Below are 113,513 nucleotides of genomic sequence, written 5' to 3' on the forward strand. Positions count from 1 at the left end.
CTGTTCCGCAAGTTCACCAAGCGCTTCTCGTTCCGCGACGAGGGCGGCGCGGACGCCGTGCGCTCCCTTCTCGATACGTACGGCGGCACCCGGGTCGTTCACGGCCACAGCCCCATTCCTTATCTGCTCGGCCATGTCGGCTCCGAGGAGGACGAGGAGGACAGCCGCCCGCACGTCGAGGGACCGCACGTCTACGCCGAGGGACTCGCCATCGCCATGGACGGCGGCGTGACCATGGCCGGAAAGCTGCTGGTCCGGCAACTCCCCCTGGACGCCTGAGGGTTGGGCCGACTAAACCGGTCCGGGTCGGCCGGACACCGGACCGGGCCTCAATTTCCGACAACCCCCTGTCACCTTGAGCCTTGACGGCTCTACCATCGGTTTATCCGTAGCAGGCTCCCCTCCGTTTCTGCCCGACGGCTCGCCGCCATGCGAGCCCCCAGCCCTACGGAGCATCGGGGGATGCACATGAACAGCGTTCCGCAGCACCTGCTGAACGAGGACCGCCAGGAATTCGAGCGGCTCCTCGATGAGGCGCTGCGCTCCGCGCCACAACGCCCGGAACTGTCCGCCATGGGTCAGCGGCTCAACCCCGAACAACTGCGCACCATGGCGCTGGGCGCCATCGTGCTCATCACGGCCGCCGCGGCCACCGAGTACCAGCACTACGTGAAGGTCCGCGAGGAACTGCGCCACCCGGCGCCGTCCCCCGAATCCCAGGCCGAGGCCGGTTCCGCCGACCCGGGCCCGGGCACGCTGGGCCTCGCCGCGACGACGCTCGGGGAGGCAGCCGAGACCGCCGGTGCGGGCGCGATCGCGGTGATAGCCGTGCTCGCACCCGTCCTCGCCGGGACCGCGGCCGCCATATTCCTGCTCGTCGGTTACCTCCTGAAGGTGCTGGTCCCCGGTCAGGCCTTCGCCCGGACCCTGATAGCGGCGGGCTGGGTCTTCGGCGCCGTGACCGCCGCCGCGATCCTGGTCGCCGCCGTGGGGCTGCTGCTCACCGCCCTGCGCAACAAGGCGACCGCCGAGGCGGGTGCCTACGACGAGGCCGACCGGGCGGTGGCCGAGGCCAGAGCCGCCTGGCGGGACGCCCTGCTGGAGCGCGGCATCCTGCCCTTCCTCAGGGAGGCCCTGGACCGGCCGGGCGCGGTGACCCCGTACCCGGCCCAGCCCGCCGCCCCGACCGGAAGGATGCCGCGCCTGGGCTACGACCGCCCCGGCTTCAGCAGCCCGCACGACGGACCGGTCTCCGACCGGCCGCGCTTCTCCAGCCCGGACTACACGAGCCCCGACTTCGGCGGACCCGAGCATCAGCCGGAGTAGACGCCGGCCGTCCCCGGCGTCACCCGGCTGTCACTCGGCGATGGGCAGATAGACCCGGTTGCCCGTGGCCGCGAACTCCTCGGCCTTGCGCGCCATGCCCTCCTCGATCTCGGCCTTGCTGCCGCCGTGTTCGCGCCGGATGTCCTGCGAGATCTTCATGCTGCAGAACTTCGGCCCGCACATGGAGCAGAAGTGAGCCGTCTTGGCGGGCTCGGCGGGCAGCGTCTCGTCGTGGAACTCCCGTGCCGTGTCCGGGTCCAGGGCGAGGTTGAACTGGTCCTCCCACCGGAACTCGAAGCGGGCGTCGGACAGCGCGTCGTCCCACTCCTGCGCGCCGGGATGCCCCTTGGCGAGGTCCGCCGCGTGGGCGGCGATCTTGTAGGTGATGACGCCGGTCTTCACGTCGTCCCGGTTGGGCAGGCCCAGGTGCTCCTTGGGCGTGACGTAGCAGAGCATCGCCGTCCCCCACCAGGCGATCATCGCCGCGCCGATACCGGAGGTGATGTGGTCGTACGCCGGGGCGATGTCGGTGGTCAGCGGGCCGAGCGTATAGAACGGGGCTTCATCGCAGATCTCCTGCTGAAGGTCGATGTTCTCTTTGATCTTGTGCATCGGGACGTGACCGGGGCCCTCGATCATCGTCTGTACGTGGAAACGCCTGGCGATGCGGTTGAGTTCCCCGAGCGTGCGCAATTCCGCGAACTGCGCCTCGTCGTTGGCGTCCGCGATGGAACCGGGCCGCAGACCGTCGCCCAGCGAGTAGGTGACGTCGTAGGCGGCGAGGATCTCGCAGAGCTCCTCGAAGTTCTCGTACAGGAACGACTCCTTGTGGTGCGCCAGGCACCAGGCCGCCATGATCGAGCCGCCGCGCGAGACGATGCCGGTCTTGCGGTTCGCCGTCAGCGGGACGTACGGCAGCCGCACGCCCGCGTGGACCGTCATGTAGTCCACACCCTGCTCGGCCTGCTCGATCACGGTGTCCTTGTAGATCTCCCAGGTCAGTTCCTCGGCCCTGCCGTCCACCTTCTCCAGGGCCTGGTAGAGCGGCACCGTGCCGATCGGCACGGGGGAGTTGCGCAGCACCCACTCGCGCGTGGTGTGGATGTTGCGGCCGGTGGAGAGATCCATGACCGTGTCGGCGCCCCAGCGGGTCGCCCAGGTCATCTTCTCCACCTCCTCCTCGATGGAGGACGTGACGGCGGAGTTGCCGATGTTGGCGTTGACCTTCACCAGGAACCGCTTGCCGATGATCATCGGCTCGATCTCGGGGTGGTTGACGTTGGCCGGCAGCACCGCGCGACCGGCGGCGATCTCCTCGCGGACCACCTCCGGAGAAACGTTCTCGCGGAGGGCCACGAACTCCATCTCGGGCGTGATCTCGCCCCGCACCGCGTACGCGAGCTGGGTGACCGCGCCACCGTCACGGCTCCGGCGCGGCAGCCGCGGGCGTCCGGGGAAGACCGCGTCCAGGTTCCGCAGCCCGCCGCGCGGCGAGGTGTGCTTGATTCCGTCGTCCTCGGGCCGGACGGGACGACCGGCGTACTCCTCGGTGTCGCCCCGGGCGACGATCCAGTTCTCCCGCAGCGGGGTCAGACCCCGTCGGACATCGGTGGGGACGGCGGGGTCGGTGTACGGACCCGACGTGTCGTAGAGCGTGACCGACCGCCCGTTGGTCAGGTGCACCTGACGGACCGGCACATGCACATCGGGGCGCGAGCCCGCGATGTACGCCTTGTGCCAGCCGTTGGACTTCCCGGCCTCCGCGTCCGGCGACCCGTTCGTCGCGTTCTGCGTGGAGGCAGGCGTGCGTGCGTCCTTGTTGGTCATGAGACCTACTCCCTACGCCGGCATTACCCGGTAACAGGTTCGGCGGTCGACGCAGCGATTTCCGTCCGCAGATGGTCCGGTGGAACCACGTTCCACGTGAAACATCGCGAAGACGGAGGTCAGCGCCCTCTCAGCCCGGTGCTCCGAGCTCCCGCGTGTGCAAAGGTGCCTCCACGCTAGCGCCCCTTGTGACGTGAAGGACAGTGGGCCTCGGTCGTTCTTGCAATGATCGGACGGTGACCACGACACATCAGCCTCCCTACCCACCGCCCGGGCCGCCCCATCGGCACGGCCCCGGACAGGGCGACGGCCCCGGCCGAGGGGGCGGACAGGGCTCCGGCGGTGGCCCCGGAGACGCGCACGGGCACCACTCCGGCTCCGGCGACGGCCAGGAACCGGACCACGGTCACGGCCATCACGGTCACGGCCACTCGCACAGCCATGGCCCCGCGGCCCCGGTGTCCCGGCATCTGCGCAAGGTCATCGCGGCGATCCTCATCCCGTTCACGGCCGCCGTCGTGGTCGGACTCGTGGTGCTCTGGCCCGGCGGCGCCCCGCCGCACGAGCGCTCCGGGGTCGGCTTCGACCGCCAGACCCAGCAGGCCACGGTCACCCGGGTCCTGTCGGTGAGCTGCAAGTCCGTGAACGCCTCGGGCGGTTCGTCCCTCGGCGACAACGCCTCCTCCGGAGCGGGCTCGGCGGCCCAGGAGGGGAAGCGGGACTGCAAGAAGGCGACGGTCCGGGTCGACACCGGGAAGGACCGGGGCCGCACCTTCACCGAGATCGTCCAGCCCGACCAGACACGGCAGTTGCACCAGGGCGAGCAGGTCGTGGTCGCCTACGAGCCCTCGGCACCCAAGGATCTGCAGTACGCGGTCACCGACGTGAACCGGCAGTTCCCCATGGCGCTGCTCGCCGGGATCTTCGCGGTCGCCGTCGTGGTGGTGGGCCGGCTGCGCGGCGTCATGGCGCTGGTCGCGCTGGCCGTCAGCTTCCTGGTGCTGACCATGTTCATCCTCCCCGCGATACTCCAGGGGTCGAATCCCCTGCTGGTGGCCGTGGTCGGATCGAGCGCGATCATGCTGATCGCGCTCTACATGTGCCATGGGCTGTCCGCCCGGACATCGGTCGCGGTGCTCGGCACGCTCGTCTCGCTGATGCTGATCGGCTTCCTCGGCTCGCAGTTCATCGGCTGGGCCGCGCTCACCGGCAACACGGACGACAGCACGGGGCTGATCCACGGGCTCTACCCCTCGATCGACATGAGCGGCCTTCTGCTGGCCGGCGTCATCATCGGTTCGCTCGGTGTGCTGGACGACGTGACGGTGACCCAGACCTCGGCCGTCTGGGAGCTGCACGAGGCCAACCCCTCGATGGGCTGGCGGGGGCTGTACCGGGCGGGCATCCGCATCGGCCGCGACCACATCGCCTCCGTGGTCAACACCCTCGTCCTCGCCTACGCGGGCGCCGCGCTCCCCCTGCTGCTGCTGTTCTCGATCGCGCAGAGCAGCGTGAGCACCGTGGCCACCAGCGAACTGGTGGCGGAGGAGATCGTGCGCACGCTGGTCGGCTCCATCGGCCTGGTCGCCTCGGTGCCGGTCACCACGGCCCTCGCCGCCCTGGTGGTCTCGGCCGACCGGCCCGAACCGGGCAACCCTGCCCCGGCGGCCGTGGCGGCAGCGGCACGCGGCGGGCGAGGGCGGCGCCGGAGGCGGTGAGAGAGCGGGTCACGCACTGGGGGACGGTCATCGGGGGATGGACGCCGGGGAACCGGCAAAGGGCCGCACGAGCCCCGCAGAAGCGTTTCTGCAAGGTTCGTGCGGCCCTTTGTGTGCGAACGGCCCACCGCCCCCCGTGGTTTCAGCCGGCGCTCTGCTCCTCGGCCAGGATGCGGTCCAACGCCTCGTCGAGGTGGGCGTCGAAATCGGCCAGCGCTCCCTCCTGACCGAGCGGGACCAGCTTGTCCGTACGGTCCAGGAAGGCCACGAGCGGCGGCGCGGAGGAGCGGAACAGTGCCTGGTCACTGCCGACCTGAAGCCGGATCAGCACCTCGCCCAGCACCTCGGAGTCGACGGGCGCGATGTGCACGTCTCCCTCACCGCACGGCCGGCCGACCCCGTCAATCATCAGCTCGCGCCCGAAGGCCCAGGTCACCGGGGCATCGCCGGGCAGATGGAAGGTGAGCCGCACCGCGTAGGGATCGCTCGTCTCGTAGCGCAACTCCACCGGAATGCGGAAGGAGAGCTCCTCCGAGACGAGAAAGCTCATCATGACCTCTGCCTGTACGGACTCGCGCATCGCCTACCCCGTCGTATGACATCGACTGGCTGGGATTAATCCCCGGACCATGCCCAAATCTAGCTGAAAGTACACAACAGATCACAAGGAGTGAGTTTTCAGATGCTGATAGAAAGCGCGAACGCCCCGAGATGACGTCCGATCTCGGCCTGCAGCCGCTGTGTCGCGGGCATCAGCCGGTCGGCCTGGTGGGCGGGCAGTGAGATCGCGATCGTAGCCGCCGTGGTGCCCATCGTGAGGGGAATCGCCGCGCAAACCGCCCCCAGGGCGTATTCCTGACGCTCCACCACCGGTTCCATGCGTTCGACCCGGGCCAGCCGCCGCAGCAGGGCGCCGTTGTCCCGCACGGTGTAGGGCGTGATCGACCGCACCGGGTAGCGGGCCAGGTGGTCGCGGCGGGACTCCTCGTCCAGCTGCGAGAGCAGGCACTGTCCGATCGCGTGCGCGTGCGCCGTCTCGCGGAAGTCGGCCCACTCCTCGACCGCCGGTGCCTCCCGCGACTCGGCGACGCACTGCACCTCGATCTCGCCGTCCCGGTACATCGCGTAGTACACCGGCACACCGATGGAATCGCGCCATTGCTCGAGGGTGCCCGCCACAGTGCTGCGACGTTTCTGCTCGGCGGCATTGGCGCTCAGCCTGTCGGCGGCCTCCCCGAGGAAGAACAGGCCCTTCTCCCGGCGCAGATAGCCCTCGTGGACGAGGGTTCGCAGCAGGTGGTACGCCGTGGGCAGGGCGATGCCGGTCTCGCGGGCGAGTTGCTTGGCCGGGGCGCCGTACTCGTGGGCCGCGACGGTCTCCAGCAGCCGCATCGCGCGCTGGACGGACCCGATGAGGGTCGCGGAGTGCTTGTCCCGGGCTGCCGGGCCGTTCGGCCGCTGCATCGGGGGAGCGCAGGAGCGGCGCGATGCGGGCGGTGCGTGGGGTCCTGCCGGGGCGGTGTCGACCGTGGCCAAGGGGTGACTCCCGAAGCGCGAGGATGGGGGCGGCCCGTGCTCGGTGGGCACGGGCGAGGAGGCGTGCCACCCGTGGGGCCGGGCCCCACGAGAGTTCCGGACTTTAACCGTCCACCACCGCGCGCGGACGGTACGCCGGGAAACTTCCCTCCCCCGAGGGAACCGGTGTTCCGTGTTACCGCCCACCGGCTCCCGCGTCCGTCACCAGTCGCTGCGCGACGAGGAGTTGGACATGAACTTCCGCACGATGTAGATCAGTCCGCCGACCAGGGCGACGAAGAGCAGGACCTTGAACAGCAGACCGATCAGGAAGCCGATCACGGTCGCTATCAGGCCGCCGAAGACGACCAGCGCGATGACCGGCACCGCGACCCACTTCACCCACCACGGCAGCCCCGCGAAGATCTCTCGCATTGCCCTCGTCCTTTACGTTCGCAGTAATCGATGTCCCGCCCTCGATGCTAGGGCCGCGAGAGGCTCCGGCGGGGGCCGCGCACCCCTTGTCCTCCCCTGAACCGCCCCCTAGGGAACCCTGAGACCGACCCTCACGCCTCAGGCGGAGAAAACACCACCAGGACCCTCAGATCCTCGCTGATGTGGTGGAACTTGTGGGCCACCCCGGCGGGTACGTAGACCACGCTGCCCCGCGCGACCTCGGTGGTCTCCAGGCCCACCGTGATCGACGCCCGCCCGCTGACGACGAAGTACACCTCGTCCTGGCCGTGCGGTTGCTGAGGGTCGTGGGAGCCCGCGTCGAGGGCGTACAGCCCCACCGACATGTTCCGCTCCCGCAGGAACTGGAGGTAGGCGCCGTCGTTCGCGGCGCGCTCCGCCTCCAGTTCGTCCAGCCGGAATGCCTTCATCTCCGCCGTCCTCGCCCCACTGCTCACCGTCGACCCCGTCTGCCACGATCAGACACATGAAGAATTTCGTAGTCAAGACGCTCGCCAACGCGGCCGCCCTCGCGGTCGCCGTGTGGCTGCTCGACAAGATCACCCTCACCGGTGACAACACGGGCAAGAAGATCGGCACCCTGATCGTGGTCGCACTGATCTTCGGCCTGGTCAACTTCCTGGTGAAGCCGATCGTGAAGGTCCTCACCTTCCCGCTGTTCGTCCTGACGCTCGGCCTGATCACCCTGATCGTCAACGCGTTGATGCTGCTGCTCACCTCCTGGGTGTGCGGACAGCTCGACCTGAGCTTCCACGTGGACGGCTTCTGGACCGCGGTGCTCGGCGGTCTGATCATCTCCGTCGTCTCCTGGGCGCTGAACCTCGTCCTGCCCGACGAGGACTGAGCACGCCATGACCTACCGCGTCTGTTTCGTCTGCACCGGCAACATCTGCCGCTCCCCGATGGCCGCCTCGGTCCTCCGCGCGCGCGTCGCGGAGGCCGGGCTCGAGGACCTGATCGAGGTGGACAGCGCCGGCACCGGCGGCTGGCACGAGGGCGACGACGCCGACCCGCGCGCCGTGTCGGTCCTCGACGAGCACGGCTACGGCACCGTGCACACCGCCCGGCAGTTCCAGCCGTCGTGGTTCGCCCCGCTCGACCTCGTGATCGCCCTCGACACCGGCCACCTCAAGGCCCTGCGCCGTCTCGCGCCGACCGGGGAGGACGCGCGCAAGGTCCGCCTGCTGCGCTCCTACGACCCCGCGGCGGGCGACGACCTCGACGTGCCCGACCCGTACTACGGGGGCCGGGACGGCTTCGAGGAGTGCCTTGAGATGGTGGAACGGGCGAGCGACGGACTGCTCGCCGCCGTACGCGCACACCTGGAGGAACGCCCCGCATGAGCGACGCCACCGCACACCCGGACCGCACCGGCGACGGCACGCGCGCGGTACGGGCCGGACTGCCCGAGCCGGTCAAGCACGAACCCACCCTGCCCGGACCGGTGTTCGCCGCGCACTTCCATCTGCCGGGCGAGGTCACGGGACCGTACGCGTACGGCCGCGACGACAATCCGACCTGGACGCTCCTTGAGCGCGCCATCGGCGAGCTGGAGGCGCCCGGCCAGGACGGCGTGGAGACGCTGGTCTTCGCCTCCGGCATGGCCGCGATCTCCGCGGTGCTCTTCTCCCAGCTGCGCTCCGGCGACGCGGTCGTGCTGCCCTCCGACGGCTACCAGGTCTTCCCCCTGGTCCGCGAGCAGTTGGAGGCGTACGGCATCGAGGTACGCACCGCGCCCACCGGCGGGGACGCCCAGCTGGAGGTCCTGGACGGCGCGCGGCTGCTGTGGATCGAGTCGCCGTCCAACCCGGGCCTCGACGTCTGCGACATCCGGCGGCTCGTGGAAGCGGCCCACGCGCGCGGCACCCTGGTGGCCGTCGACAACACCCTCGCCACGCCCGTCGGACAGCGTCCGCTGGAGCTGGGCGCCGACTTCTCGGTGGCCAGCGGCACCAAGCAGCTGACCGGCCACGGGGACGTCCTGCTGGGCTACGTGGCCGGGCGGGACGGCGAGGCCATGGCCGCCGTGCGCCGCTGGCGCAAGATCGTCGGGGCGATCGCGGGGCCCATGGAGGCGTGGCTCGCGCACCGCTCGATCGCCACGCTGGCGCTGCGCGCCGACCGCCAGAACGCCACCGCGCTCCTGCTGGCCGAGGCGCTGCGGAAACATCCGGACGTCTCCGGCCTGCGCTATCCGGGCCTGCCGGACGACCCGGCGCACCCGATCGCCTCCCGGCAGATGCGCCGTTACGGCTGCGTGGTCTCCTTCACGCTGCCGACGCGCGCGCGTGCCGAGCGTTTCCTCGCGGCGCTCCGTCTGGTCGAGGACGCGACGAGCTTCGGCGGGGTGCGCTCCACCGCCGAGCGGCGCGGACGCTGGGGCGGGGACGCGGTACCGGAGGGCTTCGTCCGGATGTCCGTCGGCGCCGAGGACCCCGAGGACCTGGTGGCTGACGTGCTGCGGGCGCTGGACGAGTCCGCGGACTGAGACGGAATGGTCGCGGTCCGAGCCTCCCCCCTCGTGGCTCGGACCGCGTCGGTTCTGCGCGCGAAGAACCGTGCGGACAAGGCTAGTTGACTCTGCGTCAGTGTCCAATCACGGTAACGACAGAGACCTATCGACTTATTTATAGTTGGGTCCTGCCCGGGGGCCGGAGACGGCAGGGAAGGGAAGGACCCGCCATGGATCTGGCCTTGCTGCGTACCTTCGTCACCGTGCACCGGGCCGGCTCCTTCACCCGTGCCGCCGCGCTGCTCGGCCTGTCCCAGCCGGCCGTGACCTCCCAGATCCGCACGCTGGAGCGCCAGCTGGGACGGCCGCTCTTCCTGCGGCAGGCGCGCGGGGTGACGCCCACGACCATCGGCGACGAACTCGCACACAAGGCGGCACCGCACCTCGACGCCCTGGTGGAGATCGCCGAGAGCGGCCTGGACGAGGAGTCCGCGCTGCGAACCCTGCACCTGGCCGGGCCTCCGGAGTTCACCGCAGAACGCGCGCTGCCCGCCCTCACCGAGCTCGCGGCACGTGACGGCCAGGGCTTCGCGCTCCGCGCCTCCTTCGGCACGGCGGAGGACACCCTGGAGGGCCTGGCCGCGGGCCATCACGACCTTGCCATCAGCACGGCCCGGCCGCGCGGCGCCCTGCTGACCGCGAGCCCGTTGTGCGACGAGGAGCATGTGCTGGTCGCCTCACCGCACTGGGCGGAGCGGATCGGAGCGCTGCCGCTCGACGGGGCGCCCGCCCTGGGGAACCTGCCCGTCGTGGAGGTGCACGAGTCGCTGCCCTTCGTCTCGCGCTACTGGGCCTCCGTCTTCGACTCGTGTCCGGCCGCCGCGGGCACGGTGATCGTCCCCGATCTACGGGCGGTGCTGGCCTGCGCGAGCGCCGGGGCCGGGCTGGCCGTGCTGCCCCGCTATCTGTGCGGACCGGCGCTGGAGCGCGAGGAGATCGTCCTGCTGCACGATCCGCTGGTCCCGCCCCTGCGCACCTACTTCCTCGTGGTGCGCACCGGCTCGCTCGCCCTGCCGCATGTGGCGCGGGCGCACGAGTGGCTTCAGCGGGCGGCAGCGCGGTGGTGTTGAGCCCCCGTGCGACACAGGTCACACTGTGCGCCCCGGTAGTGGCTCCTCGCGATGTTTCACGTGGAACAAGCCGGGCCACATTTCTCCCATGACCGTCCGACCCGTGGTCAAGCGCACCGCCCGAGCCGTTCTCCTGGACGGTGACGACCTGATCCTGATCAAGCGCACCAAGCCAGGAGTCGATCCCTACTGGGTCACTCCCGGCGGCGGGGTCGAGCCCGCCGACCCGACCGTCGTGGACGCCCTGCACCGCGAGGTGTACGAGGAACTCGGCGCCAAGATCACCGACGTGGTCCCCTGCTTCGTGGACACCGTGGAACACATCGGCGAGGACGGTGGTGCGACCGGGGTGAAGGTGCAGCACTTCTTCGTCTGCCGCCTGGAGTCCATGGACACCTCACTGCGCCACGGCCCCGAAGTCGAGGCACCGGCCGGTGAGTACGAGATCGTCCGTATCCCGTTCACCCGGGTCGGCATCGCCTCCGTGCACCTGGTCCCGTTGTCCCTGCGCCACTACCTGGACGGCAACATCGAGGGCGTACGCGCCATGCACGCGCCCGACCTCGGATAGCCGGTCAGGAGCCGATGCCGACCATGTCCTCCACCGGGTCGTGCCGTATGCGGGCGTCCGGGACACCGAGGGCGCGCAGGGTGGCGACTCCGCTGCGGATCATGCCGGGCGGCCCCGCGAGGTAGGCGCCGTACCCGTGCCAGGGGCCGCCCGCCCGGAGGACGTCGGGGAGTCGGCGGCGGTCCTGCCAGTCGATGACGGGCCGCACCGAGATCCATGGGTGGCGCGCCCGAAGCCCCAGCAGCGTGTCGATGTCGTACAGGTCGCGGTTGGCGCGGGCACCGTAGAACACCTCGACCGGGCGGCGCGCGCCATGTCCGGCGATCTCCTCGACCAGGGCCTTGATGGGTGCGATGCCGGTGCCGCCGCCCAGGCAGAGCAGGCCGCCGTCGCCGGTGTGGTCGACGGTCATCGAGCCGACCGGCGGCCCGAGGCGTACGGCGTCTCCGGGGCGGGCCCGATGCACCAGCGCGTTGGACACCCAACCGGCCGGAACGGCCCGCACATGAAAGGTCAGCAGTCCGTCGGCACGTGGCGCGGAGGCGAAGGAGAAGTGCCGCCAGACGCGAGGCCACCAAGGCGTCTCCACGCTCGTGTACTGACCCGCGCGGAAGGGGTAGGGCTGGTCCGGGCGCAGGGTGAGGACCGCGATGTCCGGGGTCCTCAGGTCGTGCGCGACGATCTCGGCTCCCCACCAGGGCGGGGCATCGACCGCGTCCTCCGCAGCGGCGGAGATCATCACCTGGGAGAGGGCGGCGTAGACGCGGGACCAGGCTGCCTCGGCCTGCGGGGTCCAGGTCCGGACGGCATGCACGCTCAGGGCGCCGATCAGACATGCGCCCACGGCGGGGTAATGAGCGTCCAGCGTCCCGTACTTGCGGTGTCCGCGGCCCAGGTTGCGCACGTAGTCGACGAGGACGGGCGTGTTGTCGATGTGCTCGGCGGCGGTGAGGAGCGCCCGCAGCAGGCGGTCCCGCTGGGTGTCCATCGCGGGCGGGAACAGCGAACGCAGCTCGGGATGGCGGACGAAGAGGAGCGCGTAGAAATACGAGGTGACCTTGTCGGCGACGGGCGCGATCTCGGCCAGCGTGCGGCGGACGAGGAGCGCGTCCGGGGATGCCGCCTCGACGGATTCCGCTGGTCGGCGCCCCCGCTCGTCGCCCGGTGTCCCGTTCTCCCCCGACATGACGGCCGGAGCGTCCATGGTGTGCCCTCGCCTCGAACATCCACGGTCGGCGGACGCTCTCCCGGCGGGAAGCGCGCGTGTCCCCGGCGGGGCGGACCGACCCACAGCACTCGTTCCGCAGCCTTCCACCGCGCTCGGGTGCCACGACGATGTACCCGAAAAAGCGGTTCTTCGGGACCTTCGTCCGGTTACGCTGTTCGTTCCTCAAGTGACGGACAGAGCAGAGGATTTGAGCTGCTACCACTCAAGGGCTCGTGTTTCACGTGAAACAGTCATACGCCCCGGTCGCTCGGACGTATGAGAGCCGGGTCGGGCTTTCCCCAAACCGGTGGACGCCACGCCACCGATCCGACACCCTGACCCACGTGCCGACGCCTTCTCTCACCACCCTTCCTATCCGCCGTCTGGGGCCGCGCGACGTGACCTACTGCGCCGACCTCTCCGAGAACCGGCAGTGGCAGCGCGAGGAACACAAGTGGGGCCTGCTCCTCACCGCCGGGCAGGGATACGGCATCGACGACCCCGAGGGCGGCCTCGTGGCCGCCTGTGTCGTCACTGAGTACGGCCCGGAAGGGAACCCGGACCTCGGTGCCATAGGGATGGTCCTGGTCGCCGAGCGCCATGCCCGCCGAGGCGTGGGGCGGCGCCTGCTGCGGCACGTCATGGCAGCCGCGGGCACCACACCGCTGACGCTGCACGCCACACCCATGGGCCGGCCGCTCTACGAGGAGCTGGGCTTCAAGGTCGTGGGCCACGCCGACATGCTCATGGGCGACTTCGTCCCGTCCGGGGCGCCGGAGCCGACCCCGACCCGCGCCGCGACCGCCGAGGACCTTCCCGCGATCCTCCGGCTCGACGCGGAGGTGTTCGGCACCGACCGCACCCCGCTCATCACCCGCCTGCCCGCGTTCGCCGACCAGTTGCGCGTGGCGGAGGAGGCGGGACGGATCACGGGCTACGCCGCCGCCTGGCCCAACATGGACACGCATGTGGTGGGGCCGCTGATCGCCCGCGACACGGGGACGGCGAAGGCACTCGTCACCTCGCTCGCGGCCCGTACCGATCGCCCGTTGCGCACCGACATCGACATGCGCCACGAGGAACTGCGCTCCTGGCTCAGGGAGCGGGGTCTGGAGCCCGTGGCCGTCAACGCCGTCATGACCCGTGGGATCGCCGATCTGCCGGGGGACTGGACGCGACGGTTCGCGCCGCTGACGGTGGCCGCAGGCTGATCACACGACGCATGCGGGCCCCCGGCTGTCTCCAGCCGGGGGCCCGCATGCGTCACGTCGTGGCGGCTCGGTCAGACGCCGAGAGCGCGCACGGCCTCGGTCGCGAAGCCGTGGTCCTGGTCGGGAGCGCCGCCGCCGACGCCGATGGCGCCGATGAGCCGACCGTCACGGTGGACCGGGATGCCACCGGCGATGAACAGCAGGGGCCGGTCGAGCGCGGTGGGCAGCGTGTGGAAGAGGCCGCCGGGCTGCACTGCGTCGACCAGGTCGGCGGTGGGCGCGTTCAGCTGGAGCGCCGTGTAGGCCTTGCGGGTGCTGGTCTCGCCGGAGATCAGCACCGCCCGGTCGTCCCGGCGGAAGGCGAGCAGGTGGCCGCCCGCGTCCAGCACGGTGACGCTGACGGTGACTCCGGCGTCCTCGGCGGCGCGCCGCGCCGTCGCGATGAGCAGTTCGGCGTCGTCGGTGGTGAGCGGGGTGACGGTGGTGGTGCTCATGGTGGGGGTTCTCCTTGGATCTTTCTGAGGTACTGCCGAGCGGACCGAGGCAGGTGTGATGCCTCCGGTATCGACGGCCGTCGGGTGGTCGGGAAGGGGCGGACTCAGTGGTGGACGGCCGCCCGCCGCGTGACGGCCGTGTCGGAGGTGGCCGCTTCGGGGGCGTCCGTGGTGCCGGCCGTACCGTCGCGGCGCTCCAGGGCGGCCGACAGGAAGGCGAGGACCAGTGCGGCGGCCGCGAGGGCGGCGCCCACCCAGTTCGGGGCGGTGTAGCCGAAGCCCGCCGCGATGACGACGCCGCCGAGCCACGCGGAGAGGGCGTTGCCCAGGTTGAAGGCGCCGATGTTCACGGCCGAGGCCAGGGTCGGGGCGCCGTGCGCCTGGTCGAGCACGCGCTTCTGCAGGGGCGGGACGGTCGCGAAGCCCAGGGCGCCGATCAGGGCGATGGTCACGGCGGCCGCGATCTTGTTGTGCGCGGTCAGCGTGAACAGCGCGAGGACGACGGCCAGGGCACCCAGGGAGACGTACAGCATCGGCATCAGGGCGCGGTCGGCGAACTTGCCGCCGACCAGGTTGCCGCCGACCATGCCGAGACCGAACAGGACGAGCAGCCAGGTCACCGAGCCGTCGGCGAAACCGGCGACGTGGGTCATCATCGGGGCGATGTAGGTGACGGCCGCGAAGACTCCGCCGAAGCCGAGGACGGTCATCGCCATGGCGAGCAGGACCTGGGCGTTCTTGAAGGCGGCCAGCTCGTGGCGCAGCCGTACGCCCTCGGGGCGCGGCATCTCGGGCACCAGCTTGGCGACACCGAGGAGGCCGACCACGCCCAGCGCGGCCACGAGGGCGAAGGTCACCCGCCAGCCGACCTGCTGGCCGACGAGCGTGCCCAGCGGCACCCCGACCACGTTCGCGACGGTGAGGCCGGTGAACATCATCGAGATGGCGCCGGCCTTCTTGTCCGGGGCCACCAGGTCGGCGGCGACGACCGAGCCGATGCCGAAGAAGGCGCCGTGGGCGAGGGACGCGACCACGCGCCCGGCGAGCATGAGCCCGAACACCGGGGCCACGGCGGAGAGCAGGTTCCCGGCGATGAACAGCCCCATCAGGATCATCAGCATCCGCTTGCGCGAGACCTTGGTGCCGAGGACGGTCATCAGCGGGGCGCCGATCACCACGCCGAGGGCGTAGCCGGTCACGAGCAGACCCGCCATGGGGATGGAGACCCCGAAGTCACCCGCGACCTCGGGCAGCAAGCCCATGATCACGAACTCGGTCGTTCCGATTCCGAAGGCCCCGATCGCGAGGGCCAGAAGCGCGAGAGGCATGAGGGGGTACACCTTCCCAGATGATTGCAGGAGCGCTTTGCACGCCTCGACAATAGTTGCAGACGCGGGTTAAATGCAATCGCTGGATATTGCGAGTGATGCTCTACCCTGGAACCCGGCCGCTCGGGACGGAGGAGAACGCCCATGACCGCGACTGACCCCGCGCTCACCGCCCTCGCGCAGAGCTGGTGCGCGCTGTCTCTGCTGCACGGCAGGATCGAGGCGCACATCGAGCGCGCGCTCCAGGCGCGGCACGAGCTGAGCGTGCGCGAGTACTCCCTGCTCGACGTGCTCAGCCGCCAGCACGACGGCGAGGGCGGCCATCTCCAGATGAAGCAGGTGGCCGACGCGGTCGTGCTCAGCCAGAGCGCCACCACGCGCCTGGTGACCCGCCTGGAGGACCGGGGCCTGCTGGAGCGCTACCTGTGCCCGACCGACCGCCGGGGCATCTACACGAACGTCACCGAAGCGGGACTGACGCTGCTGGAGCAGGCGCGCCCCACCAACGACGCCGCCCTGCGCGAGGCACTGGACGCAGCCGCCCTGAAGCCCGAACTGGCGCCCCTGGTCAAGGCAGTGGAGTCCCTGCACGCACCCGCCTAGGGTCTGCCTTTCGGATCAGCCCGCTCCAGCCAAGCGAGCTTTTCCGGCCGGCCCAGGCCCTAGGGTCAGGGATCATGGAACAGACGGACATACGGCGGGCCGGAGCGGACGACATCCCGGCGATCGTCGCCATGCTGGCCGACGACCCCCTCGGCGCCCAGCGCGAATCACCCGACGACCTGAGGCCCTACTTCGCCGCGTTCGAGCGCCTGGACGCCGATCCGAACCAGCACCTGGTGGTCGCCGTCCTGGAGGGGCGCGTGATCGGCACCCTGCACCTCACGGTGATCCCCGGGCTCTCCCGCAAGGGTGCGACACGGGCGCTCATCGAGGCCGTCCGCGTCCACGCGGACCAGCGCGGCAGCGGACTGGGCAGCGAACTCATCCGCTGGGCCGTCGACCGGGCACGGGACCTCGGCTGCACCCTGGTACAGCTGACCTCGGACAAGGCCCGCACCGACGCGCACCGCTTCTACGAGCGCCTCGGGTTCACCGCCTCGCATGAGGGCTTCAAGCTGAACCTCTGAGCACCCGCACACAGCCGAGCCCCGCATACGACGATTCGGCCTTGTTTCACGTGAAACAAGGCCGAATCCTCTCAACTGCCGCCGCGTTTAAGCCTGCTCGCTCCCCCGCCAGCCCTCCGCGTCCACACCGCCTGGCACCGACGCCTCCGGGTCGTACGGCTGCCGGGTGAACACGAACGAGCCGAGGTCGAGATGGCTCAGCGTCCCGTCCTGGCGCCGCACGGGACGCAGCAACTCACCGGCGTAGTAACCCTCCAGGCCGGTCCAGGTGCCGTCGCCGTTCGGGCGGAACCGCGCACGCCGACCGGCCCCCGAGAGCGGGCCGAGCGCAAGCCCGTCGGCGGACACCCGCAGCCCGAAGGCCTGTGTTCCCCAATACCACGGCCCCGCCAACTCGAGCACGTCCGGCTCCACTTCGGGCATCGGCCGCCACGGGTCCGGGATGCGCGGTTCCGCCTCCGCGACGATACGGACGAGATCGGCGCCCACCGCCCCGAGCAGCGGGCCGCTCGTGCAGTTGGCCAGCACGACCGCCGCGACGTCATCGGCCACGCTGATGGTGAGGTTCGCCAGGAAGCCGGGGAGCGAGCCGGAGTGACCGACGAGGAGCCTGCCGCCGCGGTGCTGGATCTGCATCCCGAGGCCGTAGGCGACCCCGTCCGCCACATCCGTGGCCTCGGCGGGAGCGGCGGGCGTCCGCATCTCCCGGACCGACTCCGCGCTCAGCACCCGGTCGTCCCCCTCGGCCAGGAAGACGGCGAACCGGGCGAGGTCCCCGGTGGTCGACCAGAGTTGTCCGGCCGGCGCCATGCGGCCGAGGTCCTCCAACGGCTCGGGAAGCAGCGCGTCCGCCCAGGGATGCACCGCCCAGCCGCCCGCGTGCGGTGCCCGGGGCCGGGTGCTCGTGCGGTGGAGGCCGAGCGGTTCGAGGATCTCCTCGCGCAGCACCTGCTCCCAGGGGGCGCCGCGCAACTCCTCCACCAGGGCGCCGAGCAGGGTGTAGCCGGGGTTGGAGTAGTGGAAGCGCCGTCCGACCGGGTGCGGCAGGGGGTGTTCACCGAGCACGTCGCTCAGTTCGGGGCGCAGCGAGCCCGGGGTCCGCTCCCACCAGGGCGCGGGCGACTCGGCCGCCAACCCCGCGGTGTGGGCGAGCAGTTCGGCGACGGTCGCCTCACCGGCACCGGTGCCCGGCAGATGCTTCTCCAACGGATCACCGAGGTCCAGCAGTCCCTCGTCCCGCAGCCGCAGCACCAGGACGGCGGTGAACGTCTTGGTGATGGAGCCGATCCGGTACTGCACGTCCCCGTCCGGGTCGTGCCCCTCCACCGAGGACCGCGCCCCCTGCCACACGACCCGCCCGCCTCGCACCACCGCGGCCACCAACGACGGCGCCCGCCCCTCGGCCTGCGCGACGGCGACCCGGTGCGACAGCGCGCGCCGTGTCCCCGGCAGCAGCTCTTCATGAGATGTCGTCATGCGCCCAGTCCATCCGCTGAAGGGCGAGACGTCGAGTTCTTTGATGCGGCCCTGAGGGCCGCGCGTCACCTGGCGGTGCGGGCCTCGATACCGTCGAGCAGGCAGTCGAGGCCGAGCCGGAAGGCGTGGTCGGCGTCCAGGTGGGCGGCGTCGCGCACGACCGTGGACAGGGCGGGAAACCGGCCGGTGGCGAAGGTCCGCATCAGATAGGGCCCGAGCGCGGCCTGCCAGTGCTTCTCGTCCATACCGGTGGCCCGCTCGGCCCGCCGCTCGGCGATCTCACGGCGCACGGCGCCGATGACGTACGCGTTGACCGCGGCGACCACCGGCATGACGGCGTCCACATCGAGGTCGCCCAGCGCGGCCACCACGGTCTCCCCGTTGGCCAGCGCGTGCGGCCCGAGCTGCGGCCGCCCGCCGAGCAGATCGGCGAGCCATTCGTGCTCGTGAGCGGCCTGCCTGGTGGTTTCGGCGAGGGAGCGCAGCATGTCCCGCCAGCCGTCTCCGGCCGGCCGGATCTCGGCGTACATCGCGTCGACCATCAGGTCGAGCAGCTCTTCCTTGCTGTCGATGTAGCCGTACAACCGCATCGGGCCGACACCCAGCGCGGCGGCGACCTTGCGCAGCGACACCGCCTCCAGGCCGTCCGCGTCGGCCAGCCGGATCGCCGCTCCCACGATCCGCTCCCGGCTCAGCGGGGTCGGAACGGGTCGATTCGGCGGCTCTGGCCTCTCCCACACCAACATGCCGCCTACAGTACAAGGCATCGAGCGATACAGTGTATCGATCAATACGGCGTATCGAAGGGGAGGCAACCATGACCATCGCCATCGTCGGAGCCGGACTCGGCGGCCTGGCTCTCGCCCGCGTGCTGCACGTGAACGGCATGGATTCGGTCGTGTACGAACGGGAATCGTCACGTGCCGCGCGCGGTCAGGGCGGGATGCTCGACATCCACTCCGGCCAGCGAGCGCTGCGCGAGGCCGGTCTGATCGACGGGTTCCACGCGATCGCCCGTGGCGAGGGCCAGGACATGCGTCTTCTCCAGCCGGACGGCACCCTGTTGCTCCAGGAGGACACGCCCGACGACGCCCCGCTCGCCCGGCCCGAGGTCGACCGCGCCGATCTGCGCGACCTGCTGCTGGACTCCCTCCCCGCAGGCACGGTGCGCTGGGGACACGCGTTCACGTCCGCCGACAACGGCCTGCTGCGCTTCGCCGACGGCGCCAGCGCTCCGTACGACCTGCTGGTCGGCGCGGACGGCGCACGCTCCCGAGTCCGCCCGCTGCTCACCGACGCCCGCCCGGTCCACATCGGCCAGAACGTCGTCGAGGTCGGCATCCCCGACATCGACCGCACGCACCCCGACCTCGCGGCGATGGTCGGACGCGGCAACTACTGGGTGCTCGGCAACGGGCTGTCCCTGGCGGCGCAGCGCAACGGCGACGGCCGCGTCCGTATCGGCGTCAGTTTCTACAACACCGGCGAGGACTGGTTCGCCACCAGCGGGATCCCGTTCGACGACCCGGCCGCCGTCCGGGCGCGGCTGATCGAGCTGCTTCCCGGCTGGGACTCACGGTTCACCGCGCTGATCGCGGCCTGCGACGACACGGTCGTACCGCGGTCGATCACCATGCTTCCGGTGGGCCTGACCTGGCCGTCGGCGCCGGACGTCACGCTGGTCGGGGATGCCGCGCATCTGATGCCGCCGACGGGAGAGGGCGCCAACATGGCGCTGCTCGACGGCGCCCTGCTCGGTCTCGCGCTCGCCGCGCACCCGGACGACGTCCCCGCCGCCGTCAAGGAGTACGAACGCGAGATGTTCGAACGCACCGGCGCCATCGGACGGCAGTGCGAGCGCATCCACGACATGCTGATGGCGCCCGACGCGGCTCAGCGGATGCTCGCGTTCTTCCAGCCGGGCTGACCAGGCCACCGCCGCACCCGGCGCGGGGAGCCGCCCGGCCGGTCAGGTCTGGGCCATGTCCACGAAGCGGGAGTAGTGGCCCTGGAAGGCGACCGTGATCGTGGCCGTGGGGCCGTTACGGTGCTTGGCGACGATCAGGTCGGCCTCGCCCGCGCGCGGGGACTCCTTGTCGTAGGCGTCCTCGCGGTGCAGCAGGATGACCATGTCCGCGTCCTGCTCGATGGAGCCCGACTCACGCAGGTCGGAGACCGCCGGCTTCTTGTCGGTGCGCTGCTCGGGACCACGGTTCAGCTGGGACAGCGCGATCACCGGGATCTCCAGTTCCTTCGCGAGGAGCTTGAGGTTTCGGGACATGTCCGAGACCTCCTGCTGACGGCTCTCGGCGCGCTTGGAGCCGCCGGACTGCATCAGCTGGAGGTAGTCGATGACGACCAGCTTCAGGTCGTTGCGCTGCTTCAGGCGGCGGCACTTGGCGCGGATCTCCATCATCGACAGGTTCGGGGAGTCGTCGATGTAGAGCGGGGCAGCGGAGACGTCCGGCATCCGGCGGGCGAGCCGGGTCCAGTCCTCGTCGGTCATCGTGCCGGAGCGCATGTGGTGCAGGGCGACCCGCGCCTCGGCGGACAGCAGACGCATCGCGATCTCGTTGCGGCCCATCTCGAGCGAGAAGACCACGCTCGGCAGGTTGTGCTTGATCGAGGCCGCCCTCGCGAAGTCCAGCGCGAGGGTGGACTTACCCATGGCGGGACGCGCGGCGATGACGATCATCTGGCCGGGGTGCAGGCCGTTGGTCAGCGAGTCGAAGTCCGTGAACCCGGTGGGCACGCCGGTCATCTCGCCACTGCGCGAGCCGATCGCCTCGATCTCGTCGAGGGCGCCCTCCATGATGTCGCCGAGCGGCAGATAGTCCTCGCTGGTGCGCTGCTCGGTGACCGCGTAGATCTCGGCCTGGGCACTGTTGACGATCTCGTCGACGTCGCCGTCGGCCGCGTATCCCATCTGCGTGATGCGCGTGCCCGCCTCCACCAGGCGGCGCAGCACCGCGCGCTCGTGGACGATCTCGGCGTAGTACTCGGCGTTCGCCGCCGTCGGCACCGTCTGGACGAGGGTGTGCAGATACGCCGCGCCGCCGACCTTGTTGATCTCGCCGCGCTTGGTGAGTTCGGCCGCGATCGTGATGGGGTCGGCCGGCTCGCCCTTCGCGTAGATGTCGAGGATCGCCTGATAGATCGTCTCGTGCGCGGGCTTGTAGAAGTCGTGGCCCTTGAGGATCTCGACCACGTCGGCGATGGCTTCCTTGGACAGCAGCATGCCGCCGAGGACGGACTGCTCGGCGTCCAGGTCCTGGGGCGGCACCCGCTCGAAGGAGGAGCCGCCGCCGTCCCAGTCGCCGCTGTCGCGGCCGCGGTCGTGCTGCTCACCACGGCTGCGGACGGCCTCGCCGCGACGGCGGGAGGCGGGCAGACGATCGCTGGGTCCGCTGTCGGCCCACGGATCGTCCAAGGGCTCGGAAATGCTCAACCGAGCCACCTCCTCCCGTCCGCACAGCGGACCTCGCCACGCCTCTTTGTACGGCACGGCACTGACAAAATGAGAGGCCCGGCTCCGGGTCCGGCGCGTCGGTGTACGACGTTTTCCAGGGCCGGGACGGGGAGGGGGCGCCGGACCACGGTAGGCCCCCCGGCACCTTCAGCCAATCTGGTTATCCACAGGCCATGTGGACGACGGCCCAGATGCTGTGGAGAACTCCCCGAAACCTGTGCACGACCCGGTGGACAGTCCTGTGAACAAGACCTCGATTCCTCCAGCATGACGACTCTGACCTGCACCTTTGCTGCCCGCTGGCTGTGCAGAACAAAAAACTCCCCAGCCGGACCAAGATCACCTCGAACAACGCGCGAACGTACGCGATCCACGACCCAATGTAAGGGCCACACGCCAATTGCATCGCTTACCTGTGGACGGATACATTGGCGCCCATGACACAGGCTCCAGCGATCCCCCGGGCCACCCGTCGGCGGCACGACCGAGAGATCGTCGCCCTGGCGGTTCCGGCCTTCGGCGCGCTCGTCGCCGAGCCGCTGTTCGTCATGGCCGACAGCGCGATCGTCGGCCACCTGGGCACGGCTCAGCTCGCCGGTCTCGGCGTCGCGACCGCGCTCCTCACGACCGCCGTGAGCGTGTTCGTCTTCCTCGCCTACGCCACCACGGCAGCGGTGTCCCGGCGCGTCGGCGCCGGCGATCTACCGGCGGCCCTGCGCCAGGGCATGGACGGGATCTGGCTGGCCCTGCTCATCGGCGTAGCGGTCATCGCCGTGGTCCTGCCGCTGGCACCCGACATCGTGCACCTCTTCGGTGCCTCCGCCACGGCGGCGCCCTACGCCACCACCTATCTGCGCATCTCGACACTGGGCATCCCGGCCATGCTCACGGTCCTGGCCGCCACGGGCGTACTGCGCGGTCTGCAGAACACCAGGACCCCGCTGTATGTCGCCGTCGGGGGCTTCGTCGCCAACGCCGTCCTCAACGCGCTGCTCGTCTACCCGGCCGGGCTCGGGATCGCAGGCTCGGCCTGGGGCACGGTCATCGCCCAGTGGGGCATGGCGGCTGTCTATCTCCTCGTGGTCGTGCGCGGAGCGCGGCAGCACAAGGCGTCGCTGTGGCCGGACCTCGCCGGCATCAGGGCGTCGGCCCAGGCGGGCGTTCCGCTCCTGGTCCGCACGCTGTCCCTGCGGGCGATCCTCATGATCGTCACAGCGATGGCGGCCCGCCTCGGCGACGCCGACATCGCCGCCCACCAGATCGTCCTGTCCCTGTGGAGCCTGCTGGCCTTCGCGCTGGACGCGATCGCGATCGCCGGGCAGGCGATCATCGGCCGGTATCTCGGTGCCGCCGACGCCCGGGGCGCGCGTGAGGCCTGCCGCCGCATGGTCCAGTGGGGCATCGCGGCCGGTGTCGTCCTCGGTGTGCTCGTCGTGGCCGCCCGGCCGCTGTTCCTGCCGCTGTTCACCGGCGATTCCGTCGTACGGGACGTCGCGCTCCCCGCCCTGCTGATGGTGGCGCTCTCCGAGCCGATCTGCGGGATCGTCTTCGTCCTGGACGGCGTCCTGATGGGCGCGGGGGACGGACCCTACCTGGCCTGGGCGATGGTGATCACGCTGGCCGTGTTCACGCCGGTGGCGCTACTCGTGCCCGTCATGGGCGGCGGGCTGACCGCGCTGTGGGCAGCCATGACCCTGATGATGACGGTCCGCCTGCTCACCCTGTGGCTGCGGGCGCGCTCGGGCAAGTGGATCGTGACGGGCGCGAGCCGCTGACGCGGGCAAGCCGCCGTTGTCCCGGTTTCACGTGAAACATGCCGCGTCGGCACTCGGCAGTCGGCGACCGACGCTTCCTCGCTCCCGGGACGAACGCGAAGAGGGGCCGCCCCAGTGGGACGGCCCCTCTCTCAGCTGTTCAGCTGCGCACGGCGTCAGGCCGCGACAACCTCGACGCTGACCTTGGCGGAAACCTCGGGGTGCAGACGCACCGAGGTCTCGTGGGAGCCCAGGGTCTTGATCGGGGCGGACAGCTCGACGCGGCGCTTGTCGACCTCGGGGCCACCGGAAGCCTTGATCGCGGAAGCGACGTCGGCCGGGGTGACGGAACCGAAGAGACGACCGGCGTCGCCGGAGCGAACGGCCAGACGGACCTTCACACCCTCGAGCTGGGCCTTGATCTGGTTGGCCTGCTCGATGGTCTGGATCTCGTGGATCTTGCGGGCGCGGCGGATCTGCGCCACGTCCTGCTCGCCACCCTTGGTCCAGCGGATAGCGAACTTCCGCGGGATCAGGTAGTTGCGGGCGTAACCGTCCTTGACGTCGACGACATCGCCGGCGGCACCGAGGCCAGAGACCTCGTGGGTGAGGATGATCTTCATGTTTCGGTCACCCTTCCCTTATCGCGCGGTGGACGTGTAGGGCAGCAGCGCCATCTCACGGCTGTTCTTCACGGCCGTGGCGACGTCACGCTGGTGCTGCGTGCAGTTGCCGGTCACGCGGCGGGCACGGATCTTGCCGCGGTCGGAAATGAACTTCCGCAGCATGTTCGTGTCCTTGTAGTCCACGTACGTGACCTTGTCCTTGCAGAAAGCGCAGACCTTCTTCTTAGGCTTGCGCACAGGCGGCTTCGCCATGGTGTTTCTCCTGTGTGATCAAGAAGTGGGGATGCGAGCCCCTAGAAGGGGGGCTCGTCCGAGTAGCCACCGCCGCCGCCGGAGCCACCGGAGCCACCGCCCCAGCCGCCGCCACCCTGGTTGCCACCGGCAGGAGCGCCGGAAGCCCACGGGTCGTCGGCAGGAGCGCCGCCCTGGTTGCCGCCGGAGCCACCGCCCCAGCCGCCGCCACCGCCGCCGCCGTATCCGCCCTGGCCGCCGCGTGCGCCGCCGCCGCCACCGCCACCGGAGGTCTTGGTGACCTTGGCCGTCGCGCTGCGCAGGCTGGGGCCGACCTCCTCGACGTCCAGCTCGAAGACCGTGCGCTTGACGCCCTCACGGTCGTCGTAGGACCGCTGCTTCAGTCGGCCCTGCACGATGACGCGCATACCGCGCTGGAGGGACTCCGCGACGTTCTCCGCCGCCTGACGCCAGACCGAGCAGGTCAGGAACAGGCTCTCGCCGTCCTTCCACTCGTTGGTCTGCCGGTCGAAGGTGCGGGGAGTGGACGCGACGCGGAACTTCGCGACCGCCGCACCGGACTGGGTGAAGCGCAGCTCGGGGTCGTCGACAAGATTGCCGACGACCGTGATGACGGTCTCGCCTGCCATGGGGGAACCTCTCGGCGGGATTGCTGCTCTGGCTGCTTGGTTGCTACTCGAATCCCGAGATCAGCTGAGCCGAGGGCTCAGTGCATCTCGGGGCGGAGGACCTTGGTCCGGAGGACCGACTCGTTCAGGTTCATCTGGCGGTCGAGCTCCTTGACGACCGCAGGCTCGGCCTGCAGGTCGATGACCGAGTAGATGCCCTCGGGCTTCTTCTTGATCTCGTACGACAGACGACGACGGCCCCAGGTGTCGACCTTCTCCACCTTGCCGCCGCCATCGCGGACGACAGAGAGGAAGTTCTCGATCAGCGGGGAGACCGAACGCTCCTCGAGATCGGGGTCGAGGATGACCATCACCTCGTAGTGACGCATGTGGAACCCACCTCCTTTGGACTCAGCGGCCACGGTCGTTCCGTGGCAGGAGGGTCGTGATGCGTGCGCAACGGTATCGGCCGCCACTGACAGTCGGAGGCTTCGAAGGAAGTTCCGCGCAGTGACCTGGAAAGGTGCGGGCAGACACCGGTGCAGACGTTACAGAGTACCCGCACACCGGCTTCCGGTTGAAATCAGGCCGTGGGGGCAGCCAATCTGTACACATCGGGTGTGTAAGGCGCTACAGTGCGCCGCCGCTATCCGCAGGAGGTGCCCACATGGCACAGGCATCGTTCCCGAACATCGCCGGCTCCCTCTTCGCCACCGACGGAAAGCCCCATCCGCTTCAGGACACCCTGACGGTGGCGACGCTGGTCCTCGGACTGCTCTCCTTCATCACGTCCTTCTTCACCGGCCTCCACCTGCTCGCCTCATGGGCCGGCCTGGTGGGGATCGTCGGCGGCGCGTACGGACAGTGGATCTCGGTGACCACGCGCGAGCGCTTCGGCCTGGTCGTGGGGCTCGGCGCCTCCGGCATCGGCTTCCTGATCGGCATGGCGAACGGCGGCCTGTTCGGCGGCTTGATCGGCAGCTGACCCACCCGCCACCCCGCGCACAGCACCCCCGCACCACATCCACGAAGACACCCGGGGGCACCTTCCCGGCCACAGGCCGGGAAGGTGGTGCCGTACGCCCCAGTCGGGGCGCTCGCACCGGGCAGTAGGCTTCGGCGCGAGAGCCGGAGCCCCTGTACCCATGGGGACACACCAGCCCGAGGAGCGCCCCGACATGAGCCTGACCCTGAGGACCATCAGCCGCGAGCAGCATCTGGCCTATATCCAGAGCCTGCCGGCGGCTAGCCACATGCAGGTCCCGGCATGGGCAGATGTGAAGGCCGAGTGGCGCTCGGAGAGCCTCGGCTGGTTCGACGAGCGCACCGGCGAGATGGTCGGCGCCGGCCTGGTCCTCTACCGCCAGCTGCCCAAGATCAAGCGCTACCTCGCCTACCTCCCCGAGGGACCGGTCATCAACTGGTTCGCGCCGAACCTGGAGGAGTGGCTCCAGCCGATGCTGGCCCATCTCAAGCACCAGGGCGCGTTCTCCGTGAAGATGGGCCCGCCGGTGATCATCCGCCGCTGGAACTCGGAGACCATCAAGAAGGGCATCCAGAGCCCGGACGTGAAGCGCCTGCGCGACATGGAGGCCGACTTCATCGAGCCGCGCGCCTTCGAGGTGTCCGACAAGCTGCGCCGCATGGGCTGGCAGCAGGGCGAGGACGGCGGCGCCGGCTTCGGCGACGTGCAGCCCCGCTACGTCTTCCAGGTGCCGCTCGCCAACCGCTCCCTGGAAGAGGTCCACAAGAACTTCAACCAGCTGTGGCGCCGCAACATCAAGAAGGCCGAGAAGGCCGGTGTCGAGGTCGTCCAGGGCGGCTACCAGGACCTGGCGGAGTGGCAGCGGCTGTACGAGATCACCGCGGTGCGCGACCACTTCCGGCCGCGCCCGCTGTCGTACTTCCAGCGCATGTGGACGGCCCTCAACACCGAGGACCCCAACCGGATGCGGCTGTACTTCGCCCGCCACAACGGCGTGAACCTGTCGGCGGCGACCATGCTGATCGTCGGCGGCCACGTCTGGTACTCCTACGGCGCCTCCGACAACATCGGCCGTGAGGTCCGACCCTCCAACGCCATGCAGTGGCGCATGCTGCGCGACGCCTACGCGCTCGGCGGCACCGTCTACGACCTGCGCGGCATCTCCGACTCGCTGGACGAGACGGACCACCTGTTCGGCCTGATCCAGTTCAAGGTCGGCACGGGCGGCCAGGCGGCCGAGTACCTGGGCGAGTGGGACTTCCCGCTGAACAAGCTGCTCCACAAGGCTCTCGACATCTACATGTCGCGCCGCTGAGCAGCGGACCTTTGATTCCATAGCCTTCGAGCGAGCGGCCTTCACCGGCCGCACGGCTCCCACCCCCTGATCCACCCCAGCCACGAGAAAGGTTCCGGTCCGGCCATGGCGCTCACGCTCTACGTCGACACCGCGCGCTGGCGGGCGCACCACAAGCACGTGCAGGAGCAGTTCCCGGGACTCGTCCCGGTCTGCAAGGGCAACGGCTACGGCTTCGGGCACGACCGGCTGGCGGAGGAGGCCACCCGGCTGGGCTCCGACATCCTCGCCGTCGGCACCACGTACGAGGCCGCGCGCATCAAGGACTGGTTCAGCGGCGACCTGCTCGTCCTGACGCCGTACCGGCGCGGCGAGGAGCCGGTGCCGCTGCCGGACCGCGTGGTGCGGTCGGTGTCGTCCGTCGACGGCGTGTACGGCCTCGTGGGCGCCCGTGTCGTCATCGAGGTGATGTCCTCGATGAAGCGGCACGGCATCAGCGAGCAGGACCTGCCGCAGCTGCACCAGGCCATCGAGAACGTCCGCCTGGAGGGCTTCGCCATCCACCTCCCGCTGGACCGCACCGACGGCACCGACGCGGTCGACGAGGTCATCGGCTGGCTGGACCGGCTGCGCGCGGCCCGGCTGCCGCTGCACACCATGTTCGTCAGCCACCTCAAGGCCGAGGAACTCGCCCGGCTCCAGCAGCAGTTCCCGCAGACCCGGTTCCGCGCGCGGATCGGCACGCGGCTGTGGCTGGGGGACCACGACGCCACCGAGTACCGCGGCGCCGTCCTGGACGTCACGCGCGTGGCCAAGGGCGACCGCTTCGGCTACCGGCAGCAGAAGGCGGCCTCCGACGGCTATCTGGTGGTCGTGGCGGGCGGTACGTCGCACGGAGTGGGCCTGGAGGCCCCGAAGGCGCTGCACGGCGTCATGCCGCGCGCCAAGGGCGTCGCACGGGCCGGCCTCGCCACGGTGAACCGGAACCTGGCCCCGTTCGTCTGGGGCGGCAAGCAGCGGTGGTTCGCCGAGCCGCCGCACATGCAGGTGTCGATCCTGTTCGTGCCGTCGGACGCCCCCGAGCCGCAGGTCGGTGACGAACTGGTGGCCCACCTGCGGCACACCACCACGCAGTTCGACCGGATCGTCGACCGCTAGAGCACGCCGCGCAAGCGGAAAAGGCCGTGTACGAGCAGCTCGTACACGGCCTTTCTCATGTCCGGCCTCCCGGGCCGGGCCGGGACGGGTGTGCGCCCGCGGTGAGCCCGCTCAGGACGTGGGCTCGCCCGGCACTCCCCATTCCAGCCGGAGCGCCTCGGCGGGTTCGGCGGCCCGCCGGTCCTGCGCGGCGCCGCCCAGGACGAACACGTCCGGCGCGCCGTCGAGGACCCCGCCCGAGGGATCGTCGTCCCCGGCCCTGCGCACCACGTCCCGCTCCGGCATGAGGATGTCCCGGACGACCACGGCGCACAGGTACAGCGTGCCCAGCAGGTGCAGGGCGATCGCCCAGTGGTAGCCGTTCGTGGGCAGCCCCTTGTGGGCGTCTCCACTGGTCGTGTACGCGAGGTACATCCAGATGCCGAGGAAGTACGCCACCTCGCACGCCTGCCACACGAGGAAGTCCCGCCACTTGGGCCGGGCCAGCACGGCCAGCGGCACCAGCCACAGGACGTACTGCGGGGAGTAGACCTTGTTGGTGAGGATGAAGGCGGCCACCATCAGGAAGGCCAGCTGCGCGAAACGCGGACGGCGCGGGGCGAAGAACGCCAGCGCCGCGATCCCGACGAAGGACAGCACGACCAGTGCGCTGGCCGTCGTGTTGACGAAGTCGATGCTGGGCGGGTTGCTGGAGTTCTGCGCCCAGATCAGCCAGAACGAGCCGAAGTCGACGGACCGGTCGTGGCTGAACGTGTAGAACTTCGACCAGCCGGGGAAGGCGAACAACATCACCGGCAGGTTCACCACGAGCCAGGCGACCACCGCGCCGCCCGCCGCCTGGAAGAACGCCCGCCATTTACCGGCCCGCCAGCACAGCACGAGCAGTGGTCCGAGCAGGAAGACGGGGTAGAGCTTGGCGGCCGTGGCGAGCCCGAGCAGCACACCGAAGGCGACCGGACGGCTTCGCGACCACATGAGCATCGCGGCGGCGGTCAGGGCCACCGCCAGCAGGTCCCAGTTGATGGTGGCGGTCAAAGCGAAGGCGGGCGCCAGGGCGACCAGCAGACCGTCCCAGGGGCGTCGCCGGTGCGTACGGGCCACACACACGGCGATGACCGCGGCGCAGATCATCAGCATCGCGGCGTTGACGAACCAGTACCACTGCTCCTGCTGCTGGATGCCGCCGCTGCCCGGGGTGAGCCAGGCGGCGACTTCCATGAACACGCCGGTCAGGACCGGGTATTCGAGGTAATCCATGTCCCCCGGGAGTTTGTCGAAGTACGGCACGAGCCCGTCGGCGAAGCCGCGCCCCTGGTAGAGGTGCGGGATGTCCGAGTAGCAGGCGTGCGTGTACTGCGAGCTGGCCCCGAAGAACCAGGCACCGTTGTAGCAGGGCGCCTTCTGGACGAGGCCGAGGGCGAACATGCCGATCGCCACGAGGGCGACGACCCTGACCGGTGTCCACCAGGACGTTCCGAGCAGGGCACGCCGCCCGACCGGGCCGCCGATCAGCTCACTGCCGGCCGCGGCGATCTCGTCCTCCCGGGTCGGTCGTACCGTCTCCGGCTCGGCCACGCGCACGGGCGTCGTTTCAGCACTGGGCATGGGGCACATCCTGCCGTACGTACCCCGGTAAACGCCGAGGGCCGCCGCACCTCGCAGGTGCGGCGGCCCATGTTTCACGTGAAACAGGCGTACCGGCTATCAGGGGTACAACCGGTCATTCGGACGAGCTAGCCGTCCTGACCTCCGAAGAAGCCTCTGGTGGTACCCGTACCTGTGGTTTCCGTGGCTGAGGTACTCGGGCTGGGGTCACCGGCTCCGCCGGTGTCGGTGCCACCGTTGAGGCCGCCGGTGTCGTTACCGCCGTTGCCATTGCCACCGTTGTTATTGCCATTGCCGCCGTTGCCATTGCCACCGTCACGGCAGCCGAAGAAGCCACAGGTGATGGTGGCCGACGGCGACGGCTCCAGCTCGGACTCGCTCGGCGACGGGCTCGGCGACGGGCTCGTGGTCGGGGTCTGCGTGGCCGACGGGACGGGCGCGGGGCTCGGTGCGACGTTGAGCGCCTTGCCGTAGGGAACCGGGGTCGGGAACTTCACCTTCGGCTCGTTCTGCAGCGCCTCGATCATGTAGTCGTGCCAGATCTGGGCGGGGAACGAGGCGCCGTGGATCTCTTTCTGCCCACCGGTCCCGTACATTTCCAGGAACTTGCGGTCCTTGGGCTTCGCCTGGTCGTCCATCCGGAACATGCTGATCGCGGTGGACAGCTGGGGGGTGTACCCGACGAACCAGGCCGACTTGTTGCCGTCGGTGGTACCGGTCTTGCCGGCCACGTCACGGCCGGGCAGCCGAGCAGCGGTACCCGTGCCCTTGTCGACCACGGTCTTCAGCACGTCGGTGACGTTGTCGGCCACGTCCGACGTGAAGGCGTCCTTGGACTTGGTCTTGTGGGTGTAGATGACCCCGTCCTTGCCACTGACCTGGGACACGGAGTACGGGTCCCGCTGCGTGCCGCTGGCCGCGAAGGTCGCGTACGCGCCGGCCATGCGGATCGCGCTGGGGTCCGAGGTGCCGATGGAGAACGACGGGAAGTTGGAGCTGGCCAGGCTGTTCTCCAGGACACCCGCGTCCAGGGCGCTCTGCTTCACCTTGTCCAGTCCCACGTCCATGCCCAGCTGGACGAAGGCGGAGTTGACCGAGAACCGCATGGCGTACCGCAGATCGATCTTGTAGTCGGGAGCATCGCCCTTCGACTCGTCACCGTCGTTGGCCTGGAGCCACTCCTTGCCCTCCTTGTCGGTCCAGACCCTGCCGTTGTACTCCTTGATCTTGAGCTTGTTCTTGCCGCTGTACAGGCTCTTCCAGGAAGCCTTGGTGCGCTCGTCCTGCGGCTGTTCCTCAGCGCCGTCCGGGTTCCGCACACCCCACTTCATCGCCGCCGCCAGCACGAAGGGCTTGAACGTCGAACCCACCTGGGCGCCGGTGGCGTCCGCGTTGTCCGTGAAGTGCTTGGTCCAGTCCTCGCCACCGTAAATGGCCTTGATGGCACCCGACTTCGGATCGACGGACGCCCCACCGAACTGGACGTACTTGTCGGTGTCCTTACGCAGCTCGGGCTTGATGTTCGCCTTCCGGACGGTCTCGACAGCCTTCTCGAGCTGACCGACCTTCTTCTTGTCGAAGGTCGTCCGGATCGTGTAGCCGCCCTGCTGGAGCTTGTCCGCGGTGACCCCGGTCTCCTTGTGGGAGATCAGGTAGCCCTTGGCCAGATCGACCAGGTAGCCGATCTGCCCACTCAGCTGACCGTTCGCGTGCGGGCTCTGCACCGTGGGGAGCTTCGTGTACTTGCTCCGCTCGGCCGCGCTCAGATGGTTGTACTCGACCATCTTGCTGAGCGTGTCCTGCATCTGCCGCGTCGCCCTCGCGGTGTTGGCAGCGGACGTTGCGGCCGGGTCGATCGAGACCGCGCCCGCCGGGTCGTAGTACGTGGCGCCCTTGAGCATCGCCGCGAGGAACGCGCACTCACCCGCGTTGAGATTTTTGGCGTCCTTGTCGAAGTACGCCCGCGCGGCGGCCTGGATTCCGTAGGCACCGCGGCCGTAGTACGCGGAGTTCAGGTAGCCGGCCATCACGTCTTCTTTGCGCATCGTGGCGCCGACCTTGACGGCGACGAGGATCTCCTTGAACTTGCGGGAGATCGTCTGTGACTGGTCGTTCAGCATGGCGTTCTTGACGAACTGCTGGGTGATGGTGGAGCCACCCTGCGTCTGACCGCCCCGGGCCATGTTGACGAAGGCGCGCGCGATGCCCTTGGGGTCGACGCCGCTGTCGGTCTCGAAGGTCTTGTTCTCCTGAGAGATCACGGCGTACCGCATCTCCGCGGGGATCTGGGCGTAGTTGAGGTTCTGCCGGTTGATCTCACCGCCGGTCGCGACCATCACGGAACCGTCGGACCACTCATAGACGTTGTTCTGCGCGTTGGCGGTCTTCGCGATGTCCGGTACGGCGACCATCGCGTACCCGATGCCCGTAACGGCCACCAGGCTTCCGAAGAAGGCGACGCAGACCGTGGCCACGAGCTTCCACGACGGCAGCCAGCGCTGCCAGCCGTCCTTGCCCGCGCGCGGGTAGTCGATGAACCTCGGACTGGCGGGAGCCGCGGCGGCACGGCCACGGCCGCGCCCCGGGCCGGTGTTGTCGGGTCCTCGGCGGCGGCCGCCGCCTCTCTGGGTCGCGCGGCGCGCTTCGGCGCGACTGCCGTAGGCAGGCTCGTCACCATAGGAGTCGGCGGAGGCCTCGGTGGCGCCTCTCGGGGCCGCTCGGCGGCCGGAGGACGGGCCGGGCTGGCCGCGTCGGGCCGCGGCACGTCCGCCTCCCTGCGGCGGCGGCGGTTTACGACGGTGCTCGCTCATCGAACGATTACTCCTCGGGCAGGCGCACCCGTGCGCGCCTGGAAACAGCGGCTGGTTTCCGGTCCCCCCGAAGTACGGATGCGGTCGTTGCTGCATTCACCCGTACTGCACCGGGGACCACGACGCCCCCCAAGCGCCCCTTGGTTCCCGGTGGTGTGCATGCCGCACAGACTACGCACCGTCAAAACCTTGCGATCCTTGAAGTTCACCCCAAATCAGGCAACTTGCCGCGTACGAATCAGTGATGTGATCCCGTTCACCATCCGCCCCCTTGTCGCATGCCGGAGGTCGTTCTATCGTCGGGATGTATCGAGTCGATACATCAGCGCGAGACAAAGACGCTGTGTGCCGAGAGGAGGCGCTCATGAGCCGGCGTTCCGGCATCCTTGAGTTCGCCGTACTCGGGCTGTTGCGCGAGTCTCCGATGCACGGCTACGAACTGCGCAAACGACTCAATACATCCCTGGGTGTGTTCCGGGCCTTCAGCTACGGAACGCTGTACCCCTGCCTCAAGACGCTGGTCGCGAACGGCTGGTTGATCGAGGAACCCGGCAACACCCGCGAAGACGCTCTGGCGGCTCCCCTCACCGGACGCCGCGCGAAGATCGTCTACCGGCTGACGGCCGAAGGTAAGGAGCACTTCGAGGAGCTGCTCTCGCAGACCGGCCCGGACGCGTACGAGGACGAGCACTTCGCCGCGCGGTTCGCCTTCTTCGGGCAGACCTCGCGCGATGTACGGATGCGCGTGCTGGAGGGCCGGCGCAGCCGCCTGGAGGAGCGTCTGGAGAAGATGCGCTCCTCCCTGGCCCGCACGCGGGAGCGGCTGGACGACTACACGCTCGAGCTCCAGCGCCACGGAATGGAGTCCGTGGAGCGTGAGGTGCGCTGGCTGAACGAGCTCATCGAAAGCGAGCGGGCCGGGCGCGACCTGAAGGGGTCGGAGTCCGGGGAGTCCGCTCAGCAGGACACCACATCTGGATCGGCGGGCGGCCTGCCCCGTCCCAGGGACCTCCCGGGGACGGATACGCCCGGCGACACCGCCACGTGACGACCCACTCGGGGCGTCACTCGTACACACAGGGAGCAACCGGAATGGGTTCGGTTCGCGTAGCCGTCGTCGGCGTGGGCAACTGCGCCGCGTCGCTGGTGCAGGGCGTCGAGTACTACAAGGACGCCGACCCGGCGTCCAAGGCCCCCGGCCTGATGCACGTGCAGTTCGGTGACTACCACGTGCGGGACATCGAGTTCGTGGCCGCCTTCGACGTCGACGCCAAGAAGGTCGGCCTCGACCTGTCGGACGCCATCGGCGCCTCCGAGAACAACACCATCAAGATCTGCGACGTGCCCACCACCGGTGTCACCGTGCAGCGCGGCCACACCCTCGACGGCCTCGGCAAGTACTACCGCGAGACCATCGAGGAGTCGGACGCCGAGCCGGTCGACGTCGTCCAGGTCCTGAAGGACAAGCAGGTCGACGTGCTGGTCTGCTACCTCCCGGTGGGCTCCGAGGCCGCCGCGAAGTTCTACGCCCAGTGCGCCATCGACGCCAAGGTCGCCTTCGTCAACGCCCTCCCCGTCTTCATCGCGGGCACCAAGGAGTGGGCGGACAAGTTCACCGAGGCGGGCGTCCCGATCGTCGGTGACGACATCAAGTCGCAGGTCGGCGCCACCATCACGCACCGCGTCATGGCGAAGCTGTTCGAGGACCGCGGTGTGATCCTCGACCGCACGATGCAGCTGAACGTCGGCGGCAACATGGACTTCAAGAACATGCTCGAGCGCGAGCGCCTGGAGTCCAAGAAGATCTCCAAGACGCAGGCCGTCACCTCCCAGATCCCCGACCGGGACCTCGGCGAGAAGAACGTCCACATCGGCCCGTCCGACTACGTGGCCTGGCTGGACGACCGCAAGTGGGCCTACGTCCGCCTCGAGGGCCGTGCCTTCGGTGACGTCCCGCTGAACCTGGAGTACAAGCTCGAGGTCTGGGACTCCCCGAACTCGGCCGGCGTCATCATCGACGCCCTGCGCGCCGCGAAGATCGCCAAGGACCGCGGCATCGGCGGCCCGATCCTCTCCGCGTCCTCGTACTTCATGAAGTCCCCGCCGGTCCAGTACTTCGACGACGAGGCCCGCGAGAACGTCGAGAAGTTCATCCGCGGCGACGTCGAGCGCTAAAGCGGTCCCGCTCGCACGAGAACGCTCCTGCCAGGGCGCGGAAGGTCCCCGGGATCATCTCCCGGGGACCTTCGGCATGTGTGAGGCTGTCTCCCATGCCCGTCGCCCAGGATCTGCGCCGGTTGCTGCGAGTCCGGGACTTCCGGCGCCTGCTCGGTGTCCGCCTGCTCTCCCAGGGCGCCGACGGTGTCTACCAGGTCGCCCTCGCCACGTACGTCGTCTTCTCCCCCGAGCGGCAGACCTCGGCCGCGGCGATCGCCTCGGCGATGGCGGTCCTGCTGCTCCCGTACTCCCTGGTCGGCCCCTTCGCCGGGGTCCTGCTGGACCGCTGGCGGCGCCGCCAGGTGTTCGTGTACGGCAACGCGCTGCGCGCCCTGCTGGCAGCGGCCACCGCTGTACTGATGGTCACCCGGGCACCCGGCTGGCTCTTCTACGCCTCCGCGCTGTGCGTCACGGCCGTCAACCGTTTCGTCCTCGCGGGCCTGTCCGCCGCGCTGCCGCGTGTGGTGGACGCCGAGCGTCTGGTGCTGGCCAATTCGCTGTCCCCGACCGCCGGGACACTCGCCGCGACCGCGGGCGGCGGGCTCGCCTTCCTCATCCGCATGGCGGGCCCGGACTCCGACGCCCCGGTGGTGCTGACGGGCGCGGTCCTCTATCTGTGCGCCGGACTCACCGCCCTGAGCCTGGCGCCCGACCGGCTCGGCCCCGACCGGGCGCCCGCTCACCCCCACCTGCGCGCAGCACTCGCGGACACCGCGCGCGATCTGTTCGCGGCCGTCCGGTACCTCGCGGCCCCCGCCCGCCGGGAAGCGGCCTGGGCGCTCACGTCGATGGCCCTGATGCGCTTCTGCTACGGAGCGCTGCTCGTCCTGCTGCTCATGCTGTGCCGGTACGGCCTCGCCACGACCCCGCGGGAGGGCCTCGGCCTGCTCGGACTGGCCCTGGCACTGTCGGGAGCGGGTTTCTTCGCGGCGGCCGTGATCACTCCCTGGGCGGCGGGGCGGCTCGGCCCGGGACGCTGGATCGCGGTGTGCGCGGGCGGTGCTGCGGTGCTGGAGCCGTCCCTGGGTCTCCCCTTCGCCGCGGTCCCCCTGATGATCGCGGCCTTCGTGCTGGGCCTGACCACTCAGGGCGCCAAGATCGCCACGGACACGATCGTGCAGGAGTCCGTCGAGGACGGCTTCCGGGGCCGGGTCTTCTCCGTCTACGACGTCCTCTTCAACATCGCCTTCGTCGGGGCCGCCGCAGTCGCGGCCCTGATACTCCCGGCGGACGGCCGCTCACCGGCGCTCGTGGTCATCGTCGCCTGCCTCTACGGCACGGTCGCCGTGACGATGTACCGCGCTCCCTGGCGCCCGGACGGCGTGAGGGGCGGTGTTTCACGTGAAACACCGCCCCTCCGCTGAACCCTGGTCCGTGTTTCACGTGAAACACGGAGCCTCGGCCGCCCTCAGCTCTGTCCGGCCCACCACTCCTTGAGCGACGCCACCGCTGCCTCGTGCTCCATCGGGCCGTTCTCCAGCCGCAGCTCCAGCAGGAACTTGTACGCCTGACCGATGACCGGGCCGGGACCGACACCCAGGATCTCCATGATCTGGTTGCCGTCGAGGTCCGGGCGGATCGCGTCCAGCTCCTCCTGCTCCTGAAGCTGGGCGATGCGCTCCTCCAGGCCGTCGTAGGCCCGGGACAGCGCGGCGGCCCTGCGCTTGTTCCGCGTGGTGCAGTCGGAGCGGGTCAGCTTGTGCAGGCGCTCCAGCAGGGGGCCCGCGTCACGGACGTAGCGGCGCACGGCCGAGTCCGTCCACTCGCCGGTGCCGTAGCCGTGGAAGCGCAGATGCAGCTCGACGAGCTGCGAGACGTCCTTGACCAGCTCGTTCGAGTACTTCAGAGCCGTCATGCGCTTCTTGGTCATCTTCGCGCCGACCACCTCGTGGTGGTGGAAGGAGACCCTGCCGTCCTTCTCGAAGCGGCGCGTGCGCGGCTTGCCGATGTCGTGCAGCAGGGCGGCCAGCCGCAGCGCGAGGTCGGGGCCGTTCTCCTCCAGGTCGATCGCCTGCTCCAGCACGATCAGCGTGTGGTCGTAGACGTCCTTGTGCCGGTGGTGCTCGTCACGCTCCAGGCGCAGCGCCGGCAGCTCGGGCAGCACGTGCCCGGCGAGACCGGTGTCGACCAGGAGGGTCAGCCCCTTGCGGGGGTGGGCGGAGAGGATCAGCTTGTTCAGCTCGTCCCGGACGCGTTCGGCCGAGACGATCTCGATGCGTCCGGCCATCTCCGTCATCGCGGCGATCACCCCGGGGTCCACCTCGAAGTCCAGCTGCGCGGCGAACCTGGCCGCCCGCATCATGCGCAGCGGGTCGTCCGAGAACGACTCCTCGGGCGTGCCGGGAGTGCGCAGCACCCGAGCCGCGAGGTCCTCCAGGCCGCCGTGCGGGTCGATGAACTCCTTCTCCGGCAGCGCGACGGCCATCGCGTTGACCGTGAAGTCGCGGCGGACCAGGTCCTCCTCGATGGAGTCGCCGTACGACACCTCGGGCTTGCGCGAGGTGCGGTCGTACGCCTCCGACCGGTAGGTGGTGATCTCGATCTGGAAGCGACGGTCGGTGTCGCCGACCCGGGCGTCCTTCTGCGCGCCGACCGTGCCGAACGCGATCCCGACCTCCCATACGGCGTCCGCCCAGGGCCGGACGATCCGCAGGACGTCCTCGGGGCGCGCGTCGGTGGTGAAGTCCAGGTCGTTCCCGAGCCGGCCGAGCAGCGCGTCACGGACCGAGCCGCCCACCAGGGCGAGCGAGAACCCGGCCTCCTTGAAACGGCGGGCCAGGTCGTCGGCGACGGGAGCCACCCGCAGCAGCTCGCTCACCGCGCGCTGCTGCACCTGGCTCAGGGCAGCGGGATTGTCTTCGTTGGGGTTCGGCACAACAGAAAAGGGTACGTGGCCCGCCCGACCGGGCGCGCCTCCTTAACCGGCGCCGACGCCGTCCGGCATACCGCACAAGGAGCATTTCTTGCGGCGTACGCCACTGCTCCGCTTGATAGTGGATATAGGGGACAGGCCGGAGCCGTACCCGATCTTGGGAAGCGGTCCGCGGCACTTCCCCTCAGCCGTCATCGTTACCATGCGGGGACGCACATTCCGACGACCACTGACGACGAGAGACGGGTTAGCGCGTGGCCGAGGCGGCAGACTTCCAGGGGACCAGTGCCTCACCTGCCCGCCGGTGGCTGCGGCGCACCGGGGCGCTGCTCGCGGGCGCGCCGCTGGTGGCCGGGCTGCTCCAGCTTTCCGCCGCGTCGCCCGCACAGGCCGCGTCATCGGGCTCGGTCTCGGTCGAGCTGGACTCGCTCAGCCCCAGCGCGCCGACGGACGGCGACACGGTGACCGTGACCGGCACCGTCACCAACAACGGCAAGCAGACCGTGACCGGCGCCCACGTCGGTCTGCGGGTGGGCCCGCTGTTGAACACGCGCTCGGCGGTCGACGCGATCGCCCGGCATCCGCACTCCCTCCAGGGCGGTACCGGAACCGAGGTCGACGGCAAGTACGCGGAGAAGTTCCCCAAGCTCATCCCCGGTATCGCCGAGCACTTCAGCATCTCCGTCCCGGTGGACAAGCTCGACCTCAAGGGCGACGGCGTCTACACGTTCGGGGTCGCCGTGTCCGGCCAGACCCCCGCACGGCCCTGGGACCAGATGCTCGGTGTCGAGCGGACCTTCCTGCCCTGGCAGCCGTCGGACGCCGACACCACGACCAGGACCACGTTCCTTTGGCCGCTGATCTCCTCCGTCCGCATGACCGCGCGAACCGGCGCGGGCGAGTCGCAGACCCCGGTCTTCCGCGACGACGAGCTGGCCAAGGAGATCGCGCCGGGCGGCCGGCTCGCGCAGATGGTGGAGCTGGGCAAGGGCCTCGACATCACCTGGGTGATCGACCCCGACCTGCTGGCCTCCGTGGAGGCCATGGCGAAGGGCTACCGGATCAACGCACCCGGCGGCACCACCACGCCCGGCCCCCGTGAGCACCAGGACATCGCCCGGCAGTGGCTGGCCAACCTTCAGAAGGCCGTCACGGGCAAGGAAGTCGTCGCGCTGCCCTTCGGCGACCCGGACCTGGCCTCGCTCGCCCACACCGGCACCAGCGTCACCGGCTCGCTCAGCCATCTGAAGGACGCGACCGATGTCGCCGCCACGACCGTGAAGACCGTGCTCCATGTCACGCCGAGCACCGACTTCGCCTGGCCCGTCGAGGGCGCCGTGGACCCGTCGATCATGAAGGTCGCCACCTCCGCGGGCGCCGACCGGGTGATCGCCCGCAGTGACAGCCTCCGAGAGAGCTCGGGACTGTCCTACACGCCGTCCGCCACCCGCCCGGTCGGCGGCGGCACCACGGCCGTGGTCGCCGACGCCCGGCTGTCCACGGCCTTCGAGGGCGATCTGACCAGGGCCGACACCTCCACGCTCGCCGTGCAGGAGTTCCTGGCCCAGAGCCTCGAGGTGAACGCGCAGACGGACAAGCAGCGCAGCATCGTGATCGCTCCTCAGCGGATGCCGACCGCGAGCCAGGCCCAGGCCATGGCGACGGCGCTGACGGCGCTCCAGGGCGGCACCTGGTCCGAGGCACAGGGGCTGAGCGCGGCGGCCAAGGCCAAGCCCGACCCCAACGCCACCACGCGCATTCCCTCCACGTCCGCCTACCCCGCCTCGCTGCGCAGGCAGGAGCTGCCGAAGTCGGCCTTCGAGCAGATCGCGCGCACGCAGGACAAGCTGGACAACTTCCAGGTGGTCCTCACGGACCAGTCCCGTGTGGTCACGCCGTTCGGGCGGGCCATAAACCGCGGGATGTCCACGTCGTGGCGGGGGCACCGCGCCAACGGTGACGCCTTCCGGGGCGGCGTGGAGAACTGGCTCGACGACCTGGCGGACCAGGTCAAACTGATCGACAAGTCGGAGACCAAGCTCTCCGGGCGCAGCGCGACCATCCCGGTCACCGTGCAGAACAACCTCGTGCAGCCCGTCGGCCACCTGTATCTGCGGCTCACCTCGACCATGCCGACCCGTCTGAAGATCGGCGGCAAGGCGTACTACGAGCAGCCCGTCGACGTCTCCGGCGGCCACAGCCAGTCCGTCAAGTTCACCACCTCGGCCAACGCCAACGGCCGCGTCGGAGTGATCGCGCAGCTGTACACCGAGGACGGCACGGAATACGGCGACCCCGTCAGCTTCGACGTGAAGGTCACCGAGGTCACGCCCACGGTGATGCTGGTCATCGGCGGCGGTGTGCTCCTGCTGGTGCTCGCCGGGTTCCGGATGTACACCCAGCGCAAGCGCGCGGCGGCCCGCCGGGCCGAGCAGGAGGACGCGGCCGAGGACGGCACGGAAGACGAGCCGGAGCAGCCCGGCATCCCCGATGACCGCCCCGCGACGGAGTCCGCCTCCCCTTCCGGGGCGGACGCGCCGGACCAGCCGAGTGACCCTGCACCGGACACCGCACCGGAAAGCGCCGACCCGTCCGGCACGGGTGAGAGAGTGGACCGTTGAGCGATGTCGTGGCCGGTGTGGCCCGGGACGATGAGGTGGGGTAACCATGAACGCGCCGTACGACGGTGACCGTGGCCAGGGCGCCGCCGGCTCGGGCCACCCCGAGACGTCGCCCGAGCCGGGCCAGGTGCCGCCGCAGCCCGCGACCGACATGTACCTCCAGGACGCCTACGACCGCGACCCCTACCGGGAGCGCGAGCTGTCCGCCCAGGACCCGGTCGCCGAGGCGCTCTACGACCGCGCCGCGCACCCGCCGCCCCCGCCGGGCAGCTACGAGCGGCAGCAGCCGCTGTACGCCCAGCCCTCGCAGTCGCCGTACGCGCCCGACCCCCGGGTGTGGGCCAACACCCCGGCGCCCGAGCCGGACGGCGACGCCACCCAGCATCTGCCGTACGGCGACAACCCGCGCACGACCCAGTTCGTGGGCGTGGACGACCTGGTCTCGCACTCGGGCGAGGAGTACCACGAGCCGGACGCCTTCGCGCATCTGCTGAAGGACCAGCAGCACGGCGGCGCCTCCGCGGCGAAGGGTGCGCGGACCGCCTCCGGGCCCTCGGCGCCGAGCCCCGCCGGACCGGGCGCTCCGCAGCCGCCCGCGCCCGGGAACCGCCTCCAGCCGCCCGCCCCGGTACCCGGGCCCTCGGGACCCGTGGAGACTTCCCCGGCCCCCGCCCCGGCCCCGGCCAAGAAGGGCGGCCTGCTCAGCTCCAGCGCCGTCATGGCGGCCGGCACGATGGTCTCCCGCCTCACCGGCTTCGTCCGCTCCGCGCTGATCGTCTCCGCGCTGGGCCTGGGCTTCCTCGGCGACTCCTTCCAGGTCGCCTATCAGCTGCCCACGATGATCTACATCCTCACCGTCGGCGGCGGTCTGAACTCCGTGTTCGTGCCCCAGCTGGTGCGGGCCATGAAGGAGGACGAGGACGGCGGCGAGGCGTTCGCCAACCGGCTGCTGACCCTTGTGATGGTGGCACTCGCCGTGCTCACGGGCGCCGCGCTGTTCGCCGCTCCGTTCCTGGTGCGCCTGCTGTCGGACTCGGTCGCGACCAACCCGGCGGCCAACGACGTGGCGGTCACCTTCACCCGCTACTTCCTGCCCTCGATCTTCTTCATGGGCATCCACGTGGTGATGGGTCAGATCCTCAACGCGCGCGGAAAGTTCGGCGCGATGATGTGGACCCCGGTGCTGAACAACATCGTCATCATCGTGACGCTCGGTACGTTCATCTGGGTCTACGGCAGCTCGGCCAACTCCCACATGACCGTCGCCAACATCCCGCCGGAGGGCCAGCGGCTGCTCGGCATCGGTGTGCTGCTCGGTCTCGTCGTGCAGGCACTGGCGATGATCCCCTACCTGCGGGAGACGGGCTTCCGGATCCGTCCGCGCTTCGACTGGAAGGGCCACGGCCTGGGCAAGGCCGCGATGCTCGCCAAGTGGACGGTCCTCTTCGTGCTCGCCAACCAGGCCGGCGCGATGATCGTGACCCAGCTGTCCACCGCCGCGGGCGAGGACTCGGACGCCAAGGGCACCGGCTTCGCCGCCTACGCCAACGCCCAGCTGATCTGGGGCCTGCCGCAGGCCATCATCACCGTGTCCCTGATGGCCGCGCTGCTTCCGCGCCTCTCCCGCTCGGCCGCCGAGGGCGACGCCGGCGCGGTCCGCGACGACATCTCGCAGGGCCTGCGGACGACGGCCGTGGCCATCGTGCCCATCGCCTTCGGCTTCCTGGCGCTCGGTATCCCGATGTGCACGCTGATCTTCGGCTCCTCGGGCACCGGCGCGGCCACCAACATGGGCTACATGCTGATGGCCTTCGGCCTCGGCCTGATCCCGTACTCGGTGCAGTACGTGGTTCTGCGCGCCTTCTACGCGTACGAGGACACCCGTACGCCCTTCTACAACACCGTCATCGTCGCGGTGGTCAACGCGGGCGCCTCGGTCCTCTGCTTCGTTCTGCTGCCGTCCCGCTGGGCGGTCGCGGGCATGGCGGCCGCGTACGGTCTCGCCTACGCCATCGGTGTCGGCGTCGCCTGGCGGCGGCTGCGCAAGCGCCTCGGCGGTGATCTGGACGGCTCCCGGGTGCTGCGGACCTACGCGCGGCTGGGCATCGCCTCGGTGCCGGCGGCCCTGCTCAGCGGTGCGGCCTGCTACGGCATCGGGCACACTCTGGGCCAGGGCGTGTTCGGTTCCTTCGTGGCGCTCGTGGTGGGTGGTGCGGTATTGCTTGGGATCTTCTTCGTCGCCGCGAGGAGGATGCGGATCGAAGAACTCAACTCGCTCGTGGGAATGGTCCGCGGGCGTCTGGGACGCTGAGGCGGGGTAGGCGCACAACCATCGTCCGTCGCCGCGTGTCGTGCATAGCGGCGGACTGTGGGCACAATTGTTTTCGGCGTCGCACAGCGTGCAACGGATGGGGAGGCAGGGACGACGGTGGCGGAACGGAGCACAGCTGCCGTCGACGTGGCAGACAACAGCGGCAAGCAGCCGCTGACCGCGAAGGCGGGCCAGTCCACGTCCGACGGGGTGGTCAAGAACCCGGAGCTGGACACGGACAGCGCCGAGGCACAGGGGAACAGCGGAACGGAGGCCACCGAAACGATTTCCGCACCCCTGGAACTGCACAGCGGTCACAAGCTCGCCAGACGCTACCGTCTCGAGGAGTGTGTCACCCGTCTGGACGGATTCAGCAGCTGGCGCGCGGTCGACGAGAAACTCCGTCGCGCCGTCGGCGTGCACATCCTCCCGGCCAAACACCCTCGGGCCCGTGCCGTCCTGGCCGCCGCCCGGGCCGCGGCCCTGCTGGGCGACCCCCGGTTCGTCCAGGTCCTCGACGCGGTCGAGGAGAACGACTTCGTCTATGTCGTGCACGAATGGCTGCCCGACGCCACCGAACTGACCGCGCTGCTCGCCACGGGACCGCTGGAGCCGCACGACGCCTACCAGATGGTCAGTCAGATCGCGTCCGCCATGGCCGCGGCGCACCGTGACGGCCTCGCCCATCTGCGGCTGAACCCCAACGCCGTGCTGCGCACCTCCACCGGACAGTGGCGCATCCGCGGGCTGGCCGTGAACGCCGCGCTGCGCGGCATCACCTCCGACACCCCACAGCGCACGGACACCGAGGCGATCGGCGCACTGCTGTACGCCGCGCTGACGCAGCGCTGGCCCTACGAGAGCGACGCCTACGGCCTCACCGGCCTGCCCAAGGACGTGGGCCTCGTCGCACCCGACCAGGTGCGCGCGGGCGTCCACCGGGGGCTCTCCGAGCTCGCGATGCGAGCCCTCGTCAACGACGGTGCCACCGCCTCCCGGCACGAGTCTCCGTGCACCACGCCGGAGGAACTGGTCAAGGCCATCGGCGAGATGCCCCGCATCCGCCCGCCGGAGCCCGCGTTCACGGCCCCGCCGGAGTATCAGCGCACCACGTACCAGCAGGGCACGTACGGGCGTCCTCCGGCCGGTCCCGGCGTCACCCAGCCGCTCGCGCCGCCGCCCCCTCCGCTGCAGAGCCGCACCGGCAAGGCACTGAAGTGGGCGGTCTCCGCCCTCCTCATCGCCGCGCTCGGTCTCGGCAGCTGGCAGTTGGCGGAGGCGTTGATGGGCCGGGGCGAGAAGCCGAAGGACACCGACAACACCCAGACGCAGGACAGCGGCGACAAGAACACGAACAAGGCGGCTCCGAAGCCGATAAAGATCCAGGGCGCCCAGGAGTTCGTCGCCAAGGGCGACGCCCAGCACCCCGGCGACGTCGGCACGACCTACGACGGCACCACGTCGACGTTCTGGCGGACCAGGTCCTTCAACGAAGGCCCCTCGATCGCGTCCTACAAGATCGGCGTGGGCATCATGTACGACCTCGGATCGGCCCAGAAACTCGACACGGCCACCATCGGGCTCCGCTACGGAGGCGACCACACCACGGTCGAGCTGTACGCGGCCGACTCGCTGACACCCCCGTCGCTTGATTCGATGAAGCGAATCGGACAAGTCACCACCTCGGGCACGACCGCTACGGTCAAGCCCGGCAAGCCGGTGAAGACTCGTTATGTGCTCGTGTGGCTGACCGCCATGCCGCAGTCCGGTTACGACGCGGCCGCCTACTCGAAGGCGGGCTACAAGCAGGCCATCACCGAAGTCGGATTCACGGGCTGACGTCTCGTCCGAGCCGGAGGGGGCAGATGGCGCAGGGCGCCGGATACGAGGAAGTGGACGACCAGGACCTGATCGCCCGGCACGTGGACGGCGACCCCGATGCCTTCGGCGAGCTCGTCCGGAGGCATCGGGACCGGCTCTGGGCCGTCGCCCTGCGGACGCTGGGGGACCGTGAGGAGGCCGCCGACGCGGTCCAGGACGCCCTGGTCTCCGCCTACCGGGCCGCACACACCTTCCGGGGGCAGTCGGCCGTCACGACCTGGCTGCACCGCATCACGGTGAACGCCTGCCTGGACCGCGCCCGCAAGACCGCCTCGCGGAAGACGGCTCCGGTGGACGACACCGAGCGGCTGGAGCAACTGCTGGAGCCGCACGAGTCCGCCTCCGCCCCGGCCGAACGGAACGACCTGCACCGGCAGCTCGTCCAGGCGCTCGGGACCCTCCCCCGGGAGCAGCGCGCCGCGCTGGTCCTGGTGGACATGCAGGGCTATCCGGTGGCCGAGGCCGCGCGCATCCTCGACGTTCCCACGGGGACGGTGAAGAGCCGTTGCGCCCGGGGGCGCGCCAGACTTCTTCCGCTGCTCACCCATCTGCGTCCCGATGCCCCGGGTGAGGGGAAAGAACCCGCGCCAGGACGGAACCGGGTGCACGGGGCATCCGTCCCACCTGCGACGGATTCTCCGGGTGACGGCTCACAGGACACAGGACCGAGCGATTCGGCCGTCGTGAAGGGCGGAGGTGGACGGGCATGACGTCCTCGACAGACACGGCCGGGCATCCGGACGTCACCGAGCTCTCCGACCTCACCGAGGGCATCCTGCCGCCGACCCGCAGCGCGGACCTCCGCCGACACCTGGAGGGGTGCGAGCCGTGCGCCGACGTCCAGGCGTCCCTGGAGGAGATCCGGGCGCTGCTGGGAAACATGCCGGAGCCCTCTCCGATGCCGCAGGACGTGGCGGACCGCATCGACGCCGCCCTGGCCATCGAAGCCCTCTCGCAAGCGACGACAGGGGCACTGACGGCCGTTCATGCGGGCACGGCGCAGCCCGCCTCGGAAGACCCGCAGCATGTTTCACGTGAAACCGAGAAGCAGGTTTCACGTGAAACATCGGTGCCGGACCGTCCCACCGGACGTCCGTCCGCCGCCACCGGGCCCGGACGCAAGGAGCGTGGCCGTAGCCGACGCAGGTCCGTCGCGCTCGGTGCGGTACTCACCGCCGCTGTGGTCGGAGCCGGTTCACTGCTCCTTCAGTCACTCGGCAGCGACTCCCCCGACACCACCGCTCAGACCAAGCCTGCCCCGGCCGTCACCACGTTTTCCGGGACCAGCGTGCAGAGCCAGGTGAAAGGTCTCCTCACCGCACAGAAGGGGCTTCAGCGGGGCACACAGCGTCCGCGTGAGGAGAGCGCGACGGCGTCCCCGGGCGGCCCGACACAGAGCGCGAACACCCTGATCCAGACCGCCGTCCCGGTGCCCTACTGCATCCGGCAGGCGGTGGACTCCCGCAACGATGTCCTCGCCGCCAAAACGGGCACCTACGCCGGGAAGAAGGCCTATCTGGTCGTGCTTCCCGACACCATGGACAGCACGCGCGTCCTGGTCTACGTCGTGGACGCCTCCTGCATCGTGCACCGGCCCGCCTCTTCCGGCGACGTGCTGCTGAAGCAGTCCCTCGCACGCAACTGAGCCACGCCAGAGGTCATTCGGCCCCCTGCGGTCATCCGGAGAGCTGCGGTCTCCCGGCGCTGCTTCCGTGTGCCCAGACAGCGGGGGAATGCGCGGCCCTTAGGATCGGTTGGGTGGGGTGAGAGCCCCGAAAGGGACTTTCACCGGTCGACTGACACAGACCAGAGACGAGGAAACAAGCCGTGAGCGACGTCCGTAACGTGATCATCATCGGCTCCGGGCCCGCAGGCTACACGGCGGCGCTCTACACCGCGCGCGCGTCCCTGAAGCCTCTGGTGTTCGAAGGCGCCGTCACCGCCGGTGGTGCGCTGATGAACACCACGGAGGTGGAGAACTACCCGGGCTTCCCCAGCGGCATCATGGGCCCCGACCTGATGGACAACATGCGGGCGCAGGCCGAGCGATTCGGCGCCGAGCTGATCCCGGACGACATCGTGTCCGTCGACCTGACCGGTGAGATCAAGACCGTCACCGACACCTCGGGCACGGTCCACCGTGCGAAGGCGGTCATCGTCGCCACCGGCTCGCAGCACCGCAAGCTCGCGCTGCCGAACGAGGACGCGCTCTCCGGCCGTGGCGTCTCCTGGTGCGCCACCTGTGACGGCTTCTTCTTCCGGGACCAGGACATCGCCGTGATCGGCGGCGGCGACACCGCGATGGAGGAGGCCACCTTCCTCTCGCGGTTCGCCAAGTCCGTGACGGTCGTCCACCGCCGTGACACCCTGCGTGCCTCCAAGGCGATGCAGGAGCGCGCCTTCAACGACCCGAAGATCAAGTTCGCCTGGGACAGCGAGGTCGTGGAGGTCCTCGGCGAGCAGAAGCTCACCGGTCTCAAGCTCCGTAACGTCAAGACGGGCGAGATCTCGGATCTGCCCGTCACGGGTCTGTTCATCGCCATCGGTCACGACCCGCGTACCGAGCTCTTCAAGGGCCAGCTGGACCTGGACGCCGAGGGCTACCTGAAGGTCGCCGCTCCCTCCACGCGGACCAATGTGCCCGGCGTTTTCGCCGCGGGTGACGTGGTCGACCACACCTACCGTCAGGCGATCACCGCGGCCGGCACCGGCTGTGCCTCCGCGCTGGACGCTGAGCGCTACCTGGCCGCGCTGCTGGACACCGACCAGGCCGAGCCCGAGAAGACCGCAGCCGTCTGACCTCCCCCCACCGTACGAGCAGAAATAAGGAGCCCGCTGTGGCCGGCAACCTGAAGACCGTGACTGATGACAACTTCGAGCAGGACGTGCTGAAGAGCGACAAGCCCGTCCTGGTGGACTTCTGGGCCGAGTGGTGCGGCCCCTGCCGCCAGATCGCTCCGTCCCTCGAGGCCATCGCCGCCGAGTACGGTGACAAGATCGAGGTCGTCAAGCTCAACATCGACCAGAACCCGAACACGGCCGCCAAGTACGGCGTCATGTCCATCCCGACCCTGAACGTCTACCAGGGTGGCGACGTCGTCAAGACGATCGTCGGCGCCAAGCCGAAGGCCATGCTCGTCCGCGACCTCGAAGAGTTCATCTCCGAGTGACGTTTCACGTGAAACATGAAGGGGCCGGTCCTCCCGAGGGCCGGCCCCTTCGTCCATTCCGCTACAGCGGCCGCAGCGCGGGCTCCTTCTGCACGGCACCCAGCAGCCGGTCGATGGCCATCTCCACGTCTTCCCTCCAGGACAGCGTCGAGCGCAGCTCCAGTCGCAGCCGAGGGTGCTGCGGATGCTGCCGTACCGTCTTGAAGCCGACCGCGAGGAGATGATCCACGGGGAGCAGACAGGCGGGCTCCTTCCAGCGGGTGTCGCCGAAGGCCTCGATCGCTTTGAAGCCGCGCCTCAGCAGATCCTTGGCGACCGCCTGGACCAGCGTCCTGCCGAGCCCCTGCCCCTGATAGCCGGGCAGCACGAACGCGGTGATGAGCTGTACGGCGTCGGGAGAGACCGGGCTGGTGGGGAAGGCCGCCGAGCGCGGCACATAGGCGGGCGGCGCGTAGAGCACGAAGCCCACCGGCACGTCGTCCACGTAGACCGTCCGGCCGCACGAGCCCCAGTCGAGCAGGACGGCGGAGATCCACGACTCCTTCTCGCCCGCTGCCGTGCCCGCCCTCACCGCGGCCTCTCCGCTCACGGGGTCCAGCTCCCAGAACACGCATGAGCGGCAGCGCTGGGGAAGGTCCTTGAGGTTGTCCAGCGTGAGCGGTACGAGCCGACGCCCCATGAAGGCTGTTCCTCGCTTCCTACGGCCGTGCATCGCGAGCGGCTGTCAGAGGGCTCCGTCTCCCGAGCAGCCCATCGGCGAATCCACCGACCGCTGCGCCCTACCCGTTCGCATCGTATCCACGATGCGATTCCCTCGATACCGGCTCAAAGCAAAGAGCGGACCGTGTTCCGGTACACACCGGACACGATCCGCTCTCGCGGTGCCGTCGGTCGGAACGGCGTGGATCAGGCGTCCTGGCCCTCGTCGTCCTGACCGTCTTCGTCCTGGAGACCCGTGGACAACAGGGGCCCTTCACCCGGGGCGAGCGTGCCGAGGATCCGCTCCAGGTCCTCGACCGAGGCGAACTCGACGGTGATCTTCCCCTTCTTCTGCCCGAGGTCCACCTTCACCCGGGTCTCGAAGCGGTCCGACAGCCGTGTGGCCAGATCGCTCAGCGCGGGGGACACCAGGGCCCCGGCACGCGGTCCCTTGGAACGCGCGGTCTTCTGCGGCCGCGAGCCCATCAGGGTCACGATCTCTTCCACCGCTCGCACCGACAGCCCCTCGGCCACGATCCGGTGCGCCAGCCGGTCCTGCTCCTCGGAGTCCTCGACGGACAGCAGCGCCCGCGCGTGACCGGCCGAGAGCACCCCGGCCGCGACCCGCTTCTGCACGGTCGGCGAGAGACGCAGCAGCCGGAGCGTGTTGGAGATCTGGGGGCGGGAGCGCCCGATCCGGTCGGCCAGCTGGTCGTGGGTGCAGTTGAAGTCCTTGAGCAGCTGATCGTAGGCGTGCGCCTCTTCGATCGGATTGAGCTGCGCGCGGTGCAGGTTCTCCAGCAGGGCGTCCAGGAGGAGCTTCTCGTCGTCCGTGGCGCGGACGATCGCCGGGATCGCCTCCAGGCCCGCCTTGCGGCTGGCCCGCCAGCGGCGCTCGCCCATGATCAGCTCATAGCGGTCCGCGCCCAGCTCCCGCACGACGACGGGCTGGAGAAGGCCGACCTCCTGGATGGAGGTCACCAGCTCGCGCAGCGCGTCCTCGTCGAAGATCTCGCGGGGCTGACGCGGGTTGGGCGTGATGGAGTCGAGCGGGATCTCCGCGAAGTACGCGCCCATCGGCGGCACGGGCAGCTCCGCCACCGGGCTCGCCGAGGAGTCCTCGAGTTCCTGGGCGGGCCCCGGGACGGTGGGCGTCTCGGCGGCGGTTCCACGGTCGGCCGTCAGCAGCGGAGCCGCAGCGGCGGACGCGGGCGCCCCGCTGCCCAGTGCGCTGGAGGCCAGGGTCTTCTCGGTCGGGGCAGCGGGGATCAGCGCGGCGAGACCGCGGCCCAGCCCCCTCCGTCGTTCGTTCACTGCGTCCCCTCCACCATGTTCCGGTCGTTCTGGGCGCCGACATGGGCCTGGGTCGGGTCGTAGCCGACTCCCGCACCCCTCAGCGCGATTTCCCGGGCCGCCTCAAGATAGGAGAGCGCCCCGCTCGAACCTGGATCGTAGGTCAGTACCGTCTGCCCGTAGCTGGGGGCCTCGGAGATACGGACCGAGCGCGGAATACTCGTCCGCAGTACCTCGTCGCCGAAGTGGGTGCGGACCTCTTCCGCGACCTGCGAGGCGAGACGCGTCCGGCCGTCGTACATCGTCAGCAGGATGGTCGACACATGCAGCGTCGGGTTGAGGTGACCCCGCACCAGATCGACGTTGCGCAGCAGCTGTCCCAGGCCCTCCAGCGCGTAGTACTCGCACTGGATGGGGATGAGGACCTCCTGGCCGGCGACGAGCGCATTGACCGTCAGCAGGCCCAGCGAGGGCGGGCAGTCGATGAGGACGTAGTCCAACGGCTGTTCGTACGCCTGGATCGCCCGCTGGAGTCGGCTCTCCCGCGCCACCAGGGACACCAACTCGATCTCCGCACCGGCGAGATCGATGGTGGCCGGGGCACAGAACAGACCCTCGACGTCCGGAACGGGCTGGACGACCTCGGAGAGCGGCCTGCTCTCCACCAAGACGTCGTAGATGGACGGCACTTCCGCGTGGTGGTCGATCCCCAGTGCCGTGGACGCGTTGCCCTGCGGGTCGAGGTCGACCACCAGGACGCGGGCACCGTGCAGTGCCAGGGAAGCAGCGAGGTTGACGGTGGTCGTCGTCTTTCCCACGCCTCCCTTCTGGTTGGCCACCACGATGAGGCGGGTCTGCTCCGGCCTCGGGAGGCCCTCTCCGGCGCGGCTGATGGCCTCCGCCGCTAGTTGGGCAGCGCGACCGATGGGAGTGTCGTCCATCGGGGGCGGTGTTTCACGTGAAACATCTGCCCCCATCGACTCGGTTCGGGGACCGGGGACCGGATCGGTCATCGGTCCCGCGATATTGGCGTCGGACCGCACGGATTCACTCTCCTCGACTTCAGGCTCGCAATGAACAGAGCCTCCCATGCCTTCGGTACCGCGAACCAGTGAGCCCTGGTCTTCTGTGGAGAAATCCACCTCTGTGGACACCTGCGGTACCTCTCCGAGTGAACCGAGCGGCTTCCGGTCCCGGGGTTCGGCCGCAGCGTGGCTGCGGCCGATGATGCCGTGCAGCAGTGAGCGACGTTTCACGTGAAACACGATGCTCCGCCACGGCGACCGGGTCCTCGCGACACTCCGGCCCGCCCGGGTTCGGCAGCTTGTGTGGAGTACGCCGGTCGTACGCCGCCCGCAAACGACAGATGGGGTGCACTCCGGGTCCAAGCCCGGGGCACACCCCATCCACCGCATCCTGGCTCAGCGGCGCCTGCGCGCCCGCGCCGCCTTGGCCCGCTTGGCCGCGAACCGTACGCCGCCGGGGCTCTCACCGACCTCCACCCGCACCACGGTGGACAGCGGGTCCACCACGCCCTCGCCCACCTGGAGAACAGAGGTCGAGACCGCGCCGAGCTTGGCGAGCGCGGTGGACGCCGCCTTCAGCTCCTCCTCAGCGGTGTCCCCCTTCAGCGCCAGCATCTCGCCGTACGGCCGCAGCAGCGGGATGCCCCAGGCGGCCAGGCGATCGAGCGGGGCCACGGCACGCGCCGTCACCACGTGCACCGGCTGCACCTTGCCCAGCATCTCCTCGGCCCGCCCGCGCACCACCGTCACATGGTCGAGGCCCAGCAGCTCCACGACCTCGGTGAGGAAGGTGGTGCGCCGCAGCAGCGGCTCCAGCAACGTGATGTTGAGGTCGTCCCGCACCAGGGCCAGCGGGATACCCGGCAGACCCGCGCCCGAGCCGACGTCGCAGACCGTCACCCCCTCGGGAACGGCCTCGGAGAGCACCGCGCAGTTCAGCAGATGGCGCTCCCACAGCCGGGGCACCTCCCGGGGACCGATCAGACCGCGCTGCACACCTGCCTCGGCCAGCAGCTCCGCATAGCGCACCGCGTCGTCGAAACGATCGCCAAATACTTCCCGCGCCTGTTCGGGCGCGGGGGGAAGCTCCGCTGCCTCCGTCACGGGGACCGTCCTTCCGTACAGCGCCGGCACATCCCGCACCGGCCACCAGAACTACAGGCTGACAAAGTTCGGCCCCGTCTGCGCCTCAGACGCAACAGACGGGGCCGGTGGAACAGGGGCCGATCAGGCGGGCAGCACGACGACGAACCGCTGCGGCTCCTCGCCCTCGGACTCGCTGCGCAGTCCCGCGCCCTTGATCGCGTCGTGCACGACCTTGCGCTCGAAGGGGGTCATCGGCTTGAGCTTCACGGGCTCGCCCGAGCTCTTGACCTCGGCGGCCGCCTTCGCGCCCAGCTCGGCCAGCTCGGCGCGCTTCTTGGCCCGGTAGCCCCCGATGTCGAGCATCAGCCGGCTACGGTCACCGGTCTCCCGGTGCACGGCCAGACGCGTCAGCTCCTGCAGCGCCTCCAGCACCTCGCCGTCCCGGCCGACCAGCTTCTGGAGGTCGCGGCCACTGGCGTCGCTGATGATCGAAACGGAGGCGCGATCGGCCTCGACGTCCATGTCGATGTCGCCGTCGAGGTCCGCGATGTCGAGCAGACCCTCCAGGTAGTCCGCGGCGATCTCACCCTCCTGCTCCAGGCGGGTCAGGGTGTCCGCACCCTCGGCAGCGGCAGAGGTGGTGGTGCCTTCCGTCACGGGATGGGCTCCTTCTTACTTCTTGGACGGGGACTTGGGCCGCTGCGGACCACCCTTGCTCTGCCCGGACTGGGCCTTGCTGCGGGTGCCGGAACCGGACTTCTGGGGCTGCTTGGCAGCGGCGGGCTTGGCGTCCTGAGGCTCGTCGGACTTCTCGAGCGAAGTGGTCGCGGTGGCGTCGTCCGACGGCTTGGTGCCGGACTGGTGGCGCTGCGCCTTGCTCTGCCGCTTGGGCTGCTGGCGCCGGGCGGGGGCGGTGGTGGCCGCCGTACCGTCCTCGGTCTCGGCCACGGCCTGGGCCTCGCTCTTGACCACGGAGCCGTCGGCCTGGGCGGCCAGACCGGCCTTGCTCAGCGCGTTGATGAACTTCCGCTCGGCCTCGTTGCGGTCGCGGCCCTTGGCGACGATCGCCTTGACGATCGTGCGCTCGCTGCGACGGCGGACCTTGCCGTGGTGCGTGACGTGCTTGGTCAGACGCTCCAGGTACGAGGCCTGAGCCTTGGAGCCCGGGTTCGGGTTGTTGCGGATGACGTACATCTGCTGGCCCATGGTCCACACGTTGGTGGTCAGCCAGTAGACGAGAACACCGACCGGGAAGTTGATACCGAAGACGGCGAACATGATCGGGAAGACGTACATCAGCATCTTCTGCTGCTGCATGAACGGCGTCTTCACCGTCGTGTCGACGTTCTTGGTCATCAGCTGGCGCTGCGTGTAGAACTGCGACGCCGACATCAGGATGATCATGATCGCCGTGACGACCCGCACATCGGTGACGGAGGCGTGCATCGCCGCGATGGTGTCGGCGCTGTCCTTGAACTTCGCCGCGAGCGGGGCGCCGAAGATGTGCGCCTTACGGGCGCTCTCCAGCAGCGAGGTGTTGATGACACCGATGGTCTTGCCCGACGCGATGCCGTTGAGCACGTGGTACAAGGCGAAGAAGAAGGGAGACTGCGCCAGGATGGGAAGGCACGAGGAGAGCGGGTTGGTGCCCGACTCCTTGTACAGCTTCATCATCTCTTCGGACTGACGCTGCTTGTCGTTCTTGTAGCGCTCCTGGATCTTCTTCATCTCAGGCTGGAGCGTCTGCATCGCGCGCGTCGCCTTGATCTGCTTCACGAAGAGCGGGATCAGGCAGATGCGGATGAGAATCACCAGGGACACGATGGACAGGCCCCAGGCCCAGCCCGTGTCAGGGCCGAAGATCGCCCCGTACACCGTGTGGAACTGGACGATGACCCAGGAGACGGGTGTCGTGATGAAGCTGAAGAAGCTGGCAATCGTGTCCACTAATCATGCTCCTTGGGCATGGGACGAGGTCTCTGCGGCCGGGCTCGAAGGAGGCTCGGATAGCTTCGCCTCGGTGGCCGGTTCGGCGGCGGAGGTTCCGCCCCTGCGTGTGCGCCAGGCGTCGCGCAGCATTTCGTGCCACCGCGGACGCTTGCGCTGCGGAACATGGTCCACACCACCCAGCGACCACGGATTGCACCGGAGGATGCGCCAGGCGGTCAGGGCCGTTCCCTTGATCGCACCATGCCGGTCGATGGCCGTGTAGCCGTAATGAGAGCACGACGGGTAGTACTTGCACACCGGCCCCAGAAGTGGACTGATCGTCCACTGGTACAACTTGATCAGGGCCAGCAGTGGGTACTTCATCGCGCGCCCCCTCCCAGCAGCCGCTGAAGGGCGGCATCCAGGTCTCGGGCCAGCTGTGCGTGTTCCACGTCGCCCGATCCGGGCAGCGCTCGTACGACTACCAGGCTACCGGGGGGAAACAGGGCAACTCGGTCACGCATCAGGTGACGCAGTCTGCGCTTCACTTTGTTGCGCACGACCGCGCCACCCACAGCCTTGCTCACGACGAAACCCGCACGCGTCGGGGGAGCGCTCTCCCCAGGCGCGTGCGGGTCCGTGGCACCGCTACGAAAGTGGACGACGAGAGTCGGGCGGCCTGCCCGGCGTCCTCGCCGTACCGCGGTCGCGAAGTCCTCGCGCCGCCTCAGCCGGTGGTCGGTGGGCAGCACGACGTCACGACCTGGTCAGGATCAGGCGGACAGGGCGGCGCGACCCTTGCTGCGGCGGTTCGCCAGAATCGCGCGGCCGGCACGGGTGCGCATCCGCAGGCGGAAGCCGTGGGTCTTCGCGCGACGACGGTTGTTCGGCTGGAAGGTGCGCTTGCTCACTCGGGGGCTCCAGAAAGAATCGGTAGTTGGCGGGGTGCCGTCCTGGCTGTCACCGTGCGCCCACGAGTAGCTCGCGTCACGCCCGTGTGCACCGCTTCCCGATCACCTGTAGCGATCTGTGCCCATCGGAGGCAGGCGGCAGCAGCCATCGACAACTCGACCTGGTTACGGTACGCGCGGCTACGCCATCCGGTCAAACCGACGCCCACCGAGGGACACTGTCCACAGGCTGGGGACAACAACTTGAACCCTACCCGCCACGCTGACTACCGTGGCTGGACTCCGATTCGTTCCCTTATCCCCGCCCGAGCGGGATTGCCCGGCCCATCCACCCGATTTTCATCCCGACCCATCCCACAACCACACGTTCGTGGGATCTGCGAGAGAGCGTGCCCTGTGGCTGACGTACCTGCCGATCTTGCCGCAGTGTGGCCACGCGTACTGGAGCAGCTCCTCGGCGAAGGTCCGGGACAGCGTGTGGACGCCAAGGACGAGCACTGGCTCCGGCGCTGCCAGCCGCTCGCCCTGGTCGCGGACACCGCCCTGCTCGCCGTGCCGAACGAATTCGCCAAGCGCGCCTTCGAGGACCGGCTCGCCCCCGTCGTCAGCGAGACGCTCAGCCGGGAGTGCGGCCGCCCCATCCGTACCGCGATCACCGTGGACGACTCCGCGGGCAGCCGCCCCGCGCCCGCCGCCCCCAAGCCGCAGCCCCCGCACGAGAGCGCGGACCGGCCCCGCTACGAGGAGCCGGAGCTGCCCTCCGCCCCGTACGAGGGCTACGGCCGCCACCGCGCCGACGACCAGCAGCTCCCCGACGACGGCCCGGCCTCCCGCGCGGAGCGCCCGGCGGCCGACCAGCTCCCCACGGTCCGCCCCGCCTACCCGGCCGAGTACCAGCGCCCGCAGCCGGGCGCCTGGCCGCGCTCCGGACAGGACGACTACGGCTGGCAGCAGCCCCGCCTCGGCTTCCCCGAGCGCGACCCGTACGCCTCGCCGTCCTCGCAGGACTCCTACGGCGGCTCCGGACGCGACACCTACGGGACCTCGCCCGAATACCGCGCGGGCCGCGAGCGCCCCGGTTACGAGCAGCGCCCCGACTACGAGACCTCCCGCACCGAGTACGACCAGCGCGACCCGGTCCGCCGCGAGCTCCCCGAGACCCCGTCAGGCGGCGGCGCGCACCGGGGCGGACCCGCGCTGCCCGCCGCCGGAACCGGCCGGAGCGGCTCGTCCGGCGGCTCCTCGACGCCGTCGGCCGGCGGCCCGGGCGAGCCGACCGCGCGGCTCAACCCCAAGTACCTCTTCGACACGTTCGTCATCGGCGCCTCCAACCGCTTCGCGCACGCGGCCGCGGTGGCCGTCGCCGAGGCGCCGGCCAAGGCCTACAACCCCCTCTTCATCTATGGGGAGTCGGGCCTCGGCAAGACCCATCTGCTGCACGCCATCGGGCACTACGCCCGCAGCCTCTACCCGGGCACCCGCGTGCGGTACGTGAGCTCCGAGGAGTTCACCAACGAGTTCATCAACTCCATCCGCGACGGCAAGGGCGACAGCTTCCGCAAGCGCTACCGCGAGATGGACATCCTGCTCGTGGACGACATCCAGTTCCTCGCGGACAAGGAGTCGACGCAGGAGGAGTTCTTCCACACCTTCAACACGCTCCACAACGCCAACAAGCAGATCGTGCTGTCCTCCGACCGGCCGCCCAAGCAGCTGGTGACGCTGGAGGACCGGCTGCGCAACCGCTTCGAGTGGGGCCTGATCACCGACGTCCAGCCGCCCGAGCTGGAGACCCGCATCGCGATCCTGCGCAAGAAGGCGGTCCAGGAGCAGCTCAACGCCCCGCCGGAGGTGCTGGAGTTCATCGCCTCCCGGATCTCGCGGAACATCCGTGAGCTGGAGGGCGCGCTGATCCGGGTGACGGCGTTCGCCTCCCTCAACCGGCAGCCGGTCGACCTCGGGCTGACGGAGATCGTCCTCAAGGACCTGATCCCCGGCGGCGAGGACTCGGCGCCCGAGATCACGGCCACGGACATCATGGCGGCCACCGCCACCTACTTCGGGCTGACCGTGGACGACCTGTGCGGCACCTCGCGCGGCCGCGCGCTGGTCACCGCACGGCAGATCGCCATGTACCTGTGCCGCGAGCTGACCGACCTGTCCCTGCCGAAGATCGGCGCGCAGTTCGGCGGCCGCGACCACACGACCGTCATGCACGCAGACCGCAAGATCCGCGCGCTGATGGCCGAACGGCGCTCGATCTACAACCAGGTGACCGAGCTGACGAACCGCATCAAGGCCGGCTGAGGCCACCCGCCTGTCGGTCGTACCGCACCGGCCGCGTGAGCGCCCCTGGGGGATCCCGGGGGCGCTTTCCTGTGCCGCCGGACCCGCCGGACCGGCCCCGGCCGCTCAGCCCGTCCAGCCCGCCCAAGCGCCTACGAGCCCCCCGCCGCATCCAGGACCAGGGGCTCGACCGCGCCGCCCACAACCCTGTGGAAGCGCCCCCGTTGCGAGCTCCAGGGGCACGATCCGGGGTCTCCGAAACCCCTTCAGACCCCCGGCCGAGCCTCGTTCGCCCCTCCCGCGACCCCTCCGCCCCCACCCCGCTCAGGCACCCCACCGCCCCCGGGTGTTCGATTGGCCCCCGGGTTACGGCCTTCGTCCACAGATTCGGCGACTTTCTTCCGTCCACACCCTGGGGACTGGGAAGTTGTCCCAAGCTGTGTCCACAGGGCAGCAAGGGAGGGGACGTCCATGCAGCTCAGAGGCCTGTGGATTCGTGGACGAACGATCTCCACAGGCTGTGGAAAACGCCCCGGCCCCCAGGGTGTGGAAAAGGTTGTCCACCGAGAACCCACAGGCTGGGGGCCGTTTTCCCCAGCGATCGGGCCCTTCTCCACATGGCTGTCCACTGTTCGGCAACCCCTCGGCCCCGATCGCCGCATCGAGTGAAAGCCGTCACACGAAGCTGCCGGGTTGGGCTGTGGGAAACGTGGGTAAACCTGGGGACGCAGCTGGGGAGAACTCGGCCCTCCCTGGGGACGGTGTGTGCAGAACTTTCTGTTCTCCACAGAAACCCCGAGTTATCCACGGGCTTCACCCACAGGCCCGGTGGATAAAATTGTGGCTCTGAGCTGGGCAAACGAGGTTATCCACGGTATCCACAGGCCCTACTACTACTCCCAACTAGAGAGAGCCTGGAAACCGTTTTGAAGCGGGGGCTGTGCACAACTCGCCCTCGATGGCCCGACCGCCCCTCGGTCCGACTTGACCCCGACCGGCACCTGATGTCAGCGCGGTACGTCAGACTGGTCCCCGGTGTCCTTCCCCTCGTGATGGGCGGCGACGCCGAGTCGGAGGACTCAGAAGCAACAGCAGGAGGCGGCTTACGGTGAAGATCCGGGTGGAACGCGACGTACTCGCGGAGGCAGTGGCGTGGGCGGCACGCAGCCTCCCGGCCCGTCCGCCGGCGCCTGTCCTCGCCGGCCTGCTGCTCAAGGCCGAGGACGGCCAGCTGAGCCTGTCGAGCTTCGACTACGAGGTCTCCGCCCGTGTCGGCGTCGAGGCCGAGGTCGACGAGGAGGGCACCGTCCTCGTCTCCGGCCGCCTGCTGGCCGACATCTGCCGCGCGCTGCCCAACCGCCCCGTGGAGATCTCCACCGACGGAGTGCGGGCGACCGTGGTCTGCGGCTCCTCGCGCTTCACCCTCCATACCCTGCCCGTGGAGGAGTACCCGGCGCTGCCGCAGATGCCGACCGCCACCGGCACCGTCCCCGGTGAGGTCTTCGCGGCCGCCGCGTCCCAGGTGGCCATCGCCGCCGGGCGTGACGACACGCTGCCCGTCCTCACCGGTGTACGGATCGAGATCGAGGGCGACACCGTCACCCTCGCCTCCACCGACCGCTACCGCTTCGCCGTCCGCGAGTTCCTGTGGAAGCCGGAGAACCCGGACGCCTCCGCGGTCGCCCTGGTCCCGGCCAAGACGCTGCTGGACACCGCCAAGTCCCTCGGCGCCGGTGACAGCGTCACGCTGGCGCTGTCGGGCTCCGGTGCGGGCGAGGGCCTGATCGGCTTCGAGGGCGCGGGCCGTCGTACGACCACGCGTCTGCTCGAGGGCGACCTGCCGAAGTACCGGACGCTCTTCCCGACCGAGTTCAACTCCGTCGCCGTGATCGAGACCGCGCCGTTCGTCGAGGCCGTCAAGCGTGTGGCGCTGGTGGCCGAGCGGAACACGCCGGTGCGGCTGAGCTTCGAGCAGGGTGTGCTGACGCTCGAGGCGGGGTCCAGTGACGACGCACAGGCTGTGGAGCGGGTCGAGGCGGCGCTGGAGGGCGACGACATCTCGATCGCCTTCAACCCGACGTTCCTGCTGGACGGGTTGAGCGCGATCGACTCTCCGGTGGCGCAGTTGTCGTTCACCACGTCGACCAAGCCTGCGCTGCTGAGCGGTAAGCCTGCGGTGGATGCCGAGGCCGACGGGGCGTACAAGTACCTCATCATGCCGGTGCGGTTGAGCGGCTGACGTTCTCCACAGGTGTGGACAGTGCCGGGTGCCTCTTGTGGTGCCCGGCACTGTCGCTGGGCGGGGGTGGGGACGCTTGCGGCGCTGGCGCGGTGCCGCTGCGCCCACCCGTGCCGCCCCAGCGGCACAGCTGCCCGCAGCGGCGGCGGGATTGGCGACTGCCCGCAGCGACGACTGCGGGGGAACGTTTGAGCGGGTATGCCCACAGCTGTGCAGGTCAGGGCGGGGCTAGGCTCTGGGGTCGGGCACGTCGGTGTCCCCCCTGCCACACAGCGAATTAAGGAACCAACTGATGGAGCTCGGTCTCGTCGGTCTCGGCAAGATGGGCGGCAACATGCGCGAGCGCATCCGCCGCGCCGGCCACACCGTCATCGGATACGACCGCAACGCCGACATCGCGGATGTCCACAGCCTGGAAGAGCTGGTGGGCAAGCTCAGCGCACCGCGCGTGGTGTGGGTGATGGTCCCGGCGGGCGAGGCCACCCAGAGCACGGTCGACACGCTGGCCGAGCTGCTGGAGCCCGGTGACGTGGTCGTGGACGGCGGCAACTCGCGCTGGACGGACGACGAGAAGCACGCCGAGCAGCTGGCCGCCAAGGGCATAGGTTTCGTCGACTGCGGCGTCTCCGGCGGTGTCCACGGCCTGGCGAACGGCTACGCGCTGATGTACGGCGGCGATGCCGAGAACGTGGCGAAGGTGCAGCCGGTCTTCGACGCGCTGAAGCCCGAGGGCGACCTCGGCTCCGTGCACGCCGGCAAGGTCGGTGCGGGCCACTTCGCGAAGATGGTCCACAACGGCATCGAGTACGCCATGATGCAGGCGTACGCCGAGGGCTGGGAGCTGCTGGAGAAGGTCGACTCCGTGGAGAACGTCCGCGAGATCTTCCGCTCCTGGCAGGAGGGCACCGTCATCCGCTCCTGGCTGCTCGACCTGGCGGTCAACGCCCTGGACGACGACGAGCACCTGGAGGGCCTGCGCGGCTACGCCCAGGACTCCGGTGAGGGACGCTGGACGGTGGAGGCCGCGATCGACAACGCGGTGCCGCTGCCCGCGATCACCGCCTCGCTGTTCGCGCGGTTCGCGTCCCGTCAGGACGACTCGCCGCAGATGAAGATGATCGCCGCGCTGCGCAACCAGTTCGGCGGCCACGCCGTAGAGAAGAAGTAGTCCACAGGACACGGGACGCGGGGACGCGTCCGCGATCCACACCTTGAGGGAGGTCGGCGAACGACCATGCACGTCACGCATCTTTCGCTGGCCGACTTCCGCTCGTACGCCCGGGCCGAGGTTCCGCTCGACCCGGGCGTCACCGCCTTCGTCGGCCCCAACGGCCAGGGCAAGACCAATCTGGTCGAGGCGGTCGGCTATCTGGCCACCCTGGGCAGCCATCGCGTCTCCTCCGACGCGCCGCTGGTCCGCATGGGCGCCGAGCGGGCGGTCGTCCGGGCGCAGGTGCGGCAGGGCGACCGGCAGCAGCTGGTCGAGCTGGAGCTGAACCCGGGCCGCGCCAACCGGGCCCGCATCAACCGTTCCTCGCAGGTCAGGCCGAGGGACGTGCTCGGGATCGTACGGACCGTGCTGTTCGCGCCCGAGGACCTGGCGCTGATCAAGGGCGATCCCGGCGAGCGGCGCCGGTTCCTGGACGAGCTGATCACCGCCCGGTCGCCGCGCATGGCGGGCGTGCGCTCGGACTACGAGCGGGTGCTCAAGCAGCGCAACACCCTGCTGAAGACGGCCGCGCTCGCGCGCAGGCACGGCGGGCGCTCCATGGACCTCTCCACGCTCGACGTGTGGGACCAGCACCTCGCGCGCGCGGGTGCCGAGCTGCTGGCCCGGCGCCTGGACCTGATCGCCGCGCTCCAGCCGCTCGCCGACAAGGCGTACGAGCAGCTGGCCCCCGGCGGCGGCCCGCTCGCGCTGGAGTACAAGCCGTCGGCCCCGGGCGAGGCGCAGACGCGCGAGGAGCTGTACGAACAGCTGACGGCCGCGCTCGGCGAGTCCCGCAAGCAGGAGATCGAGCGCGGGGTGACCCTGGTGGGCCCGCACCGCGACGACCTGGTGCTCAAGCTCGGCCGGCTGCCCGCGAAGGGGTACGCCTCGCACGGCGAGTCCTGGTCGTACGCCCTCGCGCTGCGCCTGGCCTCGTACGACCTGCTGCGCTCGGAGGGCAACGAGCCGGTGCTGGTCCTGGACGACGTCTTCGCGGAGCTGGACGCGCGCCGCCGCGAGCGGCTCGCGGAGCTGGTCGCGCCGGGCGAGCAGGTGCTGGTGACCGCGGCCGTGGACGACGACGTGCCGCATGTGCTGGCCGGCGCGCGCTACGCGGTCTCCGGTGGGACGGTGGAGCGCGTATGAGCCTGGAGCGCGTATGAGTACGGAGCAGCCCGGCGGGGACGGCGAGAAGCGGGCCCCCGAGCCGACCGGCGTCGACCTCGCGCGCGTGGCGTTGCGCGCGGCGAAGGAGCAGGCACGCGCGCGGGGTGACGCGGCGCGACAGAAGAAGCAGGCGCGCGGCGGCGGACTGCGCTCCGGCGCGCGCGCGGACGGGCGCGACCCTCTGGCGCTGGGCGCGGCGATCAACCGGCTGATCAACGAGCGGGGCTGGGAGGCCCCTGCGGCGGTGGGCGGTGTGATGGGCCGCTGGCCGCAGATCGTAGGCGACGATCTCGCGAAGCACTGTGTGCCGCAGCGGTACGACGAGGACGAGCGGGTGCTGTCGGTGCTGTGCGACTCGACGGCGTGGGCGACGCAGCTGCGGCTCCTGGCCCCCGCTCTGGTGGCGCGGCTGAACGAGGACCTCGGGCACGGCACGGTGCGCATGATCAAGGTGCACGGTCCGGGGGGTCCCCCGCGCCGTTACGGGCCTCTCCGGGCCCCTGGAAGCCGGGGTCCCGGCGACACCTACGGGTGACGTACCTCACGTCCTGAGTCCTGTGCGGAGCGTGTTCACACCGCTGCGCACCTGCGCCGATCCGGCGTGCACCCCCCTCTGGACAAGGGATGACGGCCGAAAGCTCTGAGCGCCGCTGTGAGCCCCTTGGAGCCCCCTTCCGTATATCGGGATGCCATCGAGGCCGGTTCAGGGCGGCACATGGGGACTCAGGTGCCCGCAAACCCCCATCACTGTCGGCGCTACCGGTAGACTGGAAGGCGAATCCCGCCCCACTCGTGGGGACCGTCCGGGAAAAGCTGAGCAACGCTGATCCAGGCTTACCAAACGCAACATGCCGCAGCCGCTCCGGCGACCCTCCCCCAGAGGGGGTTCCCCCGGGAGCCCGGCTCGTGCTGTGCCAGAAAGGGCGCTTCGTGGCCGATTCCGGCAACCCCAACGAGAACATCCCGTCCACCGACGCCGGCGTCAACGGCGAGGCTCCCGTCGCCTCCACCTCGTACGACGCCAGCGCCATCACCGTGCTCGAAGGGCTGGACGCGGTCCGCAAGCGACCCGGTATGTACATCGGCTCGACCGGTGAGCGGGGCCTGCACCACCTGGTGCAGGAGGTGGTCGACAACTCGGTCGACGAGGCGCTGGCCGGTTACGCGGACACCATCGACGTGACGATCCTGCCGGACGGCGGGGTCCGTGTGGTGGACAACGGCCGGGGCATCCCGGTCGGCATCGTGCCCTCCGAGGGCAAGCCGGCCGTCGAGGTCGTGCTGACCGTGCTGCACGCGGGCGGCAAGTTCGGCGGCGGCGGCTACGCCGTCTCCGGTGGTCTGCACGGCGTGGGCGTGTCCGTCGTGAACGCGTTGTCCACGAAGGTCGCCGTCGAGGTGAAGACGGACGGCCACCGCTGGACGCAGGACTACAAGATGGGCGTCCCCACGGCCCCGCTGCAGCGGAACGAGGCGGTGGAGGAGACCGGCACGTCGGTCACCTTCTGGGCGGACCCGGAGATCTTCGAGACCACGGAGTACTCCTTCGAGACGCTGTCGCGGCGTTTCCAGGAGATGGCGTTCCTCAACAAGGGCCTGACGATCAGGCTCACGGACGAGCGCGCGGTGGCCAAGGCGACCAGCGGTGCCGACGAGGCGGGTGCGGACGAGAAGGACGAGGTCAAGTCCGTCACGTACCACTACGAGGGCGGCATCGTCGACTACGTGAAGTACCTCAACTCCCGCAAGGGAGAGGTGGTGCACCCCACGATCATCGACCTGGAGGCCGAGGACAAGGACAAGAGCCTGTCCCTCGAGGTCGCCATGCAGTGGAACAGCGGTTACAGCGAGGGTGTGTACTCCTTCGCGAACATCATCCACACGCATGAGGGCGGTACGCACGAGGAGGGCTTCCGCGCCGCGCTGACGTCGCTGATCAACAAGTACGCGCGCGACAAGAAGCTCCTTCGCGAGAAGGACGACAACCTCACCGGTGACGACATCCGCGAGGGCCTGACCGCGATCATCTCGGTCAAGCTGAGCGAGCCGCAGTTCGAGGGCCAGACGAAGACCAAGCTGGGCAACACGGAGGCCAAGACCTTCGTGCAGAAGGCGGTCTACGAGCACCTGAACGACTGGCTGGACCGCAACCCGGTCGAGGCCGCGGACATCATCCGCAAGGGCATCCAGGCGGCCACCGCGCGTGTCGCGGCCCGCAAGGCGCGCGACCTCACCCGGCGCAAGGGACTGCTGGAGTCGGCGTCCCTGCCGGGCAAGCTGTCGGACTGCCAGTCCAACGACCCGGCCAAGTGCGAGATCTTCATCGTCGAGGGCGACTCCGCCGGCGGTTCGGCCAAGTCCGGCCGCAACCCGGAGTTCCAGGCGATCCTCCCGATCCGCGGCAAGATCCTCAACGTCGAGAAGGCGCGGATCGACAAGATCCTGCAGAACCAGGAGATCCAGGCGCTGATCTCCGCCTTCGGCACGGGTGTGCACGAGGACTTCGACATCGAGAAGCTCCGCTATCACAAGATCATCCTGATGGCGGACGCCGACGTCGACGGTCAGCACATCAACACCCTGCTGCTGACCTTCCTGTTCCGCTTCATGCGGCCGCTGGTCGAGGCCGGTTACGTGTACCTGTCGCGTCCCCCGCTGTACAAGATCAAGTGGGGCCGGGACGACGTCGAGTACGCGTACTCCGACCGTGAGCGCGACGCGCTGATCGAGATGGGCCGCCAGCGGGGCAAGCGCATCCGCGAGGACTCCATCCAGCGCTTCAAGGGTCTCGGCGAGATGAACGCCGAGGAGCTGCGCGTGACCACCATGGACCCCGAGCACCGCGTCCTCGGCCAGGTCACCCTGGACGACGCCGCCCAGGCCGACGACCTCTTCTCGGTGCTGATGGGCGAGGACGTCGAGGCACGGCGCCAGTTCATCCAGCGCAACGCCAAGGACGTCCGCTTCCTCGACATCTGAGTCGGTCTCCGCTGACCGCACCAGGAAGGATCTTCACCAGCAATGGCCGACGAGACCCCGAACTTCACCCCTGAGCCAGTGACGCCCGAGACCGAGGCGACTCCGGCGACGATGCGCATCGAGCCGGTCGGACTCGACGCGGAGATGCAGCGCTCGTACCTGGACTACGCGATGTCCGTCATCGTGTCCCGGGCGCTGCCCGACGTCCGGGACGGCCTCAAGCCGGTCCACCGCCGCGTGCTGTACGCCATGTACGACGGCGGCTACCGCCCCGAGCGCGGCTTCTACAAGTGCGCCCGTGTCGTCGGTGACGTCATGGGTAACTACCACCCGCACGGCGACAGCTCGATCTACGACGCCCTGGTCCGTCTCGCCCAGCCCTGGGCGATGCGGATGCCGCTCGTCGACTCCAACGGCAACTTCGGCTCCCCGGGCAACGACCCGGCCGCCGCCATGCGCTACACCGAGTGCAAGCTGGCGCCGCTGTCCATGGAGATGGTCCGCGACATCGACGAGGACACCGTCGATTTCAAGGACAACTACGACGGCCGCTCCCAGGAGCCGACTGTCCTGCCCGCCCGCTTCCCGAACCTGCTGATCAACGGCTCGGCCGGTATCGCGGTCGGCATGGCGACCAACATCCCGCCGCACAACCTGCGCGAGGTCGCGGCCGGTGCCCAGTGGCACCTGGAGAACCCGGACGCCTCCCAGGAGGAGCTGCTCGACGCCCTGATCGAGCGGATCAAGGGCCCGGACTTCCCGACCGGCGCGCTGGTCGTGGGCCGCAGGGGCATCGAGGAGGCGTACCGCACCGGGCGCGGCTCCATCACGATGCGCGCGGTGGTCGAGGTCGAGGAGATCCAGGGCCGCCAGTGCCTGGTCGTCACCGAGCTGCCGTACCAGACCAACCCGGACAACCTGGCGCAGAAGATCGCCGACCTGGTGAAGGACGGCAAGATCGGCGGCATCGCCGACGTGCGCGACGAGACCTCCTCGCGCACCGGTCAGCGTCTGGTGATCGTCCTCAAGCGGGACGCGGTCGCCAAGGTCGTGCTGAACAACCTGTACAAGCACACCGACCTGCAGACGAACTTCGGCGCCAACATGCTGGCGCTGGTGGACGGGGTGCCGCGCACGCTGTCCCTGGACGCGTTCATCCGCCACTGGGTGACGCACCAGATCGAGGTCATCGTCCGCCGGACGCGTTTCCGGCTGCGCAAGGCCGAGGAGCGCGCGCACATCCTGCGCGGTCTGCTGAAGGCCCTGGACGCCATCGACGAGGTCATCGCGCTCATCCGCGCCAGTGACACCGTCGAGATCGCGCGCGGCGGCCTGATGGAGCTCCTGGAGATCGACGAGATCCAGGCCAACGCCATCCTCGAGATGCAGCTGCGCCGGCTGGCCGCCCTGGAGCGCCAGAAGCTGGTCCAGGAGCACGACGAGCTCCAGGCGAAGATCAACGAGTACAACGCGATCCTCGCCTCCGAGTCCCTCCAGCGCCAGATCATCCACGACGAGCTGGCCGCGATCGTCGAGAAGTTCGGCGACGACCGCCGCAGCAAGCTGATCCCCTACGACGGTGACATGTCCATCGAGGACCTGATCGCCGAGGAGGACATCGTCGTCACGGTCACGCGGGGTGGTTACATCAAGCGGACCAAGACGGACGACTACCGGGCGCAGAAGCGCGGTGGCAAGGGTGTGCGGGGCGCGAAGCTGAAGGAAGACGACATCGTCGACCACTTCTTCGTCTCCACCACGCACCACTGGCTGCTGTTCTTCACCAACAAGGGCCGGGTCTACCGCGCGAAGGCGTACGAGCTGCCGGACGCCGGCCGGGACGCGCGCGGTCAGCACGTGGCGAACCTGCTGGCCTTCCAGCCGGACGAGGCGATCGCGGAGATTCTCGCGATCCGCGACTACTCGGCGGCGCCGTACCTGGTCCTGGCCACCAAGGCGGGCCTCGTGAAGAAGACCCCGCTGAAGGACTACGACTCGCCGCGTTCCGGCGGTGTCATCGCGATCAACCTGCGCGCGCAGGAGAACGGCACGGACGACGAGCTGATCGGCGCCGAGCTGGTCTCGGCGGACGACGACCTGCTCCTCGTCAGCCGGAAGGCGCAGTCGATCCGGTTCACCGCGTCGGACGAGACGCTGCGGCCGATGGGCCGTGCCACCTCGGGTGTGAAGGGCATGAGCTTCCGCGAGGGGGACGAACTGCTCTCGATGAATGTCGTGCGAACCGGTACGTTCGTGTTCACCGCGACGGACGGTGGATATGCCAAGCGCACGGCCGTCGACGAGTATCGCGTCCAGGGGCGTGGCGGTCTCGGCATCAAGGCTGCCAAGATCGTCGAGGACCGTGGATCGCTCGTCGGCGCGCTGGTTGTCGAGGAGACCGACGAGATCCTCGCCATCACCCTGTCCGGCGGTGTGATTCGCACGCGAGTCAACGAGGTCAGGGAGACGGGCCGTGACACCATGGGCGTCCAACTGATCAACCTGGGCAAGCGCGATGCCGTGGTCGGCATCGCACGTAACGCCGAGGCCGGTCGGGAGGCGGAGGAGGTCGACGGTGAGGATGTCGTCGTCGACGAGACCGTCGTCGTGATCGAGGCCGAGGTGACGGACGAGGGTGAGGCGCCCTCGGCCGAGTAGCGCGAGGAGTGAGACGTGAGCGGAGCCACGGGCGCCGGATCGGCCGGTACCTCAACGGGTACGGAGACGGACGGCGGCGGCCGTGGCTCCGCCGCGAACGCAGGGAACGCAGCGAACACTGCGGGCAAGAAGGGGAAGGCGGGTTCGGGGGGCGCTCCGGCCGACCCGCCCACGACGAACCTCAAGCCGGTCCCGCCCACCGAGGCGGACGATGCCGCATCCCAGGGGGGCACTGTGACGGACACGCGCGGCGGCCAGTCCAAGGCCGGTGCTTCCGGGGCCGGGTCCGGGGGCTCGCCGCTGCCCGGTGAGCGCGGTCCGGAGCAGCCCGCCGGGCCCTACCACCCGCCGCAGGCCTACCCGGCTCAGCCGCCCGCCGACGCGATGCGTGTCGCCCGCACCGGCGCGCGTACGGCGCCGCGCACCCGCAAGGCGCGGCTGCGGGTGGCCAAGGCCGACCCGTGGTCGGTGATGAAGGTCAGCTTCCTGCTCTCCATCGCCCTGGGCATCTGCACGATCGTCGCCTCGGCGGTGCTGTGGATGGTCATGGACGCGATGGGCGTGTTCTCCACGGTGGGCGGCACGATCTCCGAGGCGACCGGGTCCAGCGAGGCGAATGGTTTCGACCTGCAGTCGTACCTCTCGCTGCCGCACGTCCTGATGTTCGCGACGATCATCTCCGTGATCGACGTCGTCCTCGCGACGGCGCTCGCCACCCTCGCCGCCTTCATCTACAACCTCTCCGCGGGCTTCGTGGGCGGCGTCGAGCTGACCCTCGCCGAGGACGAGTGACCGTCCCCCGACAACCGATTTTGGGACTGCCCCGGTCGTGCGCTAATCTTCAGGAGTCAGCGCGCGGGACATACACCGCAAGGCGCGGCGGGGCTATAGCTCAGTTGGTTAGAGCGCATCCCTGATAAGGATGAGGCCACAGGTTCAAATCCTGTTAGCCCCACATCTTGGAAGACCCCCGGTCCACTTGGGCCGGGGGTCTTCTGCATCCATGGCTGACATCAACCGTGGTCATGGAACTGGCGCCGGTTCCCCGGCAGCGTAGCCGCTGACCACCTGAGTGGATATTGTTCCGGAACTGCCGTCCCGTTGGGGGGAAAATGACTGCCGCCAGGCTTGTGACACCTGCCCTCGTCGCTGTGCTTCTGGCCTCGGCCACGGCCTGTAGCGCGTCGTCCGAGCCCGTTGCCTCGGCAAGCGCCACGAGCGGTTCGGGGCCCGCCAAGACGCATCGTTCGGCCAACCCCGAGCCGGTCGCCGCCACCATGCCCGATGTCATCGGTGGCAACGCCGGGGGCGCGTACGAGCAGATGAGCTCCAAGATCGACATGGTCTTCAAGGACGCGAGTGGACAGGGTCGTTCGGTGGAGGATCGGTCCGCGTGGAAGATCTGTGACTCCCGGCCGGGACCGAACCAGCAGATCACGGAGTCTCCGGTGGTCTTCTACGTGGTGAAGGTGGCGGAGACCTGCAAGGGCGCGACGTCGAACTGATGTGTCCGTGGGTTCCGGTCCTTGCCGTGGCCTTCTCGGCTCAGTGAGCCGGCACTGACCAGCGGCGGCGTTCAGGCCGTCGCGGGCTCGGGCGCCGGCTTGCCGGGCAGGCGGTGGATCGTCCACTGGCCGGGGACGGCGAAGAGGGCGGCGGAGGACAGGAGGATGAGGGCGGCGGCGGTGAGAAGGACGGGGGTCGTGCCGGTGGTGGTGGCGGTCAGGCCGACGAGGACGTAGCCGAGGGGGACGGCCAGGAGTTCGCCGAGGGAGTTGAAGGACGTCACCCGGCCGAGGACGTCCACGGGGAGTTCCTGCTGGAGCGCGGTGTTCCAGTAGACGATGGACAGGTCGAGGCCGATGCCGGCGAGCGCCGCGGAGGCCGCCAGGGCGACGAGGTGGGGGCCGGTCGCCAGTACCGCCAGGGGGAGGGCCATGGGGAGCCCCGTGGCCACGCACGCGATCATCAGCCGCTCGGGTTTCCAGCGCAGGGCGACGAGACCGCCCAGGACGAGACCCACGGCGAAGCTGCCCTGCACGATGCCCCAGCCCGCCGCGCCCAGGCCCTCGTGGTCCAGGACGACGGGGCCGAGGAGCTGGTAGCCGCCGAGCCACAGGGCCACGACGACCGTGCCGGACAGCGTGTACGACCAGATCCAGGGGCGCCGGGCGAACTCCCGCCAGCCGGTGCGGAAGTCGTGCAGTACGGAGGCGCTGGGGGCGGTTCTCGTCGTGCCGGAGAGGGTCAGGAAGGCGCACAGCACGGCCGCCAGGGTGAAGCTCGCCGCGTCCCAGCCCAGGACCCACTGCGGGCCGGCCAGGGCGACCACCGCGCCGCCCAGCGCCGGGGCGGCGACCCTGAGGACGTTGGTGGGGAGCCGTACGAGGACGTTGGCCTCCTGGAGGTGCCGGGCGTCCACGAGCTGGGGCAGCAGGCTGTTCATGGCCGGGGTCATCAGCGCGTTGGCGGCGCCCGTGACGCACGCCAGCAGGGCCACCCGCGCGACGTCGGCCGTGCCCGTGGCGACCAGGAGGGCGACACCGGCCTGGGACAGGGCGGCCGCCAGGTTGCCGGCGATGATGATCCCGCGACGGGAGAACCGGTCCGCGGCGATGCCCCCGACCAGCAGGAGCACCAGCTGCGGAAGGGTGTTGCCCGCGAGGACGGTCGCCAGCGCCGTCGGCCGGTCGTCGAACCCGAGCACGGCGAAGGCGAGCGCCACGGGAGCCATGGCCGACCCGCTCGCGGAGATCAGCCGGGCCGCGAGCAGGAGCCGGAACGACCGGTTGCCCAGCACGGACAGGGATGCGCGGAGATCCATTCGGCGGACCCTACCCCCGCGGGGGTCAACACCTGAGCGGATCAGGTCACTTGGGTGCGCAGACGAAAAGACCCGGCCGCTGACGACGGGGGATGCGTCAGCGGCCGGGCTATGGCCAAGGGTACAAGGTCGGAGAGGGTGGGGCGAGCCAGGGGGGTGGACAACAGGCTTGAAGATGGGGGGAGTTGGCTGATCCTGGGGGTCAGTCCCGGCACGGTGGGTCGTAGGAGAGGCGGGGAAGGTACTCGTGCCACCTCGCCGGGGTGAGGACGTTCTCGGTGAGGCCGCAGATGTGCCGGATCGCGGCGTCGGCGTCCAGGCTCCACAGGCGGACCGTGTCGGCGCCGCTGGACACCCCGAGGACGTGGCGGCCGGGGCTGAAGGACAGGAAGTTGCCCGTCTTGGCGTACGGGCTCATGGACTGGCCGATGGGCGCGGCCGACGCCGGGTCGGCGACGTCCCACAGGCGGACCGTGTTGTCGTCTCCCCCGCTGGCCAGGGTGTGGCCGTCCGCGCTGAAGGTGAGGGACGTGACCGCTTCGGTGTGACCGGTGAGGGTCCGGCCGACGGATGCGGCGGAGGCCGGGTCGGTGACGTTCCAGAGCCGGACCGTGTCGTCGTCGCCGCCCGAGGCGAGCGTGTGCCCGTCGGGGCTGTACGCCAGGGCGTTCACCGGGCCCGCGTGGCCCGTGAGCGGACGGCCGAGGAGAGTCGGACGTGCCGGACGGGTCACGTCCCACAGCCGGATCGTGCCGTCCGCGCTGCCGCTGGCCAGGACGTGCCCGTGCGGGGCGAATTCCAGACCGTTGATGTACCCCCGGTGGCCGGAGAGCGGCTCGCCGAGCGGGGTCGCGTGCGCCGGGTCGGTGACGTTCCACAGGCGCAGCCGGTGCTCGTCGTAGGCCGTGGCCAGGACGCGGCTGTCGGGGCTGAAGGCCAGCGCGTCGGAGCCCATGAACCGGGTCAGCAGCCGCAGCGGAGGCCCGGCGGGGACGGGGTGGGCCGGGTCCGCGACGTTCCACAGGCGGACCGCGCCGCTGCCGGTCAGGACGGCGAGGGTCCGGCCGTCGGGGGAGTACATCAGCGAGCGCTCGCCGCCGTCGGCGGGCATGAACGGGGCGGACAGCGGAACCGGCCGCCCGGGTGCCGTCACCTTCCACAGCCGGATGCGGCCGTCCCGCGCGGCCGTGGCGAGCACCTTGCCGTCCGGCCGGAACGCGCCCACCCGGCCGATCATGTCCGAGACCGGCACCGACCACAGCCGGACCTTTCCGTCGCCGCTGCCGGTGGCGAGCGTACGGCCGTCCGGGCTGAACCCGAGGGCGTACATCTCGCCGCTGCCGCCCGCCAGTGGCTCGCCCACCTGTGAGGGCGACGTCGGATCGCCGACGTTCCACAGGCTGGCGGTGCTGTCCGCGCTGGCGGCGGCGAGGGTACGGCCGTCCGGGCTGAACGCCACCGACCAGATCGGCCCGGTGTGGCCGGTCAGCGGATCGCCCAGCGGCGCCGGGCGGTCCGGGTCGGTGACGTTCCACAGCCGGATCGTGTCGTCCGCGCTGCCGCTGGCCAGGGTGTGCCCGTCGGGGCTGAAGGCGACCGAGTGCACCAGGTCCGTGTGTCCGGTGAGCACCCGGCGGATCGCTCGCGGCCGCCGGGGATCGGCCACGTTCCACAGGTGGACCGTGTCGTCGTCGCCGCCCGAGGCGAGCGTGCGTCCGTCCGGGCTGAACGCCACGGAGCGCACGGCCGCGGCGGAGCCGCGCAGCGTGCCGAGGGCTCGCGGCCGGCGCGGGTCGGCCACGTTCCACAGCCGTACGGTGCGGTCCTCGCCCGCGCTGGCGAGGGTGCGTCCGTCGGGGCTGAAGGCGACCAGATAGATGGTGCCCTCGTGGCCGGTGAGGGGAGCGCCGAGCGGGGTGGGGTGCCTCCGGTCGGTCGTGTCCCACAGCCGGACCGTGCCGTCGTCGCCCGCGCTGGCGAGGGTGTGCCCGTCCGGGCTGAAGACCGCGCTGCTCACCCAGCCGGTGTGGCCGGTCAGTGGTTTGCCGAGCGGTGCCGGGTTCTTCCGGTCGGTGACGTCCCACAGGCGGACGGTGCGGTCGTAGCTCGCGGTGGCGACGGTGCGTCCGTCGGGGCTGAAGGTGGTGAGGTAGACGGCCCCGGTGTGGCCGGACAGGGGGGTGGCGAGCGGGGCGTTCACGATGGAGATCAGCCGGCTGTAGGCGCCGTCGTCGTCGGGGCGGAGCCGGTGGGCCACCAGGTCCAGGCGTGCGGCCAGCGACGGGTCGGTGTGCTGCACCCGGTCCGCCTCGGCCAGCACCTGTTCGAACACCGCGTCGTCCCGCTGCCGCGAGGCGATCACCGCCGAGCCCGCCGCGAGCACGGCCAGTACGACCAGTGCCGCCACCGCGGCCCGGCTGATCAGCACCGTGCGCCTGCGCAGCCGTACCGAGGCGGCCAGGAACTCCTTCGCGCCCCGGGTCAGATACGTGTCCCCCGCCGACTCGGCCCAGTCGCGGGCCTGCTCGAGACGAGAGCCCCGGTACAGCAGCGAACTGTCCCGGCTCGAGGACTCCCAGGCCCGGCCGTCCTCCTCCAGCCGCTGGCGCCGCAGATGCTCGGTGCGGTTGTCGTCGATCCAGTGCCGCAGCCGGGGCCAGGCATGCAGCAGTGCTTCGTGGGTGATTTCGACGGTGTCCGCGTCCAGAGTGACCAGCCGGGCGCGCACCAGCGCCTCCAGCGACTCCTCGGTCTTGCCCGGGTCGGTGGACTCCTCGGCCAGCTGGCGCCGGGTGCCGCGCCTGCGGGTGGCGTGGGTGTCCTCGCCGAGCCGGACCAGGCGCAGCAGGAGCAGTCGGGCGGCGGTGCGGGCGGCCGGGTCGAGACCGGACCAGGCGCGCTCGGCGGTGGCCGCGACCGCGCCCTGGATGCCGCCGGCCGCGCGATATCCGGCGAGGGTCAGACGGCCGCCCTTGCGGCGCTGCCAGGTGGCGAGCAGGGCGTGGGACAGCAGGGGCAGCACGCCCGCGTCGTGTGCTCCGCGCGGGCCGTCGGAGGTCACCTCGCGCACGATCAGTTCGGTCAGCCCTGCCTCCAGCTCCAGCCCCACCGCCCTGGCGGGACCGGTCACCGCCTCACGCAGCTCGGCGGTGGTCAGCGGGCCGAGCACCATGTGCCGGTGCTGGAGGGCGTCGGCCAGTTCCGGATAGCCGAGGCACTCCTCGTAGAAGTCGGCGCGTATGCCGAGGACGGCGAGGACGGGGGCGGTCGCGCCCGGCGTGGACGGGTCGGGCGTGCAGGCGGCGTGCAGGAAGCGCAGGAAGACGCGGCGCTCGGTCTCGTCCGGGCAGAGGGTGAAGGTCTCCTCGAACTGGTCGACGATCAGGACGGGGCGGGGGCGCCGTTCGGTGCGTGGGGCAGGGAGCGGGACGGGTGTTTCACGTGAAACCTCGTGCGGTGTTTCACGTGAAACAGCGGAGGGGGCGGTCCCTGTTTCACGTGAAACAGAGGAAGCGGTGGCCGCCGTTTCACGTGAAACAACGCCATCCGTCGCGCCCCACGCCCCCACGGCCCCCCGCACCGCGCGTGCCAGCCGGAGCGTGTCCGTACTGGGCGCCGACGGGTCGCGCGCCGTCTTCCGCTCGGCCACGCGCGCTTCGGCGGCGAGCGGTGCGAGGGCAGGGACGAGACGGATCAGCTCGCCGAGCGGATCGGCACCGGGGACGAGTTGGAGCACTGGGCTGCTGCCGTCACCCAGGGCGCCGTTCCGTACGGCCGGTACGAGACCGGCGTTGAGGAGGGAGGACTTTCCGGCGCCCGAGGCGCCGACCAGCATGACCAGGCCGCCCGTCCGCTCGGTGGCACGGAGCTGATCGACCAGGGCGTCCGTGCCGCGCTCGCGGCCGAAGAACCACTGCGCGTCCTCCCGCCGATAGGGCGCGAGCCCCCGGTACGGGCAGACGCTGCCGGGTACGGGCGGTACCTGGGGCGGCGGCTGCCGGTTCTCCTGCCCCGCCCGCGACTGCGGCTTCTCGCCCACCGGATCGGCCAGCGCCGTCTCCCACAGCCGCTGCCACTGGGTCAGGTCGTACAGCCCGCCGGAGACCGGCGTGGGCCGCGCGCGCCGGGCCTCGGGGATCAGGATGTGCAGGACGGCGGCGAGGGCGGTGAACTGGGCGGGGACGTTCCTGGCCCGACGCCAGTCGCTGATGCGCTGCGCGGAGACCCGTACCGGCCGCCCGCGCTCGTCCACGCGCTGGAGCCGTATGACGGCCTCGGACACGCTCTTGAGGGGAGGGTTTCCTGCTTCCCGGTAGAGCAGGGCGAGGCGCTCGGCGAAGGCTGTGCGTGCCCCTGAGTCGGAACCCAAGGTCCCACCCCTTACTTCCCCCGCTTCTGGATGTCCGGACCGGAAAACTCACCTTATACGGCTGACCTGCGCGAAAGCCCGGTTCCGGGGTGCCGGGATCTCCTCTGGGAGGGCTCCGGATGGCAGGATCACGACGTGGTAGCGGAGCTGTCACACACCGTTCGGACAGGCCAAGGGCTCGGCCGCCGGGACAGCCGTCCAGGGCGTCGAAGGTTCTCGGTCAACTTCGCCGGAACACGCCCGGCGGCCCCGCGCCGCCCGCCTCAGGGCCCGGGCGGCGTCCGTATCCGCTCCGCACGACCTCGCGCCGGGCATGCCGATGCGGCGCGGGGCTCCCGGACCCCCGCTCGGTTCGGTACCGGTCCCCACGAGGGGAGGGACCGGTGCCGGACGAGCGGCGGCGTGTGGGTGTCCGGGTTCGTGGGCCTCCGGTTCAGGCGGGCGTCGAGGGGGCAGGGTCGTGCTGGGTGCGGGGGTGGCCCGCATGGGAGCCGGTTCCCGTGACCCGGGCCCGCCGCCCGAAGAGGGGAGGACCCATGAAGGTCTCCGTGGACCGGGACGCGTGCTACGGCTCGTCCGACTGCGCGTTCCGGGTGCCGGCGGTGTTCGACTTCGTGGACGGGTACGGCGTGGTCCGGCCCGGCCGGGAGGATGCCGGGGACGATCCGGCGGTACGGGAGGCGGCCGAGAAGTGTCCGTCCCGGGCTGTGGTGATAGAGGAGCGGCGGCCATGAGGCTGGCGGATATGCAGCGCTGACCCCCGGCCGGGTCGGCCAGGGGTTCGCATCGACGGTCGCGTACGCAAGTCGCCGGGTGTCGAGACGTCAGCGGGTCTGTGTGCCGGGGAGGCCCTCAGCAGTCGAGCTGCTGGGTGAGCCGGTCGCTGTGTTCGGCCTGTTCCGGGACGTACAGCCGGTGCGGGATCTTCGTGGCGGTGTCGAGGGCGGAGCGGGCGCGGTTCCGGGAGTGGGGGGACTTCCCGTGGGCCTCGGCCCGGATGCGCTGCTTCATCGTGGGGGGCAGGGACCTCGCCTGGGGCCAGATCCTGTGCTGTGCCGCCGTGGCGGTCGCCGGGGCCGTGTGGTGCTCGGTGCTCCGGTTCGGGCTCTCGGTCGGGCTGCCGGTCCGGGCGGTGGCCGCCGGGGCGGTCACGGTGACGAGTCCGAGTGCCGTGCACAGCGCCAGGAAGGCGGTGACGAAGGCGGTCCACAGCTTCATGACCTTGGTGCGGGCCATGTCCCCTCACTTTCGGGTTGGGCGATTTGCGTACTTTCCTCATGATGTGTATGAGCGTCCCGATGTGGTGGACCGCGCGCCGTGGCGCGTCGATGTTCAGATGAACACCACACGGATGGCCGTAAGAGCCCGGAAAACCCCGCAAAACCAGGTGATGAGGATGAAGTGGGAGAAAGATGACCGTGCGTGCGGGTGTGACCAGCCTTGCGATCACCCTCCGGACGAACCTCGCTCCGCTCGGCTATCGCGGGCGTGGAAGCGGGAGTTGGGGCGGACGACGGGCCCCGACGCAGGTCACCGATCGGTATCGGCCGGTGTGTATAGTCGGGCGCCAGAGGTCCCCAACGCCAACGAAAGACGAGGTCGCGCGGTGAAGAAGCTGCTCCTGGTCGCACTGGCCGCCATCGGCGGTCTCCTCGTGTACCGCCAGATCCAGGCGGATCGCGCCGAGCAGGATCTGTGGACGGAGGCCACCGACTCCGTGCCCACGGGTTCCTGACCCCGGCACCACGATCTGAACCGAACCCCGGCCGCCCCGAGCGACCGGGGTTCCGTGTTGTCCGGCCCCGCCGGTTCCGGTTGCCGGACTCCCGGGGCCGGTGTACGCCCGTGGGAACGGCCCGGACGTTTCGGACAGCCGCGCGGAATGCCCGGATGGAGCAAGGGCCCCCGGTGCAGGATGGGCCCCAGACGTGGTGCGGACGATGGGGGAGGGACCAGGGGTGTCCATGCGGGGGCGAGGACGCACGGGGTGGCGACGGCGGAGGTTCATCACGGCGCGAGCACGGCGGACGTACGCCACCGCACCGGACAGCCGCCCCCGGCGACACCGCCCCCGCCGCACCGCCGCCCTCGTCGCGGCGCTCCTCCTGCACGCCCTCGCCGCCACCCCCGCCATGGCCGCCGAGGCCGGACCCCAGCCGTACGCCTTCGCCATCGGAGCCGAGTCCGTGTCCGGTGTGCCCGGCACCTCCGCGGCGCGGCCGCTGAAGGCGGGCCACACCTACCGCAGCTCACTCCCCGCCCGCGGCAAGCTCTACTACCGCCTCGACCTCGCCGCGAAGGACACGGCCTACGTCCCCGTCACCGCCGTACCCCCGACGGGCACCCCCGTCGCCTCCACCGACGGCATCCGTGTCTCGCTCCGCGACATCGACGGCAGCGCCTGCTCCTACGCCTCCGCCACCATCGGCGCCGCGCTGAGCCCGCGGCCCGTGACCGCACTCGCCCAGCGCGACACCGGCCGGACCCTGTGCGGGGGCGCGGGGACGTACTACCTGCTCATCGAGCGCCTGGACAGCGGGGATTCCGGGTCGGACCGGACCTGGGACCTGGAGATCGCGCCCGTCACCGAGTCCCGCCCGGCCACGGCCGGACCCACCACCCCGCCCGCCACCTGGGACTCCGCCACACCCCGGCCGCCCGTCGGCACCCCGCGCACCCGGACCGGCGGCGCCGGATTCGCCACCGCGCGTCCGCTGGGCGAGGGCATCTGGCGCACCCGCGCCGCCCCCGGCACGACCCTCTTCTACGCCGTGCCCGTCGGCTGGGGGCAGCAGCTCCACGCCACCGCCGAACTCGGCGCCGCCCCCAGCGGCAGCGGCTACGTCGGCGGCGCCCTGGACCTCACGCTGCACAACCCCGTGCGTGGCCGCGTGGAGAACGCCTCCCTCGGCTTCACCGGCACACCGCGCACCGCCGTCCTGCCGCCGGTGCCCCCGGTGGAGTACGCCAACCGCTACGCGGTCACCGACGACGAGAACACCGTGCGCTTCGCCGGCCGGTACTACCTGGTCGTCCACGTCAGCTCGCGCCTGGCCGACAGCTTCGGGCCGGGTCCCTTCGAGGTGACGCTGACCGTGCGGGTCGACGGGCGGCCGCACGACGGTCCCCGGTACGCCGGGAAGTCCGTGCCGGACGGCCTCTTCACCGTCAGTTCCCAGGACTGGCAGGACGCCCTGATCGACGAGAGCGGGGACGACAGAACCGCGATGCGGGTCCTCGCGGCCGGGGGCATCGGCACCGGGACCGCGCTGCTGCTCGGCCTCGGCGTCTGGACCCTCGCGGCCCGGCGGCCTCAGACCCGTACCAGCGCCCAGAAGCCGACGGCGTAGCAGGCCAGGGCCAGGAGCACGACGGGGACGGCGACCCGGGCCGGGGGCCCCGGACGGCGGCGGTGGTGGTGCGCGGGGGCGCGGTGACTTTGCGCGGTGTACGGGACGGTCGGAGGCTCGGTGGGAGGAGCGGCGATCGGGGCTTCGACGGGGACAGCCGGGGTTTCGGGTACCCCCTGGGAGGCGGGGGTGCCGGGTGCTTCCCGGGGTGCGGGGGGAGGCAGGTGGAAGCTTCCGGTGTCGGACATGGCGGGGTGGGCGGTGCGCGGGTCGGGCACCGGGGCCGGGGGCGTGTCCGGTCGTACGGCGTCGGGGCGTACACCGGAGGCCCGTTTCGCCGGACCCTCCGGTCCGAACCCGTCCGGCAGCGGGCCGAGTTGGTCGAAGACCTCGACCGGTTCGTCGTCGGGACCGGGGGCGGGCAGAAGCTCCACGGCGGAGGCGAGCGCCTTGCGCACCCCCGTCGCCGAGCGGAACCTGGCCCCCGGATCGGGCTGGAGGAGACCCGCGACGACCTGCCACAACGGCTCGGGGATGCGTGCGGGCGCGCTCGGTGTGCCGTGCTCCAGGAAGTACCGCACGATCGCCTTGGCGTCCGGTTTCGCCCCCTCCAGCAGGTACAGGGCGACGAGCCCCACCGCGAACAGGTCGGCCGGGAAGTCCGGGTCGCCGCCCAGCATCTGCTCGGGCGCCAGATAGCCGGGGGTGCCCACCACGAGGTCGGTCTCGGTCAGCCGGGGCTCGCCCAGGCGCATGGCGATGCCGAAGTCGGACAGCCGCAGCCGGGGGCGGGCGGTGCCGGTTGCTTCCAGGAGGATGTTGGCGGGCTTGACGTCCCGGTGCACCACGCCCTCGGCATGGACGGCGGCGAGCCCGGCCAGGAGCTGGTCGAGCAGCTCGCACACGAAGCGGGGCGGCAGCGGGCCGTAGTCGTTGACCAGGTGCACCAGTGAGCCGCCGGAGACCAGGTCCATGGTGAAGAGCACCTGGTCGTCGTCGGCGGCCCAGCTCGCCGGGGCGAGGACGTGCGGGTGATCGATGCGCAGGGCCTGTTCGCGGACGAAGCGCAGCAGGGCGTGGGCGTCGCGCTGCTGGAGCACCTTCGCGGCCACGTAACGCCGCCGCCGGTGGTCCCAGGCGCGCCATACGGCGCCCACGCCGCCGCGCCCGATCGGGTCGGCCAGCTCGTACCGGCCGCCGAACACCTCACCCATGCGTGCGGCTCCTCCCCCTGGTCCGGTGCGTCGTCCGGTCCGCGTCCCGACCCCCACGGGACGCGCGCCGGACGGCGGTCAGCTCTGGTGGGACTGGTAGTGCGCGACCGCGTCGGAGGTGCGGCCCGCCCCGTAGACCCGGAGGAACTCTGCCAGCTCGGGGTGGGCCGGGGCGATGCTTTCGGCGGCCTCGATGATGTCGCCCGCGGCGGCGACGGAGCGCAGCAGCGACTGGATCTCGCGGACGACGCGCTTGACGGTCGGCGCGCCCGAACTGTTCGTCGTCTGCGCGGTGTTGCTGAGCACGGAGCCGCCCTGGGACTTCTTGATCTCGTCCATCCGCTCGGTCGCCTCGGCGGCGCTGACGCTGCCGTCCGCGACCTGGGCGGCCAGCTCCTGCAACAGCTGCACCCGCTGGACCACCGCGGGATTGCCGATCTTCGCGCGCTGGCCGCTCATCAGCTGCGACAGCATCGGAGCGGACAGACCCAGGACCGCCGCCAGCCGGGCCTGGTTGAGCCCGAGATCCTCGATGAGCTTACGGAAGAGCGCCCCCAACGGCTCCCCGTACCAGTTCCGCTGCAGCTCCCGCGCTCTCGCGGTCGCTTCCTGCTGTGCGGCGTCCATTGCGTCTCCCCATCGCTTCCCCATTGAACCGAGGTTCGCTCACGCGAACCATGCCGAGCATCCTACGGAGCGTGGTCAGACGCGGGGAGCCCCAAAGTTTTTGCCGGATACCGGGGGTGACCCGGTACTCTGGTCTGCGGCGCCCGTCGGGAGAACCTTCTCCGGCCGGACGCTGCCGCACGGGGCCTTAGCTCAGTTGGTAGAGCGCCGTCTTTGCATGGCGGATGTCAGGGGTTCGACTCCCCTAGGCTCCACAAAAAACCCCTCTGACCTGCGGAAACACAGGTCAGAGGGGTTTCTTTGTGCCGTTTTCGCCGCGGTTCGCGCACAGGGCGCGGGGCAGGCGGTTCACAACTCGCCTGCCCCTGCGGCCCGATGGCGGCGCCGGTCCGCCGTCACGTGTTCTCGTCGTCGTTGGACGAGTCCTCCTCGTTCTCCTTGGCGCGGACCTCCGGGTCCAGGGGGGAGCCGGTGCGGTCCACCGAGTGGAGGCGGGCGGCGTCGGGCATCTCCGTGGCGGCGGGGGGTTCGACCAGCCAGTCGGGGTTGGCCTGCTTGTCCCACCACTTCCAGACGGCGAGCGCGGTGCCGGCGACGAGGGCGGCCACGGCCGCGTACTTCAGGGTGCGGCGGGCCGTGCAGCGGCGTTCGTTGCGACGGGCCAGCTTCTTGATCTGCTTGGCGGAGACGTTGCCGCGCAGCGCGACCAGGGCGGCGGCACCGCGCGTCGCGGCCTCGTCGTAGACCGGCCCGGCGGCGGCCACGGCCTGCTCGATCCGGGGGCGCGAGTACTCCGCCGCCTGCTTGGCGGCCTTGCGGGTGAGCTCCGCGGCCTCCTGCGCGGCCTGGTCCACCTTCGGCGGGACATGGGCGAGTGCCTGCTCAAGACGGGGGGCGAGCAGCGCGTCGTACTGCACACGGGCCTGGTCGGCGGCCTGGGACATCACGGGCGCGAGCCGTACGCGTGCCTCCTGCGCGTAGTACGCGGCACGCTCCTTGGCCGTGTCGGCGTAGGGCGCCACCACGTCCGCGGCGTGCAGCACGCTGTCCTTCGCCGAGCCGGTCGCGGCGCGCACGCTCTCGATGCGGGTCACGGGAACCTCCTCCTCGGTGGCGGTACGGTATGTCGACTGTCCACCCTGTTACGGATCATGCCTGTCCGGGGCCCGTACGGCATGTGTGAGCGGGCATACGGGTGCCGATCGCTTCACATGTACGGAATTCCGGGCAACGGGTCCACCGCCGACCCTGCCACGAATCCCCGCCGCGCGCCGCTCTCCGCGGCGAACCGGTGGCAGTACGGCGCGGAACTCGTGGTCGTCCGGGGCCCGCTGTCCTGCGGCGTGCGACGATCGAAGCCTTTCCGGGAATGACGACGGAAACGAACGACGGAAACAACAGGGAAGGCACCCCGTGGCCGAGCAGCTCTACGCCACTCTCAAGACCGATCGCGGCGACATCAGGATCCGGCTGTTCCCGAACCACACCCCGGCCACCGTCAGGAACTTCGTCGGACTCGCCCGGGGCGAGCGCGCCTGGAAGAACCCCGAGACCGGCGCGGAAAGCACCGAACCGCTCTACGACGGAACGGTCTTCCACCGGGTCATCGGCGGCTTCATGATCCAGGGCGGTGACCCGCTCGGCACCGGCATCGGCGGACCCGGCTACCAGTTCGCCGACGAGTTCCACCCCGATCTGTCCTTCAACCGGCCCTATCTGGTCGCCATGGCCAACGCCGGTCCGGGCACCAACGGCTCGCAGTTCTTCATCACCGTCTCCCCGACCGTGTGGCTCAACCGCAAGCACACGATCTTCGGAGAGGTCGCCGACCCGGAGAGCCGGAAGGTGGTCGACGCCATCGCCGCCGTCCCCACCGGGCGTGATCACCGCCCGGTCGAGGACGTGGTGATCGAGACCGTCCTCGTGGAGCGGACCGGACAGGAGCAGGGAAAGGGCCAGGCGGGGAAGGACATGGAGACGACCGGATAGTCCTCGGAGACGGGGGCACCGCAGACGCTCGGGGACGGAAAGGCCGGAGGGGAACCAAATGCCCCGCTCGTCCGTAAGGATGGGCAGGGCGGGGTATCGCCCGGCGATGTCCCGTGACGGACAAGGGGATCTCATGGACCAGGCCGCAGCCGGCGCCCGGGACGCCCGGAGCCTGCCCGCGTGTTACCGGCACCCGGACCGCGAGACCGGTGTGCGCTGCACCCGTTGCGACCGCCCGATCTGCCCGGAGTGCATGGTCGACGCCTCGGTCGGCTTCCAGTGCCCCGACTGCGTGCGCGGCACCGCGCACGTCCCCCGTCCCGGCGGCGCCACCCCGGCCCCGGCCGCTGCCGCGCCCCGCACCCTGGCCGGAGGGCGGCACACCGCCGACCCCCGGCTCGTCACCAAGGTCCTCATCGGGCTCAACATCGCCTTCTTCGCGATCCAGCAGATCGTCGGCGACGCCTTCACCAACCGCTTCGAGCTGATCGGCCACGCGATCGTCCCGCAGCTCGGTGTGCAGGGTGTGGCGGACGGTCAGTACTACCGGCTGCTCACCGCGATGTTCCTGCACGGCGGCTTTCTGCACATCGCGTTCAACATGCTCAGCCTGTGGTGGATCGGCGGCCCGCTCGAAGCGGCCCTCGGCCGCGCCCGCTATCTGTCCCTCTATCTGGTCTCCGGGCTGGCGGGCAGCGCGCTCAGCTATCTGATGGTCGCGCCCAACGAGCCCTCCGTGGGTGCCTCCGGCGCGATCTACGGCCTCTTCGGCGCCACCGTCGTCCTGGTACGGCGGCTCAACTACGACATGCGGCCGGTCATCGCCCTGCTGGTGATCAACCTGATCATCACGTTCCAGGTCCCCGGCATCGCGTGGCAGGCCCACATCGGCGGCCTGGTCGCCGGTCTCGGCGTCGGCTACGCCATGATCCACGCCCCGCGCGACCGACGGCAGCTGATCCAGTACGGCGCCTGTGCGCTGGTCCTCGTCGTGGTGGCGATTCTCACCCTGGTCAGAACCGCTCAGCTGACCTGACCCGAACCGTTGTCCACAGCGCGTGCGCGATCTTGTGCACAGTGTGCGGGAACAGCTGTGCCCCCCGTCGCTCGGATGAGTTTCCGCAGGTCAGGCAGGGGGCAATGGTTGATCTTCAGCTGGTGGGGCAGTCACATCGGCGTCAACGAGCGGTGAGTTATCCACAGATCGTAGTTTCTTTTCCCCAGGCACATGTGGAAACTCTGCCCAAGGCTGTGGATAACTCAGTGAAGGGCCGTGGGCAGAGGTGCCCGGGCCCCACCGTGCGGCCCCGCTACTTCCACTGCGTGGAGACGCCGAACCCGGCTGCGATGAAGCCGAAGCCCACGACGATGTTCCAGTTGTCCAGGCTGTCGATCGGCAGCGAGCCGTCGGTCACGTAGAAGACCACGATCCACGCCAGGCCGATGAGGAACATGGCCAGCATGACGGGCGCGACCCAGGCGCTGTTGCCGAGCTTGACGGCCTGCGCCTTCACGGGCGGCGGCGTGTAGTCGGCCTTCTTGCGGATACGTGACTTCGGCACGAGGGTCTCTCCTGTCGATGCGCTGCGTGGCCGCGCAGGTAACGGGTCGGGCTCGGGGCAGCGTACAAGGGGACAGTAAGGGCACACTGAGTGCTCCCCCGGGCGTCCGTTAGCGTAGTGCTTCTACGGCGCCGAAGGAGATAAGGGTACGTTGAGCAATTCTGCCGACTCCCCCGGTACGGGATCAATGGGTCCGACCCGTTCCCGTGCGCGCCTGAAGCCGGTGCGGATCCTCACGGCGGGCGTTTTCGCCCTGGCCGGCCTGATCTTCTTCACCAGTTTCGACACCGCCAAGGGCACGGACATCCGCACCGACACCTCGTTGCTCAAGCTGTCCGACCTCATCCAGGAGCGCAGCCGCAAGAACAAGGGGCTGGACGAGTCCAACGCGACCCTGCGCGAGCGGGTGGAGTCGCTGGCCGAGAGCGACGACGGCAGCAGCCGCACCGAGGACGAGAAGCTCGGCGGTCTGGAGCGCGGCGCGGGCACGCACGCGCTGACGGGCAGGGCGATCACCGTCACCCTGAACGACGCCCCGCCGAACGCCACCGCCAAGCTCCCCGGCTACCCCGAGCCGCAGCCCGACTACCTGGTGATCCACCAGCAGGACCTCCAGGCCGTGGTCAACGCCCTGTGGCACGGCGGTGCGAAGGGCATCAAGGTCATGGACCAGCGGCTGATCTCCACCAGCGCGGTGCGCTGTGTCGGCAACACCCTGATCCTCCAGGGCCGCGTCTACTCGCCCCCGTACAGGATCACGGCGGTCGGCGACCCGGACCGGCTCCAGCAGGCCCTCGCGGACAGCAAGGCGATCCAGACGTACATGGTGTACGTCAACGTCTACGGCCTCGGCTGGCAGGTCGCCGACAACGGCACCGTGACGCTGCCCGGCTACACGGGCACCGTGGACCTGCACTACGCGCGACCGGTCGAGTAGGAGCCTCGCGGGCGTCCGGCGAGCACTCCGCGGGAGACCGGCGGGGGGCGCCGCACAACCCGGTCCGTCACCCGTTCCCTCACCCGTTGAGGCGATCGCCGCCGGGCCACGTATGTCCGGGTGTCGACCCGGCCTGTGGACAACGGCCGGGAGCCCGTCCGGCGCCGTTAGTCTGGTGCGGTACGGCGTGAGTCTGTGCCGTGAGGAACGGAAGGGACGGCATGTACGGCTTGATCTGGCGGCTTCTGCCGGGCAACACGTGGGTGAAGGCCCTGCTCTCACTCGTGCTGGTCCTGGCCGTGGTCTACGTCCTGTTCCAGTACGTGTTCCCGTGGGCCGAGCCACTGCTGCCCTTCAACGATGTGACGGTGGACCACCAGTGAGCAGTGCACGGATTCTCGTTGTCGACAACTACGACAGCTTCGTCTTCAACCTCGTCCAGTACCTGTACCAACTGGGCGCCGAGTGCGAGGTCCTGCGCAACGACGAGGTGACCACCGCCCACGCCCAGGACGGCTTCGACGGGGTCCTGCTCTCGCCGGGACCGGGCACGCCCGAGGAGGCGGGGGTGTGCGTGGACATGGTCCGGCACTGCGCCGCGACCGGCGTACCTGTGTTCGGGGTGTGCCTGGGGATGCAGTCGATGCAGGTGGCGTACGGCGGCGTGGTCGACCGCGCGCCCGAGCTGCTGCACGGCAAGACCTCCCCGGTGATCCACGGCGGCAAGGGCGTCTTCGCCGGGCTGCCCTCGCCCTTCACCGCGACCCGCTACCACTCGCTGGCGGCCGAGCCGGCCACCGTCCCGGCCGAGCTGGAGGTCACCGCCCGCACCGAGGACGGGATCATCATGGGGCTGCGGCACCGCGAACTCCCGGTGGAGGGCGTGCAGTTCCACCCCGAGTCGGTGCTGACCGAGCACGGGCACCGGATGCTGGCCAACTGGCTTGTCGAGTGCGGCGACCAGGGTGCCGTGGCGAGGTCGGCGGGGCTCGCCCCGGTGGTGGGCAGGTCCACGGCGTGACCGCGCTGCGCCCCGAGCGCGAGGACGTGTACGGCGACGCGCCGTACGGGTCCTACGACCCGGCGTTCACGGGCGCGGGCGACCCGCCGACGGCACGGATGCCGGCCGTGGACGGGCAGGGCGGCGTGCCCGGGGGCGTACCGGAGCCGCGGCCCGACGAGCAGACGATGGCGCTGCGGCTGCCCGAGCCGCCACCGGAGCCCGGGAGCGGCTCTGGGGGCGCCTCTGGGGGGCGTTCGGGCCGGTCGGGCTCCCCGGGGGCCACCGGTGGCCGCGCGGCCCGCAGGAAGGCCGCCAAGCGCGGCGGCGGCCGGGGTGCCGGACGGCACGGCGGTGCCAAGGACGCGGCGGACACGGCGAGTTCGGCTTCCGCGGACTTCGGGCGGCCGCTGTCCCGGGTCGAGGCCCGTCGGCAGGCGCGGGCGAACAAGCCCGGCGCGGCCGTCATGGTGAGCCGGGCGGTCGGCGAGGTCTTCATCACCACCGGCGTGCTGATGCTGCTGTTCGTCACCTACCAGCTGTGGTGGACGAACGTGCGCGCGCACGCGCAGGCGGGCAGCGAGACCCATCAGCTCCAGGACGACTGGGCGAGCGGCAAACGGGCGCCCGGCGTCTTCGAGCCCGGACAGGGCTTCGCGATCCTGCACATACCCAAGCTGGACGTGGTGGTGCCGATCGCCGAGGGCGTCAGCAACAAGCGGGTGCTCGACAAGGGAATGGTCGGGCACTACGGCGAGGCGCCGCTGAAGACGGCCATGCCGGACGCCACGTCGGGCAACTTCGGTCTGGCCGCGCACCGCAACACGCACGGTGAGCCGTTCCGGTACATCAACAAGCTCGTCGCGGGTGACGCGGTCGTCGTCGAGACACAGGACAAGTACTTCGTGTACAAGGTCACTTCGATGCTTCCGGTGACACCGCCGTCCAACACCAGTGTGCTGGACGCGGTCCCCCGGCAGTCGGGCTTCACGGCGCCGGGCCGGTACATCACCCTCACCACGTGCACTCCGGAGTTCACCAGCAAGTACCGGCTGATCGTCTGGGGCAAGATGGTCGAGGAACGCCCGCGCACCAAGGGCAAGCCGGACGCGCTCATCGAGTAGTCGAGCCGAGTCGAACAGGGGCACAGGACGAGTGGCAGCCACCGCCGACGACACCGCAGAACACACGGACGCGTCGGGCGCGGGGAGCGCCTCGCGCCCTCCCCGGCCCGGGCCGGTCGCCCTGGTGGTGAGTTTCCTCGGCGAAGTCCTCATGACGGTGGGCGTGGTCCTCGGACTGTTCGTCGTCTACTCCCTGTGGTGGACGAACGTCGTCGCGGACCGGCACGCCGACCAGCAGGCGGACAAGGTCCGTGACCACTGGTCCCGTTCGACCGACACCGGCCCCGGCGCGCTCGACACCAAGGACGGCATCGGCTTCCTGCACGTCCCCTCGATGCGCAACGGCGCCGTGCTGGTGGAGAAGGGCACCTCGACCGACGTCCTCGACGAGGGCGTGGCGGGCTACTACACCGAACCGGACGAGGCCGTCCTCCCGACGACGGGCAAGAAGGGCAACTTCACCCTCGCCGCCCACCGCGACGGCCACGGCGCCAAGTTCCACAACATCGACAAGGTGCGCGAGGGCGACCCGGTCGTCTTCGAGACCAAGGACGACTGGTACGTCTACAAGGTTTACGCGATCCTCCCCGAGACCTCGAAGTACAACGTCGAGGTCATCGACCAGGTCCCCGAGGAGTCCGGCAGGAAGAAGCCGGGCCACTACATCACCCTGACGACCTGCACCCCGGTCTACACGAGCCGCTACCGCTACGTGGTCTGGGGCGAGCTGGAGCGCGTCCAGAAGGTCGACAGCAAGCGCACGCCGCCGAAGGAACTCCGCTGACCCTCAGCGCCTCCCCTCCAGCCGCCGCAGCCGGGCGGAGTGCTGCCTGAGCCGGTGCTCGGCCCGGCGGACGTCACCGTGCAGCGCGGTCAGCTCGCGGCGGTGTTCGCCCGAGGTCTCGATCAGGGCGTTGAACATCGGGACGACGGTTCGGCCGAGAACGTGGTGGATGCGCTGGTCGATGCGGGCGTCGAGGGCGGCGAGGGAGAGGATCTCGGGTCCGGCCGCTTCCGTGTGCCCGGCGGGTTCGGCCACGGGACCGGTGCGGGCCAGGTGCTCCATGTCGAGCAGATAGGTGCGCACCCGCCGGGCGACCTCGCTGTCGCGGAGCAGCATGGCGATGTTGAGGACGGCTCGGCGGGAGTAGACGGTGAGGCCGGACCGGGGCTGTGGATAACTTCCGGAATAGCGTGACAAGATGTCACGCTTAAATTCCCGCAGGTCACGGCCCTGAAGCGTCACCATCCCGTTCTCGGACAGCTCCTCACGGTGCCGCGCCTTGATCTGTCGGATGGCCTCGACACTCACCCCGAAATACGCCGCCACCATCGCCGTCGTCACATGCAGCCCGTCCGGCAGCAGGGCGAGTGTCTTCACCCGGTCCAGCACATCCGTGCGCTCCAGCACGGAGCTGCGTAGTGCCCGGGACTCCAGGAGTGCGGTCTGATCAATCATGCCCTGTCAACGACCGACGCGCGGACGAGGGCACGAACCCCGGAAAAGCACGGTCCCCCGGCACCGTGCGGTGCCGGGGGACCGGTGTGGGCGGGACGGGTCAGCCGTCAGTGCCGCCGAAGATGTTTGGGAAGCCGCCGTTGTTGCCGTCTCCCTGTTTCGCCGCCTGCACGACGATCGTGTCGCCCTTCTTGACCACGGAGCCCGGGGCCGGGACGGTGTTGAACACCGTGGCGTCGTCGTCCCCGCTGTTCGGGGTCGCGACGTTGAGGCCCATGCCCTGGAGCGCTTCGCGGGCCTGCTTGAGCGGCTGGTTGCGGACATCGGGCAGTTGGAACTGCTGCTGTTGGTCCTGCACCTGAGCGACGTTGACCGCGACCGGCGTGTTCTTCTTGACCGAGTCGCCCGCCTTCGGGTTGGTGCCCGTGACCTTGCCGTTCTGGGCCGGGTCCGTCACCGACGTGTCGGGGGTGCAGGTGGCCGCCGGGGCGAGTTCCGCCTGCTGCAGCTTGGCCCTGGCGTCGTCACAGCTCAGGCCGGCGACGTCCGGGACCTGGACCTTCTCCTCGGCCTTGGCCACGGTCAGCGTGATCGTGGAGCCCTTCTGGACCTGCCTGCCGTCCACCGGGTTCTGGTCGAGCACCTTGTCGGGGGTGTCGTCGCTGACCCGGAGCTCCTTCTTGACCGTGAACTTGTAGTCGTCGCCCTCGAGCTTGCTCCGGGCGTCGTCGAAGGAGAGGCCGATCACGCTCGGGACGGTGACCTTGGGCGCGCCCGTGGAGACGACCAGCTTGAGGGTGTCGCCCTTCTTGACGTCCGTGCCGGCCGCGGGGTCCTGCGAGCAGACGTTGCCCTTGGGCTGGTCCTCGCAGGGCTTGCGTTCCTGGGTCAGCTTCAGACCGACGTTGTCGGCCTGTTGCTTGGCGTCGGCGTAGCTGATGCCGACGAGGTTCGGGGACTTGAAGGCCTTGTTCCCGGGACCGCCGCCGAACGCGTACATGCCGAGCAGGATGGCGCCGGCCAGCACCAGCACACCGGCGACCACGAGCAGGATCGTCGAGGTGTTGTTGCTCTTCTTCGGCTGGCGCCGCCGGTCCGGGCGGTCGTCGTAGCCGTAGCCGCCGTCGTCGGGGCCCATCGGCGGGATCATCGTCGTCGCCCCGGCCGGTTCGGCGCGCATGGCCGTGGTGGCCTGGGAGTCGGGGTAGCCCCCGTAGTTGCCGTAGCCGACCGAGCCCATGGCGGCGGTGGCGCCGACGGGACGGCCGTCGAGGCAGGCCTCGATGTCCTGGCGCATCTCGTCGGCGGACTGGTAGCGGTAGTCCGGGTCCTTGACCAGTGCCTTGAGGACGATCGCGTCCATCTCGGGGGTGATCTCGGGGTCGAACACGCTGGGCGACTGCGGTTCCTCGCGCACGTGCTGGTAGGCCACGGCCACGGGCGAGTCGCCGACGAAGGGAGGACGGACGGTCAGCAGTTCGTAGAGCAGACAGCCGGTGGAGTAGAGGTCCGAGCGGGCGTCGACCTGCTCGCCCTTGGCCTGCTCCGGCGAGAGGTACTGCGCGGTGCCGATGACGGCCGAGGTCTGGGTCATCGTCATACCGGAGTCGCCCATGGCGCGCGCGATGCCGAAGTCCATGACCTTGACCTGGCCGTTGCGCGTCAGCATGACGTTGGCCGGCTTGATGTCACGGTGGACGATGCCGCTGCGGTGGGCGTACTCCAGACCCTGGAGGATGCCGATCGTCATCTCCATGGAGCGCTCGGGCAGCAGTTTGCGGCCGGAGTGCAGCAGTTCACGGAGCGTGGAGCCGTCGACGTACTCCATGACGATGTACGGGATCGAGACCCCGTCGATGTAGTCCTCGCCCGTGTCGTAGACCGCGACGATCGCGGGATGGTTGAGCGAGGCGGCCGACTGGGCCTCCCGGCGGAACCGGGCCTGGAAGGACGGGTCGCGCGCGAGATCCGCGCGGAGCGTCTTCACTGCCACGGTGCGGCCGAGGCGGGTGTCATGCGCGAGGTAGACCTCGGCCATGCCACCACGGCCAAGCACATGGCCCAGTTCGTACCGGCCGCCTAGGCGACGCGGCTCTTCCATAGCTACCTACCAGCCCTCTCCGTCGGTCCCGGTTGCACGTGTGTGCGACCGGAGGCTGTCGTCCGGGCCCTACCGTACCCGTCCCGCTCCGTGTGACCTGGCCGAGCCGGTAACCCGATACCGGACCGGTATGGCAACGTGCACCGTTGTGGAGACGACGTGATCGGGCTCACTTCTTGGAGTTGATGACCGCCTGCATGACACTCTTCGCGATCGGGGCGGCCAGGCCGCCGCCGGAGATGTCGTCACGGACGGCGTTGTCGTCCTCGACGACCACCGCGACCGCGACGGGGGAGCTGTTGTCGGGGAGCTTGGCGTAGGAGATGAACCACGCGTACGGGTTCTCGCTGTTGTCCACGCCGTGCTGCGCGGTACCGGTCTTGCCGCCGACGGTGACCCCGTCGATCAGCGCCCTGGTGCCCGTGCCCGACTTGACGACGGTCTCCATCATCGACTGGAGGATCTGCGCGTTCTGCGCCGACAGCGGGCGGCTCAGTTCCTGCGGCTCGGTCTTCTCGATCGGGTCGAGGTTCGAGGACTGGAGCTCGTCCACCATGTACGGCTTCATCAGCTTGCCGTCGTTGGCGACCGCCGAGGCGACCATGGCCATCTGCAGCGGGGTCGCGGCGGTGTTGAACTGGCCGATGGAGGACAGCGCCGTCTGCGACTGGTTCATCTCCTTGGAGAAGACCGAGGCGTTGGAGCGGACCGGGACGAACTGCTGCGCGTCGAAGCCGAACTTCTTGGCCTCGTCGAGCATCTTGTCCTTGCCGAGATCGGCACCGATCTTGCCGAAGACGGTGTTGCAGGACACGCGCAGCGCCTCGCGCATGGTCGCGTTCTGGCAGGGCAGGTTGCCCTCGTTCTTCAGCTCGGTCTGCGTGCCGGGCATGACCCAGGGCAGCGGCGAGTCCGTCTTCTGGTCGGCGGAGGAGTACAGGCCGTTCTCCAGCGCCGCCGCCGCGGTGACCACCTTGAAGGTGGAGCCCGGCGGGTAGGTCTCGCGCAGCGCCCGGTTGAGCGTCGGGTCCGTGGGGTCGTTCGTCTTCTGCAGCTTCTGCCAGGCAGCCGAGTCGCTGTTGCGGTCGCCGGAGAAGGCGGACGGGTCGTACGACGGGTAGGAGGCCAGCGCCAGGATCTTGCCCGTGGAGGGCTCGATCGCGACCGCGGCGCCCTTGCCGCCCTGGGCCTTCAGGCCGTTGTACGCGGCCTTCTGCGCGGCCGCGTTGAGGGTGGTGACGACGTTGCCGCCCTGCTTGGGCTTGCCCGTGATCATGTCGAGGGTGTTGCGGAAGAAGAGCCGGTCGTCGTTGCCGGTGAGGATGCCGTCGTTGATCTTCTCGAGCTGGGTGCCGCCGAACGCCTGGGAGGAGTAGCCGGTGACCGGCGCCCACATGGGCCCGTTCTTGTACGTGCGCTTGTACTTGTAGTCGCCGGCCTTGGTCTCGACGGAGCCGGTTATCGGGTTGCCGTCCACGATGATGTCGCCGCGCGGGGAGGCGTAGCGCTCGATGGCGACGCGGCGGTTGTCGGGGTCGGTGCGCAGCTTGTCGGCCTGGGCGTACTGGAGCCAGTTGTCGCGGATCAGCAGTGCCAGGACGAGGAGTCCGCAGAAGATCGCGATGCGGCGCAGGGGCTTGTTCACGTCCGGCCTTTCCACAAGCTAACAGGGGCGCCTGTTGCTTCAGTCTGTCGGTGTTGCTGGCGCTCGTCCTCGGCCGCCCACAGTCTAGGGGCACACGCTGTGTGCCCCGCCGGGCCCGCGGTGGCCGTACGGCGGCACAGCGGGTCCCGGAGGGCCGCCGTACCGCCGTGCTCGCGGGCGCTCACGCTTCGGCGACGGGTCCGCTGCCGCCGGGCCGGACGATCTGGGTCATCTCGGCGTCGGGGCTGGCGGCGGGGGCGGGCGCGGGACGGCGGGCCGTGTCGCTGATGCGGATCAGGATGGCGATGAGGGCCCAGTTGGCGATGACGGACGAACCGCCGTAGGCGAGGAACGGCATCGTCATACCGGTCAGCGGGATGAGGCCCATCACACCGCCGGCGACGACGAAGACCTGGAGGGCGAAGGCGCCGGACAGGCCGACCGCGAGCATCTTGCCGAAGGGGTCGCGGGCGGCGAGGGCGGTGCGCACACCGCGCTCGACGATCAGACCGTAGATCAGCAGGATCGCCATCAGGCCGGCCAGGCCCAGCTCCTCGCCGAAGGTGGCGAGGATGAAGTCGGAGTTGGCCGCGAAGCGGATCAGCTCGGAGTGGCCCTGTCCCCAGCCGGTGCCGAGGGTGCCGCCGGAGCCGAACGCCCACAGGGCCTGCTGGAGCTGGTCGGAGTGGATGCCGGTGGCCTTGGGGTCACGGCTGAGCAGGTACTCGTGCATCGGGTTGAGCCACGCCTGGACACGCACCTGGATGTGCGGCTCGAAGCTCGCCACACCGACCGCGCCCGCCGCCGACATCAGCAGACCGAAGACGATCCAGCTGGTCCGCTCGGTGGCCACGTACAGCATGATCACGAACATGCCGAAGAACAGCAGCGAGGTACCGAGGTCGGTCTCGAAGACCAGGATGAGGATCGAGATCGCCCAGACGACGAGGATCGGGCCGAGGTCGCGGCCGCGCGGCAGATAGAGGCCCATGAAGCGGCGGCTGGCGAGCGCGAGCGCGTCCCGCTTGACCATCAGGTATCCGGCGAAGAAGACCGCGAGCACGATCTTGGCGAACTCGCCGGGCTGGATGGTGAAGCTGCCGATCTGGATCCAGATCTTGGCGCCGTAGACGTCGGCTCCGAGGCCCGGCACCAGGGGAAGCAGCAGCAGGAACAGCGCGGCCGCCATGGAGATGTAGGTGTACCGCTGCAGCGTGCGGTGTTCCTTGAGGAAGATCAGGACGACCACGAACAGGGTGATGCCCATGGCGGTGTAGATCAGCTGGTTGGTCGCCTTGCCGCCCGCGACGTGGATCGACTGCAGCAGCTTCGACTGGTCCAGTCGCCAGATGCACACCAGGCCGAGCCCGTTGAGCAGGGTGGCCAGCGGCAGCAGCAGCGGGTCGGCGTACGGGGCGAACTTCCGCACGACGAGGTGGGCGACGCCGGCCAGCAGGCCGAGGCCCAGGCCGTAGCCGAGCAGGCCCGTGGGGACCTGGTTGTCGAGGGCCAGGCCCACGTTGGCGTAGGCGAAGACCGGGATGACCACGGCGAAGATCAGCAGGGCCAGCTCGGTGTTGCGACGGCTCGGTGCGCCGATGGAGCCGATCGTGGACGTCTGGTGCGTCGGCGTGTTGGTAGTACTGCTCATCGTGTGACGGGGCCTCTCACGGCTTGCCTACTGCTTGCCGCACTGATCGACGACCTTCTGCTCATCCTTGGAGAGGCTCGGGCCGGGCCGGGGCGTGGCGGTTGCGGTCGGGGACTTCGAGGGCGACGTGGTGGACGGCTTCGCCGATCCCGACGCGTTCGGGGTCGGGGACGCCGTGGCCGTGAGGGAGGTGCGGGTGGCGGTGGCGGTGCCACCGGTCGCCGCGTTCTGGCCCGTCGTGTTCTCGCTCCCGGCGGTCGTGCGTTCGGCCTGCTTGCGGCAGGCGGACGCCTGGAGCGCGAGCGCGTCGATCTTGGTGCGGGCCTGTTCGATGCCGCCCGCCGCGATCGTGTTCTTGACCTGCTTCTGCTGATAGGCCGGCAGGTACTTGAGTTCGATCTCGGGGTGGTCCTTCTCGACCTTCGAGAGGGAGACCCAGGCCAGGTTCTGGCTGATGCCCCGGTAGAGCGCGACGTGCCCGCCGTTGATGCCGACGTAGTACTGCGTCTGGGTCCAGCGGTAGCCGCCGTAGACACCGCCGCCGATCACCGCGAGGGCGAGGGCGCTGTAGAACGTGCGCTTGAGCCACTTGCGGCCCTTGCGGGGCTTGACGAAGTCGTCGTCGGTGTAGCCGTCGCCCTCGTAGTCCGCGCCGGTGCCGCCGTACTCGTCCCCGCCGCCCTGGCCGCGGCCCTGGCGGCCGAGGTGGGAGGCACGGCCTGCCGGGGTCTGCATGATGCCGTTGTCGTGCGGGTGGAGCTGGTTCTCGGCGACGGCGCCGACCACCACGGGGGTGTCGGACAGCTGACCGGCGAGGGTGTCCCCGGTGTCCAGGTCGAGGACGTCGGCGACGATGACGGTGATGTTGTCGGGGCCGCCGCCGCGCAGCGCGAGCTGGATCAGCTCCTGCACGGTCTCCTGCGGGCCCTGGTAGCTGGCGAGGGTCTCCTCCATCGTCTGGTGGGAGACGACGCCGGAGAGGCCGTCGGAGCAGATCAGATAGCGGTCACCGGCGCGGACCTCGCGGACCGAGAGGTCGGGCTCCACGTGGTCGCCGCTGCCCAGCGCGCGCATCAGCAGGGAGCGCTGCGGGTGGGTGGTGGCCTCTTCCTCGGTGATCCGGCCCTCGTCGACCAGGCGCTGCACCCAGGTGTGGTCCTGGGTGATCTGGGTCAGCATCCCGTCGCGCAGCAGGTACGCGCGCGAGTCGCCGACGTGCACGAGGCCGAGGCGCTGGCCGGTCCACAGCAGGGCGGTCAGCGTGGTCCCCATGCCCTCGAGCTGGGGGTCCTCCTCGACCATGCCGCGCAGCTGGTCGTTGGCGTACTGGACGGCCTGGCCGAGGGTGGTGAGGAGGTCGGAGCCGGGCACGTCGTCGTCGAGCGTGACCAGCGTGGAGATGACCTCGGAGGAGGCGACCTCGCCGGCCGCCTGGCCGCCCATGCCGTCGGCGATGGCGAGCAGGCGCGGACCGGCGTAACCGGAGTCCTCGTTGCCTTCCCGGATCATGCCCTTGTGCGATCCGGCGGCGAAGCGCAGTGACAGACTCATGCGCACCTCGCCCGTCGGCTCCGGGTACAGCCGGTCGTGTCGAGCCACACTGCCCACCCTCCGGTCGGGAGCGCGCCGGGGACCGGGGTGAGGTCCGCCGTTGCGTGCTCGCTCCGCTCGCTCATTGTCGTACTACTTCCGCAGCTCGATGACGGTCTTGCCGATGCGGATCGGCGCTCCCAGCGAAATCGGCGTGGGGGTCGTCAGCCGGGACCGGTCCAGGTATGTGCCGTTGGTGGAGCCGAGGTCCTCGACGATCCACTGGCCGTCGCGGTCCGGGTAGATCCTGGCATGCCGGCTGGAGGCGTAGTCGTCGTCCAGCACGATCGTGGAGTCGTGGGCGCGGCCCAGGGTGATCGTCTGGCCCTGGAGGGCGACGGTGGTGCCGGTCAGTGTGCCCTCGGTCACGACGAGCTTGCTGGGGGCGTTGCGCCGCTGGCGGCCGCCGCCTCCCTGCTGGCCGCGGCGGCCCTGCTGGGCGCGCTGCTGCGGGGGCGCGGCCTGCTGGCGGGCGGCCTGCTGCGGACGGGCCGCTTCCCGGCGCGCGCCGCGCTGTGTGACGCGCGTACCGAACAGATCGCTGCGGATGACCTGCACGGCCACGATCACGAACAGCCACAGTACGGCCAGGAAACCCAGCCGCATGACCGTGAGGGTCAGCTCTGACATTGCCCCCGCTTCACCCTTCGGCTTGCCTATAGATAACGGTGGTGCTGCCCACGACGATCCGCGAGCCGTCGCGGAGCGTAGCGCGGGTGGTGTGCTGCCCGTCCACCACGATCCCGTTGGTGGAGCCGAGGTCCTGGATCGTCGAGGGTGTTCCGGTCCGGATCTCGCAGTGCCGGCGGGAGACGCCGGGGTCGTCGATCCGCACGTCGGCCTCGGTGCTGCGGCCGAGCACGAGGGTCGCGCGGGAGATCTGGTGGCGGGTGCCGTTGATCTCGATCCAGTAGCGGGTCTGGCCGCCGCCCATGGGGGCGGCCGCCGGTCGCTGGGTGGCGGGCTGCGGGTAACCGTAACCGCCGGGCCGGGCGCCGGGGGGCGGCGCGGACGGCATCGGCGGGGCGGCGGCGGGCGGGTAGCCGTAGCCGCCCTGGGGGCCGGCCGGGGCCGGGCCGCCGGGCCGCGGGCCCGCGGGGGCCTGCTGGTCGCTGGAGGAGGCGAGGGTGCGGCTGCGCACCCGGTACAGACCGGTGTCGAGGTCTTCGGCCTTCTCCAGGTTTACCTTGATCGGCCCCATGAAGGTGTAGCGCTGCTGCTTGGCGTAGTCGCGCACCATGCCGGCCAGCTCGTCGCCGAGCTGCCCGGAGTAGGGGCTGAGCCGCTCGTAGTCGGGCGTGCTCAGTTCCACGATGAAGTCGTTGGGCACGACCGTGCGGTCGCGGTTCCAGATCGTGGCGTTGTTGTCGCACTCGCGCTGGAGCGCGCCGGCGATCTCCACCGGCTGGACCTCGGACTTGAACACCTTGGCGAAGGTGCCGTTGACCAGACCTTCGAGACGCTGCTCGAACTTCTTCAGGACTCCCACGGGGCACCTCCTCCGTCGCTGCCGTACTGCTTGCCGTGCTCGGTACGGCCGCGTGGCCCGTACCGCTTACTGATCGTATCTACGCGCCCGGCAATCAGCCGGTTCCCCCAGCCGCCCCCTTCGAACTCCTTGAGGCAAGGATCGTAGAGGCGGCTCAGCTCCAGTGTCCCGCACCCGGCGACGAGCCTGGTCCCTCTGTGGATGAGACGAGCCCGACCGGTACGAGGTTGATACCTGAACTACGAGGTTGATACCCGAACAGGGCGTCCTCGCGCTCGGAGGCCGGGCCGGGTGGGGCGCGTGGGCGGTGAAGGGCGTGCGGGTGGCGGGGCGTCCGCTCGTGCCGGGCGGTGCGGCGGGGAACGCCTGTGCCCCCAGGAGGGACAGGTGTGCTGGTGAGGGGTGGTGGAGGGGGCCGGGGAAAGGGATGTGAATCCACCCCGGACGGCGTGCTAATGTTCTCGATGTCGGAAGGGGCCGCCCCGAAAGGGCCGGAAACGGAAGACACACCCAATGCGCGGGTGGCGGAATAGGCAGACGCGCTGGATTCAGGTTCCAGTGCCCGCAAGGGCGTGGGGGTTCAACTCCCCCCTCGCGCACCATCCAATGGGCGGCATCGTGAAAACGATGCCGCCCATTGTCGTGTCCGGCCCCGATGGTGACGCCGCCTCGGCTCGCCGCCGACGGCTGCCGTCGGGCCCGGCCTCTGTGAGTAACGTCTCAGGTGGGCGGGCCTTTTCCCCGGTCCGTTCTCAGGAGGGCTTCACCTCCAGTTCGTGGAGCGTTTCCTCCAGCCATGCCCGTTCCGCCTGCTGGGCCGCGCGGGCCATGATCAGCATTCCTCTGCGGTAGGGGTCCGGTTCGTCCTTGATCCGTACCGGCCGGCCGGAGTGGGCGAAGAAGCCCGCGGGGGCGGTCAGGAAGTCGAGCCGGCGGCGCAGGACGGCGGCCCGGTGGGCGGGGTCGGGGACCTGGCCGAGGAAGGCGAGCAGGGTGAAGAAGGCGCCGCCGTCCGTGATTTCGGTCTCCTTCGGCTCGGTCAGTCTGCGCCGTAGCTCGGCCCGGCCGGAGGGCGTGATCCGCAGCACCTGACGGGTGGGCGCGCTCTCTCCGGGTTCGGCCCGGCGTTCGATGTGCCCGGCCTGGCGGAGGCGGTTGACGGCCGGGTAGAGCGCGCCGTCGCTGACCGGGCGGTTGTGGCCGATCAGATCGGAGATGCGGCGGCGCAACTCGTAGGCGTGCAGCGGTCGTTCCGCCAGAAAGCCGAGGATCGAGAGGGTCAGCACGGGGTTCCTTCGCGGGTTGTTCGGGCGCCTTCAGTGTGGGCTACCTCTATTCGAGTGTCACTAATCGAGGTAGTCTCCCGGGCGGTCGGAGGTCAACTGGGCCTCTGTCTGGCCGGGTTGGGGGATTTCTGGTGGGGTTCGGGTTATTGAGGCCGGCTGTCGTGCGCGGCGGCGGTACGGCGGTGGGGCCCGGCGGGGCGGACGGGCTCGGTCCGGCGGACGCCCGGCGGGCGCTGCTCGGGCTGGGGCTGCCGGTCTACTGCGAGTTGCTGTCCGGTGTGGTCGTCGGGGTCGTGGACACCCTCTGGGTGGCGCGCCTGGGCCGGGCGGCGGTCGGTGCGGTGGCGGCCGCCGGAACGCTGGAGAACCTGCTGCTCGGGGTCGTCCTCATGGCCGGTACCGGCGTGACCATGGTGCTCTCGGACACGCTCGGGGCTCGAAAAATGGCCGAAATTCCACCCGTGATCAAGGCGGTTGGTGTGCTGTGGCTCGTCATCACGTGCGTGGTGGCCGGGAGTGGATTCGTCTTCCGGCGTGAGGTGGCGGGGCTGCTGGTGGGCGGTGGCTCGGGGGAAGTGCGGCAACTGGTGGCCGAGTTCCTCGCCGTTTCCCTTCCGGGGCTGGCCGTCTTCTTCGCGCAGAACGTCGTGGACGGGATCTTCAAGGGGCTAGGGGACACGAGGACGCCGATGCGGGCCGCGTTCGTCGCCAACGGGTGCGTTCTCGTCCTGGACCCGGTGCTCATTCACGGGGTGGGGGTACTGCCCGCGCTGGGGGTGCGAGGGGCCGCTCTCGGGACGGTGCTGGGGCGGTCGGTGGCGCTCGGTGCGAGCCTGGTGCTGCTGCGGCGCAGGCGGGATGCGGTGCTGGGGGCCGGGTCGGTCGCGGGGTCGGCGTCGGGGTCGGGGTCGGACTGGATCGTGGCTCTGCGGCGCATCCTGGGCGTCGGGCTGCCCGCGTCCGGGGACTTCGTGCTGCGCATGGGCATCGGCGCGGCTCTGCTGGGCATGGTCGCGCGGTTCGGCGAGGAACCGCTCGCGGCCTACGCCATCGGCACCAAAGTGATCCTCTTCGTCACCATGGCGTTCTACGCCCTGCGTCAGGCGGGCGGCATCCTCACGGCCCGGGCGCGGGGCGCGGGGCAGCGGGCCGACCATGTGATCGGGGTGCAGAGCGGGCTGCTCGCCGTGCTGGTGGGGGCGGGTGCGGGGCTGGTGCTCGCGCTCTGCGGGCGCGTGGTCATGGGGTGCTTCACGAGCGCTTCCGGGGTCGTCGACTCGGGTTCCGTCCTGCTCTGGTTCCTGTTGCCGTACCTGGTGGCGCTCGCCGGGGTCGTCGGGCCGGGCGGGGTGTTCATGGGCGGCGGGCGCGCTCGCGGGCCGCTGTGGGTGACGGCGGTCGGCGCGTGTGTGCAGCTGCCGCTGGCCCACTGGCTGGGTTCGGTGGGCGGACTGGGGGTGCGGGGCGTGTGGCTGTCGATGAGCCTCGGCACCGGGGCGCAGTGGGGGATGACGGCGATGATGTTCCGGAGGTGGGTGGGGCGGGACGGAACGGTGTGACGCGGGGTGGACGGGGGTGACGGCGGCGACGACGTGGTCCGGCCGGGTGGCGGGACGCGAAGTCCGTTGGCGGGTCGGTGGGTTCGTTCCGGTCGGGGCAGGTCCGTGTCCACAACCGACGAGTTGTCCACAGGGTCTGACGCGATCACGTCGCCGCATGTACGGTCTGCACGAGTTGATGTTCGAAGCGCTCGTGCGGGGCGCGCTGGATCGGTGTGCGGGAGGCGGTCGCGGTGACCGGATCGGGTGCGGACGCGGTGTCCGGGCCGGGCGGCGAGGAGACCGTGGCCCGGCTGCCCCGGATACGCGGGTTCGCCGAGTGGCCGCCGCGCTGTTCGGCCAAGGACGAGGGGAAGTCGCTGCGGGAGCGGGTGCCGCGCGAGGCCCACCGCACGCTGGAGGCGGACGCGGCGCGTCCGGACGCCGTCGACGCCGTGGCCGAGTCCAACGCCGGGCGGATTCCCGGGCTGACGCCGATCCGGGTGGGCCGGATGGCCGCGACGCCGTTCGCCTTCCTGCGCGGCTCGGCCGGGCTCATGGCGTACGACCTGGCGCGCACCCCCGTGACCGGGGTCGGCGCGCAGATCTGCGGCGACGCCCACGCGGCCAACTTCGGTCTGTACGGCGACGCCAGGGGCGGCCTGGTCATCGACCTCAACGACTTCGACGAGACGGTGCACGGCCCCTGGGAGTGGGACCTGAAGCGGCTCGCCACCTCCCTGGTGCTGGCCGGGCGCGAGGCCGGTGCCGACGAGGACACCTGCCGCGCCGCCGCACGGGACACCGTGGGCGCCTACCGGCGCACCATGCGCCTGCTGGCCCGGCTGCCCGCGCTGGACGCCTGGAACGCCATCGCGGACGAGGAACTGGTCTCCCACACCGACGCCCACGACCTGCTCGGCACCCTGGAGCGGGTCGCGGAGAAGGCGCGGGCCAACACCAGCGGCCGGTTCGCCGCCAAGTCGACCGAGCGGACACCGGAGGGCGGCCGCCGCTTCGTGGACGCTCCCCCGGTGCTGCGCCGCGTCCCGGACGCCGAGGCGGCCGCCGTGGCCGGCTCGCTGGAGTCCTATCTGACGACGCTCTCCGAGGACCGGCTCCCGCTGCTGGCCCGGCACGCCGTGCACGACGTCGCCTTCCGCGTGGTCGGCACGGGCAGCGTGGGCACCCGCTCCTATGTCGTCCTGCTCCTCGACCATCGCGGCGAACCGCTCGTCCTCCAGGTCAAGGAGGCCCGCCCCTCCGCGCTGCTCCCGCATCTGCCCGAGGCCGGTTTCCCGGTGGCGGCGGTGGAGCACGAGGGGCGGCGCGTGGTGCTCGGCCAGAAGCGGATGCAGGTCGTCAGCGACAGTCTGCTGGGCTGGACGACGGTGGACGGACGCCCCTTCCAGGTACGGCAGTTCCGCAACCGCAAGGGCAGCGTCGACCCGGCCGCGCTCGCCGCCGACCAGCTCGACGACTACGGCCGCATGACCGGCGCCCTGCTGGCCCGCGCCCATTCGCACAGCGCCGATCCGCGCGTGATCGCGGGCTACTGCGGCAAGAACGAGGAGCTGGACGAGGCCGTCGCCGCCTTCTCCGTGGCCTACGCCGACCTCACCGAGGCCGACCACGCGCGACTGCTCGCCGCCGTGCGGTCCGGGCGGATCGCGGCCGAAGCGGGAGTGTGATCGCCGATGCCGGACAGCCGGGGGCCGGGGTGATGACGTGAAGTACGTCGAACTGAGCGGTGGCGCGGGCGAGGAGCCGGTGTCCGCCGACCCGCGGCCCTATCTGGCCAGGCTGCCGGGCATCGCGGCCGGACTGCCGCCGGGCGCCCGCGCGTTCGCGACCGACCCCGCGCACTACGACCCGGGGGACAGACGCTGTGTGCGCGACCTCCTGCCCGCGCGGGTGCGCCGCACCGGCGACGGGGACGTGGAGATCCGCTTCCGGCACAACTGCTTCCGTCACGACGAGGACCTGGTCGTCCGCTACAAGGGCGTCTCCCGCTTCCAGTCGGACGTCCTCGGCGTCTGCGACCCGGCCTCACTCGGCGATGTGATCCTCGACGAGATCCTGCCGCGCCCCGGCGGCTGCACCCATGAACTGGCCTGCCGCCCCGGCACCCTGGTGGTCGCCTGCCAGGACCTGGAGGCCGAGTGGGTGCCCGCGGCCTGCCCGGAGGGCTGAGAGCGGGTGCGGGCGGGCGGGCGGCCGGGCGGCCGGGCCGGGCTGCCGAGTGCGGGCATCGGGGGTGTGCCGGACCGGCCGTGGCCTAGGCTGGTCGGGTGACGACCCCGGAAGCTGAGCAGTCCAAGGCACCGCGGCCCGAGGAACGGCTGGAAAAGGCCGTGCTCGCCGCCGAACAGGCGTTGATCGAGTACGAGATCGCGGTGGAGACCTTCCGCGTCGAGGTCGAGAACTTCGCCCGGCTGCACGAGCAGCGGCTCGGTCCCCTCTATGCCCGCATCGAGGAGCTGGACGCCCGCATCGCGGAGGCGCGTGCCGCTCAGACGCAGGACCCCGAGGACATCCGCCGCGCCGAGGAGGCCCGCGCCGCCCTCCAGCAGATACCGGGCGTCGAGGAGCTGCTGCACGGCTGGATGGACGGCCACGGCCTGTTCCCCGAGGCGGCCGCGATGCTCACCGACCAGGCGGTCCGGCCGCCCGAGCGGGTGCGCCCCAGCGAGGAGGCCCGCAAGCTCTACCGCGAGCTGGCCCGCAAGGCCCACCCGGACCTCGCGCAGGAGGAGAACGAGCGCAAGCGGCGCGAGGAGTTCATCACCCGCGTCAACGCCGCCTACGCCCGTGGCGACGAGAAGCTGCTCCAGGAACTGGCCGACGAATGGGCCGCGGGCCCGGTGCTGCCCGAGCGCGAGCCCAGCCCCGCCGAGGAGCTGTACGCGCGCCTGGAGTGGCTGAGCCAGCGCAAGGAGCTGCTCACCCTGGTCGCCCGTGAGCTGGAGGACGGCGCGATCGCCGGCATGCTGCGCCTGGCCCCGGACGACCCGGACAGCCTGCTGGAGGAGATCGCCGAGCGTCTCAAGAGCGACGTCCAGCAGCGCGAGAACGACCTCGCGGCCCTGCTGACCCAGGAGTAGGAGCCGAGCTCCGGCGCGGGAGTGCGCCGGAGCACGCTTCGGGTAGCGTCGGGGACATGAATTTCGGAGCTGGTGTGCCCACCGTCGCGGTCACGGACCTCAAGGACGGCGACTTCCTGCTGGACGTCCGTGAGGACGACGAGTGGCGTGCGGGCCACGCCAAGGGCGCCCTGCACATCCCGATCAGCGAGTTCGTGGCCCGCTACGGCGAGCTGACCGAGGCGGCCCCGCAGGACGGCCGCGTCCACGTCGTGTGCCGATCCGGCGGCCGCTCGGCCCAGGTCACCATGTACCTGGTCCAGCAGGGCATCGACGCCGTGAACGTCGACGGCGGCATGCAGGTCTGGCAGGCCACCGGCCGCCCCGTGGTGACCGACGACGGCAAGGACGGATTCGTCATCTAGCCGCCGCCGCCGTTGCCCTACGACTTTCTCCCTACCGGTCGAAGTCCAGTTCCACCTGCTCCGTCAGCGGGTGGGACTGGCAGGCCAGCACATAGCCCGCCCCGGTCTCCTCCGGTTCCAGGGCGAAGTTGCGGTCCATGCGGACCTCGCCGGTCACCAGCAGGGCCCGGCAGGTGCCGCAGACGCCGCCCTTGCAGGCGTACGGCGCGTCCGAGCGGTTGCGCAGGACCGTGTCCAGCAGGGACTCCCCCTCCGCGACCGGCCAGGTCCCGGCACGGCCGTCCAGGCGGGCGGTGACGGTGCTGTGCGCGGGCGCCGGTACGACCGCCGCCGGGGCGGGTCCCTCGTCCACGTGGAAGATCTCCTGGTGGATGCGGGAGCGGTCCACCCCCAGTCCGCGCAGGGCCCGCTCGGCGCCCTCCACCAGGCCGTACGGGCCGCACAGGAACCAGCCCGCCACCCGGTCCACCGGCAGGAGCGCGGGAAGCAGCTCCGCGAGCCGGGGCCGGTCGAGGCGGCCGGACGGCAGGCCCGCCTGCTGCTCCTCCCGGGAGAGCACGGTGACCAGCTGGAACCGCTCCGGGTAGCGGTCCTTCAGGTCCGCGACCTCCTCCAGGAACATCGTCGAGGCGGCTGTGCGGTCGCTGCGTATCAGGCAGAAGCGGGCCGACGGCTCGCGCGCCAGCAGCGTGGCGGCGATGGACAGCACCGGTGTGATGCCGCTGCCGCCCACCACCGCCGCGAACAGGCCCGGCGCCGGTTCCAGCGTGAAGCGGCCGGCCGGGGTCATGACCTCCAGCACGTCACCGACGCCGATCTCCTTCAGCGCGTACGTGGAGAACGCGCCGCCGTCGACCAGGCGCACCCCCACCCGCAGCGTGCCCGGGCCCTCACCGGCCGGGTCGGGGGCCGGGGAGCAGATCGAGTAGGTGCGGCGGACGTCCACGCCGTCGGCGCGGCGGCGCAGCGTGAGGTGCTGCCCTGCCGTGTGCCGGTACTCCTCGCGCAGCTCGGGCGGCACGGCGAAGGTCAGGGAGACCGAGTCGTCGGTGAGCCGCTCGACCTCGGCCACCGGGAGCGGGTGGAAGCGCGCCATCACAACTCCTTGAAGTGGTCGAAGGGTTCACGGCAGGACAGACAGCGGCGCAGCGCCTTGCAGGCGGTGGAGGAGAACCTGCTCAGCAGCTCCGTCTCCGCGGAGTGGCAGTGCGGGCAGCGCACGGGGTCGGCGGCACCGGCCGCGTCCGTGCCGTGGCCGCCCGTGCGGGTGGGGCCCAGGGGGAGCGCGACCGGGCCGGAGGCGCGGTGCGGGCGCGGGGGAGCTATGCCGAAGCTCTCGAGCTTGCGGCGGCCCTCGGCGGTGATGTCGTCGGTCGACCAGGCGGGACTGAGGACCGTATGGACCCTGACCTCGTGGACGCCGTGTTCGTGCAGCAGCCGCTCGATGTCGGCGCTCATCGCCTCGACGGCCGGGCAGCCGGTGTAGGTGGGGGTCAGGTCGACCTCGACCGAGCCGGAGTCGCCGACGCGCACCGCGCGCACCACGCCCAGCTCGTGCAGCGTGAGCACCGGCAGCTCCGGGTCGGGCACCGAGCCCGCCAGCTCCAGCAGCTCCGCCTCCAGGGCGGTGGCCGTCACCATGTCGCCCCCGGGTGGCTGCGGTGCAGATGCTGCATCTCCGCGAGCATCCGCCCGAACGGCTCGGTGTGCAGGCCCTGGCGTCCCGCGCCCGCCGACCAGGCCCCGGTGCGCGGGCCCTCCGGGACGGACAGGGTGGCGCGGCCGAGCACGTCCGTCACCGATTCCAGCCAGCGCCGGTCCAGGCCGGCCCAGTCGACGTCCACGCCCTCGACCGGCTGGAACATCTCCCCGGTGAACCGCCACAGCGCCTCGACGGCCTGCCTCATCCGCTCCCGGCTGACCTCCGTGCCGTCGCCGAGGCGCAGGGTCCACAGCTCGGCGTGGTCGCGGTGGTAGGCGGTCTCCTTGACCGCCTTGGCGGCCAGCGGGGCGAACGGGCCGTCCCCGGCGGCGAGTTCGGCGTACAGCAGGTGCTGGTAGGTGGAGAAGCAGAGCTGGCGGGCGATGGTGTCGGCGAAGTCGCCGTTGGGCTGTTCCACCAACTGGAGGTTGCGGAAGGCGCGTTCCTCGCGGAGGTAGGCCAACTCGTCCTCGTCGCCCGCCATGGAGAGCAGGACGCGGGCCTGGCCGAGGAGGTCCAGGGCGATGTTGGCGAGCGCGACCTCCTCTTCAAGGACGGGGGCGTGTCCCGCCCACTCGCCGAGGCGGTGGGAGAGCACCAGGGCGTCGTCGCCGAGGGCGAGCGCGGCGGTCACGGGCACGGTGACGGTCACAGGTGCCGCACCCCCTCGGGGATCTCGTAGAACGTCGGGTGGCGGTAGGGCTTGTCGGCGGACGGCTCGAAGAACGGGTCCTTCTCGTCCGGGGAGGACGCGGTGATCGCGGTCGCCGGGACGACCCAGATCGAGACGCCCTCGCCGCGCCGGGTGTACAGATCGCGGGCGTTGCGCAGGGCCAGCTCCGCGTCCGGTGCGTGCAGGCTGCCGGCGTGGGTGTGGGAGAGACCGCGGCGGGAGCGCACGAAGACCTCCCACAGGGGCCATTCGGTGTTCGTCATGCCTGCGTCGCTCCTGTCCCACCGGAGGTCCCGGTGTGCTTGGCCGCGTAGGCGGCGGCCGCCTCCCGCACCCAGGCGCCCTCGTCGTGGGCGCGCCTGCGCTGGGTGATCCGCTGTTCGTTGCACGGGCCGTTGCCCTTGAGGACCTGCTGGAACTCGGTCCAGTCGATCACGCCGAAGTCGTAGTGCCCCCGCTCCTCGTTCCACCGCAGGTCCGGGTCGGGGAGGGTGAGGCCGAGGGACTCGGCCTGGGGGACGCAGATGTCCACGAAGCGCTGACGCAGCTCGTCGTTCGAGTGGCGCTTGATCTTCCAGGCCATGGACTGCGCCGAGTGCGGTGAGTCGGCGTCGGGCGGGCCGAACATCATCAGTGAGGGCCACCACCAGCGGTCCACGGCGTCCTGGGCCATGGCGTGCTGCCCGGCGGTGCCCTTGCTCAGGGCGAGGAGCAGCTCGTACCCCTGGCGCTGGTGGAAGGACTCCTCCTTGCAGACGCGGATCATCGCGCGGGCGTACGGGCCGTAGGAGCAGCGGCACAGGGGGACCTGGTTGGTGATCGCGGCGCCGTCCACCAGCCAGCCGATCGCGCCCACGTCGGCCCAGGTCAGCGTCGGGTAGTTGAAGATCGAGGAGTACTTCTGGCGGCCGGTGTGCAGCTTGTCGAGCAGTTCGTCCCGGCTGGTGCCGAGGGTTTCGGCCGCGCTGTACAGATAGAGGCCGTGGCCCGCCTCGTCCTGCACCTTGGCCATGAGGATCGCCTTGCGGCGCAGGCTGGGCGCGCGGGTGATCCAGTTGGCCTCCGGCTGCATGCCGATGATCTCGGAGTGCGCGTGCTGGGCGATCTGCCGGACCAGCGTGGCGCGGTACGCGTCCGGCATCCAGTCGCGCGGCTCGATGCGCTCGTCCGCCGCCACGGCCGCGTCGAAGGCGCGCTGCCGGTCCGCCGTGTCGTCGGCGGTGCCGGGTGTGCCGTCCGCCGGTGGGCCGGCCGTGCGGTGCTCGGCTGCTGTGGCCATGCGGTCCCCCTGACCTCGGGCTCTGCCTGGAAGTGACCTCGGACTCCGCCGGGACGTGTCCCGACCGATCGTTCGGTCCGTGCGCGTCAATGGTGGGCCGGGCCGTCGTCGGGTGTCAACCGCTGTGGAAAACCTGCGGGGGTGTCTGTGGACAACGGGTCGGGCGGGGTGCGGGCGGGGACCTCGTGACCCGGGGAAGGCGAGGTGGGGGCGGCGGGGGAAGGGGTGGGGCAGGTCTCCGGGCGGGGCGGGTGCGGTCGGTCGCGGGCCGTGGGCCGGGTGTGCGGCCGTACCCGGGGCTGCGCCGGGCGGGCGGGGCTGAGTACCGTTCCGTGCGGGCGCCGGGACGGGGCGCCCGTTGACCATGGGGCGTCCGTGCCGGGTGCTCCGACGAAGCGGCTGAGCGGGGAACGGGGCGGAATGGACGCGTACGACGAGGACTCGGGAGCCCCACGCGGGCCGGACGGGCCGACCGGGGCGCGTCGCGCGGGAGCCCTGGACCGGGACGGCGGAGCGGTCGATGGAGCGGCCGGCGAACGGGCGGACGGTCAGGGGGACGGCAGCCGGAGCGGGGGCGACGAGACCGCGGCCGGTGAGGCCGCCGGTTCCGCGAGCGCCCGCCCCGGGAGCGCCGAGCCCCGGGCCGCGAGCGGTGGGGATGCCGCTTCCGGCGGCGCGAGCGGCGATTGCGCCGGCCCCGACCCCGACCGTGCCCCTGCCCTCGACAGCGCAGGCCGCCTGTACGCACCCGCCTCCCCGCCCATCGCCGCACCCTCCGGCGTGGCCGCCCTCTCCCCCGCCTACCGCATCACCGCCGCCGCGGTGCTCGGTGCCGTCGCGGTCGTCGTCTGTGTGCACCTCGCCGTGGTGTTCCTGAGCCTCGCGCCCGCGAACACCGTGAGCAAGCGGCACGGGAAGGAGATCGAGGCGTGGGTGTATCCGGAGTTCGAGCAGAACTGGAAGCTGTTCGCACCGAATCCCTTGCAGCAGAACATCGCCGTGGAGGCGCGTGCGGAGCTGGCGGCGAAGGACGGTGACGTGCGCACCACCGGCTGGGTCGACCTGTCGGCCGAGGACGGCGCCGCGATCGACCACAATCCGGTGCCGAGCCACACCCAGCAGAACGAACTGCGCCGGGCCTGGGACTTCCTCGTCTCCACGCACAACGCGGACAGCCGGCCGGTGGGCACGCGTGGCACGCTCTCCGAGGAGTACATGCGGCGCATCGTGGTGATGCGCCTGGCCCGGGAGGCGGACATCAAGAACCAGGGCGTCGTCCAGCGCGTCCAGGTCCGTTCGAAGACCGTCAACGTGGCGCCGCCCGCCTGGAGCGGTGAGCGGATCTCCACCCAGCCCGTCTACCGGGCGCTGCCCTGGTGGACCGTGACCGCCGCCGACGCCACTGGAGGTGCGCGGTGAACCGCCTCTCCCTGCTGCTCTCGCGTGGCGTCGCCCAGGTCACCGGCGCGGCCCAGGGGCCTTACCAGAGTGCCGTGATCCGGATCGGGTTCGCGGGGACCTGGCTGCTGTTCCTGCTGCGCGAGTTCCCGCACCGACGCGAGCTGTACGGCCCCGACGGCCCCTGGAGCTGGGAACTCGCCCATCGGCTGATCGGGGAGAACCACGCCTTCACGGCGCTGATGTGGTCCGACAGCGCAGCCTGGTTCGAGGTCCTCTACACGCTCGCGGTGCTGGCCAGTGTCGCGCTGCTGCTCGGCTGGCGCACCCGTACCGCTTCCGCGCTGTTCATGGTGGGCGTGCTGTCCCTGCAGAACCGCAGCGTCTTCGTGGGCGACGGCGGCGACAACGTGCTGCACCTGATGTCCATCTATCTCGTGTTCACGCGCTGCGGCCAGGTCTGGTCGCTCGACGCGCGGCGCGCCGCCCGCGCGATGGCGGTACGCGCGCGTGACGGCCGCGTTCCCACCGACCGGGTGGGCCCGGTGCTGTGGGCGGTGTCGGGCGCGGCGCTCGTCGCCGTGGCGCTGACCGGCGGGTTCGGGGCCACCTGGCCGGTGCCGACGCTGCTGTGGGCGACCTGGGCGGGCCTCGGCCTGTGGTGGGCGGCGGGACGCCGGGCGCGGTCGCCGGAGCCCCGGATGCTGCTCGACGTGATCGCGAACGTGCTGCACAACGGTGCCCTGGTCGTGATCATGGCGGAGGCGTGCCTGATCTACGCCACGGCCGGCTGGTACAAGATCCAGGGCTCGCGCTGGCAGGACGGCACCGCCGTCTACTACCCGCTCCACCTGGACTACTTCTCGCCCTGGCCCGCACTCGCCGGTCTGATGGCCGCGAGCGGCACGCTCATGATGCTCGCCGCCTACGGCACCGTCATGATGCAGGTCGCCTTCCCCTTCACCCTGTTCAACCGGCGCGTGAAGAACGTGCTCCTGGTGCTGATGATGGCGGAGCACGCCGCGATCGCCGTCCTCCTCGGGCTGCCGTTCTTCTCGCTGGCGATGATCACGGCCGACGCGGTCTTCCTGCCCACCGCCTTCCTGCTGCTGGTCGGCGGGGGCGTGGCACGCGCGCGTGCCCGGCTGTTCCGGCGCGGCGGCCGTCCCATGGTGCCCGGACCCCGCGCCCCCGAGGAGGACTCGGCGGGCCGCGTAGGGTTCACGGCATGACCGACCCCCTGATCCGCTGGCGCGAGCGCGCCGGGGACGCCGTGCTGCTCGACGGCTTCCACGCGCTCAAGCACGCGCTGCGCTTCGGCGCCGAGGTGCCGGTGGCGGTCACCACCGACCGGAAGGCGACGCTCGCCCTGGCCGACGAGCTGGCCGGTGATCTCGCGGACACGCTGGACGCGCTGCTCACGGAGGTGCCCGGGACGGCGTACGCCGCGCTGGTGCCGCGCCCGCATCCAACCGGTGTGGCCGCGCTCGCCGTACGGCCGTCCCGGGAGGCCAATCTGCGGGCGCTGGCCCGTACACCCAGGACCGCCCCCGTGGTGGTCCTGGACGAGCCGCGCAACCTCGGCAACGCCGGTGCCGTGATCCGGCTGGCCGCCGGTTTCGGCGCGACCGGCGTGGTCACCACGGGCACGCTGGACCCGTGGCACCCCACGGTGGTGCGCGGCGGTGCCGGACTGCACTTCGCGACCGCCGTCGAGCGGCTCGGTGTCGACGAGCTGCCCGCCGGGCCGTTGTTCGCCCTCGATCCCGAGGGCGAGGACATCCGGGGGACGGTGCTGCCCGACGACGCCGTGCTGGCCTTCGGCTCGGAGCGCAGCGGGCTCTCGGCGGCGCTGCGCGCGCGTGCCGACCACCTGCTCGCGCTCCCGATGCGCCCCCAGGTCTCCAGCTACAACCTCGCCACCAGCGTGGCCATGACGCTGTACCACTGGAGCGCCTCCATGGGCGCCGCGCCCATGGAGCGCTGAACCTCCGGACGGCCCTGCTCCGGGTGTGCTCCCGCCTGGAGGCGGACCACACCCGGAGCCGGAGACGCTCACGCCTGCCGGCGGACCTCCACCACGCGGAAGCGGTTCGCCACGTAGGCGCCGTCGGTGAGGGCCGCGTTCGCCGCCGGGTTGCCGCCCGAGCCGTGGAAGTCGGAGAAGGCGGCGGTCTGGTTCACGTACACCCCGCCGGTGAGGTTGAGCGACAGCTGCGCGGACTCCTCCAGGCAGGCCTCCTCGATCGCTCGCGCCACCTCGGGGTCGGTGGTGTAGGCGCCGACCGTCATCGCGCCGTGCTCGCGGATCGTGCGCCGCAGCAGCTCCACCGCGGCGGCGGCCGAGTCGACGGCCACGGCGAAGGAGACCGGGCCGAAGCACTCGCTCGTGTACGCGGCCTCGTCGTCCGGCTTGGTGGCGTCCAGCTTGACGATCACCGGCGTGCGCACGACCGCGTCCGGGAACTCCGGGTTGACGATCTCGCGGGAGGCGAGGGCTACCTCACCCAGCTCGGCGGCCGCCTCCAGGCGGGCCTTCACGTCCGGGTTGACGATCGCGCCGAGCAGGGCGTTCGCGCGCGCGTCGTCGCCGAGCAGGCCGTCGACCGCGCGGGCGAGGTCGGCCGTCACCTCGTCGTAGGACTTGTGGCCCTGGTCGGTGCTGATGCCCTCGCGCGGGATCAGCAGGTTCTGCGGGGTGGTGCACATCTGGCCGCTGTACAGGGACAGCGAGAAGGCCAGGTTGGAGAGCATCCCCTTGTAGTCGTCGGTGGACTCGACGAGCACCGTGTTGACGCCGGCCTTCTCCGTGTAGACCTGTGCCTGGCGGGCGTTGGTCTCCAGCCAGTCGCCGAAGGCGGTCGAGCCGGTGTAGTCGACGATGCGGATCTCGGGGCGGGTCGCGAGGGTCTTGGCGATGCCCTCGCCGGGGCGCTCGGCGGCCAGCGCGACCAGGTTGGGGTCGAAACCGGCCTCGGCCAGCACCTCGCGGGCCACCTGGACGGTGAGCGCGAGCGGCAGCACCGCGCGCGGGTGCGGCTTGACCAGGACCGCGTTGCCGGTCGCCAGGGAGGCGAACAGGCCCGGGTAGCCGTTCCACGTCGGGAAGGTGTTGCAGCCGATGACCAGGCCGATGCCGCGCGGGACCGCAGTGAACGTCTTGGTCAGGTTCAGCGGGTCGCGCTTGCCCTGCGGCTTGGACCACTCGGCCGTCCCGGGCGTGCGGGTCTGCTCCGCGTACGCGTACGCCACCGCCTCCAGGCCGCGGTCCTGCGCGTGCGGGCCGCCCGCCTGGAAGGCCATCATGAACGCCTGTCCGCTGGTGTGCATGACGGCGTGCGCGAACTCGTGCGTGCGGTCGCCGATCCGCTTCACGATCTCCAGGCAGACCGCCGCGCGCGCCTCGGGGCCCGCGTCCCGCCAGACGGCCTGACCGGCCTTCATGGCGGGCAGCAGCACATCGAGGTCCGCGTGCGGGTAGGTCACGCCCAGCTCGACGCCGTACGGCGAGACCTCGCCGCCCACCCAGTCGTCCGTGCCCGGCTGGTCCAGGTCGAGACGGGTGCCGAGGACGGCGTCGAAGGCGGCCTTGCCCGCGGCGGCGTCCAGGCTGCCGTGCTCGCCGTAGGCCTTGGGGTGCTCGGGGTGCGGGGACCAGTACGCGCGCGTGCGGATCGCTTCCAGGGTCTGGTCGAGTGTGGGCCGGTGCTTCGCGATCAGCTCGTGTGCGGTCAGTGGGGCGGCCATGCGGGACCAACTCCTCGTCTCGGGAACTCGTCGTCGAGCTCCTACCTGGGCGGAAACGGAGAAAGCGGCTGCGGGTGGGATGCGGGCCCGGTGCGCGCCCGTCGAAGGCGGTGGTGGGCCACGGGTGGTCAGAGCTAGAGTAACCGAACGATCGGTCGGGACAAGGGGGTCCGGCGCATCTGTGGACAACCCCGTGCGGGAGGATCGCGCACATGACAGCACTGGACCTCAGCAGCCCCGTGGCCGTGGTCGGCACCGGCACCATGGGCCAGGGCATCGCCCAGGTCGCGCTGGTCGCCGGCCACCCCGTGCGGCTCTACGACGCCGTTCCCGGGCGCGCCCACGAGGCCGCCGGGGCGATCCGCGCCCGGCTCGACCGGCTGGTGGCCAAGGACCGGCTCGCCGCCGCCGACCGGGACGCGGCGAGCGCCCGCCTCACCGCCGCCGGGCCCCTCGAGGACCTGGCCGGGAGCGCGCTGGTCGTGGAGGCCGTCGTGGAGCGGCTGGACGTCAAGCAGCGGCTCTTCGCCGAGCTGGAGGAGATCGTCGACGACGACTGTCTGCTGGCCACCAACACCTCCTCCCTGTCGGTGACCGCCATCGGCGGCGCGCTGCGCGACCCCGGCCGCCTGGTGGGCCTGCACTTCTTCAACCCCGCGCCGCTGCTGCCGCTGGTCGAGGTCGTCTCCGGCTTCGCCACGGACGTCACGTCGGCCACGCGCGTGTACGAGACCGCCCGCGCCTGGGGGAAGACCCCGGTGGCCTGCGCGGACACCCCCGGTTTCATCGTCAACCGGATCGCCCGCCCCTTCTACGCCGAGGCGTTCGCGGTGTACGAGGCGCAGGGCGCCGACCCGGCCACCATCGACGCGGTGCTGCGCGAGAGCGGCGGCTTCCGGATGGGCGCCTTCGAGCTGACCGACCTCATCGGCCAGGACGTCAACGAGTCCGTCACCCACTCGGTGTGGCGGTCCTTCTTCCAGGACGTGCGGTTCACGCCCTCGCTCGCCCAGCGCAGGCTGGTCGAGTCCGGCAGGCTGGGCCGCAAGAGCGGCCATGGCTGGTACGACTACGCGGAGGACGCCGAGCGCCCCGAGCCGCACACCGCCGAGAAGGAGCAGCCGCCCGCCCATGTCACCGTCGAGGGAGACCTCGGACCGGCGGCCCCCCTGCTCACGCTGATCCGCGAGGCGGGCATCCCGGTCCACGAGCAGGAGGAGGACAACGGCACCCTGCTCGTCCTGCCGAGCGGCGGCCAGCTCATCCTCGCCGACGGCCAGACCTCCGTGGAGTTCCGCGACGTCGTCCACTTCGACCTCGCCCTCGACTACCGCGCGGCCACCCGTATCGCCCTCTCCGCCTCCCAGGACACCTCGCCGCGCACCCTCGCCGAGGCCATCGGCCTCTTCCAGGCGCTCGGCAAGGACGTGAGCGTCATCGGGGACGTGCCCGGCATGATCGTCGCCCGCACGGTGGCCCGGATCGTCGACCTCGCGCACGATGCCGTCGCCAAGGGTGTCGCCACCGAGGAGGACATCGACACCGCCATGAAGCTCGGCGTCAACTACCCGCTCGGCCCCTTCGAGTGGAGCCGGGCCCTCGGCCGGGGCTGGGCCTACGACCTGCTGGACCAGCTGCACGCGTGCGACCCCTCCGGGCGGTACGCGCCGTCCCTCGCGCTCTACCGGCACGCCTACGCCACCGACAAGCGGGAGGGCACCTCATGACCACCGCCAAGCGCGACACGTACACCCCCGAGACGCTGCTCTCGGTGGCCGTGGGGGTCTTCAACGAGCGCGGCTACGACGGCACGTCCATGGAGCACCTCTCCCGCGCTGCCGGCATCTCCAAGTCCTCGATCTACCACCACGTCAGCGGCAAGGAGGAGCTGCTGCGCCGGGCGGTCTCGCGGGCGCTGGACGGCCTGTTCGCCATCCTCGACGAGGAGCACGCGCGCGCGGGACGCGCCGTCGACCGGCTCGAGTACGTCGTACGGCGCATGGTCGAGGTGCTCATATCCGAGCTGCCCTATGTGACGCTGCTGCTGCGGGTGCGCGGCAACACCGAGGCCGAGCGGTGGGCGCTGGAGCGGCGCCGCGAGTTCGACCACCGGGTGGCGGACCTGCTGCGGGCGGCCGCCGAGGAGGGGGACGTGCGCGCGGACGTCGAGGTGCGGCTCGCGACCCGGCTCGTCTTCGGCATGATCAACTCCATCGTGGAGTGGTACCGGCCCGAGGCCCGCGGGGCGAACGGGCGCGAGGTGGCCGACGCGGTGGTGCTGCTGGTCTTCGCGGGGCTGCGGGGGGACTGAGCCCGCCCGGCACCGCCTCCTCCCTCATTCCTCCGGCCCCACGTCCTCCTCCTCGAAGACCAGCAGCGTGCGGGTGCTCAGCACCTCCGGGATCGCCTGGAGACGGGTGAGCACCAGTTCGCGCAGGGCCCGGTTGTCGGGGGTGTGCACCAGCAGGAGGACGTCG

At 70.5% G+C, this 113,513-nt stretch carries 104 protein-coding genes, 3 tRNA genes and 1 riboswitch (2 of these 108 only partly in view); of the genes, 58 read left to right on the top strand and 49 right to left on the bottom strand.

Features of this window, described 5'->3' with window-relative positions:
• Nucleotides 1–279, top strand: partial view of a metallophosphoesterase gene (locus tag AB0E91_RS09770; protein ID WP_361777827.1) — the final stretch only. Its footprint begins 786 nt before the window's first position; the window shows 279 of its 1,065 coding nt (coding positions 787–1,065); its start codon lies beyond the left edge, outside the window; the stop codon is at nt 277–279.
• Between the two features lie 183 nt (nt 280–462).
• Nucleotides 463–1,326 (top strand): hypothetical protein, encoded by an 864-nt coding sequence (locus AB0E91_RS09775; RefSeq protein WP_361777830.1) that lies wholly within the window; start codon nt 463–465, stop codon nt 1,324–1,326.
• 30 nt (nt 1,327–1,356) lie between these two features.
• Here the strand turns inward: AB0E91_RS09775 and thiC are convergent, their stop codons facing one another.
• Complete coding sequence (gene thiC / locus AB0E91_RS09780) at nt 1,357–3,153, bottom strand: phosphomethylpyrimidine synthase ThiC (protein WP_361777833.1); 1,797 nt, start codon at nt 3,151–3,153, stop codon at nt 1,357–1,359.
• A riboswitch (TPP riboswitch) is annotated at nt 3,146–3,318 on the bottom strand. Its footprint overlaps the gene before it by 8 nt.
• A gap of 71 nt (nt 3,319–3,389) precedes the next feature.
• On the opposite strand from thiC, the gene AB0E91_RS09785 reads away from it, so the two are divergent.
• Complete coding sequence (locus AB0E91_RS09785; RefSeq protein WP_361777836.1) at nt 3,390–4,871, top strand: YibE/F family protein; 1,482 nt, start codon at nt 3,390–3,392, stop codon at nt 4,869–4,871.
• 142 nt (nt 4,872–5,013) lie between these two features.
• Here AB0E91_RS09785 and AB0E91_RS09790 read toward each other — a convergent pair whose 3' ends face one another.
• The 4 genes from AB0E91_RS09790 to AB0E91_RS09805 form a co-directional block, all read right to left on the bottom strand.
• Nucleotides 5,014–5,451 carry an SsgA family sporulation/cell division regulator gene (locus AB0E91_RS09790; RefSeq protein ID WP_018547576.1) on the bottom strand — a complete coding sequence of 146 codons (438 nt, stop codon included), beginning with the start codon at nt 5,449–5,451 and terminating at the stop codon, nt 5,014–5,016.
• 98 nt (nt 5,452–5,549) lie between these two features.
• Nucleotides 5,550–6,335: an IclR family transcriptional regulator C-terminal domain-containing protein gene (locus AB0E91_RS09795; RefSeq protein WP_361777840.1), complete on the bottom strand. Its 786-nt coding sequence runs from the start codon at nt 6,333–6,335 to the stop codon at nt 5,550–5,552.
• 273 nt (nt 6,336–6,608) lie between these two features.
• Nucleotides 6,609–6,821: a DUF5326 family protein gene (locus AB0E91_RS09800; protein WP_361777843.1), complete on the bottom strand. Its 213-nt coding sequence runs from the start codon at nt 6,819–6,821 to the stop codon at nt 6,609–6,611.
• A gap of 131 nt (nt 6,822–6,952) precedes the next feature.
• Entirely contained in the window at nt 6,953–7,270 is a 318-nt protein-coding gene (locus AB0E91_RS09805; protein WP_361777846.1) for a cupin domain-containing protein, read from the bottom strand.
• A gap of 56 nt (nt 7,271–7,326) precedes the next feature.
• Here AB0E91_RS09805 and AB0E91_RS09810 point away from each other — a divergent pair, with 56 nt between their 5' ends.
• From AB0E91_RS09810 to AB0E91_RS09830, 5 genes are all read left to right on the top strand, one after another.
• The gene (locus AB0E91_RS09810; RefSeq protein WP_361116880.1) at nt 7,327–7,704 is read left to right on the top strand and encodes a phage holin family protein; all 378 of its coding nucleotides are present in this window, start codon (nt 7,327–7,329) and stop codon (nt 7,702–7,704) included.
• 7 nt (nt 7,705–7,711) lie between these two features.
• Nucleotides 7,712–8,203, top strand: a complete 492-nt coding sequence (locus tag AB0E91_RS09815) for a low molecular weight protein-tyrosine-phosphatase (protein WP_361777849.1) — start codon at nt 7,712–7,714, stop codon at nt 8,201–8,203.
• The gene (locus tag AB0E91_RS09820; protein ID WP_361777852.1) at nt 8,200–9,348 is read left to right on the top strand and encodes a cystathionine gamma-lyase; all 1,149 of its coding nucleotides are present in this window, start codon (nt 8,200–8,202) and stop codon (nt 9,346–9,348) included. Before AB0E91_RS09815 ends, AB0E91_RS09820 begins: the two co-directional genes overlap by 4 nt.
• A gap of 194 nt (nt 9,349–9,542) precedes the next feature.
• Nucleotides 9,543–10,442: a LysR family transcriptional regulator gene (locus AB0E91_RS09825; RefSeq protein ID WP_361777855.1), complete on the top strand. Its 900-nt coding sequence runs from the start codon at nt 9,543–9,545 to the stop codon at nt 10,440–10,442.
• An 88-nt stretch (nt 10,443–10,530) separates the two neighbouring features.
• Complete coding sequence (locus AB0E91_RS09830; RefSeq protein ID WP_018547584.1) at nt 10,531–11,013, top strand: NUDIX hydrolase; 483 nt, start codon at nt 10,531–10,533, stop codon at nt 11,011–11,013.
• Between the two features lie 4 nt (nt 11,014–11,017).
• Here AB0E91_RS09830 and AB0E91_RS09835 read toward each other — a convergent pair whose 3' ends face one another.
• Nucleotides 11,018–12,217 carry a globin domain-containing protein gene (locus AB0E91_RS09835; RefSeq protein ID WP_361777859.1) on the bottom strand — a complete coding sequence of 400 codons (1,200 nt, stop codon included), beginning with the start codon at nt 12,215–12,217 and terminating at the stop codon, nt 11,018–11,020.
• A gap of 347 nt (nt 12,218–12,564) precedes the next feature.
• Between AB0E91_RS09835 and AB0E91_RS09840 the strand changes: the two genes are divergently transcribed.
• On the top strand, nt 12,565–13,431 hold the full coding sequence (locus AB0E91_RS09840; protein ID WP_361777862.1) for a GNAT family N-acetyltransferase: 867 nt from the start codon (nt 12,565–12,567) through the stop codon (nt 13,429–13,431).
• A gap of 71 nt (nt 13,432–13,502) precedes the next feature.
• On the opposite strand, the gene AB0E91_RS09845 is transcribed toward AB0E91_RS09840, so the two are convergent.
• Together AB0E91_RS09845 and AB0E91_RS09850 are read right to left on the bottom strand one after the other, a co-directional pair.
• Complete coding sequence (locus AB0E91_RS09845) at nt 13,503–13,925, bottom strand: heme-binding protein (RefSeq protein ID WP_361777865.1); 423 nt, start codon at nt 13,923–13,925, stop codon at nt 13,503–13,505.
• Nucleotides 13,926–14,029: 104 nt separating this feature from the next.
• Nucleotides 14,030–15,253 carry an MFS transporter gene (locus tag AB0E91_RS09850; protein WP_361777868.1) on the bottom strand — a complete coding sequence of 408 codons (1,224 nt, stop codon included), beginning with the start codon at nt 15,251–15,253 and terminating at the stop codon, nt 14,030–14,032.
• A gap of 144 nt (nt 15,254–15,397) precedes the next feature.
• Here AB0E91_RS09850 and AB0E91_RS09855 point away from each other — a divergent pair, with 144 nt between their 5' ends.
• Together AB0E91_RS09855 and AB0E91_RS09860 are read left to right on the top strand one after the other, a co-directional pair.
• Nucleotides 15,398–15,856, top strand: a complete 459-nt coding sequence (locus AB0E91_RS09855; protein ID WP_361777871.1) for a MarR family transcriptional regulator — start codon at nt 15,398–15,400, stop codon at nt 15,854–15,856.
• A gap of 74 nt (nt 15,857–15,930) precedes the next feature.
• Entirely contained in the window at nt 15,931–16,383 is a 453-nt protein-coding gene (locus tag AB0E91_RS09860; RefSeq protein WP_361777874.1) for a GNAT family N-acetyltransferase, read from the top strand.
• 87 nt (nt 16,384–16,470) lie between these two features.
• Here the strand turns inward: AB0E91_RS09860 and AB0E91_RS09865 are convergent, their stop codons facing one another.
• Together AB0E91_RS09865 and AB0E91_RS09870 are read right to left on the bottom strand one after the other, a co-directional pair.
• On the bottom strand, nt 16,471–17,859 hold the full coding sequence (locus tag AB0E91_RS09865) for a serine hydrolase domain-containing protein (protein ID WP_361777877.1): 1,389 nt from the start codon (nt 17,857–17,859) through the stop codon (nt 16,471–16,473).
• 65 nt (nt 17,860–17,924) lie between these two features.
• Nucleotides 17,925–18,605, bottom strand: a complete 681-nt coding sequence (locus AB0E91_RS09870) for a TetR/AcrR family transcriptional regulator (RefSeq protein WP_361777880.1) — start codon at nt 18,603–18,605, stop codon at nt 17,925–17,927.
• Nucleotides 18,606–18,676: 71 nt separating this feature from the next.
• Here AB0E91_RS09870 and AB0E91_RS09875 point away from each other — a divergent pair, with 71 nt between their 5' ends.
• A complete protein-coding gene (locus AB0E91_RS09875; RefSeq protein ID WP_361777883.1) occupies nt 18,677–19,786 on the top strand; it encodes an FAD-dependent monooxygenase in 1,110 nt (369 codons plus the stop codon).
• Between the two features lie 42 nt (nt 19,787–19,828).
• Here AB0E91_RS09875 and dnaB read toward each other — a convergent pair whose 3' ends face one another.
• Nucleotides 19,829–21,307, bottom strand: coding sequence for a replicative DNA helicase (gene dnaB / locus AB0E91_RS09880; protein ID WP_361777886.1), 1,479 nt, complete (start codon nt 21,305–21,307; stop codon nt 19,829–19,831).
• A 458-nt stretch (nt 21,308–21,765) separates the two neighbouring features.
• On the opposite strand from dnaB, the gene AB0E91_RS09885 reads away from it, so the two are divergent.
• Nucleotides 21,766–23,103, top strand: a complete 1,338-nt coding sequence (locus tag AB0E91_RS09885; RefSeq protein WP_361777889.1) for an MATE family efflux transporter — start codon at nt 21,766–21,768, stop codon at nt 23,101–23,103.
• Nucleotides 23,104–23,258: 155 nt separating this feature from the next.
• Here AB0E91_RS09885 and rplI read toward each other — a convergent pair whose 3' ends face one another.
• The 4 genes from rplI to rpsF form a co-directional block, all read right to left on the bottom strand.
• Complete coding sequence (gene rplI, locus AB0E91_RS09890; RefSeq protein ID WP_161183376.1) at nt 23,259–23,705, bottom strand: 50S ribosomal protein L9; 447 nt, start codon at nt 23,703–23,705, stop codon at nt 23,259–23,261.
• 18 nt (nt 23,706–23,723) lie between these two features.
• Complete coding sequence (gene rpsR / locus AB0E91_RS09895; protein WP_003949403.1) at nt 23,724–23,960, bottom strand: 30S ribosomal protein S18; 237 nt, start codon at nt 23,958–23,960, stop codon at nt 23,724–23,726.
• 41 nt (nt 23,961–24,001) lie between these two features.
• Nucleotides 24,002–24,589, bottom strand: coding sequence for a single-stranded DNA-binding protein (locus AB0E91_RS09900; RefSeq protein WP_361777892.1), 588 nt, complete (start codon nt 24,587–24,589; stop codon nt 24,002–24,004).
• Nucleotides 24,590–24,666: 77 nt separating this feature from the next.
• Nucleotides 24,667–24,957: a 30S ribosomal protein S6 gene (gene rpsF / locus AB0E91_RS09905; protein WP_003975025.1), complete on the bottom strand. Its 291-nt coding sequence runs from the start codon at nt 24,955–24,957 to the stop codon at nt 24,667–24,669.
• Nucleotides 24,958–25,235: 278 nt separating this feature from the next.
• On the opposite strand from rpsF, the gene AB0E91_RS09910 reads away from it, so the two are divergent.
• The 3 genes from AB0E91_RS09910 to AB0E91_RS09920 all read left to right on the top strand — a co-directional run bounded on the left by AB0E91_RS09910 (nt 25,236) and on the right by AB0E91_RS09920 (nt 28,005).
• A complete protein-coding gene (locus AB0E91_RS09910) occupies nt 25,236–25,553 on the top strand; it encodes a hypothetical protein (protein WP_361777896.1) in 318 nt (105 codons plus the stop codon).
• A gap of 193 nt (nt 25,554–25,746) precedes the next feature.
• Nucleotides 25,747–26,868, top strand: a complete 1,122-nt coding sequence (locus tag AB0E91_RS09915) for a peptidoglycan bridge formation glycyltransferase FemA/FemB family protein (protein WP_161183373.1) — start codon at nt 25,747–25,749, stop codon at nt 26,866–26,868.
• A gap of 105 nt (nt 26,869–26,973) precedes the next feature.
• On the top strand, nt 26,974–28,005 hold the full coding sequence (locus AB0E91_RS09920) for an alanine racemase (RefSeq protein WP_361777899.1): 1,032 nt from the start codon (nt 26,974–26,976) through the stop codon (nt 28,003–28,005).
• A 111-nt stretch (nt 28,006–28,116) separates the two neighbouring features.
• Here the strand turns inward: AB0E91_RS09920 and AB0E91_RS09925 are convergent, their stop codons facing one another.
• Together AB0E91_RS09925 and AB0E91_RS09930 are read right to left on the bottom strand one after the other, a co-directional pair.
• The gene (locus AB0E91_RS09925) at nt 28,117–29,610 is read right to left on the bottom strand and encodes a glycosyltransferase 87 family protein (protein WP_361777902.1); all 1,494 of its coding nucleotides are present in this window, start codon (nt 29,608–29,610) and stop codon (nt 28,117–28,119) included.
• Between the two features lie 128 nt (nt 29,611–29,738).
• On the bottom strand, nt 29,739–32,420 hold the full coding sequence (locus AB0E91_RS09930) for a transglycosylase domain-containing protein (RefSeq protein ID WP_361777905.1): 2,682 nt from the start codon (nt 32,418–32,420) through the stop codon (nt 29,739–29,741).
• A 364-nt stretch (nt 32,421–32,784) separates the two neighbouring features.
• On the opposite strand from AB0E91_RS09930, the gene AB0E91_RS09935 reads away from it, so the two are divergent.
• The 3 genes from AB0E91_RS09935 (at nt 32,785) to AB0E91_RS09945 (ending at nt 36,001) form a co-directional block, all read left to right on the top strand.
• Nucleotides 32,785–33,468, top strand: coding sequence for a helix-turn-helix transcriptional regulator (locus AB0E91_RS09935; RefSeq protein WP_361777908.1), 684 nt, complete (start codon nt 32,785–32,787; stop codon nt 33,466–33,468).
• A 44-nt stretch (nt 33,469–33,512) separates the two neighbouring features.
• Nucleotides 33,513–34,595 carry an inositol-3-phosphate synthase gene (locus AB0E91_RS09940; RefSeq protein ID WP_361777911.1) on the top strand — a complete coding sequence of 361 codons (1,083 nt, stop codon included), beginning with the start codon at nt 33,513–33,515 and terminating at the stop codon, nt 34,593–34,595.
• Between the two features lie 95 nt (nt 34,596–34,690).
• Entirely contained in the window at nt 34,691–36,001 is a 1,311-nt protein-coding gene (locus AB0E91_RS09945) for an MFS transporter (RefSeq protein ID WP_361777914.1), read from the top strand.
• A gap of 44 nt (nt 36,002–36,045) precedes the next feature.
• Here the strand turns inward: AB0E91_RS09945 and AB0E91_RS09950 are convergent, their stop codons facing one another.
• On the bottom strand, nt 36,046–37,512 hold the full coding sequence (locus tag AB0E91_RS09950) for a CCA tRNA nucleotidyltransferase (RefSeq protein ID WP_361777917.1): 1,467 nt from the start codon (nt 37,510–37,512) through the stop codon (nt 36,046–36,048).
• A gap of 251 nt (nt 37,513–37,763) precedes the next feature.
• Between AB0E91_RS09950 and AB0E91_RS09955 the strand changes: the two genes are divergently transcribed.
• The 7 genes from AB0E91_RS09955 (at nt 37,764) to trxA (ending at nt 47,492) form a co-directional block, all read left to right on the top strand.
• The gene (locus AB0E91_RS09955) at nt 37,764–40,130 is read left to right on the top strand and encodes a DUF6049 family protein (RefSeq protein WP_361777920.1); all 2,367 of its coding nucleotides are present in this window, start codon (nt 37,764–37,766) and stop codon (nt 40,128–40,130) included.
• A 46-nt stretch (nt 40,131–40,176) separates the two neighbouring features.
• Nucleotides 40,177–42,441, top strand: coding sequence for a murein biosynthesis integral membrane protein MurJ (gene murJ / locus AB0E91_RS09960; RefSeq protein ID WP_361777923.1), 2,265 nt, complete (start codon nt 40,177–40,179; stop codon nt 42,439–42,441).
• A 117-nt stretch (nt 42,442–42,558) separates the two neighbouring features.
• Nucleotides 42,559–44,280 carry a protein kinase family protein gene (locus tag AB0E91_RS09965; protein ID WP_361777926.1) on the top strand — a complete coding sequence of 574 codons (1,722 nt, stop codon included), beginning with the start codon at nt 42,559–42,561 and terminating at the stop codon, nt 44,278–44,280.
• Between the two features lie 26 nt (nt 44,281–44,306).
• Nucleotides 44,307–45,032 carry an RNA polymerase sigma factor SigM gene (sigM, locus tag AB0E91_RS09970; protein ID WP_361777929.1) on the top strand — a complete coding sequence of 242 codons (726 nt, stop codon included), beginning with the start codon at nt 44,307–44,309 and terminating at the stop codon, nt 45,030–45,032.
• Nucleotides 45,029–45,967 (top strand): anti-sigma factor, encoded by a 939-nt coding sequence (locus AB0E91_RS09975; RefSeq protein WP_361777932.1) that lies wholly within the window; start codon nt 45,029–45,031, stop codon nt 45,965–45,967. The genes sigM and AB0E91_RS09975 overlap by 4 nt, the downstream gene beginning before the upstream one ends.
• A gap of 182 nt (nt 45,968–46,149) precedes the next feature.
• Complete coding sequence (gene trxB / locus AB0E91_RS09980) at nt 46,150–47,121, top strand: thioredoxin-disulfide reductase (RefSeq protein WP_361777935.1); 972 nt, start codon at nt 46,150–46,152, stop codon at nt 47,119–47,121.
• A gap of 38 nt (nt 47,122–47,159) precedes the next feature.
• Complete coding sequence (gene trxA / locus AB0E91_RS09985; RefSeq protein WP_361777938.1) at nt 47,160–47,492, top strand: thioredoxin; 333 nt, start codon at nt 47,160–47,162, stop codon at nt 47,490–47,492.
• 61 nt (nt 47,493–47,553) lie between these two features.
• Here trxA and AB0E91_RS09990 read toward each other — a convergent pair whose 3' ends face one another.
• From AB0E91_RS09990 to rpmH, 9 genes are all read right to left on the bottom strand, one after another.
• Nucleotides 47,554–48,171, bottom strand: coding sequence for a GNAT family N-acetyltransferase (locus AB0E91_RS09990; protein WP_361777941.1), 618 nt, complete (start codon nt 48,169–48,171; stop codon nt 47,554–47,556).
• Nucleotides 48,172–48,398: 227 nt separating this feature from the next.
• Nucleotides 48,399–49,505: a ParB/RepB/Spo0J family partition protein gene (locus tag AB0E91_RS09995; RefSeq protein WP_361777944.1), complete on the bottom strand. Its 1,107-nt coding sequence runs from the start codon at nt 49,503–49,505 to the stop codon at nt 48,399–48,401.
• A complete protein-coding gene (locus AB0E91_RS10000) occupies nt 49,502–50,575 on the bottom strand; it encodes a ParA family protein (RefSeq protein ID WP_361777947.1) in 1,074 nt (357 codons plus the stop codon). The genes AB0E91_RS09995 and AB0E91_RS10000 overlap by 4 nt, the downstream gene beginning before the upstream one ends.
• A 330-nt stretch (nt 50,576–50,905) precedes the next feature.
• Nucleotides 50,906–51,613 carry a 16S rRNA (guanine(527)-N(7))-methyltransferase RsmG gene (gene rsmG, locus AB0E91_RS10005; RefSeq protein WP_361777949.1) on the bottom strand — a complete coding sequence of 236 codons (708 nt, stop codon included), beginning with the start codon at nt 51,611–51,613 and terminating at the stop codon, nt 50,906–50,908.
• Between the two features lie 123 nt (nt 51,614–51,736).
• Complete coding sequence (locus tag AB0E91_RS10010; protein ID WP_361777951.1) at nt 51,737–52,252, bottom strand: R3H domain-containing nucleic acid-binding protein; 516 nt, start codon at nt 52,250–52,252, stop codon at nt 51,737–51,739.
• Between the two features lie 15 nt (nt 52,253–52,267).
• The gene (gene yidC / locus AB0E91_RS10015; RefSeq protein ID WP_361777954.1) at nt 52,268–53,542 is read right to left on the bottom strand and encodes a membrane protein insertase YidC; all 1,275 of its coding nucleotides are present in this window, start codon (nt 53,540–53,542) and stop codon (nt 52,268–52,270) included.
• A gap of 3 nt (nt 53,543–53,545) precedes the next feature.
• The gene (yidD, locus tag AB0E91_RS10020; RefSeq protein ID WP_361777957.1) at nt 53,546–53,908 is read right to left on the bottom strand and encodes a membrane protein insertion efficiency factor YidD; all 363 of its coding nucleotides are present in this window, start codon (nt 53,906–53,908) and stop codon (nt 53,546–53,548) included.
• On the bottom strand, nt 53,905–54,276 hold the full coding sequence (gene rnpA / locus AB0E91_RS10025) for a ribonuclease P protein component (protein WP_361777960.1): 372 nt from the start codon (nt 54,274–54,276) through the stop codon (nt 53,905–53,907). Before rnpA ends, yidD begins: the two co-directional genes overlap by 4 nt.
• 21 nt (nt 54,277–54,297) lie before the next feature.
• The gene (gene rpmH, locus AB0E91_RS10030) at nt 54,298–54,435 is read right to left on the bottom strand and encodes a 50S ribosomal protein L34 (RefSeq protein WP_018547628.1); all 138 of its coding nucleotides are present in this window, start codon (nt 54,433–54,435) and stop codon (nt 54,298–54,300) included.
• A gap of 396 nt (nt 54,436–54,831) precedes the next feature.
• Between rpmH and dnaA the strand changes: the two genes are divergently transcribed.
• From dnaA to AB0E91_RS10080, 10 genes are all read left to right on the top strand, one after another.
• Nucleotides 54,832–56,742, top strand: a complete 1,911-nt coding sequence (gene dnaA, locus AB0E91_RS10035) for a chromosomal replication initiator protein DnaA (protein WP_361777963.1) — start codon at nt 54,832–54,834, stop codon at nt 56,740–56,742.
• Between the two features lie 1,087 nt (nt 56,743–57,829).
• Entirely contained in the window at nt 57,830–58,960 is a 1,131-nt protein-coding gene (dnaN, locus tag AB0E91_RS10040; RefSeq protein WP_018547630.1) for a DNA polymerase III subunit beta, read from the top strand.
• Nucleotides 58,961–59,252: 292 nt separating this feature from the next.
• Nucleotides 59,253–60,128, top strand: a complete 876-nt coding sequence (gene gnd / locus AB0E91_RS10045; RefSeq protein WP_361777967.1) for a phosphogluconate dehydrogenase (NAD(+)-dependent, decarboxylating) — start codon at nt 59,253–59,255, stop codon at nt 60,126–60,128.
• A 66-nt stretch (nt 60,129–60,194) separates the two neighbouring features.
• Entirely contained in the window at nt 60,195–61,316 is a 1,122-nt protein-coding gene (gene recF, locus AB0E91_RS10050) for a DNA replication/repair protein RecF (protein WP_361777970.1), read from the top strand.
• Nucleotides 61,317–61,329: 13 nt separating this feature from the next.
• Nucleotides 61,330–61,872 (top strand): DciA family protein, encoded by a 543-nt coding sequence (locus AB0E91_RS10055; protein WP_361777973.1) that lies wholly within the window; start codon nt 61,330–61,332, stop codon nt 61,870–61,872.
• A 371-nt stretch (nt 61,873–62,243) separates the two neighbouring features.
• Entirely contained in the window at nt 62,244–64,316 is a 2,073-nt protein-coding gene (gene gyrB, locus AB0E91_RS10060; protein ID WP_361777976.1) for a DNA topoisomerase (ATP-hydrolyzing) subunit B, read from the top strand.
• Nucleotides 64,317–64,427: 111 nt separating this feature from the next.
• Complete coding sequence (gene gyrA, locus AB0E91_RS10065) at nt 64,428–66,974, top strand: DNA gyrase subunit A (protein ID WP_361779044.1); 2,547 nt, start codon at nt 64,428–64,430, stop codon at nt 66,972–66,974.
• A 15-nt stretch (nt 66,975–66,989) separates the two neighbouring features.
• On the top strand, nt 66,990–67,766 hold the full coding sequence (locus AB0E91_RS10070; RefSeq protein WP_361777979.1) for a DUF3566 domain-containing protein: 777 nt from the start codon (nt 66,990–66,992) through the stop codon (nt 67,764–67,766).
• An 89-nt stretch (nt 67,767–67,855) separates the two neighbouring features.
• Nucleotides 67,856–67,929: transfer RNA gene (locus tag AB0E91_RS10075), tRNA-Ile, on the top strand.
• A gap of 322 nt (nt 67,930–68,251) precedes the next feature.
• Nucleotides 68,252–68,479, top strand: coding sequence for a hypothetical protein (locus tag AB0E91_RS10080; RefSeq protein WP_361777982.1), 228 nt, complete (start codon nt 68,252–68,254; stop codon nt 68,477–68,479).
• Between the two features lie 71 nt (nt 68,480–68,550).
• Here AB0E91_RS10080 and AB0E91_RS10085 read toward each other — a convergent pair whose 3' ends face one another.
• Both AB0E91_RS10085 and AB0E91_RS10090 read right to left on the bottom strand, forming a co-directional pair.
• Nucleotides 68,551–69,798, bottom strand: a complete 1,248-nt coding sequence (locus AB0E91_RS10085; RefSeq protein WP_361777985.1) for an MFS transporter — start codon at nt 69,796–69,798, stop codon at nt 68,551–68,553.
• Nucleotides 69,799–70,000: 202 nt separating this feature from the next.
• A complete protein-coding gene (locus tag AB0E91_RS10090; RefSeq protein ID WP_361777988.1) occupies nt 70,001–74,167 on the bottom strand; it encodes a hypothetical protein in 4,167 nt (1,388 codons plus the stop codon).
• A 536-nt stretch (nt 74,168–74,703) separates the two neighbouring features.
• Between AB0E91_RS10090 and AB0E91_RS10095 the strand changes: the two genes are divergently transcribed.
• Complete coding sequence (locus AB0E91_RS10095; protein ID WP_361777991.1) at nt 74,704–74,901, top strand: ferredoxin; 198 nt, start codon at nt 74,704–74,706, stop codon at nt 74,899–74,901.
• Nucleotides 74,902–75,019: 118 nt separating this feature from the next.
• On the opposite strand, the gene AB0E91_RS10100 is transcribed toward AB0E91_RS10095, so the two are convergent.
• Nucleotides 75,020–75,403, bottom strand: a complete 384-nt coding sequence (locus AB0E91_RS10100; RefSeq protein WP_361777994.1) for a DUF6344 domain-containing protein — start codon at nt 75,401–75,403, stop codon at nt 75,020–75,022.
• Between the two features lie 370 nt (nt 75,404–75,773).
• On the opposite strand from AB0E91_RS10100, the gene AB0E91_RS10105 reads away from it, so the two are divergent.
• Both AB0E91_RS10105 and AB0E91_RS10110 read left to right on the top strand, forming a co-directional pair.
• Nucleotides 75,774–75,902 (top strand): DLW-39 family protein, encoded by a 129-nt coding sequence (locus tag AB0E91_RS10105; protein ID WP_003999697.1) that lies wholly within the window; start codon nt 75,774–75,776, stop codon nt 75,900–75,902.
• Between the two features lie 229 nt (nt 75,903–76,131).
• Nucleotides 76,132–77,517, top strand: coding sequence for a hypothetical protein (locus AB0E91_RS10110; protein WP_361777997.1), 1,386 nt, complete (start codon nt 76,132–76,134; stop codon nt 77,515–77,517).
• Here AB0E91_RS10110 and AB0E91_RS10115 read toward each other — a convergent pair.
• The gene (locus AB0E91_RS10115; protein WP_361778000.1) at nt 77,481–78,731 is read right to left on the bottom strand and encodes a protein kinase; all 1,251 of its coding nucleotides are present in this window, start codon (nt 78,729–78,731) and stop codon (nt 77,481–77,483) included. The two genes, AB0E91_RS10110 and AB0E91_RS10115, sit on opposite strands and share 37 nt — an antisense overlap.
• Before the next feature lie 78 nt (nt 78,732–78,809).
• Nucleotides 78,810–79,358: a helix-turn-helix transcriptional regulator gene (locus tag AB0E91_RS10120; protein ID WP_161183123.1), complete on the bottom strand. Its 549-nt coding sequence runs from the start codon at nt 79,356–79,358 to the stop codon at nt 78,810–78,812.
• 181 nt (nt 79,359–79,539) lie between these two features.
• Between AB0E91_RS10120 and AB0E91_RS10125 the strand changes: the two genes are divergently transcribed.
• Nucleotides 79,540–79,612, top strand: a tRNA-Ala gene (locus tag AB0E91_RS10125).
• 141 nt (nt 79,613–79,753) lie between these two features.
• Here AB0E91_RS10125 and AB0E91_RS10130 read toward each other — a convergent pair.
• Nucleotides 79,754–80,452 carry a DUF5324 family protein gene (locus AB0E91_RS10130; RefSeq protein WP_361778003.1) on the bottom strand — a complete coding sequence of 233 codons (699 nt, stop codon included), beginning with the start codon at nt 80,450–80,452 and terminating at the stop codon, nt 79,754–79,756.
• Nucleotides 80,453–80,771: 319 nt separating this feature from the next.
• Between AB0E91_RS10130 and AB0E91_RS10135 the strand changes: the two genes are divergently transcribed.
• A complete protein-coding gene (locus AB0E91_RS10135; protein ID WP_361778006.1) occupies nt 80,772–81,347 on the top strand; it encodes a peptidylprolyl isomerase in 576 nt (191 codons plus the stop codon).
• 133 nt (nt 81,348–81,480) lie between these two features.
• Nucleotides 81,481–82,383, top strand: a complete 903-nt coding sequence (locus AB0E91_RS10140) for a rhomboid family intramembrane serine protease (RefSeq protein WP_361778009.1) — start codon at nt 81,481–81,483, stop codon at nt 82,381–82,383.
• A gap of 274 nt (nt 82,384–82,657) precedes the next feature.
• Here the strand turns inward: AB0E91_RS10140 and crgA are convergent, their stop codons facing one another.
• Complete coding sequence (crgA, locus tag AB0E91_RS10145; RefSeq protein WP_361112209.1) at nt 82,658–82,909, bottom strand: cell division protein CrgA; 252 nt, start codon at nt 82,907–82,909, stop codon at nt 82,658–82,660.
• 151 nt (nt 82,910–83,060) lie between these two features.
• On the opposite strand from crgA, the gene AB0E91_RS10150 reads away from it, so the two are divergent.
• The 5 genes from AB0E91_RS10150 (at nt 83,061) to AB0E91_RS10170 (ending at nt 86,754) form a co-directional block, all read left to right on the top strand.
• Nucleotides 83,061–83,846 (top strand): DUF881 domain-containing protein, encoded by a 786-nt coding sequence (locus tag AB0E91_RS10150; protein ID WP_361778012.1) that lies wholly within the window; start codon nt 83,061–83,063, stop codon nt 83,844–83,846.
• A 221-nt stretch (nt 83,847–84,067) separates the two neighbouring features.
• Nucleotides 84,068–84,229 carry a hypothetical protein gene (locus tag AB0E91_RS10155; protein WP_018547677.1) on the top strand — a complete coding sequence of 54 codons (162 nt, stop codon included), beginning with the start codon at nt 84,068–84,070 and terminating at the stop codon, nt 84,227–84,229.
• The gene (locus AB0E91_RS10160) at nt 84,226–84,867 is read left to right on the top strand and encodes an aminodeoxychorismate/anthranilate synthase component II (RefSeq protein WP_361112216.1); all 642 of its coding nucleotides are present in this window, start codon (nt 84,226–84,228) and stop codon (nt 84,865–84,867) included. The genes AB0E91_RS10155 and AB0E91_RS10160 overlap by 4 nt, the downstream gene beginning before the upstream one ends.
• The gene (locus AB0E91_RS10165; RefSeq protein WP_361778016.1) at nt 84,864–85,970 is read left to right on the top strand and encodes a class E sortase; all 1,107 of its coding nucleotides are present in this window, start codon (nt 84,864–84,866) and stop codon (nt 85,968–85,970) included. Before AB0E91_RS10160 ends, AB0E91_RS10165 begins: the two co-directional genes overlap by 4 nt.
• A 31-nt stretch (nt 85,971–86,001) precedes the next feature.
• Nucleotides 86,002–86,754: a class E sortase gene (locus AB0E91_RS10170; RefSeq protein ID WP_361778019.1), complete on the top strand. Its 753-nt coding sequence runs from the start codon at nt 86,002–86,004 to the stop codon at nt 86,752–86,754.
• 3 nt (nt 86,755–86,757) lie between these two features.
• Here AB0E91_RS10170 and AB0E91_RS10175 read toward each other — a convergent pair whose 3' ends face one another.
• The 7 genes from AB0E91_RS10175 to AB0E91_RS10205 form a co-directional block, all read right to left on the bottom strand.
• On the bottom strand, nt 86,758–87,429 hold the full coding sequence (locus AB0E91_RS10175) for a restriction endonuclease (protein WP_361778022.1): 672 nt from the start codon (nt 87,427–87,429) through the stop codon (nt 86,758–86,760).
• A 100-nt stretch (nt 87,430–87,529) separates the two neighbouring features.
• Nucleotides 87,530–89,530 carry a Stk1 family PASTA domain-containing Ser/Thr kinase gene (gene pknB, locus AB0E91_RS10180; RefSeq protein WP_361778025.1) on the bottom strand — a complete coding sequence of 667 codons (2,001 nt, stop codon included), beginning with the start codon at nt 89,528–89,530 and terminating at the stop codon, nt 87,530–87,532.
• Nucleotides 89,531–89,699: 169 nt separating this feature from the next.
• Nucleotides 89,700–91,175, bottom strand: coding sequence for a penicillin-binding protein 2 (locus AB0E91_RS10185; protein WP_361778028.1), 1,476 nt, complete (start codon nt 91,173–91,175; stop codon nt 89,700–89,702).
• A gap of 181 nt (nt 91,176–91,356) precedes the next feature.
• Entirely contained in the window at nt 91,357–92,826 is a 1,470-nt protein-coding gene (locus AB0E91_RS10190; protein ID WP_361778031.1) for an FtsW/RodA/SpoVE family cell cycle protein, read from the bottom strand.
• Nucleotides 92,827–92,853: 27 nt separating this feature from the next.
• Nucleotides 92,854–94,377 (bottom strand): Stp1/IreP family PP2C-type Ser/Thr phosphatase, encoded by a 1,524-nt coding sequence (locus AB0E91_RS10195; protein WP_361779047.1) that lies wholly within the window; start codon nt 94,375–94,377, stop codon nt 92,854–92,856.
• Nucleotides 94,378–94,509: 132 nt separating this feature from the next.
• Nucleotides 94,510–95,046, bottom strand: coding sequence for an FHA domain-containing protein (locus AB0E91_RS10200; protein WP_361112235.1), 537 nt, complete (start codon nt 95,044–95,046; stop codon nt 94,510–94,512).
• A 10-nt stretch (nt 95,047–95,056) separates the two neighbouring features.
• The gene (locus tag AB0E91_RS10205) at nt 95,057–95,905 is read right to left on the bottom strand and encodes a DUF3662 and FHA domain-containing protein (protein WP_361778034.1); all 849 of its coding nucleotides are present in this window, start codon (nt 95,903–95,905) and stop codon (nt 95,057–95,059) included.
• Between the two features lie 515 nt (nt 95,906–96,420).
• On the opposite strand from AB0E91_RS10205, the gene AB0E91_RS10210 reads away from it, so the two are divergent.
• Nucleotides 96,421–96,507: transfer RNA gene (locus tag AB0E91_RS10210), tRNA-Leu, on the top strand.
• Nucleotides 96,508–96,657: 150 nt separating this feature from the next.
• On the opposite strand, the gene AB0E91_RS10215 is transcribed toward AB0E91_RS10210, so the two are convergent.
• Entirely contained in the window at nt 96,658–97,191 is a 534-nt protein-coding gene (locus AB0E91_RS10215; protein WP_361778037.1) for a PadR family transcriptional regulator, read from the bottom strand.
• Nucleotides 97,192–97,337: 146 nt separating this feature from the next.
• On the opposite strand from AB0E91_RS10215, the gene AB0E91_RS10220 reads away from it, so the two are divergent.
• The 5 genes from AB0E91_RS10220 (at nt 97,338) to AB0E91_RS10240 (ending at nt 102,237) form a co-directional block, all read left to right on the top strand.
• A complete protein-coding gene (locus tag AB0E91_RS10220; protein WP_361778040.1) occupies nt 97,338–98,750 on the top strand; it encodes an MATE family efflux transporter in 1,413 nt (470 codons plus the stop codon).
• 233 nt (nt 98,751–98,983) lie between these two features.
• The gene (locus AB0E91_RS10225) at nt 98,984–100,420 is read left to right on the top strand and encodes a DUF2252 domain-containing protein (protein WP_361778043.1); all 1,437 of its coding nucleotides are present in this window, start codon (nt 98,984–98,986) and stop codon (nt 100,418–100,420) included.
• Between the two features lie 37 nt (nt 100,421–100,457).
• The gene (locus AB0E91_RS10230) at nt 100,458–100,922 is read left to right on the top strand and encodes a hypothetical protein (RefSeq protein ID WP_361778046.1); all 465 of its coding nucleotides are present in this window, start codon (nt 100,458–100,460) and stop codon (nt 100,920–100,922) included.
• Between the two features lie 98 nt (nt 100,923–101,020).
• Nucleotides 101,021–101,833 carry a hypothetical protein gene (locus AB0E91_RS10235; protein WP_361778049.1) on the top strand — a complete coding sequence of 271 codons (813 nt, stop codon included), beginning with the start codon at nt 101,021–101,023 and terminating at the stop codon, nt 101,831–101,833.
• 74 nt (nt 101,834–101,907) lie between these two features.
• The gene (locus AB0E91_RS10240; RefSeq protein WP_361779050.1) at nt 101,908–102,237 is read left to right on the top strand and encodes a rhodanese-like domain-containing protein; all 330 of its coding nucleotides are present in this window, start codon (nt 101,908–101,910) and stop codon (nt 102,235–102,237) included.
• A gap of 31 nt (nt 102,238–102,268) precedes the next feature.
• Here AB0E91_RS10240 and AB0E91_RS10245 read toward each other — a convergent pair whose 3' ends face one another.
• The 5 genes from AB0E91_RS10245 to paaA are packed head-to-tail and all read right to left on the bottom strand — an operon-like array spanning nt 102,269 to nt 105,891.
• Nucleotides 102,269–103,333: a 2Fe-2S iron-sulfur cluster-binding protein gene (locus AB0E91_RS10245; protein ID WP_361778052.1), complete on the bottom strand. Its 1,065-nt coding sequence runs from the start codon at nt 103,331–103,333 to the stop codon at nt 102,269–102,271.
• Nucleotides 103,333–103,878, bottom strand: a complete 546-nt coding sequence (gene paaD, locus AB0E91_RS10250) for a 1,2-phenylacetyl-CoA epoxidase subunit PaaD (RefSeq protein WP_361778055.1) — start codon at nt 103,876–103,878, stop codon at nt 103,333–103,335. The genes AB0E91_RS10245 and paaD overlap by 1 nt, the downstream gene beginning before the upstream one ends.
• Nucleotides 103,872–104,591, bottom strand: coding sequence for a 1,2-phenylacetyl-CoA epoxidase subunit PaaC (gene paaC, locus AB0E91_RS10255; protein ID WP_361778058.1), 720 nt, complete (start codon nt 104,589–104,591; stop codon nt 103,872–103,874). The genes paaD and paaC overlap by 7 nt, the downstream gene beginning before the upstream one ends.
• Nucleotides 104,588–104,875 carry a 1,2-phenylacetyl-CoA epoxidase subunit PaaB gene (gene paaB / locus AB0E91_RS10260; RefSeq protein ID WP_161179987.1) on the bottom strand — a complete coding sequence of 96 codons (288 nt, stop codon included), beginning with the start codon at nt 104,873–104,875 and terminating at the stop codon, nt 104,588–104,590. Before paaB ends, paaC begins: the two co-directional genes overlap by 4 nt.
• Nucleotides 104,872–105,891: a 1,2-phenylacetyl-CoA epoxidase subunit PaaA gene (paaA, locus tag AB0E91_RS10265; RefSeq protein ID WP_361778062.1), complete on the bottom strand. Its 1,020-nt coding sequence runs from the start codon at nt 105,889–105,891 to the stop codon at nt 104,872–104,874. Before paaA ends, paaB begins: the two co-directional genes overlap by 4 nt.
• A 420-nt stretch (nt 105,892–106,311) precedes the next feature.
• On the opposite strand from paaA, the gene AB0E91_RS10270 reads away from it, so the two are divergent.
• Genes AB0E91_RS10270 through AB0E91_RS10280 form a run of 3 tightly spaced genes read left to right on the top strand, consistent with a single transcriptional unit; the run spans nt 106,312 to nt 109,276 of the window.
• A complete protein-coding gene (locus tag AB0E91_RS10270) occupies nt 106,312–107,310 on the top strand; it encodes a DUF5819 family protein (RefSeq protein ID WP_361778065.1) in 999 nt (332 codons plus the stop codon).
• On the top strand, nt 107,307–108,521 hold the full coding sequence (locus AB0E91_RS10275; RefSeq protein ID WP_361778068.1) for an HTTM domain-containing protein: 1,215 nt from the start codon (nt 107,307–107,309) through the stop codon (nt 108,519–108,521). The genes AB0E91_RS10270 and AB0E91_RS10275 overlap by 4 nt, the downstream gene beginning before the upstream one ends.
• Nucleotides 108,518–109,276, top strand: coding sequence for a TrmH family RNA methyltransferase (locus AB0E91_RS10280; protein ID WP_361778071.1), 759 nt, complete (start codon nt 108,518–108,520; stop codon nt 109,274–109,276). Before AB0E91_RS10275 ends, AB0E91_RS10280 begins: the two co-directional genes overlap by 4 nt.
• 68 nt (nt 109,277–109,344) lie before the next feature.
• Here AB0E91_RS10280 and paaN read toward each other — a convergent pair whose 3' ends face one another.
• Nucleotides 109,345–111,036, bottom strand: coding sequence for a phenylacetic acid degradation protein PaaN (gene paaN / locus AB0E91_RS10285; RefSeq protein ID WP_361778074.1), 1,692 nt, complete (start codon nt 111,034–111,036; stop codon nt 109,345–109,347).
• A 212-nt stretch (nt 111,037–111,248) separates the two neighbouring features.
• On the opposite strand from paaN, the gene AB0E91_RS10290 reads away from it, so the two are divergent.
• Both AB0E91_RS10290 and AB0E91_RS10295 read left to right on the top strand, forming a co-directional pair.
• Nucleotides 111,249–112,763: a 3-hydroxyacyl-CoA dehydrogenase gene (locus AB0E91_RS10290; protein WP_361778077.1), complete on the top strand. Its 1,515-nt coding sequence runs from the start codon at nt 111,249–111,251 to the stop codon at nt 112,761–112,763.
• Nucleotides 112,760–113,347 carry a TetR/AcrR family transcriptional regulator gene (locus AB0E91_RS10295; protein WP_161182254.1) on the top strand — a complete coding sequence of 196 codons (588 nt, stop codon included), beginning with the start codon at nt 112,760–112,762 and terminating at the stop codon, nt 113,345–113,347. The genes AB0E91_RS10290 and AB0E91_RS10295 overlap by 4 nt, the downstream gene beginning before the upstream one ends.
• Nucleotides 113,348–113,371: 24 nt before the next feature.
• Here the strand turns inward: AB0E91_RS10295 and AB0E91_RS10300 are convergent, their stop codons facing one another.
• A protein-coding gene (locus AB0E91_RS10300) for an Lrp/AsnC family transcriptional regulator (protein WP_361778080.1) crosses the window boundary here: on the bottom strand, nt 113,372–113,513 show its 3' portion. It continues 359 nt past the right edge of the window; the window shows 142 of its 501 coding nt (coding positions 360–501); the start codon falls outside the window, past its right edge; the stop codon is at nt 113,372–113,374.

The sequence above is a fragment of the Streptomyces sp. NPDC026659 genome, assembly GCF_040638245.1.
GTDB lineage: Bacteria > Actinomycetota > Actinomycetes > Streptomycetales > Streptomycetaceae > Streptomyces.

Excerpts from the sequence above, each read along its gene's own strand:
- AB0E91_RS09775 (WP_361777830.1), top strand. The coding sequence starts at position 463 with ATGCACATGAACAGCGTTCCGCAGCACCTGCTGAACGAGGACCGCCAG.
- thiC (WP_361777833.1), bottom strand. The coding sequence starts at position 3,153 with ATGACCAACAAGGACGCACGCACGCCTGCCTCCACGCAGAACGCGACG.
- AB0E91_RS09790 (WP_018547576.1), bottom strand. The coding sequence starts at position 5,451 with ATGCGCGAGTCCGTACAGGCAGAGGTCATGATGAGCTTTCTCGTCTCG.
- AB0E91_RS09795 (WP_361777840.1), bottom strand. The coding sequence starts at position 6,335 with ATGCAGCGGCCGAACGGCCCGGCAGCCCGGGACAAGCACTCCGCGACC.
- AB0E91_RS09800 (WP_361777843.1), bottom strand. The coding sequence starts at position 6,821 with ATGCGAGAGATCTTCGCGGGGCTGCCGTGGTGGGTGAAGTGGGTCGCG.
- AB0E91_RS09805 (WP_361777846.1), bottom strand. The coding sequence starts at position 7,270 with ATGAAGGCATTCCGGCTGGACGAACTGGAGGCGGAGCGCGCCGCGAAC.
- AB0E91_RS09810 (WP_361116880.1), top strand. The coding sequence starts at position 7,327 with ATGAAGAATTTCGTAGTCAAGACGCTCGCCAACGCGGCCGCCCTCGCG.
- AB0E91_RS09815 (WP_361777849.1), top strand. The coding sequence starts at position 7,712 with ATGACCTACCGCGTCTGTTTCGTCTGCACCGGCAACATCTGCCGCTCC.
- AB0E91_RS09820 (WP_361777852.1), top strand. The coding sequence starts at position 8,200 with ATGAGCGACGCCACCGCACACCCGGACCGCACCGGCGACGGCACGCGC.
- AB0E91_RS09825 (WP_361777855.1), top strand. The coding sequence starts at position 9,543 with ATGGATCTGGCCTTGCTGCGTACCTTCGTCACCGTGCACCGGGCCGGC.
- AB0E91_RS09830 (WP_018547584.1), top strand. The coding sequence starts at position 10,531 with ATGACCGTCCGACCCGTGGTCAAGCGCACCGCCCGAGCCGTTCTCCTG.
- AB0E91_RS09835 (WP_361777859.1), bottom strand. The coding sequence starts at position 12,217 with ATGGACGCTCCGGCCGTCATGTCGGGGGAGAACGGGACACCGGGCGAC.
- AB0E91_RS09845 (WP_361777865.1), bottom strand. The coding sequence starts at position 13,925 with ATGAGCACCACCACCGTCACCCCGCTCACCACCGACGACGCCGAACTG.
- AB0E91_RS09850 (WP_361777868.1), bottom strand. The coding sequence starts at position 15,253 with ATGCCTCTCGCGCTTCTGGCCCTCGCGATCGGGGCCTTCGGAATCGGA.
- AB0E91_RS09855 (WP_361777871.1), top strand. The coding sequence starts at position 15,398 with ATGACCGCGACTGACCCCGCGCTCACCGCCCTCGCGCAGAGCTGGTGC.
- AB0E91_RS09860 (WP_361777874.1), top strand. The coding sequence starts at position 15,931 with ATGGAACAGACGGACATACGGCGGGCCGGAGCGGACGACATCCCGGCG.
- AB0E91_RS09865 (WP_361777877.1), bottom strand. The coding sequence starts at position 17,859 with ATGACGACATCTCATGAAGAGCTGCTGCCGGGGACACGGCGCGCGCTG.
- AB0E91_RS09870 (WP_361777880.1), bottom strand. The coding sequence starts at position 18,605 with ATGTTGGTGTGGGAGAGGCCAGAGCCGCCGAATCGACCCGTTCCGACC.
- AB0E91_RS09875 (WP_361777883.1), top strand. The coding sequence starts at position 18,677 with ATGACCATCGCCATCGTCGGAGCCGGACTCGGCGGCCTGGCTCTCGCC.
- AB0E91_RS09885 (WP_361777889.1), top strand. The coding sequence starts at position 21,766 with ATGACACAGGCTCCAGCGATCCCCCGGGCCACCCGTCGGCGGCACGAC.
- rplI (WP_161183376.1), bottom strand. The coding sequence starts at position 23,705 with ATGAAGATCATCCTCACCCACGAGGTCTCTGGCCTCGGTGCCGCCGGC.
- rpsR (WP_003949403.1), bottom strand. The coding sequence starts at position 23,960 with ATGGCGAAGCCGCCTGTGCGCAAGCCTAAGAAGAAGGTCTGCGCTTTC.
- AB0E91_RS09900 (WP_361777892.1), bottom strand. The coding sequence starts at position 24,589 with ATGGCAGGCGAGACCGTCATCACGGTCGTCGGCAATCTTGTCGACGAC.
- rpsF (WP_003975025.1), bottom strand. The coding sequence starts at position 24,957 with ATGCGTCACTACGAGGTGATGGTCATCCTCGACCCCGATCTCGAGGAG.
- AB0E91_RS09910 (WP_361777896.1), top strand. The coding sequence starts at position 25,236 with ATGGCACAGGCATCGTTCCCGAACATCGCCGGCTCCCTCTTCGCCACC.
- AB0E91_RS09915 (WP_161183373.1), top strand. The coding sequence starts at position 25,747 with ATGAGCCTGACCCTGAGGACCATCAGCCGCGAGCAGCATCTGGCCTAT.
- AB0E91_RS09920 (WP_361777899.1), top strand. The coding sequence starts at position 26,974 with ATGGCGCTCACGCTCTACGTCGACACCGCGCGCTGGCGGGCGCACCAC.
- AB0E91_RS09925 (WP_361777902.1), bottom strand. The coding sequence starts at position 29,610 with ATGCCCAGTGCTGAAACGACGCCCGTGCGCGTGGCCGAGCCGGAGACG.
- AB0E91_RS09930 (WP_361777905.1), bottom strand. The coding sequence starts at position 32,420 with ATGAGCGAGCACCGTCGTAAACCGCCGCCGCCGCAGGGAGGCGGACGT.
- AB0E91_RS09935 (WP_361777908.1), top strand. The coding sequence starts at position 32,785 with ATGAGCCGGCGTTCCGGCATCCTTGAGTTCGCCGTACTCGGGCTGTTG.
- AB0E91_RS09940 (WP_361777911.1), top strand. The coding sequence starts at position 33,513 with ATGGGTTCGGTTCGCGTAGCCGTCGTCGGCGTGGGCAACTGCGCCGCG.
- AB0E91_RS09945 (WP_361777914.1), top strand. The coding sequence starts at position 34,691 with ATGCCCGTCGCCCAGGATCTGCGCCGGTTGCTGCGAGTCCGGGACTTC.
- murJ (WP_361777923.1), top strand. The coding sequence starts at position 40,177 with ATGAACGCGCCGTACGACGGTGACCGTGGCCAGGGCGCCGCCGGCTCG.
- sigM (WP_361777929.1), top strand. The coding sequence starts at position 44,307 with ATGGCGCAGGGCGCCGGATACGAGGAAGTGGACGACCAGGACCTGATC.
- AB0E91_RS09975 (WP_361777932.1), top strand. The coding sequence starts at position 45,029 with ATGACGTCCTCGACAGACACGGCCGGGCATCCGGACGTCACCGAGCTC.
- AB0E91_RS09990 (WP_361777941.1), bottom strand. The coding sequence starts at position 48,171 with ATGGGGCGTCGGCTCGTACCGCTCACGCTGGACAACCTCAAGGACCTT.
- AB0E91_RS10000 (WP_361777947.1), bottom strand. The coding sequence starts at position 50,575 with ATGGGAGGCTCTGTTCATTGCGAGCCTGAAGTCGAGGAGAGTGAATCC.
- yidD (WP_361777957.1), bottom strand. The coding sequence starts at position 53,908 with ATGAAGTACCCACTGCTGGCCCTGATCAAGTTGTACCAGTGGACGATC.
- gnd (WP_361777967.1), top strand. The coding sequence starts at position 59,253 with ATGGAGCTCGGTCTCGTCGGTCTCGGCAAGATGGGCGGCAACATGCGC.
- recF (WP_361777970.1), top strand. The coding sequence starts at position 60,195 with ATGCACGTCACGCATCTTTCGCTGGCCGACTTCCGCTCGTACGCCCGG.
- AB0E91_RS10055 (WP_361777973.1), top strand. The coding sequence starts at position 61,330 with ATGAGTACGGAGCAGCCCGGCGGGGACGGCGAGAAGCGGGCCCCCGAG.
- gyrA (WP_361779044.1), top strand. The coding sequence starts at position 64,428 with ATGCGCATCGAGCCGGTCGGACTCGACGCGGAGATGCAGCGCTCGTAC.
- AB0E91_RS10080 (WP_361777982.1), top strand. The coding sequence starts at position 68,252 with ATGCCCGATGTCATCGGTGGCAACGCCGGGGGCGCGTACGAGCAGATG.
- AB0E91_RS10085 (WP_361777985.1), bottom strand. The coding sequence starts at position 69,798 with ATGGATCTCCGCGCATCCCTGTCCGTGCTGGGCAACCGGTCGTTCCGG.
- AB0E91_RS10095 (WP_361777991.1), top strand. The coding sequence starts at position 74,704 with ATGAAGGTCTCCGTGGACCGGGACGCGTGCTACGGCTCGTCCGACTGC.
- AB0E91_RS10100 (WP_361777994.1), bottom strand. The coding sequence starts at position 75,403 with ATGGCCCGCACCAAGGTCATGAAGCTGTGGACCGCCTTCGTCACCGCC.
- AB0E91_RS10110 (WP_361777997.1), top strand. The coding sequence starts at position 76,132 with ATGCGGGGGCGAGGACGCACGGGGTGGCGACGGCGGAGGTTCATCACG.
- AB0E91_RS10115 (WP_361778000.1), bottom strand. The coding sequence starts at position 78,731 with ATGGGTGAGGTGTTCGGCGGCCGGTACGAGCTGGCCGACCCGATCGGG.
- AB0E91_RS10120 (WP_161183123.1), bottom strand. The coding sequence starts at position 79,358 with ATGGACGCCGCACAGCAGGAAGCGACCGCGAGAGCGCGGGAGCTGCAG.
- AB0E91_RS10140 (WP_361778009.1), top strand. The coding sequence starts at position 81,481 with ATGGACCAGGCCGCAGCCGGCGCCCGGGACGCCCGGAGCCTGCCCGCG.
- AB0E91_RS10155 (WP_018547677.1), top strand. The coding sequence starts at position 84,068 with ATGTACGGCTTGATCTGGCGGCTTCTGCCGGGCAACACGTGGGTGAAG.
- AB0E91_RS10175 (WP_361778022.1), bottom strand. The coding sequence starts at position 87,429 with ATGATTGATCAGACCGCACTCCTGGAGTCCCGGGCACTACGCAGCTCC.
- pknB (WP_361778025.1), bottom strand. The coding sequence starts at position 89,530 with ATGGAAGAGCCGCGTCGCCTAGGCGGCCGGTACGAACTGGGCCATGTG.
- AB0E91_RS10190 (WP_361778031.1), bottom strand. The coding sequence starts at position 92,826 with ATGAGCAGTACTACCAACACGCCGACGCACCAGACGTCCACGATCGGC.
- AB0E91_RS10195 (WP_361779047.1), bottom strand. The coding sequence starts at position 94,377 with ATGAGTCTGTCACTGCGCTTCGCCGCCGGATCGCACAAGGGCATGATC.
- AB0E91_RS10200 (WP_361112235.1), bottom strand. The coding sequence starts at position 95,046 with ATGTCAGAGCTGACCCTCACGGTCATGCGGCTGGGTTTCCTGGCCGTA.
- AB0E91_RS10245 (WP_361778052.1), bottom strand. The coding sequence starts at position 103,333 with ATGGCGCGCTTCCACCCGCTCCCGGTGGCCGAGGTCGAGCGGCTCACC.
- paaD (WP_361778055.1), bottom strand. The coding sequence starts at position 103,878 with ATGGTGACGGCCACCGCCCTGGAGGCGGAGCTGCTGGAGCTGGCGGGC.
- paaB (WP_161179987.1), bottom strand. The coding sequence starts at position 104,875 with ATGACGAACACCGAATGGCCCCTGTGGGAGGTCTTCGTGCGCTCCCGC.
- paaA (WP_361778062.1), bottom strand. The coding sequence starts at position 105,891 with ATGGCCACAGCAGCCGAGCACCGCACGGCCGGCCCACCGGCGGACGGC.
- AB0E91_RS10270 (WP_361778065.1), top strand. The coding sequence starts at position 106,312 with ATGGACGCGTACGACGAGGACTCGGGAGCCCCACGCGGGCCGGACGGG.
- AB0E91_RS10280 (WP_361778071.1), top strand. The coding sequence starts at position 108,518 with ATGACCGACCCCCTGATCCGCTGGCGCGAGCGCGCCGGGGACGCCGTG.
- paaN (WP_361778074.1), bottom strand. The coding sequence starts at position 111,036 with ATGGCCGCCCCACTGACCGCACACGAGCTGATCGCGAAGCACCGGCCC.
- AB0E91_RS10290 (WP_361778077.1), top strand. The coding sequence starts at position 111,249 with ATGACAGCACTGGACCTCAGCAGCCCCGTGGCCGTGGTCGGCACCGGC.
- AB0E91_RS10295 (WP_161182254.1), top strand. The coding sequence starts at position 112,760 with ATGACCACCGCCAAGCGCGACACGTACACCCCCGAGACGCTGCTCTCG.